At 72.9% G+C, this 112488-nt stretch carries 102 protein-coding genes and 3 pseudogenes (1 of these 105 cut by a window edge); 55 read left to right on the top strand and 50 right to left on the bottom strand.

From position 1 onward, the window contains the following. From DFQ13_RS06230 to DFQ13_RS06215, 4 genes are all read left to right on the top strand, one after another. Positions 1–358: the 3' portion of an RNA polymerase sigma factor gene (locus tag DFQ13_RS06230; protein WP_035277553.1), read on the top strand. It extends 242 nt beyond the left edge of the window; 358 of the gene's 600 nt are visible here — the last part of the coding sequence; its start codon lies off the left edge, out of view; the stop codon is at positions 356–358. A 5-nt stretch (positions 359–363) separates the two neighbouring features. Continuing rightward, a complete protein-coding gene (locus DFQ13_RS06225) occupies positions 364–840 on the top strand; it encodes a carboxypeptidase-like regulatory domain-containing protein (RefSeq protein ID WP_052020287.1) in 477 nt (158 codons plus the stop codon). A 212-nt stretch (positions 841–1052) separates the two neighbouring features. Then, positions 1053–1496 carry a helix-turn-helix domain-containing protein gene (locus tag DFQ13_RS06220; RefSeq protein WP_233438279.1) on the top strand — a complete coding sequence of 148 codons (444 nt, stop codon included), beginning with the start codon at positions 1053–1055 and terminating at the stop codon, positions 1494–1496. A 66-nt stretch (positions 1497–1562) separates the two neighbouring features. Continuing rightward, the gene (locus DFQ13_RS06215; protein ID WP_110079132.1) at positions 1563–2159 is read left to right on the top strand and encodes a PIN domain-containing protein; all 597 of its coding nucleotides are present in this window, start codon (positions 1563–1565) and stop codon (positions 2157–2159) included. A 131-nt stretch (positions 2160–2290) separates the two neighbouring features. On the opposite strand, the gene DFQ13_RS06210 is transcribed toward DFQ13_RS06215, so the two are convergent. Both DFQ13_RS06210 and DFQ13_RS06205 read right to left on the bottom strand, forming a co-directional pair. After that, entirely contained in the window at positions 2291–3607 is a 1317-nt protein-coding gene (locus DFQ13_RS06210; RefSeq protein WP_110079131.1) for a M1 family metallopeptidase, read from the bottom strand. Between the two features lie 12 nt (positions 3608–3619). Further along, positions 3620–7504: a Pls/PosA family non-ribosomal peptide synthetase gene (locus DFQ13_RS06205; RefSeq protein WP_110079130.1), complete on the bottom strand. Its 3885-nt coding sequence runs from the start codon at positions 7502–7504 to the stop codon at positions 3620–3622. Positions 7505–7761: 257 nt separating this feature from the next. Here DFQ13_RS06205 and DFQ13_RS06200 point away from each other — a divergent pair, with 257 nt between their 5' ends. Then, positions 7762–8067: a PadR family transcriptional regulator gene (locus tag DFQ13_RS06200; RefSeq protein ID WP_035277552.1), complete on the top strand. Its 306-nt coding sequence runs from the start codon at positions 7762–7764 to the stop codon at positions 8065–8067. A 43-nt stretch (positions 8068–8110) separates the two neighbouring features. Here the strand turns inward: DFQ13_RS06200 and DFQ13_RS06195 are convergent, their stop codons facing one another. Then, on the bottom strand, positions 8111–8788 hold the full coding sequence (locus DFQ13_RS06195) for a Crp/Fnr family transcriptional regulator (protein ID WP_110079129.1): 678 nt from the start codon (positions 8786–8788) through the stop codon (positions 8111–8113). A 466-nt stretch (positions 8789–9254) separates the two neighbouring features. Between DFQ13_RS06195 and DFQ13_RS06190 the strand changes: the two genes are divergently transcribed. Together DFQ13_RS06190 and DFQ13_RS06185 are read left to right on the top strand one after the other, a co-directional pair. Further along, positions 9255–10361, top strand: coding sequence for an XdhC family protein (locus DFQ13_RS06190; protein WP_035277559.1), 1107 nt, complete (start codon positions 9255–9257; stop codon positions 10359–10361). An 847-nt stretch (positions 10362–11208) separates the two neighbouring features. Beyond that, complete coding sequence (locus DFQ13_RS06185) at positions 11209–12234, top strand: CapA family protein (protein ID WP_110079128.1); 1026 nt, start codon at positions 11209–11211, stop codon at positions 12232–12234. Here the strand turns inward: DFQ13_RS06185 and DFQ13_RS06180 are convergent. Next, positions 12221–13162 carry an o-succinylbenzoate synthase gene (locus DFQ13_RS06180; RefSeq protein WP_267897640.1) on the bottom strand — a complete coding sequence of 314 codons (942 nt, stop codon included), beginning with the start codon at positions 13160–13162 and terminating at the stop codon, positions 12221–12223. The genes DFQ13_RS06185 and DFQ13_RS06180 overlap by 14 nt on opposite strands. Positions 13163–13213: 51 nt before the next feature. On the opposite strand from DFQ13_RS06180, the gene DFQ13_RS06175 reads away from it, so the two are divergent. Both DFQ13_RS06175 and DFQ13_RS06170 read left to right on the top strand, forming a co-directional pair. Then, positions 13214–13645: a PPOX class F420-dependent oxidoreductase gene (locus DFQ13_RS06175; RefSeq protein WP_110079127.1), complete on the top strand. Its 432-nt coding sequence runs from the start codon at positions 13214–13216 to the stop codon at positions 13643–13645. 55 nt (positions 13646–13700) lie between these two features. Then, positions 13701–14501, top strand: coding sequence for a serine hydrolase domain-containing protein (locus DFQ13_RS06170; protein ID WP_110079126.1), 801 nt, complete (start codon positions 13701–13703; stop codon positions 14499–14501). A 23-nt stretch (positions 14502–14524) separates the two neighbouring features. On the opposite strand, the gene DFQ13_RS33610 is transcribed toward DFQ13_RS06170, so the two are convergent. Next, positions 14525–14698: a hypothetical protein gene (locus tag DFQ13_RS33610; RefSeq protein WP_161784537.1), complete on the bottom strand. Its 174-nt coding sequence runs from the start codon at positions 14696–14698 to the stop codon at positions 14525–14527. Between the two features lie 154 nt (positions 14699–14852). Further along, a complete protein-coding gene (locus DFQ13_RS06165; protein ID WP_110079125.1) occupies positions 14853–16514 on the bottom strand; it encodes a DNA repair helicase XPB in 1662 nt (553 codons plus the stop codon). 121 nt (positions 16515–16635) lie between these two features. On the opposite strand from DFQ13_RS06165, the gene DFQ13_RS06160 reads away from it, so the two are divergent. Both DFQ13_RS06160 and DFQ13_RS33605 read left to right on the top strand, forming a co-directional pair. Beyond that, positions 16636–17223 carry an LppU/SCO3897 family protein gene (locus tag DFQ13_RS06160; RefSeq protein ID WP_110079124.1) on the top strand — a complete coding sequence of 196 codons (588 nt, stop codon included), beginning with the start codon at positions 16636–16638 and terminating at the stop codon, positions 17221–17223. 181 nt (positions 17224–17404) lie between these two features. Continuing rightward, positions 17405–18304: an LppU/SCO3897 family protein gene (locus tag DFQ13_RS33605; protein ID WP_181399861.1), complete on the top strand. Its 900-nt coding sequence runs from the start codon at positions 17405–17407 to the stop codon at positions 18302–18304. An 81-nt stretch (positions 18305–18385) separates the two neighbouring features. Here the strand turns inward: DFQ13_RS33605 and DFQ13_RS06150 are convergent, their stop codons facing one another. The 4 genes from DFQ13_RS06150 to DFQ13_RS06135 are packed head-to-tail and all read right to left on the bottom strand — an operon-like array spanning position 18386 to position 21769. After that, the gene (locus tag DFQ13_RS06150; protein WP_084176374.1) at positions 18386–19162 is read right to left on the bottom strand and encodes an ABC transporter ATP-binding protein; all 777 of its coding nucleotides are present in this window, start codon (positions 19160–19162) and stop codon (positions 18386–18388) included. A gap of 14 nt (positions 19163–19176) precedes the next feature. After that, on the bottom strand, positions 19177–19959 hold the full coding sequence (locus DFQ13_RS06145; protein WP_052021953.1) for an ABC transporter permease: 783 nt from the start codon (positions 19957–19959) through the stop codon (positions 19177–19179). Further along, complete coding sequence (locus DFQ13_RS06140) at positions 19956–20738, bottom strand: ABC transporter permease (protein WP_233427889.1); 783 nt, start codon at positions 20736–20738, stop codon at positions 19956–19958. The genes DFQ13_RS06145 and DFQ13_RS06140 overlap by 4 nt, the downstream gene beginning before the upstream one ends. Further along, on the bottom strand, positions 20735–21769 hold the full coding sequence (locus DFQ13_RS06135; RefSeq protein WP_084176370.1) for an ABC transporter substrate-binding protein: 1035 nt from the start codon (positions 21767–21769) through the stop codon (positions 20735–20737). The genes DFQ13_RS06140 and DFQ13_RS06135 overlap by 4 nt, the downstream gene beginning before the upstream one ends. A 581-nt stretch (positions 21770–22350) precedes the next feature. Here DFQ13_RS06135 and DFQ13_RS06130 point away from each other — a divergent pair. From DFQ13_RS06130 to DFQ13_RS06110, 4 genes are read left to right on the top strand one after another with little or no spacing between them, the layout of a single operon-like run. Continuing rightward, positions 22351–25527: a sensor histidine kinase gene (locus DFQ13_RS06130; RefSeq protein WP_110079123.1), complete on the top strand. Its 3177-nt coding sequence runs from the start codon at positions 22351–22353 to the stop codon at positions 25525–25527. Further along, positions 25524–25949, top strand: a complete 426-nt coding sequence (locus tag DFQ13_RS06125) for a roadblock/LC7 domain-containing protein (protein WP_035289023.1) — start codon at positions 25524–25526, stop codon at positions 25947–25949. Before DFQ13_RS06130 ends, DFQ13_RS06125 begins: the two co-directional genes overlap by 4 nt. 59 nt (positions 25950–26008) lie before the next feature. After that, positions 26009–26818, top strand: coding sequence for a DUF742 domain-containing protein (locus tag DFQ13_RS34805; protein ID WP_233438278.1), 810 nt, complete (start codon positions 26009–26011; stop codon positions 26816–26818). Beyond that, positions 26799–27407: a GTP-binding protein gene (locus DFQ13_RS06110; RefSeq protein WP_035289027.1), complete on the top strand. Its 609-nt coding sequence runs from the start codon at positions 26799–26801 to the stop codon at positions 27405–27407. The genes DFQ13_RS34805 and DFQ13_RS06110 overlap by 20 nt, the downstream gene beginning before the upstream one ends. A 407-nt stretch (positions 27408–27814) precedes the next feature. Here the strand turns inward: DFQ13_RS06110 and DFQ13_RS06105 are convergent, their stop codons facing one another. Beyond that, complete coding sequence (locus DFQ13_RS06105; protein ID WP_110079322.1) at positions 27815–30088, bottom strand: helicase-associated domain-containing protein; 2274 nt, start codon at positions 30086–30088, stop codon at positions 27815–27817. A 77-nt stretch (positions 30089–30165) separates the two neighbouring features. On the opposite strand from DFQ13_RS06105, the gene DFQ13_RS06100 reads away from it, so the two are divergent. The 4 genes from DFQ13_RS06100 to DFQ13_RS06085 all read left to right on the top strand — a co-directional run bounded on the left by DFQ13_RS06100 (position 30166) and on the right by DFQ13_RS06085 (position 33488). Continuing rightward, positions 30166–30369, top strand: coding sequence for a hypothetical protein (locus DFQ13_RS06100; protein ID WP_035289029.1), 204 nt, complete (start codon positions 30166–30168; stop codon positions 30367–30369). A gap of 104 nt (positions 30370–30473) precedes the next feature. After that, positions 30474–31880, top strand: coding sequence for an NAD-dependent malic enzyme (locus tag DFQ13_RS06095; protein WP_110079122.1), 1407 nt, complete (start codon positions 30474–30476; stop codon positions 31878–31880). A 28-nt stretch (positions 31881–31908) separates the two neighbouring features. Beyond that, on the top strand, positions 31909–32385 hold the full coding sequence (gene moaC, locus DFQ13_RS06090; RefSeq protein ID WP_110079121.1) for a cyclic pyranopterin monophosphate synthase MoaC: 477 nt from the start codon (positions 31909–31911) through the stop codon (positions 32383–32385). Further along, positions 32382–33488, top strand: a complete 1107-nt coding sequence (locus tag DFQ13_RS06085) for a molybdenum cofactor biosynthesis protein MoaE (protein WP_110079120.1) — start codon at positions 32382–32384, stop codon at positions 33486–33488. Before moaC ends, DFQ13_RS06085 begins: the two co-directional genes overlap by 4 nt. A 141-nt stretch (positions 33489–33629) precedes the next feature. Here the strand turns inward: DFQ13_RS06085 and DFQ13_RS35760 are convergent, their stop codons facing one another. From DFQ13_RS35760 to moaA, 3 genes are all read right to left on the bottom strand, one after another. Then, positions 33630–34310, bottom strand: coding sequence for a LysM peptidoglycan-binding domain-containing protein (locus tag DFQ13_RS35760; RefSeq protein WP_035289040.1), 681 nt, complete (start codon positions 34308–34310; stop codon positions 33630–33632). 454 nt (positions 34311–34764) lie between these two features. After that, positions 34765–35025 (bottom strand): MoaD/ThiS family protein, encoded by a 261-nt coding sequence (locus DFQ13_RS06075; protein ID WP_181399860.1) that lies wholly within the window; start codon positions 35023–35025, stop codon positions 34765–34767. A gap of 3 nt (positions 35026–35028) precedes the next feature. Continuing rightward, positions 35029–36072 carry a GTP 3',8-cyclase MoaA gene (moaA, locus tag DFQ13_RS06070; RefSeq protein ID WP_110079119.1) on the bottom strand — a complete coding sequence of 348 codons (1044 nt, stop codon included), beginning with the start codon at positions 36070–36072 and terminating at the stop codon, positions 35029–35031. A 113-nt stretch (positions 36073–36185) separates the two neighbouring features. On the opposite strand from moaA, the gene DFQ13_RS06065 reads away from it, so the two are divergent. The 6 genes and pseudogenes from DFQ13_RS06065 to DFQ13_RS06040 form a co-directional block, all read left to right on the top strand. After that, positions 36186–36578, top strand: a complete 393-nt coding sequence (locus DFQ13_RS06065; RefSeq protein ID WP_035289045.1) for a TOBE domain-containing protein — start codon at positions 36186–36188, stop codon at positions 36576–36578. Between the two features lie 23 nt (positions 36579–36601). Then, positions 36602–37342 carry a molybdate ABC transporter substrate-binding protein gene (gene modA / locus DFQ13_RS06060; protein ID WP_110079118.1) on the top strand — a complete coding sequence of 247 codons (741 nt, stop codon included), beginning with the start codon at positions 36602–36604 and terminating at the stop codon, positions 37340–37342. A gap of 29 nt (positions 37343–37371) precedes the next feature. Continuing rightward, a complete protein-coding gene (locus DFQ13_RS06055; protein WP_110079320.1) occupies positions 37372–38136 on the top strand; it encodes an ABC transporter permease in 765 nt (254 codons plus the stop codon). Continuing rightward, complete coding sequence (locus tag DFQ13_RS06050) at positions 38133–39230, top strand: sulfate/molybdate ABC transporter ATP-binding protein (RefSeq protein WP_233438277.1); 1098 nt, start codon at positions 38133–38135, stop codon at positions 39228–39230. Before DFQ13_RS06055 ends, DFQ13_RS06050 begins: the two co-directional genes overlap by 4 nt. 10 nt (positions 39231–39240) lie before the next feature. Beyond that, the gene (locus tag DFQ13_RS06045; RefSeq protein WP_052021959.1) at positions 39241–40026 is read left to right on the top strand and encodes an HAD-IIA family hydrolase; all 786 of its coding nucleotides are present in this window, start codon (positions 39241–39243) and stop codon (positions 40024–40026) included. Positions 40027–40092: 66 nt separating this feature from the next. Continuing rightward, a pseudogene (locus tag DFQ13_RS06040) lies at positions 40093–40896 on the top strand (metallophosphoesterase family protein); the annotation flags it as partial. A 332-nt stretch (positions 40897–41228) separates the two neighbouring features. Here DFQ13_RS06040 and DFQ13_RS06035 read toward each other — a convergent pair. Continuing rightward, positions 41229–41633 carry a YccF domain-containing protein gene (locus DFQ13_RS06035; protein WP_110079117.1) on the bottom strand — a complete coding sequence of 135 codons (405 nt, stop codon included), beginning with the start codon at positions 41631–41633 and terminating at the stop codon, positions 41229–41231. A 92-nt stretch (positions 41634–41725) separates the two neighbouring features. On the opposite strand from DFQ13_RS06035, the gene DFQ13_RS06030 reads away from it, so the two are divergent. From DFQ13_RS06030 to DFQ13_RS06020, 3 genes are all read left to right on the top strand, one after another. Then, positions 41726–43366, top strand: a complete 1641-nt coding sequence (locus tag DFQ13_RS06030) for an AMP-binding protein (RefSeq protein ID WP_110079116.1) — start codon at positions 41726–41728, stop codon at positions 43364–43366. A gap of 138 nt (positions 43367–43504) precedes the next feature. Then, positions 43505–44119, top strand: coding sequence for a TetR/AcrR family transcriptional regulator (locus DFQ13_RS06025; protein ID WP_110079115.1), 615 nt, complete (start codon positions 43505–43507; stop codon positions 44117–44119). Beyond that, positions 44116–44772 carry an HAD family hydrolase gene (locus tag DFQ13_RS06020; RefSeq protein ID WP_110079114.1) on the top strand — a complete coding sequence of 219 codons (657 nt, stop codon included), beginning with the start codon at positions 44116–44118 and terminating at the stop codon, positions 44770–44772. The genes DFQ13_RS06025 and DFQ13_RS06020 overlap by 4 nt, the downstream gene beginning before the upstream one ends. On the opposite strand, the gene DFQ13_RS06015 is transcribed toward DFQ13_RS06020, so the two are convergent. Continuing rightward, complete coding sequence (locus DFQ13_RS06015; protein WP_110079113.1) at positions 44716–44925, bottom strand: hypothetical protein; 210 nt, start codon at positions 44923–44925, stop codon at positions 44716–44718. The two genes, DFQ13_RS06020 and DFQ13_RS06015, sit on opposite strands and share 57 nt — an antisense overlap. A 203-nt stretch (positions 44926–45128) precedes the next feature. Here DFQ13_RS06015 and DFQ13_RS06010 point away from each other — a divergent pair, with 203 nt between their 5' ends. After that, positions 45129–45515, top strand: coding sequence for a cold-shock protein (locus DFQ13_RS06010; RefSeq protein WP_035289067.1), 387 nt, complete (start codon positions 45129–45131; stop codon positions 45513–45515). A 3-nt stretch (positions 45516–45518) separates the two neighbouring features. On the opposite strand, the gene DFQ13_RS06005 is transcribed toward DFQ13_RS06010, so the two are convergent. From DFQ13_RS06005 to DFQ13_RS05995, 3 genes are read right to left on the bottom strand one after another with little or no spacing between them, the layout of a single operon-like run. Then, positions 45519–45977, bottom strand: a complete 459-nt coding sequence (locus tag DFQ13_RS06005; protein ID WP_052021963.1) for a DUF2771 family protein — start codon at positions 45975–45977, stop codon at positions 45519–45521. A 10-nt stretch (positions 45978–45987) separates the two neighbouring features. Beyond that, positions 45988–48168 (bottom strand): MFS transporter, encoded by a 2181-nt coding sequence (locus DFQ13_RS06000; protein WP_110079112.1) that lies wholly within the window; start codon positions 48166–48168, stop codon positions 45988–45990. A 50-nt stretch (positions 48169–48218) separates the two neighbouring features. Next, a complete protein-coding gene (locus tag DFQ13_RS05995; protein ID WP_267897639.1) occupies positions 48219–49019 on the bottom strand; it encodes a glutaminyl-peptide cyclotransferase in 801 nt (266 codons plus the stop codon). Between the two features lie 58 nt (positions 49020–49077). Here DFQ13_RS05995 and DFQ13_RS35755 point away from each other — a divergent pair, with 58 nt between their 5' ends. Together DFQ13_RS35755 and DFQ13_RS05985 are read left to right on the top strand one after the other, a co-directional pair. Further along, on the top strand, positions 49078–50619 hold the full coding sequence (locus DFQ13_RS35755; protein ID WP_110079111.1) for a DUF3027 domain-containing protein: 1542 nt from the start codon (positions 49078–49080) through the stop codon (positions 50617–50619). Beyond that, positions 50616–53561 carry a sacsin N-terminal ATP-binding-like domain-containing protein gene (locus DFQ13_RS05985; RefSeq protein ID WP_110079110.1) on the top strand — a complete coding sequence of 982 codons (2946 nt, stop codon included), beginning with the start codon at positions 50616–50618 and terminating at the stop codon, positions 53559–53561. The genes DFQ13_RS35755 and DFQ13_RS05985 overlap by 4 nt, the downstream gene beginning before the upstream one ends. Before the next feature lie 10 nt (positions 53562–53571). Here DFQ13_RS05985 and DFQ13_RS05980 read toward each other — a convergent pair whose 3' ends face one another. Then, positions 53572–53856 (bottom strand): DUF2530 domain-containing protein, encoded by a 285-nt coding sequence (locus tag DFQ13_RS05980; RefSeq protein WP_233438276.1) that lies wholly within the window; start codon positions 53854–53856, stop codon positions 53572–53574. A gap of 17 nt (positions 53857–53873) precedes the next feature. On the opposite strand from DFQ13_RS05980, the gene DFQ13_RS05975 reads away from it, so the two are divergent. The 3 genes from DFQ13_RS05975 (at position 53874) to DFQ13_RS05965 (ending at position 57469) form a co-directional block, all read left to right on the top strand. Then, positions 53874–55487, top strand: a complete 1614-nt coding sequence (locus tag DFQ13_RS05975; protein WP_110079109.1) for an NCS2 family permease — start codon at positions 53874–53876, stop codon at positions 55485–55487. Positions 55488–55594: 107 nt separating this feature from the next. Further along, the gene (locus DFQ13_RS05970) at positions 55595–56029 is read left to right on the top strand and encodes a MarR family winged helix-turn-helix transcriptional regulator (protein ID WP_110079108.1); all 435 of its coding nucleotides are present in this window, start codon (positions 55595–55597) and stop codon (positions 56027–56029) included. A gap of 192 nt (positions 56030–56221) precedes the next feature. Then, complete coding sequence (locus tag DFQ13_RS05965; RefSeq protein WP_110079316.1) at positions 56222–57469, top strand: MFS transporter; 1248 nt, start codon at positions 56222–56224, stop codon at positions 57467–57469. Between the two features lie 236 nt (positions 57470–57705). Here DFQ13_RS05965 and DFQ13_RS05960 read toward each other — a convergent pair whose 3' ends face one another. The 3 genes from DFQ13_RS05960 to DFQ13_RS05950 form a co-directional block, all read right to left on the bottom strand. Beyond that, positions 57706–58341 carry a superoxide dismutase gene (locus tag DFQ13_RS05960; RefSeq protein ID WP_035289075.1) on the bottom strand — a complete coding sequence of 212 codons (636 nt, stop codon included), beginning with the start codon at positions 58339–58341 and terminating at the stop codon, positions 57706–57708. A 485-nt stretch (positions 58342–58826) separates the two neighbouring features. After that, positions 58827–59420, bottom strand: a complete 594-nt coding sequence (locus DFQ13_RS05955) for a DUF2537 domain-containing protein (protein WP_407643130.1) — start codon at positions 59418–59420, stop codon at positions 58827–58829. Continuing rightward, positions 59417–60223: a TrmH family RNA methyltransferase gene (locus tag DFQ13_RS05950; protein ID WP_035289081.1), complete on the bottom strand. Its 807-nt coding sequence runs from the start codon at positions 60221–60223 to the stop codon at positions 59417–59419. Before DFQ13_RS05950 ends, DFQ13_RS05955 begins: the two co-directional genes overlap by 4 nt. Before the next feature lie 154 nt (positions 60224–60377). Here DFQ13_RS05950 and DFQ13_RS05945 point away from each other — a divergent pair, with 154 nt between their 5' ends. After that, positions 60378–61880 (top strand): glutamate--cysteine ligase family protein, encoded by a 1503-nt coding sequence (locus DFQ13_RS05945; RefSeq protein ID WP_110079106.1) that lies wholly within the window; start codon positions 60378–60380, stop codon positions 61878–61880. Positions 61881–62423: 543 nt separating this feature from the next. Here DFQ13_RS05945 and DFQ13_RS05940 read toward each other — a convergent pair. Together DFQ13_RS05940 and DFQ13_RS05935 are read right to left on the bottom strand one after the other, a co-directional pair. After that, positions 62424–64250 (bottom strand): ABC transporter ATP-binding protein, encoded by a 1827-nt coding sequence (locus DFQ13_RS05940; RefSeq protein ID WP_110079105.1) that lies wholly within the window; start codon positions 64248–64250, stop codon positions 62424–62426. Then, the gene (locus DFQ13_RS05935) at positions 64247–66025 is read right to left on the bottom strand and encodes an ABC transporter ATP-binding protein (RefSeq protein WP_110079104.1); all 1779 of its coding nucleotides are present in this window, start codon (positions 66023–66025) and stop codon (positions 64247–64249) included. The genes DFQ13_RS05940 and DFQ13_RS05935 overlap by 4 nt, the downstream gene beginning before the upstream one ends. Positions 66026–66182: 157 nt before the next feature. Here DFQ13_RS05935 and DFQ13_RS05930 point away from each other — a divergent pair, with 157 nt between their 5' ends. After that, complete coding sequence (locus tag DFQ13_RS05930) at positions 66183–66404, top strand: hypothetical protein (RefSeq protein ID WP_035288349.1); 222 nt, start codon at positions 66183–66185, stop codon at positions 66402–66404. Positions 66405–66482: 78 nt separating this feature from the next. Further along, positions 66483–67214, top strand: a complete 732-nt coding sequence (locus DFQ13_RS05925) for a helix-turn-helix domain-containing protein (protein WP_035288351.1) — start codon at positions 66483–66485, stop codon at positions 67212–67214. A gap of 96 nt (positions 67215–67310) precedes the next feature. Here DFQ13_RS05925 and sepH read toward each other — a convergent pair whose 3' ends face one another. From sepH to DFQ13_RS05905, 4 genes are all read right to left on the bottom strand, one after another. Continuing rightward, positions 67311–68348: a septation protein SepH gene (gene sepH, locus DFQ13_RS05920; RefSeq protein ID WP_110079103.1), complete on the bottom strand. Its 1038-nt coding sequence runs from the start codon at positions 68346–68348 to the stop codon at positions 67311–67313. Positions 68349–68615: 267 nt separating this feature from the next. Then, on the bottom strand, positions 68616–69752 hold the full coding sequence (gene serC / locus DFQ13_RS05915) for a phosphoserine transaminase (protein ID WP_110079102.1): 1137 nt from the start codon (positions 69750–69752) through the stop codon (positions 68616–68618). A gap of 642 nt (positions 69753–70394) precedes the next feature. Next, on the bottom strand, positions 70395–71756 hold the full coding sequence (locus DFQ13_RS05910; RefSeq protein WP_035288357.1) for a serine hydrolase domain-containing protein: 1362 nt from the start codon (positions 71754–71756) through the stop codon (positions 70395–70397). Positions 71757–71857: 101 nt separating this feature from the next. Next, positions 71858–73009 carry a citrate synthase 2 gene (locus DFQ13_RS05905; protein WP_035288359.1) on the bottom strand — a complete coding sequence of 384 codons (1152 nt, stop codon included), beginning with the start codon at positions 73007–73009 and terminating at the stop codon, positions 71858–71860. Positions 73010–73355: 346 nt separating this feature from the next. Here DFQ13_RS05905 and pdxH point away from each other — a divergent pair, with 346 nt between their 5' ends. From pdxH to DFQ13_RS05890, 3 genes are all read left to right on the top strand, one after another. Continuing rightward, complete coding sequence (pdxH, locus tag DFQ13_RS05900) at positions 73356–74015, top strand: pyridoxamine 5'-phosphate oxidase (protein WP_110079101.1); 660 nt, start codon at positions 73356–73358, stop codon at positions 74013–74015. Positions 74016–74081: 66 nt separating this feature from the next. Continuing rightward, the gene (locus DFQ13_RS05895) at positions 74082–75371 is read left to right on the top strand and encodes an MFS transporter (protein WP_233438275.1); all 1290 of its coding nucleotides are present in this window, start codon (positions 74082–74084) and stop codon (positions 75369–75371) included. Positions 75372–75408: 37 nt separating this feature from the next. Further along, the gene (locus tag DFQ13_RS05890; protein ID WP_110079100.1) at positions 75409–76794 is read left to right on the top strand and encodes an APC family permease; all 1386 of its coding nucleotides are present in this window, start codon (positions 75409–75411) and stop codon (positions 76792–76794) included. Here DFQ13_RS05890 and DFQ13_RS05885 read toward each other — a convergent pair whose 3' ends face one another. The 3 genes from DFQ13_RS05885 to DFQ13_RS05875 form a co-directional block, all read right to left on the bottom strand. Beyond that, positions 76795–77010, bottom strand: coding sequence for a hypothetical protein (locus tag DFQ13_RS05885; protein WP_052021887.1), 216 nt, complete (start codon positions 77008–77010; stop codon positions 76795–76797). A gap of 74 nt (positions 77011–77084) precedes the next feature. Beyond that, entirely contained in the window at positions 77085–77909 is an 825-nt protein-coding gene (locus tag DFQ13_RS05880; protein WP_110079099.1) for an MBL fold metallo-hydrolase, read from the bottom strand. A gap of 2 nt (positions 77910–77911) precedes the next feature. Further along, a complete protein-coding gene (locus DFQ13_RS05875; RefSeq protein ID WP_110079098.1) occupies positions 77912–78475 on the bottom strand; it encodes a TetR/AcrR family transcriptional regulator in 564 nt (187 codons plus the stop codon). Between the two features lie 57 nt (positions 78476–78532). On the opposite strand from DFQ13_RS05875, the gene DFQ13_RS05870 reads away from it, so the two are divergent. Both DFQ13_RS05870 and DFQ13_RS05865 read left to right on the top strand, forming a co-directional pair. After that, complete coding sequence (locus tag DFQ13_RS05870; RefSeq protein WP_035288367.1) at positions 78533–79429, top strand: aldose 1-epimerase family protein; 897 nt, start codon at positions 78533–78535, stop codon at positions 79427–79429. Beyond that, entirely contained in the window at positions 79426–80631 is a 1206-nt protein-coding gene (locus tag DFQ13_RS05865; RefSeq protein WP_110079097.1) for an amidohydrolase, read from the top strand. The genes DFQ13_RS05870 and DFQ13_RS05865 overlap by 4 nt, the downstream gene beginning before the upstream one ends. Before the next feature lie 45 nt (positions 80632–80676). Here DFQ13_RS05865 and DFQ13_RS05860 read toward each other — a convergent pair whose 3' ends face one another. Both DFQ13_RS05860 and DFQ13_RS05855 read right to left on the bottom strand, forming a co-directional pair. After that, on the bottom strand, positions 80677–81297 hold the full coding sequence (locus DFQ13_RS05860; protein ID WP_110079096.1) for a hypothetical protein: 621 nt from the start codon (positions 81295–81297) through the stop codon (positions 80677–80679). A gap of 47 nt (positions 81298–81344) precedes the next feature. Beyond that, positions 81345–82490 (bottom strand): acyl-CoA dehydrogenase family protein, encoded by a 1146-nt coding sequence (locus tag DFQ13_RS05855; RefSeq protein WP_110079095.1) that lies wholly within the window; start codon positions 82488–82490, stop codon positions 81345–81347. Between the two features lie 94 nt (positions 82491–82584). Here DFQ13_RS05855 and DFQ13_RS05850 point away from each other — a divergent pair, with 94 nt between their 5' ends. Further along, positions 82585–83178 (top strand): TetR/AcrR family transcriptional regulator, encoded by a 594-nt coding sequence (locus tag DFQ13_RS05850; protein ID WP_110079094.1) that lies wholly within the window; start codon positions 82585–82587, stop codon positions 83176–83178. 212 nt (positions 83179–83390) lie between these two features. Continuing rightward, positions 83391–84719 (top strand): citrate synthase, encoded by a 1329-nt coding sequence (locus tag DFQ13_RS05845; protein ID WP_110079093.1) that lies wholly within the window; start codon positions 83391–83393, stop codon positions 84717–84719. Between the two features lie 90 nt (positions 84720–84809). On the opposite strand, the gene DFQ13_RS05840 is transcribed toward DFQ13_RS05845, so the two are convergent. Both DFQ13_RS05840 and DFQ13_RS05835 read right to left on the bottom strand, forming a co-directional pair. Continuing rightward, complete coding sequence (locus DFQ13_RS05840) at positions 84810–86006, bottom strand: ABC transporter permease (protein WP_110079314.1); 1197 nt, start codon at positions 86004–86006, stop codon at positions 84810–84812. Positions 86007–86299: 293 nt separating this feature from the next. Beyond that, positions 86300–87223: pseudogene (locus DFQ13_RS05835) on the bottom strand (ABC transporter ATP-binding protein); the annotation flags it as partial. 181 nt (positions 87224–87404) lie between these two features. Between DFQ13_RS05835 and DFQ13_RS05830 the strand changes: the two are divergent. From DFQ13_RS05830 to DFQ13_RS05820, 3 genes are read left to right on the top strand one after another with little or no spacing between them, the layout of a single operon-like run. Then, the gene (locus DFQ13_RS05830) at positions 87405–87842 is read left to right on the top strand and encodes a YbaB/EbfC family nucleoid-associated protein (RefSeq protein ID WP_110079091.1); all 438 of its coding nucleotides are present in this window, start codon (positions 87405–87407) and stop codon (positions 87840–87842) included. A gap of 16 nt (positions 87843–87858) precedes the next feature. Next, the gene (locus DFQ13_RS05825; protein WP_035288383.1) at positions 87859–88158 is read left to right on the top strand and encodes a type VII secretion target; all 300 of its coding nucleotides are present in this window, start codon (positions 87859–87861) and stop codon (positions 88156–88158) included. 8 nt (positions 88159–88166) lie between these two features. Then, positions 88167–89804 carry an EspA/EspE family type VII secretion system effector gene (locus DFQ13_RS05820; RefSeq protein ID WP_110079090.1) on the top strand — a complete coding sequence of 546 codons (1638 nt, stop codon included), beginning with the start codon at positions 88167–88169 and terminating at the stop codon, positions 89802–89804. Positions 89805–89858: 54 nt separating this feature from the next. Here the strand turns inward: DFQ13_RS05820 and DFQ13_RS05815 are convergent, their stop codons facing one another. Further along, positions 89859–91400, bottom strand: coding sequence for a glycerol-3-phosphate dehydrogenase/oxidase (locus tag DFQ13_RS05815; protein WP_110079089.1), 1542 nt, complete (start codon positions 91398–91400; stop codon positions 89859–89861). Positions 91401–91431: 31 nt separating this feature from the next. Further along, positions 91432–92031, bottom strand: coding sequence for a TetR/AcrR family transcriptional regulator (locus DFQ13_RS05810; RefSeq protein WP_084176328.1), 600 nt, complete (start codon positions 92029–92031; stop codon positions 91432–91434). Between the two features lie 29 nt (positions 92032–92060). Between DFQ13_RS05810 and DFQ13_RS05805 the strand changes: the two genes are divergently transcribed. After that, positions 92061–93707: an FAD-binding oxidoreductase gene (locus DFQ13_RS05805; protein WP_110079088.1), complete on the top strand. Its 1647-nt coding sequence runs from the start codon at positions 92061–92063 to the stop codon at positions 93705–93707. On the opposite strand, the gene DFQ13_RS05800 is transcribed toward DFQ13_RS05805, so the two are convergent. Beyond that, on the bottom strand, positions 93676–94053 hold the full coding sequence (locus DFQ13_RS05800) for a hypothetical protein (protein ID WP_110079087.1): 378 nt from the start codon (positions 94051–94053) through the stop codon (positions 93676–93678). The two genes, DFQ13_RS05805 and DFQ13_RS05800, sit on opposite strands and share 32 nt — an antisense overlap. A gap of 178 nt (positions 94054–94231) precedes the next feature. Here DFQ13_RS05800 and DFQ13_RS05795 point away from each other — a divergent pair, with 178 nt between their 5' ends. Continuing rightward, a complete protein-coding gene (locus DFQ13_RS05795; RefSeq protein WP_035288395.1) occupies positions 94232–94648 on the top strand; it encodes a type II toxin-antitoxin system HicB family antitoxin in 417 nt (138 codons plus the stop codon). A 476-nt stretch (positions 94649–95124) separates the two neighbouring features. Here DFQ13_RS05795 and DFQ13_RS05785 read toward each other — a convergent pair whose 3' ends face one another. Further along, positions 95125–95934 carry an NmrA family NAD(P)-binding protein gene (locus DFQ13_RS05785; RefSeq protein ID WP_110079085.1) on the bottom strand — a complete coding sequence of 270 codons (810 nt, stop codon included), beginning with the start codon at positions 95932–95934 and terminating at the stop codon, positions 95125–95127. 118 nt (positions 95935–96052) lie between these two features. On the opposite strand from DFQ13_RS05785, the gene DFQ13_RS05780 reads away from it, so the two are divergent. The 3 genes from DFQ13_RS05780 to DFQ13_RS05770 are packed head-to-tail and all read left to right on the top strand — an operon-like array spanning position 96053 to position 97926. Further along, positions 96053–96442 carry a winged helix-turn-helix transcriptional regulator gene (locus DFQ13_RS05780; protein WP_110079084.1) on the top strand — a complete coding sequence of 130 codons (390 nt, stop codon included), beginning with the start codon at positions 96053–96055 and terminating at the stop codon, positions 96440–96442. Beyond that, entirely contained in the window at positions 96443–97501 is a 1059-nt protein-coding gene (locus DFQ13_RS05775) for a gamma-glutamylcyclotransferase family protein (protein ID WP_110079083.1), read from the top strand. Positions 97502–97542: 41 nt separating this feature from the next. After that, positions 97543–97926: a PRC-barrel domain-containing protein gene (locus DFQ13_RS05770; protein ID WP_052021889.1), complete on the top strand. Its 384-nt coding sequence runs from the start codon at positions 97543–97545 to the stop codon at positions 97924–97926. On the opposite strand, the gene DFQ13_RS05765 is transcribed toward DFQ13_RS05770, so the two are convergent. From DFQ13_RS05765 to DFQ13_RS05755, 3 genes are all read right to left on the bottom strand, one after another. Beyond that, positions 97916–99166 carry a C39 family peptidase gene (locus DFQ13_RS05765; RefSeq protein ID WP_110079081.1) on the bottom strand — a complete coding sequence of 417 codons (1251 nt, stop codon included), beginning with the start codon at positions 99164–99166 and terminating at the stop codon, positions 97916–97918. The two genes, DFQ13_RS05770 and DFQ13_RS05765, sit on opposite strands and share 11 nt — an antisense overlap. 61 nt (positions 99167–99227) lie before the next feature. Next, a complete protein-coding gene (locus DFQ13_RS05760) occupies positions 99228–99836 on the bottom strand; it encodes a helix-turn-helix transcriptional regulator (protein ID WP_052021890.1) in 609 nt (202 codons plus the stop codon). A 120-nt stretch (positions 99837–99956) separates the two neighbouring features. After that, positions 99957–101594: a long-chain fatty acid--CoA ligase gene (locus DFQ13_RS05755; protein ID WP_110079080.1), complete on the bottom strand. Its 1638-nt coding sequence runs from the start codon at positions 101592–101594 to the stop codon at positions 99957–99959. Positions 101595–101973: 379 nt separating this feature from the next. Here DFQ13_RS05755 and mihF point away from each other — a divergent pair, with 379 nt between their 5' ends. The 3 genes from mihF (at position 101974) to DFQ13_RS05740 (ending at position 104475) form a co-directional block, all read left to right on the top strand. Then, positions 101974–102285 carry an integration host factor, actinobacterial type gene (gene mihF, locus DFQ13_RS05750; RefSeq protein ID WP_181399859.1) on the top strand — a complete coding sequence of 104 codons (312 nt, stop codon included), beginning with the start codon at positions 101974–101976 and terminating at the stop codon, positions 102283–102285. A gap of 123 nt (positions 102286–102408) precedes the next feature. Continuing rightward, positions 102409–103536, top strand: a complete 1128-nt coding sequence (locus DFQ13_RS05745) for an isochorismate synthase (protein ID WP_110079079.1) — start codon at positions 102409–102411, stop codon at positions 103534–103536. Positions 103537–103647: 111 nt separating this feature from the next. After that, on the top strand, positions 103648–104475 hold the full coding sequence (locus tag DFQ13_RS05740; protein ID WP_052021892.1) for a PucR family transcriptional regulator: 828 nt from the start codon (positions 103648–103650) through the stop codon (positions 104473–104475). Between the two features lie 4 nt (positions 104476–104479). Here the strand turns inward: DFQ13_RS05740 and DFQ13_RS05735 are convergent, their stop codons facing one another. The 7 genes and pseudogenes from DFQ13_RS05735 to DFQ13_RS35905 form a co-directional block, all read right to left on the bottom strand. Continuing rightward, positions 104480–105559, bottom strand: coding sequence for a hypothetical protein (locus tag DFQ13_RS05735; protein WP_146241118.1), 1080 nt, complete (start codon positions 105557–105559; stop codon positions 104480–104482). 33 nt (positions 105560–105592) lie between these two features. Beyond that, entirely contained in the window at positions 105593–106732 is a 1140-nt protein-coding gene (locus DFQ13_RS05730) for a hypothetical protein (protein WP_110079077.1), read from the bottom strand. A 253-nt stretch (positions 106733–106985) separates the two neighbouring features. Beyond that, positions 106986–107930 carry a prolyl aminopeptidase gene (gene pip, locus DFQ13_RS05725; protein ID WP_267897638.1) on the bottom strand — a complete coding sequence of 315 codons (945 nt, stop codon included), beginning with the start codon at positions 107928–107930 and terminating at the stop codon, positions 106986–106988. Next, positions 107931–109625, bottom strand: a complete 1695-nt coding sequence (locus DFQ13_RS05720; RefSeq protein ID WP_110079076.1) for a substrate-binding domain-containing protein — start codon at positions 109623–109625, stop codon at positions 107931–107933. It abuts the gene before it with no gap. Positions 109626–109728: 103 nt separating this feature from the next. After that, a complete protein-coding gene (locus DFQ13_RS05715) occupies positions 109729–111528 on the bottom strand; it encodes an AMP-dependent synthetase/ligase (RefSeq protein WP_110079312.1) in 1800 nt (599 codons plus the stop codon). Positions 111529–111766: 238 nt separating this feature from the next. Next, positions 111767–112141, bottom strand: coding sequence for a proprotein convertase P-domain-containing protein (locus DFQ13_RS35910; RefSeq protein WP_407643138.1), 375 nt, complete (start codon positions 112139–112141; stop codon positions 111767–111769). Further along, positions 112139–112488: pseudogene (locus tag DFQ13_RS35905) on the bottom strand (serine protease); the annotation flags it as partial. The gene DFQ13_RS35910 and the pseudogene DFQ13_RS35905, both read right to left, overlap by 3 nt.

Raw genomic sequence — 112488 nt, 5'->3', positions numbered from 1 at the left:
CAAGGCGCTCGTCGGCTGGCTGGTGATCACGACCAAGCGCGAGGCGGTGCGCACCCGCAGGCGCGGCACCGCCCAGGGCGACCTCCCGCAGGAGGCCGCCGAGCACGTGCACAGCACCGAACCGATGCCCGAGGCGGAGGTCCTGCGCGACGAGCGGGACCACCGGCTGTGGAGCGCGTTCCACCGGCTGCCCGCGCGCTGCCAGGAACTGCTGCGGCTGACCGTGCTGCAGGGCCGCGCGAACTACCAGGTCGTCGCCGAGGCGATGGAGATGCCGCGCGGCAGCATCGGCCCGACCCGCGGCCGGTGCCTGCAGAACCTGCGCGACCTGTACGAAGATGGGGAGGGTGGCAGATGAGGACCATGGACGGACACGAGATGGAACCCGCCGAGCACGACTACTGGATGGGCGAGGTCGCCCGGCTCATGGACGAGCTCGACCCGGTGCCCGAGGGCCTGGTCGAGCGCTCACAGTTCGCCCTCGCCATCGAGGACATCGACGCCGAGGTCGAGCTGGAGGCCGCCCGCTGGGCTGACCAGCGCGCCCTCGCGGGCGTCCGCGGCGGCGGCACCGGCACCATGACCTTCTTCGTCGGCGACCTCACGGTCATGGTCAACGTGACCCGCACCGGGGAGCGCCAGCGCATCGACGGCTGGCTCGTCCCGGCGGGCGAGCACGGCGTCGAGGTCCGCGTCGCCGACCACGACACGGCCAAGACCGTCGCGGACGAGGGCGGCCGGTTCGTGCTCACCGAGGTCCCCCGGGGCACCACCCAGATCCGCGTCCGGATGCACGGCGGCAAACCGCGCACCGTGGTCACCCCGACCGTCGACCTCTGACCGCTTCTCCCCCTCGCGGTGAGGCTCGCGGTCTGACGCCAGATCCACCGATCCCCGCAGCATCCACACCGCGCTCAGCCTGCTCGACCCACCGACGGTGTGATGTGCACCTTGAGAGTGAATCCACTCGACCGGTATGACGCCATCGACTAAGGTTGCACATACAGGTGAAAGTTGGTTCAGTTGCAACTGTAAGTGTTGGGGAGGGAGTGGTGACGGTGTCGAGGCTGGTGGCCAGGGCTGATCGTGATGTCCTGTTGGCGGACGAACGCGATCAGCGGCAGGCGCAGGCGTTGATGACCTCACTTCCCGCACACGGCGCCCGGTTCACCGCCGAGGTCGAGGGGGAAGGCTCCGCGGTTCGAGTGCCGGATGAGTTGTCGGCGATGATCGCTCAGGTGGTCCACGCTGTGGCGCGTGGGCATGCGGTCACCATCAGTTCGATGCCCGAAGAACTGACGACCACTGCGGCCGCTCAACTGCTGGGCGTGTCCCGCCCCACGTTGATGCGCAAGGTCAACTCCGGTGAGATCCCCTCGCACAAAGTCGGCTCGCACACCCGCCTGCGCACAGTTGACGTGCTGCGCGAACAACACGACCGCAGGCAACGTCAACTGGCGGCATTCAACGAACTGCGGGCATTGGAAGACGACTGATCTGGCTCATCATGCCCACCGACCGGTCTTGGGCGGCTGTGCCAAGCCGGTGGATACCCTCTCGCGGTGGTCTCAACGAGAGTGTTCACCGACGCGAACGTGTTCTACTCCCGCACCCTGAGGGACTGGCTCGCGTTGTTGCAACTCCAAGGCGGCGCGTACACGGTCTACTGGACTGAGGACGTACTCGCGGAGACGGTATACCGCCTGCGGCGGAAACACCCGGACTGGAACGGCGCGAAGATCACCGCGATAAGGGATCGGATCGCGGAAACCTTTGAAGGGGGTCGAGTCGACGACTTCACCATCGATGGCTCGTTCTCCGGCGGCGACGTCGACGACCAGCACGTGCACGCCGCGGCTCTGGCCTGTCAGGCAGATTTCATCCTGACCTGCGACAACGGCTTTGTTGTCGCTGGTCAGGATGTTGATTCGATGCCTTATGAGGTTTACCGACCCGACGACTTCTTCGTGTTGGTCGATGACAGCACACCCCACGTCGTGCGACAGGTGACTTACGACCAGACCCTTTACTGGGTTGGCCGGACTGGTCGTGCCGACTTGGCGAGCAAGCTGAGCGATGCGGGTTGCCCCGAGTTCGCTGAACGGGTTCGGGACCACCAAGGGCGGTTGTCCTTCCCCGTCAATGCTGATCACTCCTGAGCGAGAGTGCTGTTCATTTCGGCTGGACTCGTCGACTTGCTCGAAGCGCGAGTTCACATGCGCCGCAGTGGTGTGGGCTGTGGGCGGGTTGGCCGGTCAGGCGAGGTGCGGGTTGTAGTCGCTGGCCCCGGTCAGGTGGGCAGGGCGGGGAGGGCCGTGCGGTACAGCCAGCGGGTGAAGAGTGCCGTCAGCGGGCCGGAGGCGTGGGTCTCGGCCAGGGCGATGAAGGCGTCGGTGGTCACCGTGCTGTGGTGATGGGTGGTGGTCCAGGTCTTGAGCAGGGTGAAGAAGGCCGGGTCGCCCAGGGTGGACCTGAGGGCGTGGAGGGTGAGGGCGCCGCGGAGGTAGACGCGGTCGTCGAAGAGGTTTTCGGTGGTGGGGTCGGCGAGGACGAGGTCCTGGGGTTGGGCGGCGAGGGTGCGCCAGGCCCGGCGGGCGTGGGTGTCGACCGGGACGCCGTCGGCGGCGGCCGACCACAGCCACTCGGCGTAGGTGGCGAAGCCCTCGTTGAGCCAGATGTGCTTCCACTCGGCGACGGTGAGGCTGTTGCCGAACCACTGGTGGGCTAGTTCGTGGGCGACCAGGTGCTCCGACCCGCGCCTGCCGTCGACGTGGTTGGTGCCGAAGACCGACAGCGACTGGGCTTCCACCGGGGCGTCCAGTTCCGCGTCGGCGATGACGACCGTGTAGCCGGGGAACGGGTAGGGGCCGAAGAGGCGGGAGAACTCCTCGATCATCCGGCCCTGGCGGCCGAAGTCGTGCCGGGCGGCCGAGGTGATCCGCGTGGGGGCGGCGAAGCGCTGGGGCACCGGGGAATTCACCGCGAACGCGCCGTAGCGTCCGATTTGGACACCAACCAGGTACGTCGGGGTCGGCGCCGCGAGCACGTACTCCCAGGTGCTGGTGCTGGCCGCCGAGCGCAGGGACGCCAGTTGCCCGGTCGCCTCCACCAGGTACGCCGACGCGGTGGTGACCGACAGCCGGTAGGTGGCCTTGTCCGACGGGTGGTCGTTGCACGGGAACCAGGACGGGGCGCCGACGGGTTGGCTGGCGACCACCACGCCGTCGTCGAGGTAGTCCCAGCCGATCTCACCCCACCGGCTGGGCACCGGGGTTGGCGAACCCAGGTAGCGGACCTCCACCACGAACGCCACCCCGGCCTGCACCGGGCGGGCCGGGGTGACGTGCAGCTTCGCCCCGCGCTGGACGTAGCGGGCCGCCCTGCCGTCCACGGTGACCCGGGCGGTGCGCAGGCCGCGGAAGTCGAGGCTCAGCCTGGACAGCGCCTGCGTGGACACCGCCGAGATCCGGGCCCGGCCGGACAGCCTGCCCGGCCCGACCCGGTAGTCCAGTTCCAGGTCGTAGTGGCTGACCCGGTAGCCGCCGTTGCCGTTCTGCGGCAGGTACGCGTCGTGGGAGGTGCTGGCCCCCGGCTCCCCTGCCTTCATGCCCCCATTCAATCAGCGACCGGCGGGCCACGCCGAGATCGGGTTGCCCAACCAGCGCGTCCCGGCGGGCACCGACTCGCCGCGCATCACCAGCGACGCCGGGCCGACCGTGGTGCGGTCGCCGACGGATGCGCCGGGCAGTGCGATGCCGTGCGGGCCGAGGGTGGCGCCCGCGCCCAGGGTCACCGGGGCCATGCTCATGATCCGGTCGTGGAACAGGTGGGTCTGCACGACGCAGCCGCGGTTGACCGTGGCCCCGTCGCCGATGTGGACCAGGTCCGACTCGGGCAGCCAGTACGTCTCCACCCACGCGCCGCGACCGATCCGGGCACCCATCGCCCGCAGCCACACCGACAGCAGCGGGGTGCCCTGGGTGGCCGGGACGGACCACGGCACCGCCAGCACCTCCACGAACGCGTCCGCCAGCTCGGTGCGCCACACGAACGAACTCCACAGTGGACGTTCCACCGCGCGGAACCGGCCGACCAGCAGCCATTTCGCCGCCACCGACACCGCGCACGCGGCCACACCCGCACCGAGCAGCAGCACCCCGCCCAGGGCCAGCCCCAGCCACGGGCCGAGCCAGAGGAACCCGGCCGCGGCGAGCACCGCCAGCGCCGCCGACGCCATCACCGGGACCACCCGGCACAGCTCGACCAGGGCGCGGGCCACCATCAGCCGCTTCGGCGGGTCGAAGGTGGTGCTCTCGTCACCGGTCTCGACCGTGCGGGGCAGCTTCATCGGCGGCATGCCCAGGTAGGACGACCCCGCCTTGGCCTTCTTCGGCGTGGAGGACAGCACCCCGACCAGGCCGCGGTTGGGCACCGAGCGGCCCGGCGCGGTCATCCCCGAGTTGCCCAGGAACGCGCGCTTGCCGACCTTGGCCGGTTCGATCCGCAGCCAGCCGCCGCCCAGCTCGTAGGTGCCGATCATGGTGTCGTCGGCGAGGAACGCGCCGTCGCCCACGGTGGTCATGCTGGGCAGCGCCAGCACCGTCGACGCCTCGACCCGGCGGCCGACCTTCATGCCCAGGGCGCGCAGCCACACCGGCGTCGCCAGGCTCGCGTACAGGGGGAACAGCCCGACCCGGGCCAGCCCCATGATCCGCTCGGTGGCCCACGCCTGCCACGCGACCCGGCTGTGCACCGGGTGCAGCCCCGCCCGCAGCCCGATCGACAGCGCGCGCACCGACACCAGCACCAGCAGCGCGTACGCCACCAGCCAGGTGACCGTGGCCGCGGGCACGCCGAGCAGCGCGGAACCCAGGGCGGCGGGCAGGTCCGCCGACCCGGCGGCGAACGCGCCGAGCACCAGCAGCGCCGGGACGGCCGCGAGCACCGGGAACAGGCTCAGCGCGAACGACGTGGCCGCGTACACCGCGACCCAGCGGCGCCGCCGCGGCGGCCGCACCACCCGGTGCGGTGCCTTGCCGGTGCGGCTGGCGGGCGACCCGCCCCACCGCTCCCCGGCCGGGACCGCGCCCAGCACCCCGGAGCCGGGCGCGACTGCGGCGCGCTTGCCGACCCGGGCGCCGGGGAACAGCGTGCTGCGCGAGCCGACGGTGGCACCGGCGCCGACCTTGATCCGGCCGATGCGCAGGACGTCGCCGTCGAGCCAGTGCCCGGACAGGTCCACCTCGGGCTCCACGGCCGCTCCCCGGCCCAGCTTGAGCAGGCCGGTGACCGGGGGCAGCGAGTGCAGGTCGACGTCGTCGCCGATCTTGGCGCCGAGCGCGCGGGCGTAGTGGGTCATCCAGGGGGCGCCCGCGAGGTTCGTGGCACCGGTCAGGTCGACCACCCGCTCCGCGGCCCACAGCCGCAGGTGGACGCCGCCACCGCGCGGGTAGTCGCCGGGGGTGACCCCGCGCAGCAGGACCCGGGCGGTGCCCGCGGCCAGCGCCATCCGGCCCATCGGGCTCAGGAACAGCAGCCAGCCGACCGCGACCAGCCACCAGGACGTCGTCGGCGCCCAGGTCAGCGCACCGGTCAGCGCCAGGACGTTGCTCAGCGCGGCCACGGTGACGGCCCAGCGCGCGCCGACCAGGGTCAGCATCGGGACGGTCGCCAGGGCCTGCACGACCTGCGCCTTGCGCGGCATCGGGGCGATCACGCGGTCGCTCTGCACGCTCGCGGCGGCGGCGTCGACCAGTTCGGCCAGCTCACCCAGCGTCGGGTTCTGGTACAGGTCGCTGACGGCGATGCTCGGGTACTCCGCGCGGATGCGGGAGACGAGCTGCGCGGCGGTCAAGCTGCCACCGCCGTGCTGGAAGAAGTCGGCGTCCGGGCTGCCGACCGGCACGCCCAGGATGTCGCGCCACAGCCCGGCCAGCCAGGTCTGGGTGCCGGTCAGCGCGGCGGCGTCGACCTCGGTGGTGTCGAGGTCCAGCGGCCACGGCAGGGCGTTGCGGTCGACCTTGCCGGAGGTGCGGGTGGGCAGCGTGTCGACCTCGGCCAGCAGCGGCACCAGGGCGGCGGGCAGCGCGGCGCGCAGTTGCTCCACGGCGGCCCTGGCGTCGAACCCCGGCTTCGGCACCAGGTAGCCGACCAGGAGCTGGTTGCCCGCGGCGGTGGTGCGCACCGCCGCGGCGGCGCCCGCCACGTCCGGCAGGGCCTGCAGGGCGGCGTCGACCTCGCCGAGTTCGATCCGGCGCCCGCCCAGCTTGACCTGCTCGTCGCCGCGGCCGAGGAACAGCAGGCCCTCGGGGTCGGCGGTGACCAGGTCGCCGCTGCGGTAGGCGCGGTCCCAGGACAGCGCGGGCAGCGGGGCGAACTTCTCCGCGTCCTTGGCCGGGTCGAGGTAGCGGGCCAGGCCCGCGCCGCCGATGACGAGCTGGCCGCTGCCCCCCATCGGCACCAGCTCACCCGCCTCGTCGACCACGGCCAGCTCCCAGCCGTCCAGCGGCAGGCCGATGCGCACCGGGCCCGCGCCGGTCAGCCGGGCGGCGGTGGCCACCACGGTCGCCTCGGTGGGGCCGTAGGTGTTCCACAGCTCGCGGCCCGGCACGGCCAGCCGGGCGGCCAGCTCGGGCGGGCAGGCCTCGCCGCCGAAGATCAGCAGCCGCACCTCGGCCAGCGCCTCCGCGGGCCACAGCGCGGCCAGCGTCGGCACGGTCGACACGACGGTGATCTCGCGCTCGACGAGCCACGGGCCCAGGTCGACCCCGGTGCGGACCAGCGCCCGCGGCGCGGCGACCAGGCAGGCGCCGTGGCGCCAGGCCAGCCACATCTCCTCGCAGGAGGCGTCGAAGGCCACCGACAGCCCGGCCAGCACCCGGTCGTCCGGGCCGATCGGCTCGTCGGCGAGGAACAGCTCGGCCTCGGCGTCGACGAACGCGGCGGCGCTGCGGTGGCTGACCGCAACGCCCTTGGGCTTCCCGGTCGACCCGGAGGTGAAGATGATCCACGCGTCGTGGTCCGGCGTCGGCCTGCCGGGGGCGTTGCCGCTGCTCGCGCGGGGGGTGATGGTGCGCCCGGCGCCGAGGACGGCGGTGACGGCGGCCTCGCCGAACACCAGCTCGGCCCGCTCGTCGGGGTCGTCGAAGTCGACCGGCACGTAGGCGGCACCCGCGGCCAGCACGCCCAGGACGCCGACGTAGAGGTCGACGGTGCCCGAGGGCACGCGCACGCCGACCCGGTCGCCGAGGCCGACGCCCGCGGCGTGCAGGTCGGCCTTGACCGAGTCGACCTCGGCCAGCAGCGCCCGGTAGGTCAGGACCGTGGTGCCGTCGTCCACCGCGTCGGCGTCGGGGTGCCGGGCGGCGGTGGCGGCGAGGACGTCGAGGAGGGTGCGCGGGGCGCTCTCCGGGCCTGCCCGGAAGACGGCCAGGCCGCGCGCGGCGGCCTCGGCGAGCGGGTCGGGAGCGTGGAGCAAGGACGGCGGGGAATCCATGACCGTCATCGCTTCGTTCGCATTTCTCACCTTTTCGGACCAGGGCTTGCGGTGCGTTGCCCGATGCACGTTACCCCTGGTCACCGACGTCCGGCCGCTCCGGTGGGGGTCTTCGTGTCATGTTTCACACGTGTGAGTTACGTGTAACGCCCCTTTCGCGCAAGCGATTCCCGGTATCGCCTTCCGATATTGGAAAGAATCATGTTTGCTGGCATGGAAGTCCGCCGGTTTCGCATCCCGATATCGGGAACTGATATCCTCGGCCGATGGATGTGGTCCAAGACTTCCGCAACGGGGCGCTGCGCCTGCGCGTCCTGCACCTGGCGGCCCAGGACGAACTCCACGGCGCCGTCCTCACCACCCACCTGGCCGATGCGGGCCACCGCGTGTCACCGGGGACGCTGTACCCGCTGCTGCACCGCCTGCAGGAGGCCGGGCTGCTCAAGTCGCGCACGGAGGTGCTCGACGGCAGGCGGGTCCGCCGCTACCGGACGACGAAGAAGGGCCGCCGCGCCCTCGCCGACTGCCGGGCCGTGCTGGCGGACCTGGTCGCGGACGTGACCCCCGAGTAGCGGCCACCCCCGGCGCTCGGCGGGTGGGTGGCTCCGTGCGGGGTCACCGGGCGGCGCGGCGGAGGGCTTCCACGTCGTGGATGACCAGGCGCTGCCTGCCGGTGGTGAGGACACCCCGGTCGCGCAGGGGGCGCAGGGCCCTGGTCACCGCCTCGCGGGAGGCGGAGATGAGGCCCGCCAGGTCGCTCTGGGTGACCCGGAGGGTGATGGTGACGCCATCGGGTGCGCGGCGGCCGTAGCGGTCGTGCAGCTCCAGGAGGAGGGCCGCCAGCCTGCGGGCGGTGCCCGCGTCGGCGTGGTCCATGCGGCGCTGGTTGGCGTAGCGGAGCCTGCTGGTGACGATGCGCAGCAGGATCGCCGCGACCGCCGGGTGGTCCACCAGGAGGGCGCTGAAGCGCTCCCCGGGGACGTGCAGGCCCACCACCGGCTCCACCGCGGTCACCGTCGCCGACCGGGGGCTGCCGTCCAGGGCCGCCATCTCCCCGAGGATGTCCCCGGGACCGCGCACGGCCAGCACCGCCGCGTGCCCCGCCGGACCCGCCGCCACGACCTTGACCCGCCCCGAGGCCAATACGAGGACCCAGTCGCCGCGGTCACCCTCCCGGATGAGCACGTCACCGGGCTCGAAGCGCCGGGCGGTGGCGGCGGCGCGCACCCAGCCGCGCTGCTCGGGGTCCAGCAGGGCCCAGAAGGTGCCCTCGTTCGCTTCCCGGATGTCCACGCGGAACCCCCACCTGACCGGCCGTTGCCCCGGGTTGACCGACGCCGGTCCGATGGTAGGCACCCGCCCGCCCCCGCCGACCGGCGCGACGCCGTGCGCACCACCGCGGCCCCGCCGTCACAACACCCGGCGCACGGGCGGGGTCGGTGGGGGAAGTGGTTCCGCGGGTTGTTCCGCGTTGTGAGTCATCGTACGCGGAACTCCTTTCCGGTCCGTGTGAATCTTCCGGCACGGCCACGGAGGTCGGCGCCGGGAAAGGATTCCCCGGCGTTCGGGAAGTACCGGGAGGAGGTTTCGCGATGGAACCGCACTTCATCCTGACCGTGCTCGGTTGGCTCGCCGCCCTCGGCGGCTGACGCGCCCACGGGGACGGGGCGGCCGCGGACCCCTGTCCACGCGGGAGTGCTGTGGGGTGCTGGCGTTCGGTGGTGGGGTGGTGCTTGGCTGGTGGCCGAGGGAGGTGCGCGTGCGGGACGTGCTGGAGGAACTGGTGCGCCACCACGCCGGGGGGCGGGCGGTGGCGCTGGCGACGGTGGTGGCGACCTTCTCGTCGGCGCCCCGGGCGGCCGGGGCGGCGATGCTGGTGGCCGAGGACGGGAGCGTCGCGGGCAGCGTGTCCGGGGGGTGCGTCGAGGGCGCGGTCTACGAGTCGGGGCGGGAGGTGCTGGAGACCGGCAGGCCGGTGCTGCAGCGCTACGGCGTCAGCGACGACGACGCGTTCGCCGTGGGGCTGACCTGCGGGGGGATCATCGACATCTTCGTCGAGCGGGTGGACCCGGTGGGCTACCCGGAGTTGCCCGCGGTGGTGGAGTCGGTGCGGGCGGGGGAGCCGGTGGCGGTGGCCACGGTGGTCGCTCATCCGGCGCTCACCGGACGGCGGATCGTCGTGCGGGCGGGGGACCACGTGGGGGGCACGGGGAACGCCCGCATCGACGCCGCTGTCGTGGACGACGCGCGGGGGCTGCTGGCGTCGGGGCGGAACGCGACGCTGCACTACGGGGTGGACGGGGAGCGGCGGGGGGAGGGGCTGTCGGTCTTCGTCAGTTCGTTCGAGCCGCCGCCCCGGCTCCTGGTGTTCGGGGCGATCGACTTCGCCGCTGCGATGGCGCGGATGGGGGCCTACCTCGGATACCGGGTGACGGTGTGCGATGCGCGGCCGGTTTTCGCGACCGCATCGCGCTTTCCCGGGGCGCACGAAGTCGTGGTGGATTGGCCGCACCGGTACCTCGCCGCGGAATCGGCGGCGGGCCGGGTGGACGGGCGGACGGTCGTCACCGTGCTGACGCACGACCCGAAGTTCGACGTGCCGGTGTTGGAGGTGGCGCTGCGCGGGGGGCTCGGCTACGTGGGGGCCATGGGGTCTCGGCGCACGCACGAGGACCGGATGGCGCGGTTGCGCGCCGCGGGGGTGAGTGAGGTGGAGCTTTCGGCGTTGGCTTCGCCGATCGGGCTGGACCTGGGGGCGCGGACGCCGGAGGAGACCGCGGTGTCGATCGCGGCGGAGATCATCGCGTTGCGGTGGGGGCGGGGTGGGGAACGGCTGACCGAGGGGTCTGGGCGAATCCACGGGTAGGTGGTGCTGGGGATCTGTGGCCGATCTGCTTCGCCGTGTCTGTGGCTTTGGCCCGGTTTGGTGGATGTGCTTCGCCGCGCGCCGTTTTTGGGGCCCGGTCGTTTGTCGTGGGTGCCCGGGTGGGTGGATGTGTTTGGCCGGGGCCCCTATGGCGATCATGTGCTCCAGTGCGTCAGGTGGGGCTGAAAAGATGCCCCACCGCCCAGGCAGGCTGTCACATGATCGCCACCCCCGGCCAAACACATCCACCCACCCGGGCATTCGCTCGCCAGGCCGGCGGTTTCGGGGTGGCTGGCCTGCGTTCAGGACATCCACCCACCCGGGCAGTTCGCTCGCCAGGCCGGCGGTTTCGGGGTGGCTGGCCTGCGTTCAGGACATCCACCCACCCGGGCAGTTCGCTCGCCAGGCCGGCGGTTTCGGGGTGGCTGGCCTGCGTTCAGGACATCCACCCACCCGGGCAGTTCGCTCGCCAGGCCGGCGGTTTCGGGGTGGCTGGCCTGCGTTCAGAACATCCACCCACCCGGGCAGTTCGCTCGCCGGGCCGCCGGTTCTCGGGGTGGTCGGCTGGCCAAGCACCTCCACCCACCCGGGCCGGGGCGTAGCCGGGCCGCCGGTTGCGGGGGTGGCTGGCTGCCGAGCACATCCACCCACCCGGGCAGTTAGCTCGCCGGGCTGGCGGTTTGTTGGGTGGGTGGTTTGGGGGGCGGGTTTTGGGGCGAACGGGTGACACTCGATGGTGGGTTAGGGTCGCTGCGTGTGGAAGCGGGTGGTGGGGGGACTGGCCTGCGGGGTGCTCCTCGCGGGGTGCACGGGCAATCCGACCGTTGGTGAGGTGCCGCCTGATCCGATGGCGGGGGCGGGTGGGCTGCCGGTCACCAGTGGTGCGCCGAAGCCGCCCGGGTTCACCCTGGTTGCGGGGGGTGATGTGCTGATCCACCCGGCTTTGAGCGAGCAGGCACGGGCCGATGGTGGTTTCGCGCCGTTGTTCGGTGGGGTCAAAGCGGTGTTGGACCAGGCGGATGTGGCGGTGTGCCACCTGGAGGTGCCGATCGCGGCGCCTGGGGGTGCTGCCGAGGGGTATCCACGGTTCGTCGCGCCCAACGAACTGGCTTCGGGGTTGGCCGCCAGTGGCTTCGACACCTGTTCCACCGCCTCCAACCACACCCTTGACCAAGGCGCTGGCGGCGTGACCTCCACCCTGGACGCGCTGGACGCCGCTGGGGTCACCCACACGGGGTCGGCGCGGACGGCTGCGGAGGCGGCCAAGCCGTTGGTGCGGGACGTGGCCGGGGTCAAGGTGGGGTTCGTGTCCTTCACCTTCGGGCTCAACACCGGCACCCGCACTCCGCCGGGCAGTCCGTGGATGGTCAACACGCTCGACAGCGCTGACGTGGTGGCTGCCGCGCGGGCGGCCAGGGCGGTGGGGGCCGAGGTGGTCGTGGCGAGCCTGCACTGGGGGACCGAGGGACAGCACGAGGTGACCGCGAGTCAGCGCCGGATCGCGCGGGAGGTGCTCGCCGACCCGGCCGTGGACGTGATCATCGGGCACCACGCGCACGTGGTGCAGCCGTTCGAGCAGGTCAACGGCAAGTGGGTGGCCTACGGCCTGGGCAACCAGGTCGCCAGGCACGAGGAGCCCAAGGGGGTGACCGAGGAGGGGGCGATGGCCCGGTTCCACTTCGCCGAGGGGGCGGGTGGGTGGGTGGTCGACAAGGCCGAGTACATCCCGACCGTGGTGGACCTCGGGCCGCCCATCCGGCTGCGCGACCTGACCGCCGACGCCGCTGCCCCGCGTCGGGCGGAGTCCCTGGCCCGCACCGATGGGGTCGTGCTGAGCCTGGGGGCGGGTCAGGCGGGGCTCACCCGGCCCTGAGCCGTTCCACCCGGGCCAACCGGTCCAGCCAGCGGGCCGTGGTCTCCGCGTCGGCCGCCACGGTGGGGTCCGGGGTGGGCGGGGTGCGTGGGACCGGCAGGTGGCCGTTGACCGGGGTGAACGAGGTCGGCGTGGTGTCCCCCGCCAACAGGGCCATCGTCGCCAGGCCGCAGGCGTGTTCCAGGTTCGGGAGGGCGCCCGCCAGGGCCAGGCCCGCTGCCAAGCCGATGCTGCTCTCCACCGCCGAGGACACCACGCACGGCAGCCCGCACGCCTCCGCCACCGCCAGTGCCCGCCGGACCCCGCCCAGGGGGGCCACCTTCAGCACGGCGATGTCCGCCGCGCCCGCGACCGCCACCCGCAGCGGGTCCTCCGCTCGGCGGATCGACTCGTCCGCCGCGATCGGCACCGCCACCCGCCTGCGCACGGCGGCCAGCTCCTCGACCGTGCGGCACGGCTGTTCCACGTACTCCAGCCCGCCCGCCGCCCTGGCCAGCGCGCCGATCGCGGACACGGCCGTGTCCACGTCCCACGCGCCGTTGGCGTCCACCCGGATGTGCCCGCCGGGGCCCAGTGCCTCGCGGACGGCGGCGACCCGGTCCAGGTCGGCAGACAGCGGGGAACCCGGGTCCGCGACCTTGACCTTCGCCGTGGCGCAGCCCGACGCGGTCACGATCTCCAGGGCGCGGGCGGGGGTGACCACGGGGACCGTGCAGTTGACCGGGACGCGGTCGCGCACCGGCTCCGGCCAGCCCTCGTCGGCGGCCTCGTGGGCGCTGGCCAGCCACGGGACCGACTCGGTGTCGTCGTAGTCGAGGAACGGGCAGAACTCGCCCCAGCCGCGCGCGCCCTCCAGCAGCAGTCCCTCGCGGACGGTGATGCCCCGGAAGCGGGTGCGCATCGGGATCGAGTAGACCAGAGGGGGCACCCGGACATCCTGGCACTGCGCCGCCGCCGGGCCTTTGGGAGGCTGGCGGACATGCACAAGATGGACCGGGCCGAGTGGCTGGAGTTCGTCCACCACGGCACCCGCACCGGCAAGCTCGCCACCGTCCGCGCCGACGGCAGCCCGCACGTCGCCCCGATCTGGTTCGTCGTCGACGAGGACAGCGACCGGCTGGTGTTCATGACCGGCGCCGACACCGTCAAGGGCAGGGCGCTGCGCCGCGAGCCCCGGTTCGCGCTGTGCGTGGACCTGGAGCGGGAGCCGTACGCCTACGTGCAGTTCCAGGCGGTCGCCGAGATCTCCGAGGACCCCGACGACCTGCTGCGCTGGAGCACGGTGATCGCCCGGCGGTACATGGGCGAGGAGCGGGCCGAGGAGTACGGCAGGCGCAACGCCGTGCCGGGCGAGCTGCTGGTCTTCGGACGCATCACCAAGGTCATCGCCCTGGCCGCCATCAGCGACTGACCGCCGCGCCGACCTGGCAGCCGCCGCCGCGCGGGTCGAACGTAGGGTCGGGGCCATGCGCCTGATCGAGGACTGGCCGGTCGACAACGCCTCCGCCGCCGTGGTGGCCGGGGGGCGGGTGCGCGAGCGCCACGGCGACCAGGAGCGGCGGTACCCGCTGGCCTCGGTCACCAAGCTGCTGACCGCCTACGCCGTGCTGGTGGCCGCCGAGGAGGGCGCGGTCGAGTGGGACCAGCCCGCCGGGCCGCCGGGGGCGACCGTGCGGCACCTGGTCGCCCACACCGCCGGGTACGCCTTCGACTCGCGGGATGTGCAGGCCCAGCCCGGGACGCGGCGGATCTACTCCAACGCGGGTTTCGAGGTGCTGGCGGAAGCGGTGGCGGAGTCCTCCGGGATCGCCTTCCCCGACTACCTGGCCGAGGGCGTGCTCAAGCCGCTGGGCATGGGGTCGACCGCGCTGGAGGGGTCCGCCGGGTCGGGGGCGGTGTCGACGTGCGCGGACCTGGCGCTGTTCGCGGCGGAGTTGCAGGCGCCGACGCTGGTCAGCGGTGAGCTGTTCGCCGAGGCGACGACCGTGGTGTTCCCCGGGCTCAACGGCGTGCTGCCGGGGTACGGCAGCCAGCGGCCCAACGACTGGGGGCTGGGGTTCGAGCTGCGGGACAGGAAGAGTCCACATTGGACCGGCGCGGGGAACTCGCCGCGCACCTTCGGCCACTTCGGACAGTCCGGCACGTTCCTGTGGGTCGACCCGGAAGCGGGGCTGGCCTGCGTGGCGCTGGCCGACCGGGCGTTCGGGCCGTGGGCGGTCGAGGCGTGGCCGCCGTTCAGCGACGCCGTGCTCGCCGACCACCGCTGAGCGGCGGTGGTCGGCGGTCGGGATCAGCCGGGCAGGCCCGGGCGCTCGGGGCCGTCGGCGTCGGGAACGGGGTCGGGCTCGGCGTGGTCGCCCAGCGCCTCGTCAGCGGCCTTCTTCGCCTCGTCGAGGGTCTGCCTGCTGTGCTCGGCCAGCCGCCCGGTGGTGTCGTGCTCGCTGAAGTCGACCGGTTCGCTCATACCCCTGGATTAACCCGGCGCGTGCCGGGTGAAACCTCAGCCGACTGTGCTCGTGGGCCAGCAGAACACCGGGATCTCAATCGACTTCGCTGCGCTCAGCCGACTGTGCTCGTGGGCTGACAGGGCACCGGGATCTCAATCGACTTCGCTGCGCTCAGCCGATTTCGGGGATGGGCGGGCCCAGCAGGTCGTCGGCGTCGCAGATGCGGTAGGCGTAGCCCTGTTCGGCGAGGAAGCGCTGGCGGTGCGCGGCGTAGTCGGTGTCCAGGGTGTCGCGGGAGACGACCGAGTAGAAGTGCGCCTGGCGGCCGTCGCCCTTGGGGCGCAGGAGCCTGCCCAGGCGCTGGGCCTCCTCCTGGCGGGAGCCGAAGGTGCCGCTGACCTGCACCGCGACCGAGGCCTCCGGCAGGTCGATGGAGAAGTTCGCCACCTTCGACACCACCAGCGTCCGCAGCTCACCCCTGCGGAACGCGTCGAACAGGACCTCGCGCTCCTTGTTCTTCGTCGAACCCTGTATGACCGGGGCGTCCAGGGCCGCGCCCAGCTCGTCGAGCTGGTCGAGGTAGGCGCCGATGACCAGGGTCGGCTCGTCCGGGTGCCTGGCCAGGATCTGCTTGACGACCGGGATCTTCGTCTGCGCCGTGGAGCACAGCTTGTAGCGCTCCTCCGGCTCGGCCACCGCGTAGGACAGCCGCTCGCTGTCGGTGAGCGTCACCCGGACCTCGGTGCACTCCGCCGGGGCGATCCAGCCCTGCTGCTCGATGTCGCGCCACGGCACGTCGTAGCGCTTCGGGCCGATCAGGGAGAACACGTCGCCCTCGCGGCCGTCCTCGCGGACCAGGGTGGCGGTCAGGCCCAGGCGGCGGCGCGACTGCAGGTCGGCGGTCATGCGGAAGACCGGCGCGGGCAGCAGGTGCACCTCGTCGTAGACCACCAGGCCCCAGTCGCGGGAGTCGAACAGCTCCAAGTGCCGGTACTCGCCCCCGGACTTGCGGGTGATCACCTGGTAGGTGGCGATGGTGACCGGGCGGATCTCCTTGCGCTCGCCGGAGTACTCGCCGATCTCGTCCTCGGTCAGCGACGTGCGCGCCACCAGTTCGCGCTTCCACTGCCTGCCGGAGACGGTGTTGGTGACCAGGATCAGCGTGGTCGCCTCGGCCCTGGCCATCGCCGCCGCGCCGACCAGGGTCTTGCCCGCCCCGCAGGGCAGCACGACCACCCCGGAGCCGCCCGCCCAGAACGAGTCGGCGGCCATCCGCTGGTAGTCGCGCAGTTGCCAGCCGTCCTCGCGCAGGGCGATCGGGTGCGCCTCGCCGTCGACGTACCCGGCGAGGTCCTCGGCGGGCCAGCCGACCTTGAGCAGCATCTGCTTGAGCCGACCGCGCTCGCTGGGGTGCACGACCACGGTGTCGTCGTCGATGCGCTCGCCCAGCATCGGGCCGATCTTCTTGTTGCGCAGCACCTCTTCGAGCACCGCGCGGTCGTTCGAGGCCATGGTCAACCCGTGCACCGGGGAGTTCTGCAGCGTCAGCCGCCCGAACCGGCCCATGGTGTCGACGATGTCGATCAGCAGCGGCTGCGGCACCGGGTAGCGCGAGTACGACGACAGCGCGTCGACCACCTGCTCGGCGTCGTGCCCGGCGGCGCGCGCGTTCCACAGCGCCAGGGGGGTGATCCGGTAGGTGTGCACGTGCTCGGGGGCGCGCTCCAGCTCGGCGAACGGCGCGATGGCGATCCGCGCGTCGTTGGAACTGGCGTGGTCGATCTCGAGCAACAGCGTCTTGTCGGACTGCACGATCAGCGGGCCGTCGGTCACGGTGCGGTCGCTCCCTACGCTCGACTGGGGATTCAGTCTGTCAAACGCCGTCGGGTGCCTGCTTACTCCCACCCTCCCCGGCCCGCTACCGTCGCAGGCCCCGGAGTGCGAGAGGCCACGCATGGACGAGCAGAAGGACCACGACCCCGACGGTGAACCCCACTTCATCCCCGCCATGTCGGCCGAGCCCGACACCGGTTCCGGGGAAGGCGGGGAGGTGGCCCGCACGCCGCGCAAGCGCTTGCCCGCGTGGGCGGTGGCGGCCATCGCGGTGGGCATCTTCGTGGTGGCGTTCCTGTTCCTGCGGTACGTGGCCCCCGGGTCGAGCACCGACGCCGGGAACTGCGCCTCGGTCGCGGGCGACGACGACAGCGCCGCGCTCACCCCGCTGTCCTGCGACGACGACGAGGCCACCTTCCGCGTCGCGTCCACGGGGGACAGCGCGGCGGGCTGCCCGGAGGGCGCCTACCGGGAGCTGCGCGACGGCGGCGCGCTGCGCTGCCTGATGCCCAACTTCCGCGAGGGCGGCTGCTACGAGCCCGACGACGAGAACCGCGCCTTCCGCCTGGCTGACTGCACCGCGGCGGAGGCCATCCGGGTGACCAGGGTCATCGAGGGCTCCTCGGACCCGGCGCCCTGCCCCGGCGGCAACGGCTTGGGCTACCCGGAACCGCCGGTCGTCTACTGCCTGGAAACGCCGGGGACCTGAGCGGGCGCGCACCCTCGCGTTCGGACGCTCACTGTCGGTGACCGGCATCCGGTTTGGTCGGTTCGTGTCATGCCCGCGCGATCCGCACGTTAGATTGCGACGCCCGTGCGGTCCGAGTCTTGGGGGGCAGGTGACCGGGCGGCCCCGCGAACTCCTGTTGACGAAGCGCATGAGGTGCACGATGTCGAACCCGCAGCAGCCGGGTCAGCCCGGTCCCCAGGGCCAGCCGCCGCACGGCCAAGGCCCGGGCACCCCGCCCGGGGGGCAGCCGCAGTACGGCCAGGCCCCCGGCACCCCGCCGGGCGGTCAGCCCCAGTACGGCCCGGGGACCCCGCCCGGTGGGCAGCCCCAGTACGGGCAGGCCCCCGGCACCCCGCCGGGTGGTCAGCCGCAGTACGGCCAAGCCCCGGGCGGTCAGCCCCAATACGGCCAGGCCCCGGGCACGCCGCCGGGTGGGCAGCCGCAGTACGGCACCCCGCCGCAGGGCGTGCCCGGCCAGCAGCCGCCGCCCCCGTTCGGCCAGCAGCCGGTGCAGGCGGGCGCGATGCCGCCCGGCCCGCCGCCCGCCCCGCCCAAGAAGAGCAAGGGCCGCCTGATCGGCCTGGCCATCGTCGCCGTGGTCGTGGTGGTCATCGGCGTCCTCGCCGTCGTCAACCTGACCAAGAGCCCGGCCAGCGCGGACGCCGGGGACTGCATCAAGGTCAACAACGCCAGCACCACCGACGCCGACGTCGAGAAGATCGACTGCGGCAGCAACGAGGCCGTGCTCCAGGTCGCCAAGAAGCTCGACAGCGCCTCCGCCGAGTGCCCCGACGGCGACTACCAGCAGTACACCAGCGAGGGTCGCGGCTCGGACTTCTCGCTGTGCCTGGTGCTCAACGCCAAGAAGGGCGAGTGCTTCAACGACCTGGACTCGGTCGACAAGGCGCGGAAGGCCACCTGCGCGGGTGCCCAGACCGAGGTGCTCGACGTCATCGAGGGCAAGTCCGAGCAGGAAGCCTGCGCGGGCGCCCCGAACACCAACAACGGCCGCATCTACACCGAACCCGCCAGGGTGATCTGCCTGGAGGACAAGCAGTAGCGGCGGCTGTCGACACGTGCTCGGACAACGGGAAGGCCCCGGCGGAACCCCGCCGGGGCCTTCCCGTTGTCCGAGCACGGTCTAGGGGGCCACCGGTTCCGTCTGCGGCACGCCCTGCAGCAGCCCGGCGACCTTCGCGCGCAGTTCCACGAACTCGTCGCTGGCGCGGGTGGTGATCTGGTCGCGGTGCTCGCCGAGGTCCACCGGCAGTTGCGCCACCACCGACGCCGGGGACTTCGACAGCACGAGCACCCGGTCGCCCAGGTACACGCTCTCGTCGATGTCGTGGGTGACCAGCAGGATGGTGGTGTCCTGCTCGCGGCGCACGCGCAGCAGCAGGTCCTCCAGCTCGAAGCGGGTCTGCGCGTCCACCGAGGCGAACGGCTCGTCCATCAGCAGCAGCGCCGGGCGGTAGGCCAGCGCGCGGGCGATCGCCACCCGCTGCTGCATCCCGCCGGAGAGCTGCCACGGGTACTTGCGGCCCGCCCGCTCCAGGCCGACCGCGGCCAGCGCCTCGGCCGCGCGGGCCGCTCGCTCGGCCCTGGGCAGCCCGCGCAGCGGGAACTCCACGTTCCGCTGCACGGTCAGCCACGGGAACAGCGAGCGGCTGTAGTCCTGGAACACCACCGCCAGGTCCTCCGGCACCCCGTCGACCGGGGTGCCGTGCAGGCTGACCGAACCCCGGGAGGGGCGGATCAGACCGGCGACGGTGCGCAGCAGCGTCGACTTGCCGCACCCGGACGGGCCGACGACGCAGACCAGCTCACCCGCGGCCACGGTGAAGCCGAGCGCGTCGATGGCGTCGTACGGGCCGTCCTTGGACTGGTAGGTGTGGCCGAGGTCGGTGACCTGCAGCATCGTCGGGGTCACGGTCATCCTCCGGTCGCGAGGGACTGGGCTTCGGGTGAGTGCCGCGGCTGCCACGCCAGGGCGCGCAGCTCGGCCAGCAGCAGCAGGGTGTTGAACAGGTAGCCGAGCACGCCGAGCAGCACGATCCAGGCCCACATGGTCGGCAGGTCGTAGTCGCGCTGCGCCTGCACGAGCTGGTTGCCGATGCCGTTGATCGAGCCGACCAGCTCGGAGACCACCATCAGGATCAGCGAGATGGACAGGCTCAGCCGCAGGCCCGCGAAGACCTTCGGCAGCGCCGAGGGCAGCACCACGCCCAGCAGCCACTGCGGCCCGCTGAGCCGGAACGCCCTGGCCGTGTCGACCTTGGTGTCGTCGACCGCGCGGGCGCCGTCGACGGTGTTGAGCAGCACCGGCCACACCGCGCCGAAGACGATCGTCGGCAGCTGCATCGAGGTGACCCCGATGGTCGCGGCGAAGAACGGCACCAGCAGCGGCGGCGGGATCGAGCGCATGAAGTTGAACGTCGGGCCGAGGTAGGCCATCGCGGTGCGGGAGCGGCCGAGCAGGATGCCCAGCGCGACCCCGATGACCCCCGACAGCGCCCAGCCCAGCAGCATCCGGCCGACGCCGGGCACCACGTGCTCGCCGAACAGCGGCGAGAACCAGATCTGCCCGGCCGCCTCGGCGATGGTCGTCGGCGGCGGGAAGAACACGTCGTCGGCCGCGCGGGTGACCAGCTCCCACAGCGCGACCGCGACCACGAACACGACCCAGCGCTGGGCGGTCCCCTTGAGCAGGTTCACCGCCCACCCCCGCGCGCGTTCCAGGCGAAGAACCGGTTGTTCAGCCGTTCCAGGCCCGCGTTGGCCCCGTACCCGATCAGCCCGGCCAGCACCGTCGCGGCCAGCACCTCGTCCATCTGCGAGGCCCCCGAGCTGGCCTCCAGGATGAACTGCCCGAGCCCGATGGTGCCGCCGGAGAACAGCTCGACGCTGACCACGACGGCCAGCGAGATGGCGAAGGTGAGCCGGATGCCGGTGAGCACGAACGGCGCCGCGCTGGGCAGCGCCACCCGCCCCAGCACGCCGAGCCTGCCGACGCCGAAGGCGCGGGCGGTCTCCACGTGCAGCGGGTCGAGCTCGTCGAGCGCGTACATGGTGTTGAACAGGATCGGCCACAGCCCGCCGTAGACCGCCAGGGTGATCTTGGTGTCCGGGCCGGTGCCGAAGGTCAGCAGCGCCAGCGGGATCAGCGCCACCGACGGGATCGGCCGCAGGAACTCGACCAGGGTCATCACCGCCCGGCGCACCCAGGTGACGCTGCCCAGCAGCAGCCCGGCGGGCACCGCGACCGCCACGGCGACGGCCACCGCGATCAGCGTGGCGAACACGGTGGCCACCAGCGCCCGCAGGAACCCGGTGTCGCCGAGCAGCCGCACGACCGTGGGCAGCACGACCGACGGGGGTCGCAGGTAGTACGCCGGGACCAGGCCGGTCCGACTGGCCACCTCCCAGACCAGGAAGAAGCCGACCAGACCGACCAGCCCCGCGGCGGCCCGCGAGCCCGTCCGCTGCCCGGTCACTTGCCGGTGGTGCCCGCGTTCGGGATCATCGAGGCCACGTCGAGGTCGCCCTTGATCACCCCGAACTCCTTCATCAGGTTGGCGACCCGTTGGATGCGGTTGGCCTCCAGCGACGTGGAGTAGGTGGAGATGGTGACGAGCTGCGCGGTCTCCTTGTCGACCTTGGCGTACTTGACGAACATCTGCTCCATCTTCGGCCGGTCGGTGGCCTGCGCCTGCGCCTTGCCCAGGGCGCGCTGGAACGCCGCGATGGTGTTGGGGCTGGTGGTGGCGAACTTGCCGTTGCCGCTGACCGCCACGAAGCCCGACATCGGGATCTCGGCGGTGGGGCCGGAGGCGCCGTCGAACACCGGGGTCGCGCCGAGCTGCTTCTCCGCGATGGTCACCCACGGCTCGACGGTGACCGCGCCGTCGACCTCGCCGTTCTGCATGGCGGTGATCATGTTCGGGAAGGGCATCTCGACCCACTGGACCTGGTCGTAGGCGACGCCCTCGGTCTTGAGGACCGACATCGGGGCCAGGTCGGTCATGCTGTTGCGCGCGGTGATGGCGATCCGCTTGCCCGGCGCGTCGGTGGGCTTCTTCAGCGAGGAGTTCGGCGGGGCGACGACCACGAGGTGGCCGGGCTTGGCCGCGAGCGCGTCGGCGACGATCTTGAAGTCGGCGACCTTGGTGCTCTGCGCGAGCAGCGGCGCCGGGTACGAGGCGAAGGCGATGTCGAGGTCGCCGTTGAGGATGCCGCTGATGGCCGCGGGCCCGGAGCCCATCACCACGGGCTCGACCTCGAGGCCCTCCTCCTTGAAGTAGCCCTGCTCGACGGCCAGGTAGAACGGCGCGACGTCGACGACGGGCAGCACCCCGACCTTGATCTTGGTCTTCTCGATCGACCCGCCACCGGACTGGGCGGCGGAGTCCCCGGAGTCGTCGCCGCCGAGCAGGCCGCAGCCGCTGACGGTGGCGGCCAGGGTCATCGCCATGGCGGCGACGGACAGGCGGGTGCGGACCCGTCCGCTGGTAAAGCGTCGAAGCATTGGAGCCTCTCCTCGTAGGAGCACGTGGTTTGCCGAGGTGCGGTTCCCCCTGGACCGAGACGCACTGTAGAGACTTGCTCTGCGGGTCACAATGAGTGCGCACCAGGTATCTGCTGGTGAACTCTCTCACTGAATCGGGCGGTTCTGTTGGCCCGTCTGGGCGAACTCGATAGGGCATCTGACCTGGGGTTTACCGTAAGTAACTTTTTTCCAAGGTCACCCACCGTTTTAGCGCCAAACGGGTGAAAGAGCCCCTAGCGTAAACAGCGTTTACCTAACGCGTCCGAGTGATCGACTGGGCTAACGGTTGGCCACTCCCTGTGATGATGCCCTGGAAGGGTTACATCGGAACGTGGACTTCGCTACCTTCTGTGTCCACAGTCAGGGGTACGCTCTGCCGAGCAGCACGGAGGCGCTGGCGCGGTACCGGTCGGTAACCCGGATTCGGTCGAATCCGGCCAACCCGGCGGGCTCGCGTCAGGAGTCGGTGACGCGACCGTCCCCCTGCTGCGAAGTTGTCCGTGCGAAGCCGGCCACCGACTCGACGGGCTACTGGCTCAGATGCAGGGAGAGTGCTGGCAGTGCCCGACCACACCGGTGGGCCCACCACGTCCGAGGCAGAAGCGGGCGCGGCGGCCAAGGCGAGGAGCTCCGGTCGCAAGATCGTCGAGGGCGGCTCGCGCTGGCGGCTGCGCAACTGGCGGCTGCGCACCAAGCTGATCGCCGTCCTGCTGGTCCCCATCATCACCGCCATCGCCCTCGGCGTGCTGCGCGCGGCCGGTGAGCTCGACCGCGCGTCCACCTTCGACGACGCCTCCACCAGCATCACCGCCACCCTCGACGTCGTCGCCCTGGTGCACGACCTGCAGGGCGAGCGGAACATGGTGGTCGCGTTCGTGGCGGGCAACCGCACCGGCGACACCGCCCCCATGCAGGGCCAGATCCAGCGCACCAACGCCAGCCTGAACAAGCTGACCCAGGCCGCCGCCGCCAGCTCCACCGCCAACGGCGAGCTGCTCGCCGACCTCGCGGGCCGCCTCGGCGCCGTCGGCGCGGTGCGCAACGCGGCGCTGTCGACCGCGAGCTCCTACCCCGACGTGGCCGTCTACCGGGCCTACAGCGCGCTGCTGGAGAACGTGCTGGCCGCGGGCGCGGAGTTCACCTCCACGCTGGCCCAGTCGGAGATCTCCCGGCTCGGCGCGACCTCGCTGGCGATCGTGCAGGCCAAGGAGTTCCTCAGCAGGCAGAACTCCATCCTGATGATCGCCGCGGCGCGCGGCGCCTTCCCGGCCGGGATGCAGGAGCAGGCCAGGGCCGCCGAGGCCGGCTACAACGCCGCCATCGGCAACTTCCGCGCCAACGCCGACCCGGTCGAGGCCCAGTTCTTCGCCGACACCTTCTCCGGCTTCGAGGTCGACGACCGCGCGCGGGTCGTGCAGACCGCGCTGAACAACGCCGACCAGGGCAGGCCGCTCAACATCGACGGCGCCCGGCTGATCAACGACGCCAAGGTCACCGCCGACTCGATGCGCCGGGTCGAGATCTCGCTGCTCGAGAAGCTGCGCGGCCGGGCCCAGCAGTCCGCCGACGACGCCGCCTTCACCGCCTGGCGCGACGCGGCCATCGTGCTGCTGGCCATCCTGCTCGCCCTCGGCGTCACCGTCCTGGTCGCCCGCTCGCTGCTGGTCCCGCTGCGCGTGCTGCGCCGCGACGCCCTGGACGTGGCGAACCGGCGGCTGCCGGAGACGGTGCAGCGCATCCTCGCCGACCCCGACCCGGTGGAGGCGTCGAAGAACGCCGTCGACCCGGTCCCGGTGTTCACCCGCGAGGAGACCGGCCAGCTCGCCCGCTCCTTCGACGCGGTGCACGACCAGGCGGTCCGGATGGCGACCGAGCAGGCGCTGCTGCGCGACAACATCAACTCGATCTTCGTCAACCTGTCCCGCCGGTCGCAGACCCTGGTCGAGCGCCAGCTCTCGCTGATCGACCGGCTGGAGCAGGACGAGCAGGACCCCGACCAGCTCGCCAGCCTGTTCGAGCTGGACCACCTGGCGACCCGGATGCGGCGCAACTCCGAGTCGCTGCTGGTGCTCTCCGGCTCCGGGCTCAGCCGCCAGCTCTCCCGGCCGGTCCCCGCCGCCGAGGTCGTCGGCGCGGCGGTCTCGGAGGTCGAGCAGTACGCCAGGATCGAGGTGCTCTCGGCCCCGGAGATCTCCGTGCAGGGCCGCGCGGTGTCCGACCTGGTCCACCTGATCGCGGAGCTGCTGGACAACGCGACCTCGTTCTCCGAGCCGGAGAAGAAGGTCTACGTGCGGATGGCCATGACCCGCAAGAAGGAACTGGCCATCCAGATCACCGACTCCGGCGTCGGCATGACCGCCGACGAGATCGAGGCGACCAACGCCCGGCTCGCCGACCCGCCGGACCTCGACGTCGCGGTGACCCGCCGGATGGGCCTGTACGTGGTCGCCCGGCTGGCCAAGCGGCACGAGATCAAGGTGCGGCTGCGCGACAACGAGGACATCGAGGGCGGGCTGATCTCGCGGATCACCGTCCCGGCCGCGCTGGTCTCCACCGGCGCGGGCGCGGGCGGCAGCGCCATCCAGCAGACCGCCGGGTTCGGCGACACCGCGGTCAAGGCCAGCGGCATCGCCGGTGCCTTCGGCGGGGCCAACCGCGACCGCACCCCCAAGGCCGAGGGCGGCATCCTGGCCGAGTCCCCGGTGGAGCGCTCCGCCGACGACCTCGCGGGCTTCCCGGCCTTCGAGCCGCAGTTCGGCCTGCGCGACAGCATCGAGGACACCGGCGGTTGGGGTCCCCCGGCCGACCCGGAGGAGGTCAGCGCCCGGCTCAACGGCCACGGCTTCGACTTCTCCGGCACCGACATCTCCACCTTCGGCCGCTCAAGCGCCCAGGACCCCGAGCCGGACAACGGCCCGGGCGTCGAGGACAGCGGCTACGACCTGTTCGGCCCGCTCCCGGTCGAGGAGCCCGAGCCGCAGGAGCGGACCGAGACCGACCTCAACGGGCACAGCACCGGCTTCGGCCGCGACGGCGGCTTCGACGCCTACGCGCCGTTCACCCGCCGCGAGGACAGCCCGGCCCCGCAGCCGGTGGACCGCGGCGACCTCGACGCCCCGACCGAGCGGCTGCCGATCTACGAGGCCGTGCTCTCCCAGTGGTTCGAGGCCACCGACTCCGGCTCCACCCCGCACCCGCTGGCCGGGCTCGACGCCCCGGGCGGCGGTTCGGCGAACGGCTCGACCAACGGCTCGACCAACGGTGCCCACGACCCCGCCGCGGACGGCGACGAAGGGCACCGGGACCCCCAGGACGCCCCCGGCCATTACGCCGAGGACGAACACCGCGACACCACCGACGCTCCCGAGGTCCCCGAGGACGCCGAGGCCGAGCGGATCTCCTCGGCCAGGGCCGCCGCCTGGCAGTCGCCCGGCGACGACGGGTGGCAGCGGGCCAGGGCCCTGCTGGACACCACCTCGGACACCATGACCACGGCGGGCCTGCCGAAACGCGTTCCCAAGGCACACCTCGTGCCCGGGTCGGCGGCCCCCAGGGAGGAGACCGCGGAGCAGTCCGCCGCGGCGCCTCCGCTCCCGCCCCGCACCGCGGACGCCGTCCGCGGTCGCATGTCCAGCTTCCAGCAAGGTGTGAGGCGGGGGCGGCACGCCCTCGTCGACGCCTACCCTGGAGACCAGACCGGTTCTGACGAGAGCCGCCAAGACGAGGAGCAGGAGTGACGACCGCGTCAGTACACCAGCCCGGTAGCTTCGGGTGGCTCATCACCGATTTCGTCCGTCAGGTCCCCGGCGCGGCGCACGCCGTGGTGGTGTCCGCCGACGGGCTGCTGCTGGCGGGCTCGCAGGGCCTGCCCCGCGACCGCGCTGAACAGCTCTCCGCCGTCGCCTCCGGCCTGGTGAGCCTCACCGCGGGCGCGGCGCGCTGCTTCGAGGCGGGCGGGGTGAACCAGACCGTGGTCGAGATGGACCGCGGCTACCTGTTCCTCATGTCGATCTCGGACGGGTCCTGCCTGGCCGTCCTGGCCGCGCCGAACTGCGACATCGGCCTGGTCGCGTACGAGATGACCCTGCTCGTGGAGCGGGTCGGCCAGCAGATGACCCCCGAGCTGCGCGCGCAGTTGCAGGGCACGCAGCGCCGGTGACAGTGCCGATGACGGAGTACTGAGCGGGTGGAGACGGTGGCGAGACGGGTGGGCGAGCGATGAGCACGGGTCGGCGCGCGGCCGGGCGGCGGGAGCTGTTCGAGCCGGACCGGGACATCGACGATCCCCGGGACAAGCTGATGGGTGAGCCTGAGCGGAGGCAGACGACCATGTCCGAGCGCGGGTGGGAGGACCTCTCCGACACCGAATTCGGTGAACCGCCGAACCGGTTCGACATCGACGGCTTCCGGGCCAGGCTGTTCGGCGGCCCGAGCGCCACCCTCTACGGCGACTCCGGCGTCGACGCGGGCATCCCGTCCCAGTCAGACTGGGACAGCAAGGAGATCCCCGCGGTGGCCGACCTGGACCCGGAGCCCGAACAGCCCGACTTCGCCGCACCGGCGGCCTTCACCGACTTCGGAGACCCCGGGAACTTCGGAGACCGTGGGAACTTCGGTGACTCCGGGAACTTCGGTGACTCTGGGAACTTCGGTGGACACGGCGACTTCTACGACTCCGCACCGCACGAAACCGGGTCGCTGGTCCGCCCGTACACCAAGACGGGCGGGCGCACCCGCTCCGACTACGATCTGGCGATCGAGGCGCTGGTCTCCACCAGCGACCGGGGCCGGGTACCCGACGCCGCCGTCCGTCCCGAGCACAGGTCCATCTGCGGCCTGTGCCTGGACACCCGCTCCGTCGCCGAGGTCGCCGCGCACCTGCGGCTGCCCCTGGGCGTCGCGCGGGTGCTCATCGGCGACATGGCGGGCATGGGCCTCGTCTCGATCCACCAGAGCGGCATGGTCGTGGGCGACCGGCCGTCGATCGAATTCATGGAAAGGGTGCTCAGTGGGCTCCGCAGGCTCTAGTCCCCTCAGCGCGCGCGGCGGCGCATCCCCGCAGCCGACGACCTCGGCGAAGATCGTCGTGGCCGGTGGGTTCGGCGTGGGCAAGACGACCCTGGTCGGCTCGGTGTCGGAGATCGTCCCGCTGACCACCGAGGCCGTCATGACCGAGGCCAGCGTGGACGTCGACGACCTGTCGTCGACCCCGAACAAGGTCACCACGACCGTCGCCATGGACTTCGGGCGCGTGTCGCTGGACTCCGACCTCATCCTGTACCTGTTCGGCACCCCCGGGCAGCACCGGTTCTGGTTCATGTGGGACGACCTGGTGCGCGGCGCCATCGGCGCGATCGTGCTGGTCGACACGCGGCGGCTGGCCGACGCGTTCGCTTCGATCGACTTCTTCGAGGACCGCGGGCTGCCTTACGTGATCGCGTTGAACTGCTTCGACCGGGTGTTGCACCATCGGATCGACGATGTGCGGGACGCGTTGACGGTTGAGCCTTCGGTGCCGATCGTGACGACTGACGCTCGGGATCGGGATTCGACGAAGGAAACGCTGATCACGTTGGTGGAGCACGCCATGCAGCAGCGGATGTCGCGCGCGGGCTGATCTGCTGCTTGCTGCGCTTCTGGGGGGTTGTGGCTGGGCTGCGCCATTCAGCGGCCTGTGGCTGGGCGGCTGCGCCTTTGGGGTGCTTGTGGCGGGGTTGGGGACCTGACCCTGGGAAGCCGCGATTGTTCAACTCCGCGAACTCGGCGTCAAGGGCGCCTTCGGCGTCGGCTTCGCCGATGGCCTACGGCCACCCTTGACACCGAGTTCGCGGAGCTGAGGGCGGCCGGGAGTGGGTCAGGTCTCCTCCTGGTCAGGTTGGGTGGGTGGGGGCGTTGGGTGGCAGGGTGGCGGTTTCGTTGCAGACCGACGAGTTGAGGGAGTGAAGCCCGGGCGAGGGGCTCGTCCGGGCTTTTGTGTGCCTGTGGCCTGTGGCCTGTGGCCTGTGGCTGTGGCTGTGGTGGGGGCTAGTTGTCTGATTCGACCAGGGCCGCGCTGGTGATGCGGTGGAGGGGGAGGCGGCGGATTTCCTCGCTGGTGGGGTCCTTGCCCTCCAGGATGCCGCCGCCGATGCGGAGGGGTTCGATCACCCGTTGGCTGGCCACGCCGTGGGCGTCGACCAGGCCGATCCAGACCGCCTGGTGGGCTCGGGTGGCCTCTTGGAGGAGGGCGAGGGTTTCGGCTGTGTTGGCGCCGGAGCCGGAGCCGGAGCCGGACTTCGCCGAGACGGTGCGGCCGCGCCTGCTGTCGGCTGCTCGGTCGCCCGCTCGCATGGCGGCGACCATGTCGGTGAGTTGGTCGGGGCCGGGGGTGCGGGGGACCGCGCGGCGCAGGGCCTTGGCGGGGGTTTGGATTCGGCGGCCGGTGGGGCGGAGGTCGACGACCTGGCCGTCGGCGCCCTCGGCGGCGGGGGCGAAGCCCGCGGCTCGGAGGTCGTCGAGGATTTCCAGGAGGGGGAGGGGGCTGACCAGGACCGTGGGGGCGATCTTGCGCAGTTGCAGGGTGGTGGCGGTGGGGCTGGCGGCGACCTCGGCGATCAGGGCGGGGTCGTCGCAGCGCAGGAAGGAGGTGGCTGCCCCTCCCCTGAGGCGGCCGTGGCGGCGGGCCACGTCGTCGATGAGGTATTCGAGGGATTGGGGGATGGGGGTCTTGGACTTCGTGGTGAAGAGTTCGTGCAGGTCGGCCGCGGAGCGGCCCGCGTCGAGGGCTCGGCGGATGGAGGACTCGCTGACCCGGTAGACCGTGGCGCTGCCCGCCGACTCGACGTCGGCGGTTTCGGTGATGCGGGCGGCCAGGTGGGGTTCCAGGGGGCCGGGGGCGACCACCGTCAGGTCGGCCTGGACCAGGACGTGGTCGATGGGGTCGGGCAGGGCCTCGGCCATGCGCTTGGCCGCGGGGGCCGCGCCCTCCGCGACCAGGGTGCGGCCGGGGCCGCTGAGGGCACCCAGGGCGACCAGGCCCAGGGTGGTGGCCTCGGCGAGGGTCCAGCGGACCATCTCGTCGCGCAGCCTGCCGCCGCGGCGGGGGGCGCGCCAGGCCAGGACCGCAGCCAGGTCGTCCGGGTCGGTGACGCCGGTGCCCGCGCGCAGGTCCGCCAGCACGTCCAGCACCCGCAGGCGCTCCACCGGGGCCGCGGGCCTGCGCAGCTCGTCCGACAGCGGGGCCAGGATGCGGTCCTTGGCGTCGCGCAGACCGCCCAGGCCGGGGAGGCGGGGGAGGTCCAGCCAGGCCGTGGCCAGGGTGGCCCAGCGGTTCGCCGGGGTGGCGGCCATCCACAGGTCGGCGTGGTTGGTCGGGACCCACTCCGGGGTGGCCGCCTCGTTGTCGGCCACCAGGGCCGCGGCGGCGGCCACCTCGACCAGCAGGGTGGCGTCCCGCTCGGACAGCTCGGTGACGCGGGCGACCTTCTTCAGGTCGCGCACCCCCAGGCCGCCGGACTTGAGGACCGGCGGCGGCTCGGTGGACCACAGGCGGACCAGGGTCTCGACGTGGCGCACCAGCTCCAGGGCGGCGCCCGCCGCGGTCGAGTCGACCAGCGCGGCCTTGCGGGTGGTGGTGCGCAGTTCGGGTTCGGTGACCTCGACCGACGCCGGGGTGCCGCGCAGGACGGCGCCGACCTGGCCGGGCAGCTCCACCGTCTCCGCGTCCAACCTGGTCAGCAGGCCCCTGGACAGCAGGCGCTGGATCGGGGTCTTGGCCTGCGCCAGCGGCAGCACGATCGCCGCGTCCCGGGTGCGGCCCACCGGGCGCCCGCCCGCCAGGGTGGCGAGCACCTTGCGCTCGTCCTCGGGCAGGGCCTCGACCAGCGCCGGGACGTCCGCGTGCTCCAGGGTGGGCGAGGGCCTGCCCAAGGACGCGGTGGGGCCACCCGCCTCCCGGGCGGCCGGGGGCAGCGCGAGCGCGTCGTCCTCGCCCCAGGCCAGGGCCAGGGCGCGCATCCGGTCGACGGCGGCGCGGGCGGACTCCTCCGGGGTGCCCGGGGGGAGGTGCTCGACCACCCGCCGCAGCGGGACCGGGGCGCGGTCGGCGTCGGCGGCGAGCAGGGCGTCGAGGACGGCCAGGGTGAACGTGTCCAGGCCCTCCGCGGCTCTGGCCACCGACGCGCGGGAGCCCGCGCGGGTGGCCAGCACGGCGGTGTCCGCCGGTCGGGGGGTCGCCAGGTCGGGGCGGGCGCGCAGCACGGCGGCCAGCGTCTCGTCGTCCCTGGCGCGGAGCCAGTCGGTGAGCGTGGGGCCGGACACCCTGACCACGGTATACGCACGGTGGTTCCGGTAACCTCGGTACTCGCCGGAACCGCAGTGCCAACCGAGGAGGAGCCGTGGCGAAGGTCGCCAAGAAGGACCGCGTCAAGCACCGCATCGACCCCGAGTGGCGCGGTGACGACAACGGGTCGCACCCGGTCAGCGAGCTGCACTCGGACCGGCAGGGCGCGCTCTCGCCGTTCGGCGACACCACGTTCCCGCTCGACTCGGTGCCCTACGTGCACCCGGTCACGGAGATCAACCGCCAGGACGCGCCGTAGGTCGTCCCGCTCACCGCCGGACAGTTCGCCCGGTGGGATTTGTGAGCACCCGACAGGGCTAAGCTGCGCTCGTTCCTCGATCGCCGAAGTTGGAGCGCAGCGACATGCCCGTCCCCGGTCCCGGTTACTCCATCACCGTCCGGGTCGAGGCGCCCCCGTCCGCCGGGGCCGCTGGTGACCTCACCAGCGCGGTCGGCCGGGTCGGCGGTGTCATCACCGCGTTCGACGTGGTCGAGTCGCACACCGACCGGGTCGTGGTCGACATCACCTGCAACGCGATGTCGGCCAACCACGCCCGCGACATCTCCGACACCCTCGGCGCGCTGCCCGGGGTCGAGGTGCGCAAGGTGTCCGACCGCACCTTCCTGATGCACCTCGGCGGCAAGATCGAGGTCACCGCCAAGGTCGCCCTGCGCAACCGCGACGACCTCTCCCGCGCCTACACCCCCGGGGTGGCCAGGGTCTGCACCGCGATCGCGGAGAACCCGGACGACGCGCGGCGGCTGACCATCAAGCGCAACACCGTCGCCGTGGTCACCGACGGGTCGGCGGTGCTCGGGCTGGGCAACATCGGCCCCGCCGCCGCGCTGCCGGTGATGGAGGGCAAGGCGGCGCTGTTCAAGAAGTTCGGCTCGGTCGACGCCTGGCCGGTGTGCCTGGACACCCAGGACACCGAGGAGATCATCCGCACGGTGGAGCTGATCGCCCCGGTCTACGGCGGCATCAACCTGGAGGACATCGCCGCGCCGCGCTGCTTCGAGATCGAGGCCAGGCTGCGGGAGAAGCTCGACATCCCGGTGTTCCACGACGACCAGCACGGCACCGCCATCTGCGTGGTCGCCGCCCTGCGCAACGCCCTGCGGGTCGTCGGAAAGGACCTGTCCGACTGCAAGGTCGTGGTCTGCGGCGTCGGCGCGGCGGGCTCGGCGATCATCCGCCTGCTGCTGCAACGCCACACCGGCGACAAGCTCGGCCCGGTCGACATCCTGGCCGTCGACGTCGACGGCATCGTGCACGGCGCCCGCGGCGACACCGACGCGAACCTGCGCTGGGTCGCCACCAACACCAACCGCGACGGGGTGTCCGGTCGGCTGCACGACGCGCTGGTCGGGGCGGACGTGTTCATCGGCGTGTCCGCGCCCAACCTGTTCGGCGCCGAGCAGGTCGCCACCATGGCCCCCGACCCGGTGGTGTTCGCCCTGGCCAACCCGGACCCGGAGATCGACCCGCTGGAGGCCCAGCGGCACGCCGCGGTCGTCGCCACCGGCCGCTCGGACTACCCGAACCAGATCAACAACGTGCTGGCCTTCCCCGGCGTCTTCCGCGGCCTCCTCGACGCCCAGGCCCACACCATCACCGACGAGATGCTGCTGGCCGCCGCCGACGCCATCGCCGACGTGGTCGACGGTGAGCGGCTCAACGCCTCGTTCATCGTGCCCAGCGTCTTCGACGCCGCGGTCGCCCCGGCCGTCGCCGACGCCGTCCGCAAGGCGGCCACCGCCACCGCGTAGCCCGGGGGCCGGGCCGTAGCATCGGCACGTGGGTGAACTGAGCCATGTGGACGCCTCCGGCGCCGCCCGGATGGTCGACGTGTCGGAGAAGGCGGTGACCGCGCGGGTGGCGGTCGCGTCCGGGGTGGTGCGCACCACCGAGGAGGTGGTGGGGCTGCTGCTGCGCGACGGGCTGCCCAAGGGGGACGCGCTGGCCACCGCCCGGATCGCCGGGATCATGGGCGCCAAGCGGACCCCGGACCTCGTCCCGCTGTGCCACCCGATCGCGCTGACCGGGGTGGAGGTGGAGCTGGTCGCGTCCGGGTCGGAGGTGCGCATCACCGCCACCGCCCGCACCGCCGACCGCACCGGGGTGGAGATGGAAGCGCTGACCGCCGTCGCGGTCTGCGGGCTCACCCTGCACGACATGATCAAGGCCGTGGACCCCGCCGCCGTGCTGGACCAGGTCCGCGTCGACCGCAAGGACGGCGGCAAGACCGGCACCTGGAGCAGGGGAGAGGCATGAGCGAGCGCACCGGCCGGGTGATCACCGCCTCCAACCGGGCGGCGGGCGGGGTCTACCCGGACCGGACCGGGCCGCTGATCGCCGCCTGGCTCCGCGACCGCGGCTTCGCCACGCCCGACCCGGCCGTGGTCCCCGACGGCGCCCCGGTCGAGGCGGCGCTGCGCGCGGCCGTGGCCGACTCGGTCGACGTCGTCCTCACCACCGGCGGCACCGGCATCAACCCCACCGACCGCACCCCCGAGGCGACCCGGGCCGTGCTGGACCACGAGGTCCCCGGCCTGGCCGACGCCATCCGCGCCGCGGGCCTGCCGGGGGTGCCCACGGCGGTGCTGTCGCGCGGCCTGGCCGGGGTCGCCGGTCGCACCCTGGTGGTCAACCTGCCCGGCTCCACCGGCGGCGTCCGCGACGGCCTCGCCGTCCTCGACGGCGTCCTGACCCACGCCGTCGACCAACTCCACGGCGGCGACCACCCGGCCCCCGCCGCACAACCCCAAGCCGATCCCGCCGCGCAGCAGCAGGCCGATCCCACTGCGCCGCATCAGGCAGGCTCCGCCGCGCAGCACCGGGCCGACCTCGCCGGGCAGCACCAAGCCGATCCCGTTGCGCAGCGGTCCGGCCACCGGGGCGGGGCGTCGGACGCCGGGCAGTCGCCCGGCGAGCACCCGGCCCCCGGGGCGCCCGCCGCGGTGCTGCGCGCCGAGGTGTCCGGGGACGACCTGTCGGTCGACGAGCACGCCGCCCTGGTCGACCACCGCGCCGCGGGCGCCGTGGTGACCTTCGCGGGGGTCGTGCGCGACCACGACGGCGGGCGCGGTGTCACGTCCCTGACCTACGAGGGCCACCCCAGCGCCGGGGACGTCCTCGCCGAGGTCGCCGCGGACGTCGCCGCGACCTCCCCGGGGGTGCGCGCGCTGGCGGTCTCGCACCGGGTCGGCGACCTGGCGATCGGGGACACCGCCCTGGCCGTCGCCGTCGCCGCCGACCACCGGGGCGCCGCGTTCGCCACCTGCGCGCGGCTGGTGGACGAGGTGAAGGCCCGGCTGCCGATCTGGAAGCACCAGCGGTTCACCGACGGCACCGACGAGTGGGTCAACTGCCCCTGATCACCGGCTCAGCGCCGCCGACCTGACCTCCGCCGACCTGACCTCCGGCGACCTGATCGCGGGTGAGCACCCCGAGCATGACCGAGCCCCCGCCGCCCGAGATGGACGGCGGGGGCTCGGGAGCGCTCGAGCGTGCGAAACCTACTTCGTGGCGATCTTCTGACCCACGAGGATCAGGTTCGGGTCGCTGATGAAGTTCTTGTTCTTCTCGGCCAGCGACTGCCACCCACCGGCGACGTTGAGCTGGTTGGCGATCTTCGACAGCGTGTCGCCCGCGAGCACGGTGTAGTCACCGGCCGGGTTCGACGTGCTCACCGCGGCGACCGGGGCGGCGGGGGCCGCCTTCTTCGTGGTCGCCTTCGGGGCGGCGGCCTTCGTGGTGGCCTTGGGGGTGGCCTTCTTCTGCGCGGGGGTCGCCTTCTTCGACGTCACCGGCTTCTTCGCGGCGGCGGTGGCGGGCTTGGCGGAGCTGCCCGACTTCTTGCCGCACACCGGCCAGGCGCCGATGCCCTGGGTCTTGAGCACGTTCTCCGCGACGCGGATCTGCTCCTCGCGGCTCGCGTTGTGCGCGGAGCCGCTGCCGCCGTTGGCGCGCCAGGTGCTCGGACTGAACTGGAGGCCGCCGTAATAGCCGTTGCCGGTGCTGGTGCTCCAGTTGCCGCCGCTCTCGCACTGCGCGATCGCGTCCCAGTTCACGGTGTCGGCCGAGGCCGGGGTCGCGGCGACCGCCATCGGGGCGCCGACCGCGACGCCTGCGACGACGACTCGGGCGATGGCGCGCTTGGTGGTGGACGGCTTGCGGTGCTTGCCTCGGTAGGACATTCGGGGATCTCTGGCTCCCGTGCCTGCGTGATCAACGCTGCGGGTCGGGCCCAGTCGTGCGGCCCGGCCGGTGGTGTTCACCCGGCTCCACTGCGATCACGGTTGCCCGTGACCGTCCGTGGTCCCTCGCCCCTGTCCGGAAGTCGCTTTCGCTCGGGGTTGGTTCCCGGGAGGCCGCCGGACAGGGTTCGGCACTACGGACTCCCGGGTACTGCGTGGTCGGTTTCGGGTCCGACCGAAAGCGACGGTACGTAACCGCGTGGGCTTACGGAAATCGGAAGGGGGGTGACCGTCGTCACAGTAACGCCGCGCAACCTCAAACGATCCCCCAGGTTTTCGCTGTTTAGGGGGGTGAGCCGGGCTGTTATTTCGCCGTGTCCTACCCGAGATAATTCACCGAGGGTGAGACCTGCCTTACGCCGATCCCACGTCGTTGGGCCGTTCGGGAAGCCCATCAGCCCCCCGCGAAAGGGGGCAGAACGTCCAAACCGGTTACATCGGGCAGCCGGATGTCGCGGTCACGGACAGCGACACCGTCCAGCAGGAAGCTCGCCGCGGGCAGCACCCGCGCCAGCGCCGCGCCGTGCCGGGCTCCCAGGGCGGCCACCGCGTCGGCCACGGTGGCGCCCGCGGGCAGGCGCACCGTCTCCTCCCGCACGCCCGCGGCCGCGCGCGCGCCCGCGAAATACCGCACCCGCACCTCGGTCTCGATCACCGGTCAGCCCCCGATCGCGCTCATCGGCCGGTCGGGCTGGGCGAAGCCCGTGTTGTTGATGCCGTGCCCGGCGAGCTTGCCCCACATCGCCGCCCGCCACCGGTCGGCGATCTCCGCGTCCGGCGCGCCCGCGCGCAGCGGGCCGCGCAGGTCGGTCTCGGTCGTGCTGAACAGGCACGACCGCAGCGCCCCGTCCGCGGTGAGCCGGGTGCGGTCGCAGTCGCCGCAGAACGGCCGGGTCACCGAGGCGATCACGCCGACGTCGGCGGGTCCGCCGTCGACCAGCCAGCGCTCGGCCGGGGCGGCCCCGCGCGCGCTCGGCGACGGGGTCAGCGCGAACTCCGCGCCCAGCAGCTCCAGGATCTCCGCCGCGGTCACCATCTCCGAGCGGTCCCAGCCGTGCTGCGGGTCCAGCGGCATCTGCTCGATGAACCGCAGCGCGTACCCGTGCTCGACGCAGAACCGCAGCAGGTCGGCCGCCTCGTCGTCGTTGACCCCGCGCAGCAGCACCGCGTTGACCTTCACCGGGGTCAGCCCGGCGGCGCGGGCGGCGGCGAGGCCGTCGAGGACGTCGGGGAGCCGGTCGCGGCGGGTCAGCTCGGCGTAGCGCTCCCGCCGCACGGTGTCCAGCGAGACGTTCACCCGGTCGAGCCCGGCGGCGCGCAGCGCGTCGGCCCGCCGGGCCAGGCCGACGGCGTTGGTGGTCATCGAGATGCGCGGTCGCGGGCTCAGGGCCGCCACCGAGGCGATCAGCTCCTCCAGGCCCTTGCGCAGGGTCGGCTCGCCGCCGGTGAACCGGACGTCGGTGACGCCCAGGTCCTCGACCGCGATCCTGATCAGCCTGCCCAGCTCCGCGTCCGACAGCATCTGCGAGCCGGGCATCCAGTCCAGGCCCGCGGCGGGCATGCAGTAGGTGCAGCGCAGGTTGCACCGGTCGGTCAGCGACACGCGCAGGTCGGTGGCGATCCGGCCGAAGCCGTCCACCAGCCGGGGGTTGTCGGGGCGTCCGGCGACGCTCGGCACTACGGGCAATCCGAGATCGACCATGCTCACCGGTTCGAGGGTAGTCGCCGGGCGGATGGGGTCGCCGGACCGGGAAATGCCAGTGATCCGGGGCTTCTCGACCGCAAGACCGCAGATGCGGAAGTATGGTCTGTTCCATGCCGCACTATCGGTTTTCTGACGTCGCGCGCCTGCTGGGGGTCAGCGATGACACCGTTCGCCGGTGGGTCGACGCGGGCCACCTCGCTGCGGGGCTGGACGCCTCCGGCCGCAAGGTGGTCGACGGCGCGGTGCTGGCCGAGTTCGCCCGGTCGCAGGCCGAGGCGGCGCCGGACCCCACCGGGGTCGGGCGCTCCGCGCGCAACCGGTTCGTCGGCCTGGTCACCTCGGTCGTGCAGGACGCGGTCATGGCCCAGGTCGAGATCCAGTGCGGCCCGCACCGGGTGGTGTCGCTGATGAGCAGCGAGGCCGTCCGCGAGCTGGGCCTGGCGCCCGGCTCGCTGGCGGTCGCGGTCGTCAAGGCGACCCAGGTCATCGTCGAAACGCCCTGACCCCTCCCGAGGAGATGCCCCGCATGCGCAAGTTCGTCGTCGTGGCCGCCACGGCCCTCGTCCTCGCGGGCTGCGGCACCGGCTCGGACCAGGGGGGCAGGGCGCTGACCGTCTTCGCCGCCGCCTCGCTCACCGAGTCGTTCACCGCGCTGGAGAAGGAGTTCGAGGCAGGCCACCCCGGCGTCGACGTCCGGCTCAACTTCGCCGGGTCGTCCGCCCTGGCCCAGCAGCTCGCCAACGACGCCGCCGCCGACGTGTTCGCCTCCGCCGACATCGCCAACATGGAGAAGGTGGAGGCCCTGCTCGCCGCCCCCGCCGTGGTGTTCGCGACCAACAAGCTCACCATCGTCACCCCGCCCGGGAACCCGGCGAAGATCACCGGCCTGGCCGACCTGGGCAAAGAAGGCGTGACGACGGTCGTGTGCGCGCCGCAGGTGCCGTGCGGGGCGGCGTCGAAGAAGGCCGCCGACGCCGCCGGGGTCACCCTGCGGCCCGCCAGCGAGGAGCAGGACGTCAAGGCGGTGCTGACCAAGGTGCGCGCCGGGGAGGCCGACGCGGGCCTGGTCTACGTCTCCGACGCCAAGGCCGCGGGCGACGGGGTCACCGCGGTCGGGTTCCCCGAGGCGGACAAGGCCGTCAACGACTACCCGATCGCTGTGCTCAAGTCCGCCCCGCAGGCCGATCTCGCCAGGGAGTTCGTGGCCCTGGTGCGCGGCGCCGACGGGCAGGCGGAACTGGCCAGGGCCGGGTTCAGCGCGCCGTGAGCACCCGGGACCGGCGGGTCCGCACCGGCCTGCCGGTCCTGCTGTGGGTGCCCGCCGCGGTCGCGCTGGCCCTGGTGGTGCTCCCGGTGGTCGGGCTCGTCGCGCGCTCGGACCTGTCGTCGCTGCCCGCCAGGATCACCAGCCCCGGCGCGGTGGCGGCGCTCGGCCTGTCGCTGCGCACCGCCGCACTGTCCACAGTGCTCTGCCTGCTGCTGGGCGGCCCGCTCGCCGTCGTGCTCGCGCGGTCGCGGGTGCCGGGGGTGCGGGTGCTGCGGGCGGTGGTGCTGCTGCCGCTCGTGCTGCCGCCGGTCGTGGGCGGGCTCGCGCTGCTGTACCTGCTGGGGCGCGGCGGCCTGCTCGGCTCGCACCTGCCGGGCGTGCGCATCCCGTACACGACCGCCGCGGTGGTCATCGCCCAGGTGTTCGTGGCGATGCCGTTCCTCGTCGTCGGCCTGGAGGGGGCGCTGCGCACCGCGGGGGAGCGGTACGAGGCGGTCGCGGCGACGCTCGGGGCGCGGCCGTGGACGGTGTTCCGGCGGGTGACCGTGCCGCTGGTGCTGCCCGCCCTGGGCTCCGGACTGGTGCTCTCGTTCGCCCGCGCGCTGGGGGAGTTCGGCGCGACGATCACCTTCGCGGGCTCCCTGGAGGGGGTCACCCGGACCCTGCCGCTCCAGGTGTACCTGCTCGCCGAGACCGATGTGGACGGTGCGGTGGCGCTGTCGCTGCTGCTGGTGGTCGTGGCCGTCGCGGTGATCGCCGTGGCCCGGCCGCGCGCGCTGCGGGGGCAGCGGTGAACGGGCTGTCCGCCCGGGTGCGGGTGGCGCGGGACCGGTTCACCCTGGACGTCGCGGTCGAGGTGGCGGCCGGGGAGGTCGTCGCCGTCCTCGGCCCCAACGGTTCCGGCAAGTCCACGCTGCTCGACGTCCTCGCCGGGCTGCTGCTGCCCGACCACGGCCGCGTCACCGTCGACGACCGGGTGCTGACCGACACCGCCGCAGGCGTCCGGCTGCCCCCGGCCCGGCGCGGCGTCGGGCTGCTGGCGCAGGACGCGCTGCTGTTCCCGCACCTGACCGCCCTGGCGAACGTCGCCTTCGGCCCCCGCGCCACCGGGGCGCGGCGCGGGCCGGCGGACGAGGTGGCCAGGCGGTGGCTGGCCGAGGTGGGCGCGGCGGAGTTCGCCGCCCGCAAACCCGCCGCGCTCTCCGGCGGCCAAGCCCAGCGGGTGGCCCTGGCCAGGGCGCTGGCGGCCGAACCGGGGCTGCTGCTGCTCGACGAACCCTTCGCCGCCCTCGACGTCGACGCCACCCCGGTCCTGCGCGGGGTCGTCCGCCGCGTGCTGGCCGCGACCGGGCGCACGGCGCTGCTGGTCACCCACGACCCGCTCGACGCCCTGGCCCTCGCCGACCGCGTCCTGGTCCTCACCGATGGTCGGGTCGTCGAGGACGGCCCGACCCGCGCGGTGCTGTCCCGCCCGCGCACGGCGTTCACCGCCCGCGTCGCGGGCCTCAACCTCGTCTCCGGCACCGGCGACCCGGCGGGCCTGCGCACCCCCGACGGCACCCTGGTCGCCGCCGCGGCGGGGCCGGCAGGCGAACCGGCCGTCGCCGTCTTCCGCCCCGCCGACGTCGCCGTCTACACCAGCCCGACCCAGGGCAGCCCCCGCAACGTCTTCGCCGCCGTCGTCGCCGCCCTCGAACCGCACGGCGACACCGTCCGGGTCCGCGTCGCCGCCACCCCCGGCGGCCCGGCCTGGGTCACCGGCCTCGCCGCCGACCTGACCCCCGCCGCCGTCGCCGACCTGGCCCTGGAACCCGGCACCCCCGTCCACCTCAGCGTCAAGGCCGCCGCCGTCGCCGTCCACCCGGCCGGGACCGCCGCGGCTGGGTAGCGTCTGCGCCATGGTCTGGACGTACCTGATGGACATGGACGGCGTGCTGGTGCACGAGGAGCACCCCATCCCCGGCGCGGCCGAGTTGATCGCCGAGCTGACCGCCCAGGGCAACCCGTTCCTGGTGCTGACCAACAACTCCATCTACACCCCGCGCGACCTGCGCGCCCGCCTGCTGCGCACCGGCCTCGACGTGCCCGAGCGGTCCATCTGGACCTCCGCGCTGGCCACCGCCCGCTTCCTCGACAGCCAGCGCCCGCACGGCTCGGCGTACGTCATCGGCGAGGCGGGCCTGACCACCGCCCTGCACGAGATCGGCTACACCCTCACCGACCGCGACCCGGACTACGTCGTGCTCGGCGAGACCCGCACCTACAGCTTCACCGCGATCACCCGCGCCATCCGCCTGGTCGAGGAGGGGGCCAGGTTCATCGCCACCAACCCCGACGCCACCGGCCCCAGCCGCGAGGGGTCGCTGCCCGCCACCGGCGCGGTCGCCGCCCTGATCGAGCGGGCCACCGGCCGCGCCCCCTACTACGTCGGCAAGCCCAACCCGCTGATGATGCGCTCGGGCCTGCGCGCGCTCGGCGCCCACTCCGAGAACACCCTGATGATCGGCGACCGGATGGACACCGACGTCCGCAGCGGCCTGGAGGCGGGCCTGCGGACCATCCTGGTGCTCACCGGCATCTCCGGCCTGGACACCGCCGACCGCTTCCCCTACCGGCCCACCCGGGTGATCGAATCGGTGGCCGATCTCGTGGGCCGAACGGCCGAACCCTTTCCCACCGGGTGAACACCCCAGGTCACCACGGGGACCATCGCTGCGCACGCGTTTCACCCCTCGCCTATCGTCAGTGGTGTGGAGCACGACCCTGTTGAGCCCGTCGAGACCTACGTGGTCGGCGACGTGCACGGCCACCGCGACGAACTGGTGGCCGCACTGCACGAGGTAGGCCTGGTCGACCCCGGCGGGACCTGGACCGGCGGCACCGCCCACCTGTGGTTCCTCGGCGACTTCGTCGACCGCGGCCCGGACGGCATCGGCGTGATCGAACTCGTCATGCGCCTCTCGGCCGAAGCGGCGGCGGCGGGCGGGCAGGTGCAGACCCTCCTCGGCAACCACGAGATCCTGCTGCTGGGGATGCACCGGTTCGGCGACACCGACGTCCCGTCCGACTTCGGCCCGCGCAGCTTCGCCAGGAGCTGGGAGATGAACGGCGGCCTGCTGTCGGACCAGGAGGCCCTGACCCCCGCGCACGTCGACTGGCTCACCGACCGCCCGGTGGTGGCCCTGGTCGGCGACGACCTGCTGATGCACTCCGACACCCTGGAGTACCTGGGCTGGGGCGAGGACCTGGAGACGGTGAACGCCTCGGTCCGCGAGATCCTGCACTCCGACGACCTGTTCCAGTGGTGGGAGCTGTGGCGCCGGATGACGACCAGGTACGCCTTCCGCGGCCCGCACGGGGAAGAGGCGGTCGACCGGCTGCTCGCCGCCTACGGCGGGCGGATGGTCATCCACGGCCACAGCGTCATCGCCGACCAGCTCGGCCTGCCCCCGGCCCTGATCGAGGGCCCGTACGAGTACGCGGGCGGCAAGGCCCTGGGCGTGGACGCGGGCCTGTTCGTCGGCGGCCCGTGCCTGGTGGTCAGGCTGCCGTGGTCGTCGGCGGCCTCCGACGAGGCCGACTTCGACGCCGCGATCGCCGAGGCCGAACGCGCCCGGGAAGCCGCCATGGCCACCCCGCCGGAACCCGAGCCCACCGAGCTTGAACCCGCCGAGCCCGAGGCCACCGAGGCTGAGCCTGCTGAGGCGGAGCCTGATTCCGCCCAGTCGGGGGAGTCTGCTCAGGCCGCCGACTCGCCGCAGAACGCCGGAGCGGACGCGGTCGAGCCCGTCGAGTCGGCCGAGCCGATCGAGCCCACCGACGGCGAGTCCGCTGTGGACACCGGCGGGGCCGGGGCCACCGACCCCGCCAAGGGGTAGCGGCGGGGTCAGCGGGCGTACGTGGCCGGGTAGTAGCGGTCCGGGGTCGGGACGATGCGGGTGCCGAGCGGGATCAGGCTGACCGGGATGAGCTTGAAGTTCGCGATCCCCAGCGGGATGCCGATGATCGTCACGCACAGCGCGACCCCGGTCACCAGGTGGCCGATGGCCAGCCACCAGCCCGCGACGATGATCCAAATGATGTTCCCCAGCAGCGAGGCCGCCCCCGCGTCCCGGCGCGATTCGACCGTGCGCCCGAAGGGCCACAGCGCGTAGTTGGCGATGCGGAACGAGGCCAACCCGAACGGGATCGTGATGATCAGGATGCAGCAGAGGATGCCCGCGATGAGGTAGCCGAGGGCCATCCAGAAGCCGCACAGCACGAACCAGATGACGTTCAGGATCAGTCGCACACCACCCAGTGTCCAGGAAAACTCGAAGTCACGTCGGGCCCGGGCGGGGAACTAGGGTGACAGGGAGCACACCGACGGCGGAGGAGACCTCGATGACGCCCGTACTGCCCAGCTACGCCTCCGGCACCTCCGACGTCCCGCTGCTCGGCGACACCATCGGCGCCGACCTCGACCGCACGGTCGCCGCCCACGGCGGCCGGGAGGCGCTGGTCGACCGGGGCACGGGCAGGCGCTGGACCTACGCCGAGTTCGCCAGGGACGTCAACGCCGTGGCGCACGGCCTGCTCGGCCTCGGGGTGGGCAAGGGCGACCGGGTGGGCATCTGGGCGCCGAACTGCGCGGAGTGGGTGCTCACCCAGTACGCCACCGCCAAGGTCGGCGCGATCCTGGTCAACATCAACCCGGCGTACCGGGTCCACGAACTCCAGTACGTCCTCAACCAGGCGGGCATCCGCACCCTGGTCGCCGCCGAGAGCTTCAAGACCTCCGACTACGCCGCGATGATCGAGGAGGTCCGCCCGAACTGCGCCGCGCTCGAAGACATCGTCCTCATCGGACAGGAGACGTGGAACGCCCTGCTGGCCACCGAAGGCGATCCCGCCACCCTGGCCGGGATCGGCGCCACCCTCTCCGCCGACGACCCGATCAACATCCAGTACACCTCGGGCACCACCGGTTTCCCCAAGGGCGCCACCCTCAGCCACCACAACATCCTCAACAACGGCTTCTTCGTCGGCGAACTCTGCTCCTACACCGAGCAGGACCGCATCTGCATCCCGGTGCCGTTCTACCACTGCTTCGGCATGGTCATGGGGAACCTGGCGGCCACCAGCCACGGGGCGTGCGTGGTCATCCCCGCCCCCGGCTTCGACCCGGCGGCCACCCTCGCCGCCACCGCCGAGGAGAAGTGCACCTCCCTCTACGGGGTGCCGACCATGTTCATCGCCGTCCTCGCCGAACCGGGGCTCGACGGGCTGGACCTGAGCGCGCTGCGCACCGGGATCATGGCCGGGTCGCCGTGCCCGGTGGAGGTGATGAAGCAGGTGATCGACCGGTTGGGCATGACCGAGGTGACCATCTGCTACGGCATGACCGAGACCTCCCCGGTGTCCACCCAGACCCGCGCCGACGACAGCGTCGAGCGCCGGGTGTCGACGGTGGGCCGGGTGCACCCGCACCTGGAGGTCAAGGTCGTCGACCCGGACAGCGGGCGGACGCTGCCGCGCGGCGAGCCGGGGGAGCTGTGCACCCGCGGGTACTCGGTGATGCTCGGCTACTGGGAGCAGCCGGACAAGACCGCCGAGGCCGTGGATGCCGCCCGCTGGATGCACACCGGCGACCTCGCGGTGATGGACGCCGAGGGCTACCTCAACATCACCGGCCGCATCAAGGACATGGTGATCCGCGGCGGCGAGAACGTGTACCCGCGCGAGGTCGAGGAGTTCCTCTACACCCACCCCGCCGTCCTCGACGCCCAGGTCATCGGCGTCCCCGACCCCCGCTACGGCGAGGAGTTGATGGCCTGGGTCCGCCTGCGCGACGGCGCCGGGCCGCTCACCGCCGAGGCGGTGCGCGAGTTCTGCACCGGCAAGCTGGCCCACTACAAGATCCCCCGCTACGTGCACGTGGTCGACGAGTTTCCGATGACGGTGACGGGCAAGGTCCGCAAGGTGGAGATGCGCGCCGCCGCCGTGCAGATCCTCGGCCTCGACGCCCCCGCCGAGACCGCTTGACCGCCGTGATCCACACCCGCTCGCCGGGATGCAGGGTCTGACGTGGGCATTGGCATCGCGTGACAAAAAATGAATGGGAATCGGGTTTGTGGTGTCGGCCTCTTTGACACCGTGGATGCCCGGTGACAACGTGGCCCCATGACCACCTTCCGAGCGCGGGTTCCGTACGCCGAGGCCGCCAAGGCCCTGCTGCGCGACACCCTGTTCGACGCGGCGGGTGAGCTGCTGCGCCACCGGGGCTGGTCGGACCTGACCATGGCCGACGTGGCGACCGCCGCCGGGGTCAGCAGGCAGACGCTCTACAAGGAGTTCGGCTCCCGCCCGGCGTTCGCCCAGGCCTACATCCTGCGCGAGGCCGACCGGTTCCTCGGTGCGGTGGAGGAGGCGGTGCGGGTCAACTCCGACGACCCCAAGGCCGCGGTGACGGCCGCGTTCGAGGTGTTCCTGGCCGCCGCCGCCGAGCAGCCGCTGGTGAAGGCCATCGTGGCCGGGAACGGCGGTGACGGGCTGCTCAACCTGGTCACCAACCAGGCCGGGCCGGTGCTGTCGCAGGCGACCGCGCGGCTGACCGCGTGCCTGAAGACCACCTGGCCCGACATCCCCGAGGCCGACCTGCGGTTCGTCGCGGAGAACCTGGTGCGCCTCGCGGTGAGCCACGCCGCCTCGCCCTCGGCGCAGCCGCAGGGCACGGCGCGGTCGGTGGCGGCGGTGTTCGGGCCCTATCTGGACTCCCTGGTCGACGCCGCCCGATGAGCCTGGTCGTCGGGTTCGACCTGGACATGACGCTGATCGACGCCCGGCCCGGGATGGCCGCGGCGATGGACGCGCTGGCCGGGGAGAGCGGGCTGCCGCTCGACGGCGCGCACTTCGCGGCGAACCTGGGCCCGCCGCTGGACATGGTCCTGCGCGGGTTCGAGGCGCCGGAGGAGCGCATCCCCGGGCTGATCGACCGCTTCCGCGCGCTCTACCCCACCGTTGTCATCCCCTCGACGCTGGCGCTGCCCGGGGCCGCCGAGGCGCTGGACGCGGTGAAGGCCCGCGGCGGCCGGACCCTGGTCGTCACCGGCAAGTACGGCCCCAACGCCGCCCGGCACCTGCGGCAGTTCGGCTGGGAGGTCGACGCGCTCGTGGGCGAGGCGTGGGCCGAGGCCAAGGGGGTCGCCCTGCGCGAGCACGGGGCCGGGATCTACGTCGGCGACCACGGCGGCGACGTCCTCGGGGCCAAGGCCGCCGGTGCGGTCGCGGTCGGCGTGGCCACCGGCCCGTACACCGCCGAGCGGCTGCTCGCCGAGGGCGCCGACGTGGTGCTCGACAGCCTGACCGGGTTTCCCGCCTGGCTGGACGGGTACCTAGCGGCGACCGGCGCGGACGGTGCTCACCACGGCGAGCACCAAGCCCAGCGGTAGCGCCATCGACACGCCCCACAGCCACGGGGCCTGCCGGTCGACCGCGGCCAGCACGAAGATGGCGACCACGGCGAGCAGGCCGACGGCGAACAGCACGAGCGCGGCGGTGAACACCCGGCTGGGCCGGGCAGCGCGGCGGGCGGGAACGGTCATGGGCCCAGGATAGTTCTTCCTGGTGGACCGGCGTCCGGTAACGCCGGGGTGGTGTGGAGGCGAACAACACCTCGCACCCCCGTGTGGCCTACGCTTGGGGCGACGCGTCCAGGGGCACGCCCCCGGGCGCGTCGTCTTGTGCGGGCGCCGGGTGCGCCCCCGCGAGGCGGGGGACTCCAGACGACGAGGGAACGGTGAGATCAGTGCCGACCGGCAAGGTCAAATGGTACGACTCGGAGAAGGGCTTCGGGTTCGTCACGCAGGACGAGGGCGAGGACGTGTACGTCCGCTCCTCCGCCCTGCCCGCCGGCGTGCCCGGGCTCAAGGCCGGGCAGCGCATCGAGTTCGGCGTCGCCGACGGCCGCCGCGGCCCGCAGGCGCTGTCGGTGCGGCTCATCGACGCCCCGCCGTCGGTGGTGGAGGCCAGGCGCAGGCCCGCCGAGGAGCTGCACGGCCTGGTCGAGGACATGATCAAGCTGCTGGAGTCGGCGGTGCAACCGGACCTGCAGCGCAACCGCTACCCCGACCGCAAGGTCACCAAGCGGGTTGCCGAGGTCATGCGCGCGGTGTCCCGGGAACTCGACCCGTAACCGCTAGCGCTCCACGGTTTCCATGTCCCAGTACGCGGAGACCACCGGTTCGATGCCGTTGAGGAACACGATCTGCTGGACCGACACCAGCAGCAGCCGCCGGGAACCGGGTGGCAGGGTCAGCGTGAAGGCGTGCTGCTCGTCCTTCGGGAAGAACGCCTTGCTGCCCCCGTCGACCCGGTTGCCCGTGGCGTCGAGGTAGGAGAACGAGACCGTCCAGGCGCCATCGCTCAGCTCGGCGGGCACCGAGATCTGGACCGGGGCGCCCTGGCGGGTCTTGAGCTGCACCAGCGCGCCCTCGTCGCGGATCGCGCGGCCCTCGGCCAGGTCGAAGCGGACCCGGGGGGTGGTCGCGGCGGACTGGCCGTCGGTGTAGAAGGTGACCTCGGGCTGCTGCGGGGCGGCGCACCCGGCCAGCACGGCAACGGCGCTGGCCACGGTGGCGATCAGGACTCGACGCACGGCGCTGACCCTACGGGGCGCGGTGCGGCTCCTGCGGCGGGGGCACGGCCTCGTCGCGGCGGGCGAACCGGCCGCCGTCGAGGGCCCCGGACCGGCTCGGCCGCGCCGGGCGCTCCCCGCCGAGGCCGGGGATCAGCGAGCCGCCGCGCCGGGTCAGCACCGTCTGCGCCAGGCCCAGCGCCAACATCGCCGAGACCACCAGGAACCCCACCCACCAGATCGGCGGCAGCAGCACGCCGGTCGCGCCGCCGAGCACCCAGCCCAGTTGCAGCACGGTCTCCGAGCGGCCGAACGCCGAGGCCCGCGACTCCTCCGGCAGGTCGTCCTGGATCACCGCGTCCAGGCTGTTCTTGGCCAGCGCGCTGGCCACCGCCCCGATCAGCCCCACCAGCGCGGCGGTGGCGATCCCGGCGACCACGGTGGCGACCAGCGTCGACACCAGCGACCCGATCACGCAGCCCAGCACCACCTGCTCCGGGTTGCCCACGTGGACGCGGGCGCCGATGGCGTTGCCGAGGAAGCTGCCCGCGCCCGCCGCGCCCGCGATCAACCCGAGCAGCAGCAACTGCTGGAACGGCTCGGCCTCGTTCTGCGCCCGGGTGGCGAACGCGGCGAACATCATCAGGAACCCGGTCAGCACCCGCACGGTGCCGTTGCCCCACAGCGACACCACCACGTGCCTGCCCATGGGTTGGCGCTTGGGCTTGTCCGGGCGCGCGCTGATCGACGCGGGCACCTCGCCCTCGGTGACCTCCACCCACGCCGGGATGCGCAGCGCCTGCACCCCGCCCACCACGCAGACGACCACGGTGAACCACAGCGCGCCGGGGGAGTCGAACAGGTTCGCCAGGCCCGCCGCGACCGCGCCGAACACCCCGCCCGCGGCCAGGCCGAACACGGTCAGCCTGGCGTTGGTCTTGGCCAGGGTGATCTCCGGTGGCAGCACCCTGGGGGTGATCGCCGCCTTGAGCACGGTGAACGACTTGGACAGCACCATCTTGCCCAGTGCCGCCGGGTAGAGCAGCCAGTCGTTGAAGTGCAGCGCCATGACCACGCACATCAGCGCCTGCCCGAGCGACACCGCGCACATCGCCAGCCGCCGCCCGCGCTGCAACCGGTCGAGCAGCGGGCCGATCACCGGCGCCACCAGCGCGAACGGGGCCACGGTGATCAGCAGGTAGAGCGCGACCTTGCCCTTGCTCTCCCCGCTGGCGGCGGAGAAGAACAGGGTGTTCGCCAGGGCCACCGCCATCGCCGCGTCGCTGGCGTAGTTGAGCATGGTGGCGTAGGTGAGGGCGGTCAGGCCGGACTTGTCCGCGCCGTCGGCGTTGGCGGCCTTGCGGAACGCGGCCACGGCCCGGGTGGTGAGCTGCCTGCCGCGCAGCGCCGCGACCCGGGTGACGGTCAGCTTCTTCGGGTACTGGGGGGCGCCGGGTCGGTCGCCGGGAGCGCCCGCGACCGGGTCGGTCGGGCGGCGGTCGCCGGGGCGGTCGTCTCGGCGGTGGTCGTCGCGGTGGGGGTGGTCGCGGTGGGGGTGGTCGCGGTCGTGCCGGTCGTCGGGGTACCGGTCGTGCCTGCCGCGATCGTCCGGCCTGCGGTCCCGGTACTGGTCGCCCCGGTGGCGGTCTTCGCGGTGGGGCTCGTCGTGGCGGCTGTCGTACCGGCTTCCGCTGCGGTCGCCGTGGCCACCGCCGTCGTAGCCGTGGCCGCCGTGGCCGTGCCGGTCGTCGTGCCGGTCGCGGCGGTCGGCGAAGCGGTCGGTGCGGCGGTCGTCCGGGTGGCGGTCGTCGCGGTGGAGGTCGCGGTCGTCGGGGCGGCGGTAGCGGTCGGAGAACCGCTCGCCGCGGTCGTCGCGCGGCGGCGGGGTGCCGTGCGGGTGGCCGTAGGAGTCGGTGCGGCGGGTGTCGCCGTGGTGGCGGTCGTCCAGTGGCGGCAGGTTCCCCCGGCCGCGGCGCTGGAGGTCGCCGTAGGTCTCGAACTGCGGTTCGCCGGGGTCTTCCAGCGGTCGGGTGGCCCGGCGGGGGCGCTCGGCCCAGCCGACGGGTCCCCGGCGCGGCGGTTCCGGCGCCTGCTCGCGCTCCGCGGACCCCTGGCCCTCGGGCTGCGCGGCGAAGCCCCACCCCCGGCGCCCCTTGCGGGACCGGCGGTCGGCGGGGTTGTCATCGGAGCCCGAGCGGAACACAGCACCCATCCTGCCGTACCGGACCCCTGCTCAGCAGGAGGACGGGCAGGTCGGGGACCTCACCCGGCGGGGGCGAACCGGATTCGGAACATGGCGGGCCACAGCTTCCCGGTGACCAGGAACTCGTCGGTGCCGGGGATCGCGGCGATCCCGTTCAGCACGTCGGTGCCCCGGCGCTCGGTCTCGGTCAGCAACCCGGTGAGTTCGGCCACCCCGGTCACCCGCCCGGTCACCGGGTCGACCCGCACGACCCGGTCGGTCTGCCACACGTTGGCCCAGACCTGCCCGCCGACGCACTCCAGCTCGTTGAGCTGCCGCACCGGGGCGCCGTCGGCGTCGCGGACGGCGACCCGGCCGGTCTCGGCGAAGGTCAGCGGGTCGCGGAAGGTCAGCGCGTCGGACCCGTCGCTCATGACCAGCCTGCCGCCGTCGTGGCACAGGCCCCAGCCCTCCCCGGTGTAGGCCACCCGGCGGCGCTCGGCCAGCGTGGCCCGGTCGCGCTCGATGGCCACGCCGTCGGTCCAGGTGAGCTGCCAGATGCGGTCGTCGACCACGGTGATGCCCTCGCCGAACAGGTCCCCGGGCAGCGGCGCCCGGCTCGCCACGACCCCGGTCTGCGGGTCGGTCGCCCGGATCTCCGACTTCCCGGCCAGCCCGGTGCCCTCGTAGAGGGTGCCGTCGGCGATCTCCAGGCCCTGGGTGAACGCCGACGGGTCGTGCGGCAGCCGCTGCACCACCTGCGCCGACAGCCGCGCCGAGCCGGTCGCGGCGGGGGCCGGGGGCGGGGTCGGGGCGGGGGTGGAGCAGGCGGTCACCGCGGTCAGCAGCAGCGCGGCGAGGGCGGTCTGGCGGGGGGACACCCGCCCAGCCTGGCACGGCTGTCCGCGGCGTTCGGGGCGTGGGGCACAATCACCCGTGATGACCTCGACGCGAGCACCAGAAGCCGACACCGACCCCGCGCTGATCGCCGCGGTCGGGATCGCGCGCGCCGCCGCCAGGGAACAGGCCGGGGCTGACGTGGGCGAGCACGTCGCCGTGGCGCCCGAGGACGCCGCGGCCGCCACCCACCTGTTCGAGGCGGAGCTGCCCGGTTACCTGGGCTGGCGCTGGGCGGTCACGGTCGCCAACGGCGGGCCCGGCACCGAGGTCACCGTCAGCGAGGTCGTGCTGCTGCCCGGCCCGGACGCCATGGTCGCCCCGCAGTGGGTGCCCTGGCACGAGCGGGTCCGCCCCGGCGACATGGGCGTCGGCGACCTGCTGCCCACCGCCCCGGACGACGACCGCCTGGTCCCCGGCCACGCCGCGTCCGACGACCCGGCGATCGAGGCCCTGGCCGTCGAGGTCGGCCTCGGCCGCCCCCGCGTCCTGTCCCGCGAGGGCAGGCTCGACGCCGCCGACCGCTGGAAGACCGGCGACTTCGGCCCCGGCGCCGACATGGCCCGCGGCGCCCCCGCGCACTGCGGCACCTGCGGCTTCTACGCCCCGGTCGCGGGCTCCCTCGGTGCCGCCTTCGGCGTCTGCGCCAACGAGATCGCCCCCGCCGACGGCCGGGTGGTGCACGCCGAGTACGGCTGCGGCGCCCACTCCGAGGCCGAGGTCGAGCAGGTCTCCCCGGTCCTCGTCGCCGAACTCATGTACGACGACTCCACCCTCGACGTGGAGATCACCCCGCGCACCGGGGCTTCCGACAGCGCGGCTTCCGACAGCGAGGTCCCGGACGGCGAGCAGCTCGCCGAGGTCGCCGAGGTCCCCGCCGTCGACGAGGCGGCCCCCGCCGAGGCCACCGACGGCCCCGCCGAGCTGTCCCCCGAGGCCGAAGCCGTCCTCGACGCCGCCGACACCACCCCCACGGCCACCGTCCAGCCGCCCGGCACCACCGCCGAGCAGGCTCCCGCCACCGCGGCCGACCCGGCTGTGGCCGAGCAGGCCCCCGCCGTCGGTTCGACCGAGGCCCCCGTCTCCGCCGGGGACCCGGTCGTCGCCGCCGCTTCCGCGCCCGAGTCCTCCGGGACCGGTACGACCACCGCCGAGCAGGCTCCCGCGCCCACCGGCGTGGTCGCCGATCCGGCGGGCGTTCTCGCGACCGCAGCCGATCCCGCCATCGCCGAGCAGTCCGGCGAGCAGGCCGGGCCCACCGACGTGGCCGCGGCCGAGCTGGCCACCCCCGACTACGCCATCGCGGTCGACGCCCTGGACCCCACCCCGGCCGAACCGGTCGTCGACCCGGCTTCCGCCGTCGACGACCGCGCGGCGGGGGCGCCCACCGGTTCCACCGAGCCCGCCCCCGGGGACGGGCCGGTCGACCCGGCCGCCGCCGTGGCCCCGGAAGCAGCCTCCGAAACAGCACCGGGAACAGCACCGGCCCCCGACTCCTCCATCGATCAGGCCGTGGCCGCGGTGGCGCAGGGTGAGGTGTCCGCGGACGGGTCCGGTCAGCCCGAGCCCGACGACCGCGGGTGAGCGCCACCCCCGACCCGTTCGGCACCGAGGCCCTGCGCACGTCCGTGCTGACGGCGTGGTCCTCGTCGCCGACCCGCTTCCGCGAGGACGCCAACGCCGAGGAGGACCTGTACCTCGGCGGGTACCGCGACCGCCTGCTCGTCGAGCTGGCCCAGAACGCCGCCGACGCCGCGAACGGCGGCGGCACGCTGCGGTTGGCGCTCGTCGACGGTGAGCTGCGCGCCGCCAACACCGGTCGCCCCCTCGACGCCGACGGCGTCACCGCGCTGGCGTCGTTGCGCGCCTCGGCCAAGCGGCCGTCGCAGGGGGTCGGTCAGTTCGGGGTCGGGTTCGCCGCGGTGCTCGCGGTCACCGACGCGCCGAGGGTGGTCACCGCGGGCGGCGGGGTCGCCTTCTCCGCCGAGCGCACCCGCGCCCAGCTCGCCGACCACCCGGACCTGGCGTCCCGCGCCGACGGGCGCGGTGGCCGGGTCCCGGTGCTGCGCCTGGTGTGGCCGACCGACGGCGAGGTGCCGCCGGAGGGGTTCGCCACCGAGGTGCGCCTGCCCCTGCGCTCCGGTGTGGACGGTTCGGCGCTACTGGCCGGGTTCGCCGCCCAGGCCGCCGACCTGCTGCTCGCCCTCCCCGGGCTGACCCGGATCGAGATCGGTGCCGACACCTGGTCGCGGGTCGACGCGGGGGAGTCGCGGCTGGAGGTGCACGGCCCGGGCGGTGTCGCCGGGTGGCTGGTGCACCGGGTGTCCGGTGTGCTGCCGGACGAGGTCGTGGCCGTGCTCGGGGTCGAGGCCCGGGAGCGTCCGCAGTGGTCGGTCGGCTGGGCGGTCCGCGTTGACGCGCAAGGGGTTCCGCTGCCCCTCGGTGACGACGTGCTGCACGCCCCCACCCCCACCGACGAACGCCTGTCGCTACCCGCGCGCCTGATCGCCACGCTGCCGATCGAGCCGTCGCGGCGGCGCCTGCGCCCCGGTCCGGCGGCGGACGCCGTGCTCGCCGAGGCCGCTCGCGCCTACCCGGACCTGGTGGCGATGACCCCGCCGGAGCACCGCACCGCCCTGGTCCCCGCGGTCGGGTTCCCGCTGTCCGAAGTGGACGAACGGCTGCGCGGGCTGCTGCTCTCCCGCCTGCGCCAGGCGGCCTGGCTCCCGGCCGCCGGTGACCAGGAGCCCCGCTGGCTGCCGCCCGCCCGCGCCAACGTCCTCGACGCCGACGGCGCGGGGCTGGCCGACCTGGTCTCCGCGGTGCTGCCCGACGTCGCCGCCGGGTTCCTCTCCGCGCAGCCGCACGCCGCCGCCCTGGCCGCCCTCGACGTCACCCGCCGCGGCCTCGGCGAGGTCGTGGAGTCGATCACCGGCACCACCCGCCCGCCGCGGTGGTGGCACGACCTCTACACCGCGCTCGCCCCCGCCGTGGAGACCGACGCCACCGTCCGCACCGAGCTGGGCGCCCTGCCGGTCCCGCTGGCCGACGGCCGCACCCTGCCCGGCCCGGCGGGCGCGATCATGGTCGACGACCCCGAGCTGCTGGAACTGCTCACTACCGCCGAGGTCGGCGCCCTGCGCGTCGTGCACGCCCAGGCCGCCCACCCGGTCCTCGAACGCCTCGGCGCCCGCGTCGGCGGCCCCGCCGACCTGCTCGACGCGGGCGGCCTGCAGGACGCGGTCGAGCGCAGCCTCGACGACGTGGAATCCGGGGTGGACACCCGGGGTCTGGTCTCGGTGGTCCTGCGCCTCACCCGGGACGCGGGAGTCCGCACCGGTGAGCGCCCCTGGCTGGGCGCCCTGGCCCTGCCCGACTCGGTGGGCGACTGGCGCCGGGCCGACGAACTCGCCCTCCCCGGCTCCCCCCTGCTCGACGTCCTGGACGACGACGCCCCGGTGGGCGTGCTCGCCGAGGGGGTCGCCGCCGAGTGGCCCGCCCACGTCCTCACCGCCCTGGGTGTCCTCGACGCGTTCGCCCTGGTGGTCGACGAGGCCCCCACGGGCCCCGACCACGGCCTGGCCGACGAGGCGCAGTGGTGGGACGCCCGGCCGGAGCCCCCGGCCCGCGTCCTCGCCGTCCGCGACCTCGACCTGGTGACCGACGAGGCGTGGCCCCGGGCGCTGGGCCTCCTCGCCGCCGAACCCGACACCTGGCGGGCCCTGCACGAGCCCGGTGGCTACACGGGCTGGTGGATCGCCCGCAACGCCGTCCTCGCCGGACACCCCCCGACCGACTGGCGCCTGCCGGGCGCCGAGGACCTGGCGGGCCTCTACGACGTCGTCCCCGACACCGGCACCGACCCCCGGGTGCTCGCCGCCATCGGCGTCCGCACCGCGCTGGCGGTCGACGACGCCGACGACGCCGAGGACCTGCTGATCCGCCTGGGCGACCCCGACCGGGGCGTGCACCCCGGGGCCGTCCTGCGCACCCACGCCGCCCTCGCCGAGGCGGTGGCCGAGGACCTGTTCGACCCCGCCGACGTCCGCCTGCCGGAGAACACCCGCACCCTGGCGGGCACGGTCGCGGCGGACTGCGTGGTCCTGGACGCCCCGTGGCTGCTGGCGGTGCTGGACGAGGACCAGGTCGTCTCGGCGGGCCCCGACTTCGCCCTCGCGGAGCCGCTGGCCGAACTGCTGGACCTGGAACTGGCCACCGACGTGGTCGGCGCGGACGTCGTCTCCGCCGGGGAACCCGTGCCGTGGTCGGAACTCGGCGCGGTCGCCGCCGCCTGCGAACTCCTCGGGGTCGAACCGCCCGAGGGCAACGCGGTGGTCCACGACAAGCTGGTGGTCCGGACCTCCGGTGGCGACCACGTGGTGTCGTGGTGGGTGGCCGACGGGGTGCCGCACTGCGCGGACACGCCGGAGGCGCTGGCCAGGGCTCTGGCGTGGACGACCGACCGGTGGTCGGAGCGGCACCTGCTGACGGCCCTCATCGAGGAGCCCGCGCACTACCTGACCTGAGCCGGGGGCCTCAGTCGACCTTCTGGGCAGTTCGGGAGCCCCGCTTGGCCGCGCGCTGCTGCCACAGCATGATGCCTGCCCCTACTATCCCCAGTGCCACACCGGACAGTGCGGTCCACAGCCAGATCGGCGGGGTCCGGTCGAACGCGTACCGCGCGACGGCCAGGGCCACCGCCACCACAATCCACCCGCCGGTGCCGACGTAGACGACGGGGGCCAGTGCCAGCAACCGCCGCGGCAGCGGGGGTGGGGGGCGCAGGGGCTCCCCGTTCTGGTTCTCCGCCGTTCCGGCCACACCCGGGAGGCTACGCCATGGCCACCGACCCGAAGTCCGAGGCGACCGACGGGCCCGGTCCCGATCCCGCCCGCGAGACCGCACCGCCCACCCCGGGCGCTGCGGACCCCGCCCGCCCGGCCGCGGCACCCGACCGCTCGGAGACGAGCGGCCACCAGAGCGCGCCGGAGCGCGGGCGCGGCGGGCAGCGGTCCGCGGTCGACCGGTTCTTCAAGATCAGCGACCGGAACTCGACCATCGGCCGGGAGGTCCGCGGCGGGGTCGTCACGTTCGTGACCATGGCCTACATCGTGGTGCTGAACCCGCTGATCCTGGGCAGCTTCTCCGCCGACGACCCGGGGGCACACAGGGACCTGTTCGGCGACGTCCTGCCGGTCGGGCAGGTCGCGGCGGTCACCGCGCTGGTCGCGGGGGTGATGACGATCCTGTTCGGGATGGTGGCGAACGCGCCGTTCGCGCTGGCGGCCGGGCTGGGGATCAACACGCTCGTCGCCGTGACCATCGCGCCGCAGATGTCGTGGGCCGAGGCCATGGGGCTGGTGGTGGTCAACGGGCTCGTGGTGCTGCTCCTGGTGCTCACCGGGGTGCGCAAGGCGGTCTTCGACGCCGTCCCCGGCCCGCTCAAGAGCGCGATCGCGGTGGGGATCGGCTTGTTCATCACGATCATCGGGCTGGTCGACGCCGGGTTCGTGCGGCGGCTGCCGGACGCGGCGGGCACGACCGTCCCGGTGGGACTGGGCATCAACGGGTCCATCGCGTCCTGGCCGACGCTGGTGTTCGTGGTCGGCCTGGTGCTGATGGGCGTCCTGGTGGCCAAGAGGGTGCGCGGCGCGATCCTGATCGGGGTGCTCGCGACGACGGTGTTCGCCATCGTGCTGGAGGCGGTCGTGCACGCGGGGCCGTCGGCGGGGGTCAACCCGAAGGGCTGGAACCTGGGCTACCCGGGGCTGCCGGAGGACATCCTCTCGCTGCCGGACCTGTCCCTGCTCGGTGAGGTGTCGTTCGGGGCGTGGGGGCGGATTCCGGCGCTGACCGCGGCCCTGCTCGTGTTCACCCTGGTGCTGACCGACTTCTTCGACACCATCGGCACCATGACCGGGCTGGGCAAGGAGGCGGGCCTGGTCGACGCGGACGGCCAGTTGCCGAACACGAACCGGGCGCTGTTCGTCGACGGCGTCGGCGCGGTCGCGGGCGGGGTGGCGTCGTCGAGTTCGAACACCGTCTACATCGAGTCGGCGGCCGGGATCGCCGAGGGCGCGCGGACCGGGTTGGCCAACGTGGTGACCGGGCTGCTGTTCCTCGCCGCGATGTTCCTGACCTCGCTCTACCAGGTGGTGCCGATCGAGGCTGCGGCCCCGGCGCTGGTGGTGGTCGGGGCGATGATGATGGCGCAGGTCGCCGAGATCGACTTCAGCGACTTCACCATCGCGCTGCCCGCGTTCCTGACCATCGTCGTCATGCCGTTCACCTACTCGATCGCCAACGGCATCGGCGCCGGGTTCATCACCTTCGTGCTGTTGCGGGTCGTCACCGGCAAGTCCCGCCGGGTGCACCCGCTGATGTGGTTCGTGGCGGTGGCCTTCGTCGTCTACTTCGCCATCGGGCCGATCGAGGCCGCCCTCAACGCCTGACACCCCGCGCACGCCGCACCGGCCCCCGGACTGCCTGGTCCGGGGGCCGGTGTGACGTGTGCGTGAATGGCTGGAGGCGATTTAATTGCTGAGGTAAGCTAACGATCGTGTCGGAGACCGCGGACGAGGGCCTCATCAGCCGGTTGCGGCTGGCGGTGGTGCGGCTCAACCGCAGGCTCCGGGCGCAGCGGGCGAACGAGGACCTGACGCTGACGCAGTTGTCGGCGCTGTCGTGCCTCTACAAGTGCGGGCCGATGTCCCCGGGGGAACTGGCCGCGAACGAGGGCGTGCGACCGCCCTCGATGACCAGGGTGATCGCCGCCCTGGAGGAGCTCGGCCACCTGAGCAGGCGGCCGAACCCGAACGACGGGCGCCAGGCGATCGTGGCGCTCACCGACAGTGGACTGGACCACGTCCGCACCGACATCTCGGCGCGCGAGGCGTGGCTGGACCGGAGGTTGGCCGAACTCGACCCGGGTGAGCGGGAGATCCTCCACCGGGCCGCCGAGATCATCGACAGGATGGCGGGGAACAAGAACTAGATGCGGGCCTACGCGGGTGACACCCGAGAGCAGCGACCGACCAACGACATCGTCCAGGACCTCGCGCAGCCCTCGGCAGCGTCCCCGCCCGCAAACCCCCCACCCGAGAACGACCGGACCGCCGAGGTGGTCGCGGACAGCGCCGACACCACAGCCGCCCCGACCGCCGGGGAGGCGGACGGCAGGGTCGGCATGTTCTCCTCGCTGCGGGTGCGCAACTACCGGCTGTTCGCCTCCGGGCAGGTCGTGTCCAACGTGGGCACCTGGATGCAGCGGATCGCGCAGGACTGGCTGGTCCTGGTGCTCACCGACAACAACCCGGTGGCCCTGGGCATCGCCGCGGCGCTGCAGTTCCTGCCGACGCTGATGTTCTCGCTGTGGGCGGGTGTGCTCGCCGACCGGCTCGACAAGCGCAAGCTGCTCATCGGGTTGCAGGCGGGCATCGCCACCAGCGCGCTGGTGCTGGGCCTGCTCGACGTCACCGGCGTGGTGCAGGTGTGGCACGTCTACGTGCTGTGCTTCGTGCTCGGCGCGTTCTCCGCGGTGGAGGTGCCCACCCGGCAGTCGTTCGTGGTGGAGATCGTCGGCCGCGACCAGGTGACCAACGCGGTCGCGCTGAACTCCACCAGCTTCAACCTGGCCCGGATCGTCGGCCCGGCCATCGCGGGCGTGATGATCACCCTGATCGGCACCGGCTGGCTGTTCCTGGGCAACGCGGTCTTCACCGTCGCCGTCATCGTCGGGCTGGTCATGATGGACCCGGCGAAGCTGATCCGCGGCCCTCGGCTCGATCGGGCCAAGGGGCAGCTTCGCGCGGGCCTGCGGTACGTGTGGGGCAGGCCGGACCTGATGACGGTGATGGTGCTGGTGTTCTTCGTCAGCACCTTCGGCATGACCTTCTTCGTCAGCCTGGCGGTGGTCGCGGCGAACGTGTTCCAGCGCGACGCCGCGGGCTACGGCCTGCTGTCGACGACCCTGGCCGTGGGCACGCTGGCGGGCGCGCTGGTGGCGGCCCGCCGCTCCGGCCGGGGCAGGCCCCGGACCCGGTTGCTGCTGGTGGCCGCGTTCGGGTTCGGGGTGCTGGAGGTGGTGGCCGGGCTGATGCCCAGCTACCTGACCTTCGCCCTGGCCCTGGTGCCGGTCGGCTTCGCGGTGATGACCTTCATGACCACGGCGAACGCCACCGTGCAGCTCGCGGTCTCCCCGGAGATGCGCGGCCGGGTCATGGGCCTCTACATGCTGGTCTTCGTCGGCGGCAACCCCATCGGCGCCCCGATGACCGGCTGGCTGGCCGACACCTGGGGCGGCCGCTCGCCGTTCTTCGTCGGCGGCGCCGTCGCGGCGGGCGCGGCCCTGGTCTGCGGCCTGGTGCTGCTGCGCCGGGGCGGGGTCAAGCTGCCCGCCCGGGTGCGCGGCCTGCGCATCCTGCGCCGCGGCTGAACCCCCGTCCGACCTGCGGGCCGTCACCTGATCGGGTGGCGGCCCGCAGTTTTTCGGAACCGGGTCTTGCGCTCGTAGTGAAGTAAGGCTAACCTAAGTCTTGTCCGCTTCGTGGTGGGAGCGCGGCAGTCAGTTCGGGAACAGCGAGGCCCCACTCCCAAGCGTCCGGGAGTGGGGCCTCGTTCCTATCCACGGCAGGGGGCTTGTCGGAGCATCCCCGCCGGGCCTGGTGGCCGCTACTGCCCGGGCGTGGGGGCCTGGAGCCCGTTCGCGCCCGCCCTGGCCTGCTCGAACCGCGCGGAGACGTCCGTCCAGTCGACGATGTTCCACAGCTTCTCGATGTAGTCGGTCTTCGCGTTCTTGTACTGCAGGTAGTACGCGTGCTCCCAGATGTCGAACGCCAGCAGCGGGGTGGTGACGATCGACAGGTTCGAGTGGTGGTCCCTGAGCTGCTGGGTGATCAGCCGCTCGCCGACCGGGTCCCAGGCGAGCACGCCCCAGCCGGAGCCCTGGATGGTCCCCGCCACCGCGTTGAGCTGCTTGCGCAGCCCGTCGAACGACCCGAAGTGCTCGTCGACGGCCGCCGCCAGCTCGCCGACCGGCTTGTCGCCGCCGTCCGGGCTCAGGTTCTTCCACCACTGGATGTGCAGCGAGTGCCCGGCGAGGTTGAACGCCAGGGTCGTCTCCAGCCCCACGATCGAGCCGAAGTCCCCCTTCTCCCGGGCCTCGGCGATCTTGTCCAGGGTGTCGTTCGCACCCTTGACGTAGGCGGCGTGGTGCTTGCTGTGGTGCAGCTCGTTGATCTCCCCGATGATCACCGGCTCGAGCTGCCCGTAGTCGTAGTCCAGGTCCGGCAGGGCGTAGGGGGCCACGCGCGTTCCTCACTTCTTATCGCCAGTAAGTTCCAACTGCAAGATACTGGCAACAACATCGCCGTGCCCACCAGCCCACCGTGTGGACGACCCCTGGTGACCCATCCCACCCACCGCGCGGATGGACCCGGGGCACCTCATGCCCCTGTGGACAACCCCGACGAGACCTGTGTACAACCCCCGCGAACATCCCAGAACCGTCAGCCCCCACCGGTAGCGTGGAAACCGGGGGCCGGCGGCCAGGCCACGACTCGGGCGACCGGCCAGGGCGCACGGGAGATCGGGCGCTCGACCAGGCAAGCGCTTGCCCAGCCAGGTCGATGATCGACGAGGCAGGTGGGCGGCCGAGCGGATGCCCGGCAGGCAGATCGATGGCCGAGCGGGTCAACGGTCAGGCGGGCACCCGGCCGGGGAGGTGGGCGGCCGAGCGGATGCCCGACCGAGCGGGTGGACGGTCGGATGGAAGACGGTCGGGTGACCGGGGGTCAGCCGAAGAGGATGAACGGCAGCGCCAGCCAGCTCAGCACGATGCCGCCCGCCACCCCGGCGGCCACCCAGCGCCAGACCGCGACCCGGCGGGCCAGCCAGATCGAGGGCAGCAGCCCCGCGCTGATCACCACGTTGGACACCAGGGCCAGCAGCGGGTTCGTCTCGTGCAGGGTGCTCGCCAGCGACACCACCGCGATGACCGTCACCACCAGCACGAACCCGGCCACGGTCAGGCCGGTGGACCACGGCGTGGGTTCGGCCGGGCGCTCGGCGGCGGTCGGCGGCGGGCTGGGCTCGACCACGACGACCTCGCCGGTGACCGGGTCCGCGTACTCGACCGGCCGACCCAGCGCGTCCGCGACCCGGGCCGCGAGCTGCGCCCCGCGCCGGGAGACCAGGTCGGCGGCGGCGTCCGCGTCACCCCGGTCGACGGCGGCGGCGACCTTGGCCCACTCGCGCAGGGCGCCCGCCAGCTCGCCGCCGAGCGGCAGCGTGTCCGGGTCGACCTCCCGGTTGCCCGTGCCGTCGGTGCCGACCAGCACCGGGCGCTCGTTCCTGACCCGCAGCTCCACCGGTCTCCCTTCGGTCACGTCCACTCCCGGCCGAGCGCGTGGAAGGCGACCGCCCCGGCCGTGGCCACGTTGAGCGAGTCGACGCCGCGCGCCATCGGAATCCGCACCGCCGCGTCGGCCGCCGCGATCGCCTCGTCGGTCAGCCCGGGGCCCTCCGAGCCGAGCAGCAGCGCCACCCTCTGCCCCGGCTCGACCGCCGACAGCGGTTCCGAGTCGGCGCGCGGGGTGAGGGCCAGCACCCGGAAACCCCTGTCCCGCAACCACTGCAACCCGTCCGGCCACGGCTCCAGCGGCGCGAACGGCACCGCGAGCACGTGCCCCATCGACACCCGGACGCTGCGCCGGTACAGCGGGTCGCTGCACCCCGGACCCAGCAGCACGCCGTCGACGCCGAGGGCGGCGGCGTTGCGGAACAGCGCGCCCAGGTTCTCGTGGTCGCCCACACCCTCCAGCACGGCCAGGGTGCGCGCGGTGGCGGTCAGCCCGGCCAGGTCGGGCGGGGCGGCGCGGTCGGCGGCGGCCAGCACACCGCGGTTGAGGTGGAAGCCGACCACCTCGGCCATGACCTCCGCGGTGGCCACGTAGGCGGGCGCGTCCAGGTCGGCGAGTTCACCGGCCAGCGCCTCGACCCGGCGGCGCACGCCGAGCAGGGCGCGCACCGGGTAGCGGGAGGCCAGCAGCCGCTGCACGACCACGACCCCCTCCGCGAGCACCAGCCCGCGCCCACCCGGCCGGTCCGGTCGGCGGTCGGCGGTCGACAGGTCCCGGAAGTCGTCGAGCCGCGCATCCGCCGGGTCGTCCACCTCGATCACCTGCGCCACCCGGGCAGTCTCCCATGCCGCGGCGCCGGCTCCGGGGGGTGACAGGACAATTGCCGAGTGTGATTAATTGATGACCCAGTGCACTGATTTGGCCGCTGACAGGTCCCGGCCGCACATGCGAACGTTGGTCTCCCGGCGGGACGGGGAGGGCAATATGGGCCAGGACGTCAGGACCGATGGCGCTACCCGGGAGGACCACGAGCGCTACCGCCGCAAAGTCCGACTGGGCCTCGACGCCCTGCGCCGGATGCTCACCGACGACGCGTTCGCCGTCGCACCGCCCACCATGGGCCTGGAGATCGAGTTCAGCCTGGTCGACCGCGACCGGCAGCCCGCGATGCTCAACCGCGTGGTGCTGGAGAAGATCGACGACCCGGTGTTCACCCCGGAACTGGGCCAGCACAACCTGGAGTTGAACGTCGACCCGCGCCCCCTGGCGGGCGACGAGCTGCGCGGCCTGGAGGACGACCTGGTTGCGAAGCTGGACCTGGCCGAGCGCAAGGCCGCCGACACCGGCGCCTCGCTGGTGATGATCGGCAGCCTGCCGACGCTGCGCGCCGAGCACTTCGACCCCAGGTGGCTGTCGTCGAACGTGCGCTACCGCCGCCTCAACGACCGCATCGTCGCTGCCCGAGGCGAGAACGTGCGCCTGTCGATGGACGGCAGCCCGATGCCCGGCCAGGGCTCCTCCGAACGCCTGCGCAGCCTGCACGACTCGATCCTCGTCGAGTCGGCCTGCACCTCCACCCAACTGCACCTGCAGGTCGCCCCCGACGACTTCGCCGCGAACTGGAACGCGGCGCAGTGCCTGGCCGGGGTGCAGGTGGCGATCGGCGCGAACTCACCGTTCCTGCTGCGCAAGGCGCTGTGGCACGAAACGCGCATCCCGCTGTTCCTCCAGTCCACCGACACCCGCCCAGACGAGCTGAAGAACCAGGGCGTCCGCCCCCGGGTGTGGTTCGGCGAGCGGTGGATCACCTCGATCTTCGACCTGTTCGAGGAGAACGCCCGCTACTTCCCCGGCCTCCTGCCCGAGGTCGACGACGAGGACCCGATCGAAGCGCTGGAGGCCGGGCGAGCGCCCAGGCTCGCCGAGATGCGGCTGCACAACGGCACCATCTGGCGCTGGAACCGCCCGGTGTACGACGTGGGCCCCACCGGCCCGCACCTGCGGGTGGAGAACCGGGTGCTGCCGTCGGGCCCGACCGTGGTGGACCTGCTGGCCAACGCCGCGTTCTTCTACGGCGCACAGCGGGCGCTCACCTCCCCGGACCGTCCCGTGTGGACCCAGATGTCGTTCCAGGCCGCCGAGGAGAACCTCTCGGCCGGGGCGCGGCACGGGTTCGACGCCCGGCTGTACTGGCCGGGCATCGGCTGGGTGCCACCGGAGGAACTGGTGCTGCGCAGGCTGCTGCCCATGGCCCACGCTGGCCTGGCCGAGCTGGGGGTCTCCGCCCGCGTCGCCGACCGGTACCTGGGCGTGATCGAGCAGCGGTGCCTCACCCGGCGCACCGGCTCCTCCTGGCAGCGCGCCGCGGTGGCCGCGCTGGAGGGCCGGGGCCTGGACCGGGACAAGGCGCTGACCGGGATGCTGGGCCGGTACATGGAACTGAGCGCCACCGGCATGCCCGTGCACACCTGGGCGGTGGACCTGTAGGCCGTGCTTCGGCTCAAGCGCCGGTCGTTTGGTGGGTGCCCGGGTGGGTGGATGTGCTCGGCTCGGCCGTCTCCTGCAAAGCCCGGTCTTTGTGTGGGTGTGCCCGGCTGGGTGGATGTGTTTGGCCGGGGCCCCTATGGCGATCATGTGCTCCAGTGCGTCAGGTGGGGCTGAAAAGATGCCCCACCGCCCAGGCAGGCTGTCACATGATCGCCACCCCCGGCCAAACACATCCACCCACCCGGGCAGTTCGCTCGCCGGGCCGGCGGTTGCGGGGGTGGTCGGTTGGGCAAGCACCTCCACCCACCCGGGCAGTTGCTTGGTCGGGCCGCCGGTTCTCGGGGTGGCCGGTTGACCAAGCACCTTCACCCACCCGGGCAGTTGCTTGGTCGGGCCGCCGGTTGCGGGGGTGGTCGGTTGGCCAAGCACCTCCACCCACCCGGGCAGTCGCTCGCCGGGCCGCCGGTTGTCGGGGTCGTCGGCCGGCAAGCGCACCCACCCACCCGGGCACCACCGCACAAGCCCGGGTTGCACGGGCCCGGGTCAGACCAGGGAGTCGCGCCAGGTGGCGTGCAGGGTGGCGAAGTGGCCGCCCCCGGCGATGAGGTCGGCGGGTGGGCCGTCCTCGGCCACCCGGCCGTCGGCGATGACCAGTGCCCGGTCGGCGATCAGGACGGTGGAGAACCGGTGGGCGATGATCAGGGCTGTGCGGTCGGCGAGGACCGACTCCAACGCCCGCTGCACGACCTGCTCGGTTGGCACGTCGAGGCTGGAGGTGGCCTCGTCCAGCACCAGCACCGCCGGGTCGGCCAGGTAGGCGCGGGCGAAGGCGATGATCTGGCGCTGGCCCGCGGACAGCCTGCCGCCGCGCTTGCGGACGTCGGTGTCGTAGCCCTCGGGCAGGGCGGTGATGAACTCGTGCCCGCCCACCGCGCGGGCCGCCGCCTCGATCCGCGGCCGGGTGGCGGTGGGGTCGCCCAGGGCGATGTTGTCGGCCACCGAACCGCTGAACAGGAAGTTCTCCTGGGTCACCATGACCACCGACCGGCGCAGCTCCGCGTCGCCGAGGGAGCGCAGGTCCACCCCGTCGAGGCGGACGGTTCCGGCGGTCGGGTCGTAGAAGCGGGCCACCAGCTTCGCCACGGTCGACTTGCCCGCGCCGGTGGGGCCGACCAGGGCGACGGTCTGGCCCGCGGCGATGTCGAGGTCCAGCGGGTGCAGCACCACCGGGGTGTCGGGGCGGTAGCGGAACTCCACGCCGTCGAAGGTGATGCGCCGACCGCCCGCGTGCCGGGGCAGTTCCACCGGGTGGTCCGGTTCGGCGACGTCGGGGCGCTCCTGGAGCAGGCCGGAGATCTTCTCCAGGGCCGCGGTGGCCGAGGAGTAGGAGTTGGCGAACATGGCGATGTCGTCGAGCGGGTCGTAGAAGCGGCGCAGGTACAGGGTGAACGCGGTCAGCACCCCCAGTTCCAGTCCGCCGCCGATCACCCGCCAGGCGCCGATCGCCAGGACCAAGGCCAGCGACAGGTTGCCGATCAGCCGCACGGCCAGGGTGAAGTGCGCCATGAGGTCGAACGCGCGCCGGTTGGCGCCGCGGAACTCGTCGTTCAGGCTGCCCAGGATCGCCTCGTTGCGCGGCTCGCGGCGGAACGCCTGCACCGCGCGGATGCCGTTCATGGTCTCCACGAACTGCACGATCACCTTGGCGATCGCGCCCCGGGTGCCGCGGTAGGCGCGGTCGGAGTGGCGCTGGAACCACCGGGTGATGAACCAGATCGGGATGAACCCGGCCAGCACCAGGACCGCCAGCGGCGGGTCGAGCACGACCAGCAGACCGGCGATGCCGACCATCGACAGGACCGCGGTGAGGGTGTTCTCCACACCGGTGTCGAGCAGGTCCTCCAGCGCGTCGACGTCGCTGGTCATCCGGGAGACGACCTTGCCGGAGGTGTAGGACTCGTGGAACGACACCGACAACCTGCCGGAGTGCTCGAACACCCGCTGCCGCAGGTCGGTCAGCACGTCGCGGCCGATCCGCCCGGACAGGCGCATGAACGCGTAGTACAGCAGCGAGGACGCCACGGCCAGCGCCAGGTACCCGCCGACGCACCAGGCGAGCGTGGTGCCGTCGCCGTCGAGGGCGCGCGGCACACCCGCGTCCAGGGCGACCGCGATCAGCAGCGGACCGGACAGCGCCGCCGCGTTGTGCAGCACCACCAGTGAGAACGCCAGCAGCACCCACCACCGGCGCGGTCGCAGCAGCGAGCCCAGCAGCACCCGCGACCGCCTGCGCAGCTTCACCCCGACCGCGGCGGTCAGCTCGTCGGTGTCCTCCGCGGCCACCCCGCGCCAGGCCTGCTCGTCGGTCACGCCGACCCCACCCTCTCCCGCTCGTCGTCCAGTGTGGACAGCAGGGCGCGGTAGTCCGCGTTGCCCGCCAACAGGTCGCTGTGCGTGCCGACGGCGGTGATCCGCCCGCCGTCGAGCAGCGCCACCCGGTCGGCCAGCCGCACGGTGCTCGACCGGTGCGCCACCACCAGGGCGGTGACCCCGCGCAGCACCTCCCGCAGCGCGCGTTCCACCTCCGCCTCGGTGTGCACGTCGAGCGCGGACAGCGGGTCGTCGAGCACCAGCACCCTCGGTCTGCCGACCACGGCCCTGGCCAGCGCCAGCCGCTGCCGCTGGCCACCGGAGAGCGATAGCCCCTCCTCGCCGATCCGGGTGTCGAGCCCCCACGGCAGCCGGTCGACGAACTCCTCGGCCTGCGCGATCCGCAGCGCCACCCGCACGTCGGCGTCGGTGACGCCGGGGGAGCCGAGCGCCACGTTCTCCCGCACGCTCGCCGAGAACAGCACCGGCTCCTCGAACGCGGTGGCCACGGCCGTGCGCAGGTCGCCCAGCCGCAGGTCGCGCACGTCCACCCCGTCGACGAGTACCCGCCCACCGGTCACGTCGGCCAGGCGCGGCACCAGCGCGGTGAGCGTGGTCTTGCCGGACCCGGTCGGCCCCACGAGCGCCACGGTCTCGCCGGGGCGCACCACCAGGTCGACCCCGGACAGCACCTCGCCCGCCGCGCCCGGGTAGGCGAAGCGGACGCCGTCGAGCCGCAGCTCGCCGTCCCCGTCGGCGGGCAGCGGCACCGGGTCGGCCGGGTCGGTGACGGTGATCGGCGAGTCGCGCACCTCCCAGTACCGCTCGCACGCCGTCGCCGCCTGGTTGGTCTCGGCCAGCAGCCAGCCGATGGAGTCGGTCGGCCAGCGCAGGTAGGTGGCCACGGTGATGCCCGCGACCAGGGTGCCGATCGACATCGTCCCCTGTGCGATCCCCTGCGTCCCCACCAGCAGTTGCAGGCCGATGCCCAGCTCCGGCAGGAAGATGATCACGCCGATCAGCCCGGCGATGACCTTGTACTTGGCCAGTTCCGTCGTCCGCAGCTCCCGCGCCTGCTGCCCGAACCGGCGGGCGATGTCGGGCCCGCGACCGAACGCCTTGAGCACCCGGATGCCCAGCACCGACTCCTCGACCGTGGTCGCCAGGTCGCCCGCCTGGTCCTGGGACCGGCGGGAGAGCACGGAGAAGCGCAGCTCGTAGCGGGTGGAGATGACGATCAGCGGCGCCGCGCACAGCAGGGTGATCAACCCCAGCCACGGGTCCAGCACGAAAAGCACCCCGATGCCCATCACGATCGTCAGCGCGTTGACCACCATGAAGATCGCCGCGAACCCGATGAACCGCCGCAGCGTCGACAGGTCCGACACGGCGCGGGAGAGCAACTGCCCGGACTGCCACTGGTCGTGGAAGGCGACCGGGAGGCTCTGCAGGTGGTGGTAGAGGTCGGCGCGGAGGTTCGCCTCGATCCGGGTGGACGGTTCGGAGACCAGCCTGCGGCGCAACCAGATCAGGCCCGCCTCGGCGATCCCCAGGACCACGATGAACCCGATCATCCACCCGAGCCCGCCGGTGTCGCGGTGCGCCACCGGGCCGTCCAGGATGGCCTTGACGACCAGGGGCATGGTCAGGCCGCAGGCCATCGAGCCCAGCACCGCCAGCCCGGAGCCGATGAGGTACCAGCGCAGCGGGCGGACGTACGGGCCGAGCCTGCGCAGCGCGGCCAGCCTGGAACCCGGACGCGGGTCCTCGCTCATGGTGCCCCCTTCGTCGCCTCGTCCGACGTTAGCGAGGAGGGACGACAATCGGCATCCGGTTTTCCACAGGTCCGGGTTTCGCTTGCGGCGCAAGGGAAGTGATCACAACGGCGGGGGTTGGCTCGCGCGCTGCGGCCGGGGCGGGCATCATGTGGCCATGACGGTGCGCTTCCTCCGCACGGCGCCGAGCATGGCCTTCCCGGACGGGAGGCTGCTCGCGGTCCGCGACACGCAGGTGTACCTGCTGGCCCCGGACGGGTGGACCCGGTTGGGGGCGCCGCGCACCCGGTCGGCGGAGCCGCTGGACCGGGAGGCCGCGGAGGACTGGTGCGAGCGGGAGGGCTGGGACCTGCACCTGCTGGACGCCGTCCCCGGGTGAGACCGCCCTGGTCGCCGCGACGGCGGCTGAGCACGCCGTGACAGCACGGTCCGCACCCGCTTCCCGAGGGGGGACGGCTTGGCCTGGAGCACCCGGCAGATCGCCGAACTCGCGGGCACCAGCGTGCGCGCGGTGCGGCACTACCACGAGGTGGGCCTGCTCGCCGAGCCCGAGCGCCGGGCCAACGGCTACAAGCGCTACGGCGTCGCGCACCTGGTGCGCCTGCTGCGGATCAAGCGCCTGACCGACCTCGGGTTCTCCCTGCCGCAGATCGCCGGGATGGGCAACGCCGACGAGCACCCCGAGGAGGCGCTGCGGGCGCTGGACGCCGAGGTCGCCGGGACCATCGAGCGGTTGCAGCGGGTGCGCGCCGAACTCGCCCTGATCCTGGACAAGGCCGCCCCCACCGACCTGCCCGCCGAGTTGGCCCAGGCCGCCGCCGACGCGAAGCTGACCGCCGCCGACCGCTCGTTCGTCGTGGTGATGAGCCGGTTGCTCAGCCCCTCGGCCATCACCGCCTACCGGGGGATGCTGGAGGCCTACAGCGCCGATCCCAGCACGGACGAGTTCGACCACCTGCCCCCCGACGCCGACGAGCAGACCCGCGAGGACCTGGCCCGGCGCATGGTCGGGTACATCCGCGAACTCCAGGCCGACCACCCGGGGATGCGGGAGCTGAAGGCGGACACACCGGCCGCCGCGCGCCTGGCCGCGCAGACGATGGCGACGGCCCTGCACGACCTCTACAGCCCGGCCCAGGTCGACGTCATCCGCCGCGTGGGGAGGCTGCTCGCGCTCGACCCCGGCTGACCGGTGCCCCGACTGCCCTCAGTGGACGCTGGTGGGAACGCGGAAGCCCCGGCTCTGGTGTGAGCCGGGGCTTCCGCGTTGCGTTCCGGTGCCGTGCTACCCGCGGTTGGAGCGGGTGCCCAGGAGGACGTCCTCCCACGAGGGGACGATCGGGCGGGCCTTCTTCCCCTTGGCGGGGCGGCGGGCCGCGGCGGGGTCCTGCTTGCGGGGCGCGTCCTCGGCGGGGGCGTCCGGCTGCTCGGGCTCCGGGGCCTGCGCCTCCTCGGGGAACTCGACCACGGCGGCGGGCTGGGGGGCGGGGACCGGCTCCGGGACGGCCAGTTCCTCCTCCAGGTCCAGCGCCACCGGTGCCGGGGTCGGCTCGGGCTCGGGCGTCAGCTCGAAGTCCTCGACGAAGTCCTGCTCCGGGTCGCGGCGGTCGGGCTCGGCGGCGGGCACCACCGGTGCTGAGGGGGCCGCGGGCGGCTGCTCGGGCCCCGGGTCCGCGGTCTCCAGGCTCATGGCCGCCTGGGCCAGCTCGGTGACCGGGCGGACCGTGCGCAGGGTGCGGGTCGGCTGCGGGTCCAGCAGGTCGTGGGCGTGCTCGTCGAGCGGGGTGACCGTGCCGCCCTGGGCGCCCGGGCTGAACGACCAGTGGGCGCGGTTGTGCGACCGGCCCGCCGTCCAGCTCAGGCGAACGATCCACTTGCCTTCCTCGTTGCGCCACGAGTCCCACAGCGCGACCTCGGCGTAGTCCTGCCCGCGCAGGGTGAAGGCGTGCTGGACCACCTCGTCGAGGGTCCGCACGTCCGGGCCCTCCTCGCGGACCGGGTGCGCCCGCTGGGCCATCTCGGCGTAGCGGGAGCGCTCCTGCAGGACGGGGTAGGCGAAGCGGTCGATCTTGTGCGTCGGGAGGCCCGAGGCCTCCGCGACCTGCTCGACGGACTCACCCGCACGGATGCGGGCCTGGATCTCACGAGGACGCATCTGGCTCTCCAGCTCGATCTCGATCTGGCCGAGTCGGGTGACGTCTCCTCGGGCGGCCGCGCGCAGCCGCTCGTCCGCCGGGAGGGTGAAGCGCTCGCCTCGCGCCGAGTCCTCGCAGACGATGGTCTTGCCATCGTCCGCCAGCCCGACGACCCGCAGCGCGCGCATCGAGCACCTCCCGTACGACATGAGCAGAAATCACTCGTCTGCGTCCCACGGTAGATCGGCGGTACGGCCTGACGCGCCAGGCGCGCCGCGATCCCCGTGACATCCACTCGTGATCTTGCCGTATCCACCGGGGCCGCCGCATCCCGATTGGGGCGCGGTTCACCCATTCGCGAGCGTGTCAGCGTGGACACGCCGGAGGGCCACCGCCGATAGTGATCGGTTGGTGGCCCTCCGGGGTGATCACCCGGGCAGTTTAGCCCGAACGGCTCAGCCGAGGCGCTCGACGACCCAGTCGATGGCGTTGGTGAGGGTGGTCACATCGGTCGGCTCGATGGCCGGGAACATGGCCACCCGCAACTGGTTGCGGCCCAGCTTGCGGTACGGCTCCACGTCCACGATCCCGTTCGCCCGCAGCGCCTTGGCCACGGCCGCCGCGTCGACCCCGTCGGCGAAGTCGATCGTGCCCACGACCTGGGAGCGGTGCGCCGGGTCGGCCACGTACGGGCTGGTGTACGAGGTCTTCTCGGCCCAGCCGTACAGGCGGTCCGAGGAGTCCTTCGTGCGCGCGGTGGTCCAGTCGAGACCACCGTTGCCGTTCATCCAGTCCAACTGCTCGGCCAGCAGGAACAGCGTCGCCACGGCCGGGGTGTTGTAGGTCTGGTCCTTGACCGAGTTGTCGACCGCCGTGGTCAGCGACAGGAACTCCGGGATGAACCGGTCGGTCGCGCCGATCTCGGCCACCCGCTCCAGCGCCGCCGGGCTCATCAGCGCCAGCCACAGGCCACCGTCGGAGGCGAAGGACTTCTGCGGGGCGAAGTAGTAGCAGTCGAAGTCCTCGGCCTTGACCGGCAGACCCCCCGCGCCGGAGGTGGCGTCGATGGCCACCAGCGCGCCGTCGGACCCGGCGGGCCTGCTGACCGGCACGGCCACACCCGTCGAGGTCTCGTTGTGCGCCCACCCCACCAGGTCGGCACCCTCGGCGTAGGCGATCTCGGGGGCGCTGCCCGGCTCGGCGCTGACCACGATCGGGTCGGCCAGGAACGGGGCCTTCTTGTTCACGGTGGCGAACTTCGAGGAGAACTCACCGTAGGTGAACAACTGCGCGCGCTCCCGCACCAGCCCGAACGCGGCGGCATCCCAGAACGCGGTGGTGCCACCGTTGCCCAGGACCACCTCGTACCCCTCGGGCAGGGAGAACAGGTCCCGCAGGCCCGCGCGCACCCGGCCGACCAGGGACTTCACCGGCTTCTGGCGGTGCGAGGTGCCCATCAGCTTCGCGCCCTCGGCGGCCAGCGCCGCCAACTGCTCCGGGCGCACCTTGGACGGCCCGCAGCCGAAACGGCCGTCGGACGGCTTGAGCTCCGCGGGGAGCTCCAGCGTGCTCGGATCGGCGGTCTGCGTCATCTCTGCGCCTTTCAACGTGCCGGTTGGGCTTCGGCACCCAGCCTAGGCCCGTCCACCATGTGGTCCCACTCGGCTGGGGTGGCCTCGGGGTCGCCCGATCCGGTCGATCGCGGGCTGCGGGGGTGGGCAGGACTTCTTGTTCAGTCGTGGCTGTGGTTCAAGGGCCCGGTCGTTTTGGGGGCGTGCACGGGTGGATCTGCTCAGCCGTGCCGTGGTTTCAAAGTCCGGTCGTTTGTTGGGCGTGCCCGGGTGGGTGGATCTGCTTGGGCGGGGCCCCTACAGCGATCATGCGCCCGGTGTGACCGAGTGGGGCGAAAAGAGTGCCCCACTGCCCAGGCAGGCTCGCACATGATCGCTTCCCCCACCCAAGCACATCCACCCACCCGGGCATTCTGGCGCCGGGCCGGCGGTTTGTTGGGTGGTCGGTTTCGCTGCGCCCGGTGGGGTTCGCGGTGGCGGGCTGGCGGGTGGCTGGTGGCTGGCCCGCCCGGCCGCCGGTTTGTCGGGTGGTCGGTAGCCGGGCCGACGGTTTGTCGGGTGGTCGGCGGCTGTGCGGTGTGGGCCCCGGGTGGCCGGCCGCCCGGCCGTTGGTTTGGCGGGTGGCCGGGCCGCCGGGTTCGGGGGTGGTGGATCGGTGTCGGGTCAGGGGTGGCGGGGGCGCCAGCCGTGCTTGTCGACGCCGCCGGGGATGGCTTCGGGGGTGCCGTAGGGCTCGCGGGTGAAGATGAAGGTAGCGAGGTCGAGGTGGCTGGGGGTGCCGTCCGGGGTTCGGTGCAGGGTGAGGGTTTCGCCCGCGTAGTAGCCGTCGAGGCCCTGCCAGGTGTCTTCGGCTGTGGGGCGGAAGCGGGAGGCCCGACCTCGGCCCGAGGTGGGGACGAGGTTGAGCAGGCGGTCGGGCAGCAGCTTGAGGGTGTACGGGGTGGGGCCCCAGTGCCACTGGCCGGTCAGGGCGAGCAGGGCCGGGTCGACCTCGGGCATCGGTTCCCACTCGGCGGGCAGGGCGGGTTCGTGCTGCTCGACGAGGTCGATCAGGTCGGCGGCGAGGGTGCCGACGCCGACGCCGGAGGTGCTGTTGGCCAGGCAGAGGGCGCCGGTGCCGGTGGCGGGGTCGGTGAGGACCATGGCGAGGAAGCCGGGCATGGAGCCGCCGTGGCCCGCCAGGCGCCTGCCCTTGACCCGCATGGTCTGCAGGCCCAGGCCGTAGCCGGAGGTCCAGGTGTCGTCGTCCTCGACGTGGGCGGGTTCGCGCATCTCGGCGACCGTGTCCGGGTGCAGGACGTCGCCGGTGTCGCCCGCGAGGAAGCGGGTCCAGCGGGCCAGGTCGTCCACTGTGGACCAGAGTTGGCCCGCGGGGGCCATCGCGCCCGCGTCGGGGGTGGGCTCGTGCAGCAGGACGTCGGCGTAGGGGTGCACCGCCCAGCCGGTGGCCGCGTCGGCCTGCGGGTGCGGGGTGGTGCGGGCCATGCCGAGGGGTTCGAGGACCTCCCTGGTCAGGGCCTCGTACCAGCCGGTGCCGCGGTGGCGGGCGACGAGTTCGCCGAGGACGCCGAAGCCGACGTTGGTGTAGTGGAAGCGGGCGCCGGGGCGGTGCCTGGTGGCCTCCGGGCCGAGGCTGGCGTTGAGCGCGGCCCAGTCGCCGCCCGCGGCGCGCTCCCACCAGGTGCCGGGGGACTCGGAGGTGAGGCCCGCGGTGTGCGCGAGCAACTGCGCCACCGTGGCCCCGCCGAAGGTCGTGCCCGGCACGTGCCGCTCCAGCGGGTCGTTCAGGTCGAGCCTGCCCTCGTCGCGCAGGCGCATGACCAGGGCGCCGATGAAGGTCTTGGTGATCGACCCGATGCGGTACTGGGTGTCGGCCGTCGGCGGCCTGCCCTCCACCTTGCCGCGGCCGCCGCTCCAGACGAGCCGGTCGCCCCGGACGACCCCCGCCACCAGGGAGGGGGCCCGGCTCGCCGCCTGCTCGGTGGCGAGCCTGCGCAGCAACGCGAACTCAGTGGTCTGCAACATGGGGAGATTGTCGGGCATAAGGTGATCCGATAATTCCCCGGGCACGGCGAAGGCCGCCTCCCCGGGTGGGGAGACGGCCTTCGCGCTGCGCTGCGGGGGGACTAGTGGTTGATGGTGTCCCAGCCCTCGACGTCCTCGGGCTTGCGCGGGCTCGGGCCGATGTACTTGGCGGCCGGGCGCACCAGCTTGCCGGTGCGCTTCTGCTCCATGATGTGCGCGCACCACCCGGCGGTGCGGGCGCAGGTGAACATCGCGGGCATCATGTGCGTCGGGACCTCGGCGAAGTCCAGGATGACCGCGGCCCAGAACTCCACGTTCGTCTCGATGGCGCGGTCCGGGCGGCGCTCGCGCAGCTCCGCCAGCGCGGCCTGCTCCAGCGCGGCGGCGGCCTCGTAGCGGGCCGCGCCCAGTTCCTGGGCGGTGCGGCGCAGCACGCGGGCGCGCGGGTCCTCGGCCCGGTAGACCCGGTGGCCGAAGCCCATCATCCGCTCCTTGCGGTCGAGCAGGCCCTTGACGAAGCCGCGGGCGTCGCCGCTGCGCTCGACCTCCTCGATCATCGGCAGCACCCGGGCCGGGGCGCCGCCGTGCAGCGGGCCGGACATGGCGCCGATGGCCCCGGACATGGCCGCGGCCACGTCGGCGCCGGTGGAGGCGATCACCCTGGCGGTGAAGGTGGAGGCGTTGAGGCCGTGCTCGGCGGCGGAGACCCAGTAGGCGTCGATGGCGGCGACGTGCCGGGGGTCGGGCTCGCCGCGCCAGCGGGTCATGAACCGCTCGGTGATGGTGCCCGCCTCGTCGATGCGCCGCTGCGGGACCGCGGGCTGGTGGATGCCGCGGGCGGACTGGGCCACATAGGACAGTGCCATGACCGAGGCGCGGGCGAGCTGCTCGCGGGCCTCGTCGTCGGTGATGTCGAGCAGCGGCCGGTAGCCCCAGATGGGGGCCAGCATGGCCAGCCCGGCCTGCACGTCGACCCGGACGTCGCCGGAGTGCACCGGCAGCGGGAACGGCTCGGCCGGGGGCAGGCCGGGGCCGAAGCGGCCGTCGACCAGCAGCGCCCACACGTTGCCGAAGGTCACCTTGCCCGCGAGGTCCTCGATGTCGACGCCCCGGTAGCGCAGCGAACCGCCGTCGCGGTCAGGCTCGGCGATCTCGGTGTGGAACGCGACCACACCCTCCAGCCCGGGGCGGAAGCCGTCGTCTGGTTCGGCCGCCGGGTTGTGCGCCGATTTGTCCTGCACCGCGTGTGTCATCTCTGCTCAGCCCTTCCAGCGCCATGTGCGTGACGGTTCGCCCGCAGCGGTCGCGACAGCACCAGGGGCAGCTTCGTGGCAGGTCACCGGCGCCGGGCACCACTGCACGGCTGGAAAAAACTTTCCTCTCTACTCCGCTCGTTAGCAATCGTTCACTCTGGTGGGATGTGTCACGATCCAGTGAACCGATCCAGACGACCCGACGCCCACGGTGGGTGACGAACCCGGTTCGGGGGCAAGGATTCGGTGGTCGTGGTCACCTTTCGAGCGGTTTCCGTTCACCGGGAATCCCCGTACCTTTCAGGTTGCGAGGTGATCCCGGCGCGCCACTTGCGAGGAGAACACGATGCCTGACGGTGACATCGCCCTGAAGCTCCCGACCATGCGGGTCGCCTACGAGGGCGGCACGCTGGGCGAGTCCGAACTGCTGCCGACCTGGCACGAGCAGTTGCAGCGGTGGCTCGACGAGGCCGCCTCCCAGGGCCTGCCGGACGCGAACGCCATGGTGCTGGCCACCGCGGGCAGTGACGGGATGCCGTCCTCGCGCACCGTCCTGGCCAAGGGCCTCGACGAGCGCGGTGTGGTCTTCTTCACCAACTACACCTCGGCCAAGAGCCACGACCTGCTCGCCACCCGCTACGCCTCGGCCACCTTCCCCTGGTACGGCCTGCAGCGGCAGGTGACGGTACGCGGGACCGTGGAGAAGGTACGCAGTGCCGAGACCGCCGCCTACTGGGCGCAGCGGCCGCGCGGCTCGCAGCTCGGCGCCTGGGCCTCGCCGCAGTCCATCGTGGTCAGCGGTCGCGGCACCCTGGAGTCGGCGCTGGCCAATGTGGAGCGCCAGTTCGCCGACGCCGAGACCATCCCCGTCCCGCCGCACTGGGGCGGCTGGCGCATCCAGCCCGAGACGGTCGAGTTCTGGCAGGGCCGCGCCGACCGGATGCACGACCGGCTGCGCTTCAAGAACACCCGCGGCGGCTGGAAGGTCGAGCGCCTCGGCCCCTGACGGTCCCCTCCCCGGCGCCGCGGACGTCACAGCGGGCAGATCCTTAGCTGGCCTAAGCTCTCTGTCGTGAGCAACGGAGTCCCACCGCGCGGTCGCCTGCGGACCACCCTCGGCAAGATCGTCATCGACACCCGGCCGCTGCGCGTGCGCGACTACCGGATGCTGTGGTTCTCCACGGTCGTCACCGCCGTCGGCAGCCAGCTCACCGCGGTGGCCGTGCCCAAGCAGGTGTTCGACCTGACCGGCTCGTCGGCCTACGTGGGCCTCGCGGGCGCGGTCGGGCTGGTGCCGCTGCTGGTGTTCGGGCTGTGGGGCGGGGCGATCGCCGACGCCCTGGACCGGCGCAAGGTCATCGCGGTGAGCAACCTGGGCGTCGCGGTCACCTCCGCGCTGTTCTGGATGCAGGCGTTCCTCGGCTTCGACTCGGTGACCTTCGTGCTGGTGCTGCTCGGCGTGCAGCAGGCGTTCGTGGCGGTCAACGCGCCCGCGCGCAGCGCCGCCGTGGCCCGGCTGGTGCCCAGGGAACTCATCCCGCCCGCCAACGCGCTGAGCTTCACCACGTTCACCTTCGGCACCGTGTTCGGGCCGCTGCTCGCCGGGGCGCTGATCCCCGTCCTCGGCCTGTCCACCCTCTACCTGATCGACACGGTCGCCCTGGTGATCGCGCTGGCGTGGGTGCTGCGGCTGCCCCCGATCCCGCCCGGCGAGGGCTCCACCCGTACCGCGGGCGTCGCCGACGTCGTCGCCGGGTTCCGCTACCTGGTCGGGCGCAGGCTGCTGCTGGTGTCGTTCCTGGTCGACATCATCGCCATGGTCGCCGGGATGCCCAGGGCGCTGTTCCCGGAGATGGCCGAGCGCACCTTCGGCGACCCGCCCGGCGGGGGTGTGGCGCTGGGCCTGCTCTACGCGGCCATCCCGATCGGGTCGGTGGTGTTCGGCCTGTTCTCCGGCTCCTTCGCCCGCCTGCCCCGGCAGGGCGTGGTGATCACCCTGGCGGTGTGCGGCTGGGGCCTGGCGGTCGCCGCGGCCGGGCTGACCTCGTCGCTGTGGCTGGCGGTGCTGTTCCTGGCCATCGCGGGCGGGTCCGACCTGGTCAGCGCCGTGCACCGCAGCTCGATCCTGCAAACGGAGGCGACCGACGAGATGCGCGGACGGATGCAGGGCGTGTTCACCGTCGTGGTGGCGGGCGGGCCGCGGATCGCCGACGTCCTGCACGGCTGGGGCGGCGCCGTGTTCGGCACCGCCGCGACGGTCACCATCGGCGGGCTGCTGGTGGTCGTGCTGACCGTGGTCGCCGTGGCCGCGCTCCCCGCCTTCTGGCGCTACCGGTTCACGGCGGACGTTTCCCGAACGTGACCGCCGCCCCCGCTGCGACCTGGGAGACTTTCCGCCCATGACGGACAAGTCGGGGGTCGCGCGGGAGGTCGGGGCGGACGGGCAGCCGGAGCTGAAGCGGGTGATCGGCCCCGGGCTGCTGCTGCTGTTCGTGGTCGGCGACATCATCGGAACCGGGGTCTACGCGCTCACCGGGACGGTGGCGGGCAAGGTCGGCGGAGCGCTGTGGCTGCCGTTCCTGCTCGCGTTCGCGGTGGCGTTCCTGACCGCGTTCAGCTACCTGGAGCTGGTCGGCAAGTACCCGCGCGCGGCCGGGGCGGCGCTGTACGCCAACCGGGCGTTCAAGGTCCAGTTCCTGACGTTCATGGTCGCCTTCGCGGTCATGTCCTCCGGGATCACCTCCGCGGCCTCGGCGGCGCAGGCGTTCGGCAACACCTACCTGCGCAAGCTGATGGGCGACTCGCTGACGATCCCCACGGTGTGGATCGCGGTCGGCTTCGTGCTCCTGCTCGCCGCGGTCAACTTCCGCGGCGTCGCCGAGTCGCTGTGGGCCAACGTGGTGCTGACGTTCATCGAGCTGTCCGGCCTGCTGATCATCATCGTGGTCGGCGTGTACGCGGTCAGCGGCGGCCAGGGCGACCCGGCCCGGCTGACCCAGATCGACACCGCGGGCCAGTCCCCGCTCATCGCCGTCACCTCCGCGACCGCGCTGGCGTTCTTCGCCATGGTCGGCTTCGAGGACTCGGTCAACATGGCCGAGGAGTGCCGCGAACCGGTGCGCATCTTCCCCCGCGCCATGCTGCTCGGCATGGGCATCGCCGCGGCCGTCTACGTGCTGGTCGCCCTGACGTCCTCGCTGCTGCTCCCGGCCGACGAACTGTCCTCGGCGGGCAGCGACGCGCTGCTGCGGGTGCTGTCGGTGGGCGCCCCGGGCTTCCCCCTGTGGGTGTTCGCGCTGATCGGCCTGCTGGCGGTCGTCAACTCCGCCCTGATCAACATGCTGATGGCCAGCCGCCTCGTCTACGGCATGGCCCGCGAGCGGATCATCCCCCCGTTCTTCGGCACCGTGCACCCCGGCCGCCGCACCCCGTGGGTAGCCATCGCCTTCACCACCGCCATCGCCGCCGTGCTGGTCGCCACGGTGAACATCAACGACCTGGGCGGCACCACCTCGCTGCTGCTGCTCGTCGTCTTCACCCTGGTCAACGTCGCCGTCCTGGTCCTGCGCCGCGACCCGGTGGAGCACCAGCACTTCCGCGCGCCGACGGCGCTGCCGGTCATCGGCGCCGTCACGTGCGCGTACCTGGCCAGCCCGCTGTCGGGGCGGCCGGGGCGCGAGTACGCGATCGCGGCGGTCCTGCTGGCGGTCGGGGTGGTGCTCTACCTGCTCAACCGGTTGGTGCTGGGGCGGGTGCGGTCGGGCGCGGCGCAGTCGTCCGGGTGATCACCGCTCAGCCGCCGGGTTGTCCCCGGGGGCTGAGCGCTCAGCCGCCTCGGCCTGCGAGAGCCCGGCTTCCCCGCGCAGCCGGGACAACTCGAAACCGACCACGTACGCCTGTGTCCGCGCGTGGGCCACCGCCCGCGCCCGGTCCACATCCCGCCCGCTCGCCGCATCGATGCGCGCCTTGTCGGCTCGCGTCTCCTGCCATGACCGCGCCATTGCCCAAGCCCTCCCCGCGTGGTTCCCGCCCATGGTCGGGTATTCAGTGTTCCCCCGCTTGACCGGGGTTTGTTTCAAGATGTGAAGCGGGTCAGTTCGGTGTTGTCGTGGGCGGAGAAGACGGTGATGTTGTCGTTGTCGCGGTGTAGTTCGCGGAGGCGTTGCTGGTTGGCCAGGCGGGTTTCGGCGATCGTCTGGGCTTGGGCCTCGAACGCCTTGAGCAGCGGGGGGATCGACGGGGTGGGGTTGAGCTGGTCGCGGTGGAAGTAGGCGTCGCCCGCGTGCAGGAGCCAGCCTGAATCGGTGCGGACGGCGACGCCCGCGTGGCCGCGGGTGTGGCCGGGGAGGGGGATGAGCAGGAAGTCGTCCTCGGGGAGGTCGGGGAGGGGGCGGACCGACTCCAGGCCGAACCAGCGGTCGCCGCCGGTGGGTTCGTGGACCTGCCACTTCGGGCCGTGGGCCCACTGGGCCTTGCGGTAGCGGGTCTTCTCCGCGGCGGTGCGGGGGTCCATCGCGGCGCGGAACTCGGGGCCGTGGACGTGGACCGCCGCCTCGGGGAAGTCGGAGATGCCGCCGACGTGGTCGAGGTCGAGGTGGGTCAGGATGATGTGGCGGACGTCGGCCGGGTCGTGGCCGAGGGCCTTGAGCTGTTCGAACGCCGTCACCGCCGGGTCCAGCCTGGGGCGGGCCACCAGCAGGAACGGCGGGGGCAGGGTGGCGCGCGGGTTGGTCAGGTCGGCGCGGGAGAAGCCGGAGTCGACCAGGACCAGGCCGTCGGCGGACTCCACCAGCAGGACGTGGCAGCACAGCTCGGCCGGGCGGAGCAGGCCGGGGCGGCCGTCGACCAGGCTGCCGCCGAGGGGGCGCATCGGACCGCAGTCCAGGTGGTGCACGCGCATGTTCAGTGCCTTTCCAGCAGGTGCCGCGCGGTCGCGGCGACCGCGCGCAGGGGGGCGGTGTCGCGGCAGGTGCGGGCGAGCAACTGCGCGCCCTCGACCAGTGCGAGCAGGGTGGTGGCGAGGTCGACGGAGCGGTCGCCGAAACCGTGGTGGCGCAGGTGTTCGGCGAGCAGGTCGTGCCACCCCGCGAAGGCTCGCGCGCACGCCTCGCGCACCCGGTCGGCGTCGGCGTCCTGGGCGATTGTCCCAACGGGACAGCCGAGGGTGAAGTCGGACGCCGTCATTCGCTCGATCAGGTGATCGATGATCGCGGAGAGCCCGGCTGCCGGGTCTTCGGCCGTCGCCAGCGCCTCCGCCATCTCGGCGCGGAACTGCTCGCCCGCGAGGGCCGCCGCCTCGGCGGCGAGTTGCTCCTTGCCGCCGGGGAAGTGGAAGTAGAGCGAGCCCTTGGGCAGGCCGCCCTCGCTGAGCACCTGGTTGAGGCCGGTGCCGTGGTAGCCGCGGGCGCGGAACAGCTCGACCGCGGTGCGCAGCGTCCGGTCGCGGGTGTCGGATCGTGGGGCCACGAGCCGTACTATACAGACCGGTCTAGTGAGTAGCGGGAGGCCGTTAGGCTCTGGACCATGAACGCTGAGCAGTGGGAGATCCGTTCGGGCCGGGCCCGCGCCGTCATCTCGGAAGTGGGCGCCACGCTGCGCGTGCTGGAGCTGGGCGGGGTCGCGTACGCCGAGACCTTCGACGCGGGTGAGCCCGCGCCGATGGGCGCGGGCGCGGTGCTGGTGCCCTGGCCCAACCGGGTGGCGGGGGCGACCTGGCCGCTGGAGGGGGTGGTGCAGCACCTCAACGTCACCGAACCCGAGCGCGGCAACGCCAGTCACGGCCTGGTGCGCAAGGAGCTGTGGACCGCGGGCGAGCGCACCGAGGACTCGGTGACCCTCTCGGTCGTGGTGGACCGCCGCCCGGGGTGGCCGTTCACCTTCGAGGCGACGATGACCTACCTGGTGGACGACAACGGCCTGACCGTCACCCACGGGGTGCGCAACCTGTGCGCCGACCCCATGCCCTTCGGCGTCGGCGCCCACCCCTACCCGCGCCCCGGCGCCCTCGACGTGGACGACTGCGTGCTGCGCCTCGCCGCGACCACCCACCTGCCGCTGGACCCGGAGAAGATGGTCCCCTCCGGCCCCGCCACCCCGATCACCGAGCACGACTTCGCCGCGGGCGTCCCGCTGCGCTCGCTCACCCTCGACGACGCGTTCGGCGGCTGCGAACCCGGCCCCGACGGCCTGGTCCACCACTCCCTGACCGGACCCGGCGGCGGCGTGGAGGTGTGGGCCGACCCGGTGTTCGGCTGGGTGCAGGTCTACACGCCGGACTCCTTCCCCGGCCGCCCCGGCCGGGCCGTGGCGATCGAGCCGATGACCTGCCCGCCGGACGCGCTGAACTCCGGCACCGACCTGCTGACCGTCGCGCCGGGGGACGGCTGGACCGGTTCGTGGGGGATGAGGTCGGTCTCGTGACTATCGCGGTGACAGGCGGTTATGTGGTTCCGGTGGAGGGTACTCCCATCCACGGCGGCACGGTCCTGATCGACGGCGGCAAGATCGTCGCGGTCGGCCCGGCGGCGGAGGTGGACGTCCCCGACGACGCCGAGGTCGTCGACGCGTCCGGGTCCTGGGTGCTGCCCGGCTTCGTCGAGGCGCACGGCCACCTCGGCGTGCACGAGGAGGCCGAGGGCTGGGCGGGCCAGGACACCAACGAGATGACGGACCCGGTGACCGCCAGGGTCAAGGCCCTCGACGGCATCAACCCCGACGACGAGGGCTTCCGCGACGCGCTCGCGGGCGGTGTCACCACGATCGTGGTGAAACCGGGGTCGGGCAACGTGATCGGCGGCCAGACCGTCGCGGTGAAGCCGTGGGGCCGCACCGCCGACGAGATGGTCCTGCGCGACCCGGTGAGCATGAAGAGCGCGCTCGGCGAGAACCCCAAGCGCGTCTACGGCGAGAAGAAGACCATGCCGTCGACCCGCTTGGGCGTCGCCGCCGTCATCCGCGACGCGCTGACCAAGGCGCAGGACTACAAGGCGCGCCGCGACGCCGCGGAGGGCCCGTTCGACCGGGACCTGACGTGCGAGGCGCTGGTGCGGGTGCTCGACGGCGAACTGCCGTGGTGCCAGCACGCGCACCGCGCCGACGACATCGCCACGGCCCTGCGGCTGGCCGAGGAGTTCGGCTACCGGCTGGTGCTCAACCACGGCACCGAGGCGCACCTGCTGGCGGACCTCATCGCCGAGCGCGACATCCCGGTGGTGATCGGCCCGCTGTTCACCTCGCGGTCCAAAGTGGAGCTTCGGCGGCGGACCCTGCGCAACCCGGGCGTCCTGGCGCGGGCCGGGGTGCGCATCGCCATCACGACCGACCACCCGGTGGTGCCGATCAACTTCCTGGTGCACCAGGTGACGCTGGCGGTGAAGGAGGGGCTGGACGAGGAGACCGGGCTGCGGTCGATCACGGTCAACCCCGCCGAGATGCTGGGGCTCGACGACCGGGTCGGGGCGTTGAAGCCCGGGCTCGACGCCGACGTGGTGATCTGGTCCGGGGACCCGCTGGACGTGATGAGCCGCGCGCTGCGGGTGTTCGTCAACGGGCGGCAGGTCTACCGGTTCGACGAGGGCAGCGGGGTGGGCGTGACCGAGAACCCCTACTACAGCGAGGGCTGACGGCCCGTTCGCGGGGTGCCCGTCGTCCGGGCGCCCCGCGAGCGGTCAGTGGGCCAGGTCGACTATCTCGCCCACGGTGCTGTCGGGGCGCCTGCCGCAGTTGTAGAGGACGCTGGCGACCGCGTACATCCCCTGGGCCTCCTCCGGGTGGCCGTGGGCGCGGTGGGCCTCGACCAGCAGTGCCCGCTGCTCCGGTTCCGTGAGGACGAAGAAGGTCCGGCAGGGGGTCGTCCCGTCGCGGGGGTCCTCGGAGAGCACGGTGGTGGCCAGGGTCGCGCCCCCGATCCCCAGCACGACCGCCGCGACGGTCCCGGCGACCAGGATGCGCAGGGTCGGGCGCCGGGGGGTTTCCGGTTCCTCGGGTTCGGCCGCGGGGACCAGGGCGGCGACCGACGCCCGGAAGGCGGGGTCGGTGCTGAACTGCCGGTCGAGGACCTCCGCCAGGGCCGCCCGGCGGCGGGGGGACTGGGGATCGGCTTCGAACACGTCGTAGGTGCCGGTCGCGCGGGCGTGCCGCAGGCGGCCGATGACCAGGTCGAACAGGGTGTCGGCGGCCCGGCGGTCGGGGCCCTCGATCGTCGGGAGGCGGGCCAGGACGTCCACCACGCTCTCGGTCAGGCGCACGGCGTTCACCCCCGGGTCGGGGGGCAGGACGGAATTCCGCATGGCGTTGTGTCGTCCTGTTCCTCGGGCGCGTTAGGGGGCCGGCCAGTTTACGACCGCTTGAGCTGCCGGGCGATCACCACCCGCTGGATCTGGTTGGTGCCCTCGAAGATCTGGGTCACCTTGGCCTCCCGCATGAAGCGCTCCACCGGGAAGTCCCTGGTGTACCCGGCGCCGCCGAGGACCTGCACCGCGTCGGTGGTGACCTTCATGGCCGCGTCGGTGGCGACCAGCTTGGCGATCGAGGCCTGGCGGACGAACGGCAGGCCTCGGTCGCGCCTGCGGGCCGCCTCCAGGTAGGTGGCGCGGGCCGACTCCACGGCCGCGGCCATGTCGGCCAGCAGGAACTCCACGCCCTGGAAGTCGACGATGGCGCGGTCGAACTGGCTGCGCTGCTTGGCGTAGGCCACCGCCTCGTCCAGTGCGGCCTGGGCCAGGCCGACCGCGCAGGCGGCGATGCCGAGCCGCCCCGAGTTGAGGGCGTCCAGGGCGAAGCGCAGGCCGTCGCCCTCGGCCCCGATCAGGCGGTCGGCGGGGACGCGGGCGCCGTCGAACACCACCTGCGCGGTGGTCGAGCCGGTCAGGCCCATCTTGCGCTCGGGCGGGGCGGCGGTCAGGCCGGGGGTGGCGGCGTCGACGAGCAGGCAGCTGATGCCCCTGGGTCCGTCGTCGGAGGTGCGGACCATGGTGGTGTAGAAGTCGGCCTCGCCGCCGTGGGTGATCCAGGCCTTGGTGCCGGACACGGTGTACTCGGCGCCGTCGCGGCGGGCGCGGGTGCTCAGCGCCGCCGCGTCCGACCCGGCGTGGGTCTCCGACAGGGCGTACGCGCCGAGCAGGTCGCCGCCGAGCATGTCCGGCAGGAACCGGTCGCGCTGCTCGTCGGTGCCGTGCTGCGCCAGGGCCCAGCAGGACATGGTGTGCACCGACAGGCCGACGCCGACCGACATCCACGCGGCCGCGATCTCCTCCACGACCTGGAGGTACACCTCGTAGGACAGGTCCGCCCCGCCCCACCGCTCGGCGTACGGCAGGCCCAGCAGGCCGCTGCGGCCCAAGAGGCGGAACTGCTCGCGCGGGAACTGCCCCGCCTCCTCGTGCTTCGCCGCGTCGGGCGCCAGCTCCTCGCGGGCGATCTCGCGGACGAGCTTGAGCAGGTCCTCGGCGTCGGAGTCGGGCAGGAGGCGGTCGGCGGGCATCGGGTCCTCCAGGTCGGAACTGGGTACTGAAAACAGTACTGGCGTGCCATCCAGAGTACTGCTCCGGTTCGGCGCCTGTCGATAACCTGGGGAGATGACCCGTACCACCCGGCGCGCGCCCACCGCCCGGCAGGCGGCGCTGCTGGACGAACTGCTGGCGCTGTTCCTCGCCGAGGGCTTCGCCGAGGCCACCCTCGACGACTTCGCCGCCCGGCTGCACTGCTCGAAGTCGACCCTCTACGCCCTGGCCCCCAGCAAGGAGCAACTGGCGCTGCGGGTGGTCGGCCAGTTCTTCCGGGTGGCCACCGAGCGCATCGAGAAGCGGGTCTCGGCGGCGGCGGACGCCCGCGAGCGGATCTCGGTCTACCTCTCCGGCGCCGCCGAGGAACTGGGGGTCGCCTCGGTCGCGTTCGTCACCGACGTGTCCGACTTCGCCCCCACCCGCGAGGTCTACCGGCGCAACGCCCAGGCCGCCGCCGCGCGCATCCGGGCGTTCATCACCGAGGGCGTCACCGAGGGGCTGTTCCGCGACGTGCACGCCCCGCTCGTCGGGGAGATGGCGGGCTGGTTGATCGAGGGCATCCAGGCCGGGGTGGTCGGTGAGCGGGCGGGGGTGTCCGACTCCGACGCCTTCGCGGGCCTGGCGGACCTGCTGCTCGGGGGCCTCGCCAGCCCGGCGGACCGCTGATCGGGTGACCGCTTGTGATACGTGTCCCAAGACCGCCCGCGAGCACGGCGTACGGGTGTCCGTAATGCGGCCCGAGCACTAGCGTAGGAAGCTCAGGACCCCAACGGGGCGGTGCTGCGCTGCGGCGACATCGAGCCGCGTTCGCACCCGACCAGGGCCGCACCGGTTCGGCCGTCATCACCGCCCTGTCCGAGTGTGAGAGGTACTTGCACATGCCAGACGGGACCGCTGTGCCCACCGGCACCGATCAGTCCGCGCGATCCGCAGCCCTCCGCTACCCCGGTGGCGAGCACGAGATGGCGATCGTCACCGCCACGGAAGGCACATCAGGCGTCGACCTGGGGAAGCTGCTGGCCAAGACCGGTCTGGTGACCCTCGACAGCGGGTTCGTCAACACCGCGTCGTGCTCCTCGGCGATCACCTACATCGACGGGGACGCGGGCATCCTGCGCTACCGCGGCTACCCGATCGAACAGCTCGCGGAGAAGTCGAGCTTCCTGGAGGTCAGCTACCTGCTGATCTACGGCGAGCTGCCGGGCAAGACCGAGCTGGAGGACTTCACCCACAAGATCAGCAGGCACACCCTGCTGCACGAGGACCTCAAGCGGTTCTTCGACGGCTTCCCGCGCGACGCGCACCCGATGCCGGTCTTGTCATCCGCCGTTTCCGCGCTGTCCACTTTCTACCAGGACAGCCTCAAGCCGTTCGACTCCGAGCAGGTGGAGATCTCCACCATCCGGCTGCTGGCCAAGCTGCCGACGATCGCCGCGTACGCCTACAAGAAGTCCGTGGGCCAGCCGTTCCTCTACCCCGACAACTCCCTCGGGCTGGTGGAGAACTTCCTGCGGATGACCTTCGGGTTCCCGGCCGAGACCTACGACCTCGACCCCACCCTGGTACGCGCGCTGGACCAGTTGTTCATCCTGCACGCCGACCACGAGCAGAACTGTTCCACCTCGACGGTCCGGCTGGTCGGCTCGTCCGAGGCGAACCTGTTCGCCAGCATCTCCGCGGGCATCAACGCCCTGTTCGGCCCGCTGCACGGCGGCGCCAACAGCGCGGTCCTGGACATGCTGGTCGGCATCCGCGACCAGGGCGGTGGCGACGTCGACGCCTTCGTGAAGAAGGTGAAGAACAAGGAGGACGGCGTCAAGCTGATGGGCTTCGGCCACCGGGTCTACAAGAACTACGACCCGCGCGCCGCCATCGTCAAGAAGACCGCCGACGACATCCTCGCCAAGCTCGGCGTGGACGACTCCCTCCTCGACATCGCCAAGCAGCTCGAGGAGCACGCCCTCGCCGACGACTACTTCGTCGAGCGCAAGCTCTACCCGAACGTCGACTTCTACACCGGCCTGATCTACCGGGCCATGGGCTTCCCGACGAAGTTCTTCACCGTGCTGTTCGCCCTGGGCCGCCTCCCCGGCTGGATCGCCCACTGGCGCGAGATGATCAACGACCCGGCCACGAAGATCGGCCGCCCCCGGCAGGTCTACACCGGGCACACCGAGCGCGAGTACAAGGCGCTCGCCGAGCGCTGAACCGCAGCTCACTGAGAGGGCCGTCCCCAGATCCGGGGCGGCCCTCTTGTCGTTCGCCCCCGGCGTCCCTGTCCCTCTACTGTGGACTGATCAGGAGGGTCGGGAACCGGCGCGCAGGGCGTCGCGGACCCTGACGCGGCCGTCGGTGCGGAGGATGGCGCCGGTGTAGACGCGGCCGCCGAGCCAGGCGAGGGCGGCGACGGCGGCGAGCAGGAGGGCGGCGGCCAGGAGGACCTGCCAGGCGGGGGCGGTGCCGAGGGCCAGGCGGGCGGGCATGAGGATCGGCGCGAACGGCGGCAGCAGCGACAGCACCGCGGTCCCCGTGCCGGTGGGGGAGCGGGTGAGCAGGCCGAAGGCGAGGACGAAGGTCAGCACCAGCACCGAGGTGACCGGCAGCAGGACCGCCTGCGTCTCCTCCTGCCGCGACACCAGCGAGCCCGCCGCCGCGAAGACCGCCGCGTAGAACAGGTAGCCCAGGACGTACCAGAACAGGCCCCACAGGAGCGTGCCCGCAGCGGCGGCGGGGATGGTCAGGGCGCCCGCGGTGGCGGCCAGGACCAGCCCGGCCGCGCCGATCACCGCCAACTGGGCCAACCCGACCAACCCCAGCCCGACGACCTTGCCCAGCAGCAACTGCCACGGGCGCACCGCCGCCAGCAGGATCTCCACGACCCGGCTCGACTTCTCCTCCACCACCCCCTGCGCCACCATCGTCCCGTGCAGCAGCAGGGACATGTACAGCAGCACGACCAGCACCAGCGCCACCGCCAGCCGCTGGTCCCCGGTGGGGTCCGGGGCGGCCAGGGCGTGCACGTCCACCGTGGCGTCGGACATGGTGGCCAGCAGGTCGTCCGGGCTCGCCCCGTCGTCGAGGGTGGCCAGGAGGCCGCGCAGGACCTCCTTCTGGACCAGGGTGTTCAGGGCGCCGCGCAGGTTCTCGTCGACCGAGTCGCGGACCAGCACGCGCAGGGTGCCCGGGGCACCGGTCACCAGGGCGTCCAGGTCGCCATCGGCCACCTGGGCCGCGCCCTCGGCCGGGTCGCGGACGGTGCTGGTGCTGACCGCCAGACCACGGGACCGGGCCTCGTCCCGCAACGGTTCCGCCACCGCGGTCGCCTGCCCGGACAACCCGACCCTGGTGTCGGTGTGCCGCGCGAACAGCGACGTCTGCACCAGCACGAACGCGACCAGCACCACCACCGACACGGCCGTGCCCACCAGGAACGAACGCGCCCGCAGCCGGGTCCGCACCTCCCGCCGCGCGATCACCCACACCGCCCTGGCCATCACCCGGACCGCCCCACCCCGTCGTCGAACCCGCCGCGCTCGCCCGGACCGCCGGCGCCCTGCCCGGGCACGCCGGGCGGGCCGTCCCGGTACCCGGCGTCGATGGGCTCGGACGAACCGTTCGCGGGCCACCCGATGTCCTGATCGGCCCCGGGCCACCGCGTTCCCCCACCCGGGCTCGCCGCGCCACCCGCGCTTGTCGCGCCGCTGGCGCCTGCCGCGCTCGCCACGCGGCCCGCGCCCGTGCCGTCACCCGTGCCCGCCCCGCTGGCCGCGCCCACTCCGCCACCCGGGGCCGCCGGGTCGGTTCGCCCCAGCACGTCCCGGTACAGCTCCGCCAGGCCCGGCCGGTCGCGGCGGAACTCCCGGACCGGTCCGGTGGCCAGTGCCGCGGCCAGGACCGGCTGGTCGTCCGCCCCCTCGGCCAGCCGCAGCGTCGTCCGGCTCCCGGCCACCGCCAGCACCCGCACCCCCGGCAGCCGGTCGGCCCAGCCCGCCGCCGCGCCGGGCGCGTCCACGACCAGGGTGGTGCCGCTGCCCGCGCGCAGTTCCCCGACCGTCCCCGTGGCCACCACCCGGCCCGCGCGGATGATGCCCACCCGGTCGCACAGCCGTTCCACCAGGTCGAGCTGGTGGCTGGAGAACAGCACCGGCACCCCGCGCGCCGCCTGGTCGCGCAGCACCCCCGCCAGGACGTCCACCGCGGTCGGGTCCAGCCCGGAGAACGGTTCGTCGAGGACCAGCAGCTCCGGGCCGTGCACCAGTGCGGCGGCAAGCTGCACGCGCTGCTGGTTGCCCAGGCTCAGCCGCTGGACCTCCTGCTCGCGGTGCGGGCGCAGGCCGAGGCGGGCGATCCAGTACTCGGCGGCGCGGTGGGCGTCGTCGACCGGCAGGCCGTGCAGTTCGGCCAGGTAGACCAGGTGGTCGAGGACGCGCATCCGCGGGTAGAGGCCGCGTTCCTCCGGGAGGTAGCCGAAGCGGGCGCGGCGGGCCGGGGTGATCGGTTCGCCCGCCCAGGTGACCCGGCCGGAGTCGGCGGGCAGCACGCCCAGCACGATCCGCATGGCTGTGGTCTTGCCCGCGCCGTTGCCGCCGACGAAGCCGAACACCTCGCCGCGGTCGACCCGCAGGGTGAGGTCGTCGCAGGCGGTGCGGGTGCCGAAGCGCTTGCACACGCGGTCGACCACGAGGCCGGTGGCGCCGTCGGCTGCGAGCACTGGCGACCCCCTCCCACCCGGTCCCGTCCTGCCCCAGTATCCCCGTCGGGGGCGGGTGGGCACCGGCCGGCCGGTGCGACCGCAAACGAGTTGGGCGTTTCCCTCCCGGCCGGGAACCGATCAGAGGATGCTCCGTCAAAGATGGGCGGATGATCCGGGTAGGACCATTGGAGAGATCAGGATGAATCCTGAACAGTGGCTCGCGCAGTACAACGACGAGCTGCAGGCGGTGGCGGCGCGGGCGGCCAAGACCGAGAAGGCGCTGCGCGAGGTGGGCGGTGCGGCCACCTCCTCCGACGGGGAGATCTCCGTGCGGGTCAGCGCCAACGGGGTCACCACCGGCCTCGTCCTGCGCCAGGGGGTCCGCGAGCTGGAGCCCGAGCACCTGGCCCGGCAGATCCTGGAGGTCACCCGGCAGGCGCAGCGCGACGCGAGCGCGCAGGTGCTGGCGGCCATGGAGGGCCTGGTGGGCGACAGCCCGGCGCTCGACGTCGTGAAGGCGAGCATGCCCGAGGGCTACGCCGGGGACGCCGAGGACACCGGTCGACCGGTCCGCCGCGGGCGCGACGACCGGTCCGACGACGAATACTTCGACAACCCACCCGAAGTCGTCAACTAGAACAGGGCGGAATCCGATGGGCACAGGTTTCAACGTCAACGTGCAGGAGCTGGTGAAGCACGCCGCGACCGTGGCGACCATCTCCTCCCAGGTGAACGCCGCCACCGGGTCGGCGCAGGCCGTCTCCGGGGACGCCTTCGGGATGATCGGGCAGTTCTTCGCCCAGGCCATCCTCGGTGCCTGCGGTGACGTGGTGCAGGGCATCACCAAGGTCGCCACCGCGGTCGACGACGTCCGCAAGGGCATCGAGGCCGTCGCCAAGGAGTACCAGGACATCGACTCGGCGAACGCGAACACGTTCGCCGGAAGGCTGTGAGGCGCCGGATGACCAGCACCACCCAGACCACCCCGACCGCCTCCGGCCCGCGCACCGCCGAGCAGGGCGCGCAGAACATCACCAACGACATCACCAGCGTGAAGTCGGCCATCGAGCGCGGGGACTGGCTCGAGGCGGGCATGTCCATCACCAACGTGGCGATGGACGTCATCGGCATCGCGGGCGACCCGCTCTCGGCCGCGGGCAGCGCCGGGTTCGGCTGGATCATCCAGCACATCTCGTTCCTGCGGAAGCCGTTCGAGGCGTTGTTCGGCAGCGCCGAGTCGATCCTGGGCAGCTCGTCGGGTTGGGGCAAGACCGGCTCGCAGCTCACCCAGACCGCCGAGCAGTTGCGGCAGGCGTCGGTGAAGGAGACCGGCAACTGGACCGGCGTCGCCGCCGACGGCTACCGCAAGGCCGCCGCCACCCAGGCGCAGGGGCTCGACGCGCTCGCCGAGGTCAGCAAGGCCATCGGCGAGACCATCAAGGGCGCGGGCCAACTGCTCGCCGAGGTCCGCAAGACGGTGCTGGACTTCATCAACAAGTGCGTCATGAAGGTCATCCAGATCATCATCGAGGCGCTGGCCAAGGCGTGGCTGAGCTTCGGCGCCAGCATCGCCGAGGGCATCGCCCGCTCGATCGCCGAGGCCGTGCAGACCGCGCAGAAGATCGCCTCGAAGATCCAGAAGTTCGTCTCCTCGCTGCAGAAGATCATGCAGGCCGTGCAGAAGATCGTGCAGCTCGCCAAGGCGGTCAAGCAGCTCCTGGCGACCATCGGCGGCAAGGCCGCGGGCACCGCCCCGGCCGCCACCACGCAGGCGCCGCAGGTCAACCCCGGTCAGCTCGACACCGCGGCGAACACCCAGTACAGCAACAACGGGCAGACCAACCAGGCCAACTACAACCAGGGCCAGGTGCCCGGCTACGGCGGCTACCAGCCGCTGCCGGGCGGTCAGCAGAACACCGCGAACTACGGCCAGCGCCCCGCCCCGGGCTACGGCGGGTACCAGCAGCCGGGCGGCGGGCAGACCAACCCCGCCAACTACGGCCAGACCCCCGCACCCTCGTACGGCGGCTACCAGCAGCCCACCGGCGGCGGCTCCCACCAGCAGCCGAGCTACGGGCAGCAGCCGAGCATCCCGTCCTACGGCGGTTACCAGCAGCCGACCGGCGGTTCCCCGTACACCAACCCCGGCGTGCCGACCACCGGCGTCCCGGGGCAGGTGACCCCGCCCGGCGGCTGGGGCCCCTCCGGCCCGCCGCCCACCCCCGGCGCCCCGGCGTCCATGGTGGACCGGGCCCGCTGGATCGGCTCCGCGGTGGAGATCCTGATCAACCACGGCGTCGACCCGGCGAAGATCGACGCGGGCCAGATCGCGCAGATCGTCGACCGCGCCTCCGGCGGCAACCCGCACGCGGTCGACCTGTCCGGCCCCGGCGCCACCGACGGCAACCCGCCCAAGGGGATGCTCCAGGTGACCGACTCGCAGTTCCAGCAGCACCAGGTCCCCGGTCACGGCAACATCTGGGAGCCGATCGACAACATGCTGGCGGGTGTGCGGCACATCCTCCAGGAGTGGGGTTCGATCATGGTCCTGCTGGAGGCGCTGAATTCCGGCGACGACAAGATGACCATCCAGGCCTGAGGCCGCAGCACGCCGGAGAGGCCGCTTCCCGTTGGGAGGCGGCCTCTTCCGCGTCTAGACCGCGCTGGTGAGGCCCGCCAGGGCGCGGTCGACGAGCGAGGTGACCGCGGGGGCGGCGGCCTCGGCGTCGGCCGGGACGAGGGCGAGGCGGGTGCGGCGCTCCAGGACGTCGGCCGCGGTGAGGGCGCCCTCGTTGCGGACGGCCCAGACGACCTCGGCGGCGGTGGTGCGGTGCGCGATCGGCGCGGCCAGGTCGGGGTCCAGCTCACCCAGGGCGTGCACGACCGGGGCCTCGGTGCCGTACCGCTCCACCAGGTGCCCCGGTGCGTCCAGTGTGGACAGAACGGTGCGCGGGGCGGCGCCGACCAGCGGGAGGGTCGCGGTGGTGCTGGGACCGGCGTTGAGGCCCGCGTGCGCGATCGCGCGGTCGACCGCGTCGGCGGCCATCCTGCGGTAGGTGGTCAGCTTGCCGCCCACCACCGTGATCACCCCGCCGCGGGAGGTCAGCACGGCGTGGTGGCGCGACAGGTCGGCGCTGCGGCCGGTGGCGGGCAGCAGCGGGCGCAGCCCGGCGAACGACCCGAGCACGTCGGCCCGGCGCAGCGGGGTGGCCAGGGCGGAACCCGCGACGTCGAGCAGGAGGTCCACATCGGACTGCGGGACCGTCGGCACGTCCGGGATCGGGCCGTCCACCGGCTCGTCGGTCAGCCCCAGGTAGGCGCGGCCGTCGGGCTGGGGCAGCAGCAGCGCGTACCGGCCCAGGGAGATCGGCACCATCAGCGCCGACCCGGTCAGCCCCGCCGCCCGCGCGTCGAGCACCAGGTGGGTGCCGCGCGAGGGGCGCAGGGTGACCTCGTCGACGAGCGTGCCCGCCCAGACGCCCGTCGCGTTGACCACCGCGCGGGCCCGCACCTCGAACGGCGAGTCGGTGAGGGCGTCGGTCACCGCGGCGCCGGTGCCGGTCAGCGCGGTCACGCGCGCCCGCGTGAGCACCCGCGCACCCAGGCCCGCCGCGGTCCTGGCCAGCGCCACCACCAGCCGGGCGTCGTCGACGAGCTGCCCGTCGAACGACAGCAGCCCGCCGCGCAGGCCGTCGCGGCGCAGGCCCGGCACCAGGGCCAGCGCCTCCGGTGCCGACACCCGGCGCGGGCGGGGCAGCAGCGCCGACGGGGTGCCCGCCGAGCGGCGCAGGGCGTCGCCCGCCAGCAGGCCGGACAGGGTCAGCGCCGCGTCCCGGCCGGTGGTCGGGCGGTGCAGCGGGATGAGCTGCGGCAGCGCCCGGGTCAGGTGCGGGGCGGTGGTGGTCATCAGCACCCCGCGCTCGACCGCGCTCTCCCTGACCAGCCCGACGTCGCCCTTCGCCAGGTAGCGCAGGCCGCCGTGGACGAGCTTGCTCGACCAGCGGGAGGTCCCGTGCGCGAGGTCCTGGGCCTCCAGCAGGGCCACGCTCAGCCCGCGCGCCGCCGCGTCCAGCGCCACCCCGGCGCCGGTGACCCCGCCGCCGACCACCAGCAGGTCGACCACCTCACCCCCGGCGAGCGCGGCCAGGTCGGCGGCGCGGCGGGCGGCGTTGAGGGCGGTGCGGGGCTCGGGCACGGGAACTCCCTGGTCGGGGTCGGTGGGCTGGTCAGGGGCGGAGGGTGGTCTCCAGCAGGTGGGCCAGTTCGGCGAGCAGGTCCTCGGGGTCGAGGTCGGCGGTGGCCGGGACGTGCGAGAGCACGAACGACTGCACCACCAGCAGCAGCGCCCTGGCCTGCACCAGCGGGTCGGCCCGGCGCACGGTGCCGTCGGCGTGGCCCGCCTCGAGCTGCGCGCGCAGGAACCGCTCGGCGATCTGCTGCGTGCTGCCCAGCCGGGACACCACGTAGGGCAGCACCAGTTCGCCGTCGCGGTCGAGCACGGTTCGCATCAGCGGGTCGTTGGCGATCGCCCGGACCCCCGCGACCGCGCCGCTCACCAGCCGGTCCCTGGCCGAGGGCCGGTCGGCGACCGAGTCCTGGGTGCGGGCGAGCGCCTGGCCGAACTCCCTGGTCATCAGGGCCGCCAGCAGGCTGCGCACGTCCGGGAACCGCCGGTACAGCGTCATCCGGCTGACCTCGGCCCGGCGGGCGACGTCGGTCAGCGTCGTGCGCCGCACCCCGGTGGCCAGCACGCAGTCGCGGGCGGCGTCGAGCAGGACGTCGTCGGCCACCCGCGTGGGCGCACTGCTGTGACGTTTGGACGTCATATGTCACACTCTATCCCGTGAGCGCTGAGATGGACCACCTCGACCACCTGGTGCGAAGCGGTTGGACGCGGGCCGGAGCGGCGGACGCGGACCTGCCCGCCCACGCGAGCAGGTGGCTGGCCGCCCGCACCGGCCTGCGCCCGGCGAGCACGCCGGTCGCCCCGGGCTCGGTGGCCCCGGTGCCCGACTCCGCCCTGCCCGCCGCGGTGCGGGCCGTCCTGGGGTCCATTGTCGGGGCCGAGCACGTCCTGGTCGAGTCGCCCGACCGGCTCGCCCGCGCGGGCGGACTGTCCTACTTGGACCTGCTGCGCCGCCGGGGCGCCGGGGACCTCGCCGTCCCGGACGCCGTGGTCGTCCCCGCCGACCCCGCCGAGGTGGTCCGGGTGCTCGCCGCCTGCGCCGAGCACGGGGTCGCGGTGGTCCCCTTCGGCGGCGGCACGTCCGTGGTCGGCGGGGTGTCGGCGCTGCGCGGCGGCTTCGACTCGGTCATCGCCCTCGACCTCGTCCGCCTCGACCGGCTGGTCAGCGTCGACCCGGTGTCGCGGCTCGCGGTCTTCCAGGCGGGCGTCCCCGCCCCGGTCGCGGAGCGGCTGCTGGCCCGGCACGGGTTCACCCTCGGGCACTTCCCGCAGTCCTACGAGCGCGCCACCATCGGCGGCTTCGCCGCCACCCGCTCCTCCGGCCAGGCCTCCGCGGGCTACGGCCGCTTCGAGGACATGGTGGCGGGCGTGCGCGTCGCCACCCCGCGCGGCGACTGGCGGCTGGGCACCGCCCCCGCCAGCGCCGCGGGCCCGGACCTGCGCCAGCTCGTGGTCGGCAGCGAGGGCGCGTTCGGCGTGATCACCGAGGTCACCCTGCGGGTGCGGCCCAAGCCGGTGCTCTCCCGCCACGAGGGCTTCGTCCTCGACGGCTGGGAGGCGGGCGCCGAGGCGGTGCGCGCGCTCACCCAGGAGGACGTGCGCGGCGCGGTCACCCGCCTGTCGGACCCCGAGGAGACCGAGGTCGGCTTCACCATGAACGGCGGCTGGAAGACCCGGGCCGTCCGCGCGTACCTGCGGGCGCGCGGCGTGCGCGAACCGTGCCTGCTGGTCATCGGCTGGGAGGCGTCGTCTGCGGCGGCACTGCGGGCCAAGCGGGCGGCCACGCTGCGGGTGCTGCGCGGCGCGGTCCCCCTCGGCCGCCCGGTCGGCGAGGCCTGGCGCCGCGGCCGCTTCTCCGGCCCCCGCCAGCGCGACGCCCTGATGGACGCGGGCGTGTGCGTCGAGACCCTGGAAACCGCCGCCCACTGGTCCGGGCTGTCCGCCCTGCGCACGGCGGTCACGGCGGCGCTGACCGGCTCGCTGACCCGCGACGGCCGCCGCCCCGTCGTCGCCTGCCACATCTCCCACACCTACGAGACGGGCGCGTCGCTCTACTTCACCGTCCTGGTCCCCCGCGACCCCGCCGACCCGGTCGGGCAGTGGCAGCGCGCCAAGCACGCCGCCAGCACCGCCATCACCACCCTCGGCACCATCACCCACCACCACGCCGTGGGCGTCGACCACGCCCCCTACCTGAGCGCCGAGATCGGCGACCTCGGCGTGGACGTGCTGCGCGCGGTGAAGGCGGAACTGGACCCGGCGGGCGTGCTGAACCCCGGCAAGCTCATCCCCGGACCCGCCACCGGACAACGGTGAGCGCCAACCCGCCGACCACCCCGGCGGCGAGCAGCGGGAACCCGGTCGCCGCCCGGTCGCTGATCGCCTCCTCGCAGATCCCGACGTAGGCGACCACGGTCGACCGGTCGGTGGACCGCAGGTCGTCGGTCACCCACCGCGTCTCCACCCCGCCGACGACGTTCCCGCAGTTCACCGACCCGGCACCGGGGTCGGGGTTGGCGACGTGCACGGGGACCAGGAGGAGGGTCAGGCCGAGCAGCAGCGCGGCCACCGCCAGCACGGCCGCGAAGCGGCGCGGGGTCAGCGTGATCTGCGCGAGCGGGTCCGCCGCCGGACGGGGTTCGCGGGGGTCCTCAGCGGTCATGCCCCGAGCGTGGCCCATCGGCGGCGGAAAAGCCCAGGGTTTCGCGGAGAAGAGAGCACTCGGAGAGTGTCCACTTGAGATGAGCGCTCCAGTCACCGCACGTACGTTGCGTACGTGGTGTACTTGACGTACGCGCCAGCTCAGGGCACCATCGATGATGTGGTGAAGGGGGTTGGGCATGTCCGCTGTTCACGCAGATGGCTTCAATGACGCGCGCACGCACCTGAAGGAATTGTTCAACGCTGCACTTCGCGGACACGTCGCGACGGTACGGCGAGACAATTCGCAGGTTGTTTTGGTCGACGGCGATCGCATGCGCCATTTCCTGGCGTCCATAATTTCATCCAAGGCCGAAGTGGTCAATGAGGGCGGTGGCTGGTCGGTCTTCATCCCCGGACTGCCCGTGGCCGCGGACGGGGCCACTTTCAACGATGCGATCGACGAGATGGTCGATGCTCTGCGAGAGTATGCCGACGATTGGCAGGAGCGACTTTCGGTTGCGCCCAACCATCAGGAAAATTGGGCACTCGTGCAGTTGATCAGCCTCAGTGGCGATCTCGAGCTTCGAGACTGGTTGGTGGGATCTCCTCGGTGAGTTGGCCTCGGGCAACCCGGCAAGATCATGAAAGTTTCTGTCGTGTCGAGGGGTGGCAACGCGTCCGGGATGCGGTTGGCAGGAAAGGGACCCATCATGTGACTTACGAGTTCGCTGTGCATGATGGCCGGATTCTCCGAACTCGAATCTCGCATCCGGTCGACCGGTCGGACTATGGTCCAAGTATGTGGTCTCATATTCTTCGAGATCAGCTCGACGTTGTTGAAGCGGTGTTCTGGGATTGTGTGCGCCACAAGGTGAAGCCGAATCGTGGCGCTCCGGAGCCTCCGACCGAAGCGCTCCCGGTCGACCTCGTGCACCTGTTGATCAATAGGGTTGGTCTCGGTGAGGACGAGGTTGCGGCGATGAGCAGGGAAGAGGCGATAGCTCGGGTGAACCGCCACTGGGCAGAGGGTGGATGACCGCGCCTGTCGGTGCCTGGTGATGGGTTGATCCAGAGTCGCGGTGAAAAGGAGTCAGGCCAGGGTGGTCTTGACCGCGTCCTCGATGGGGGTCGGGGTGTGGCCGAGGAGGGTGGCGAGGTCGGGGCGGACCTCGGCGAAGACGCCGGTGGCGATGTTGGCCTCGATGTCGGTCAGCAGGTCCGCCACCGGCTCGGGCAGGCCGAAGCCGACCAGGGCCGCCCGGCGCTGCGCGGGGGTCACCGCCGTGTGCGTGGTGCCCGCGAGGGCGGCCAGTTCGTCGAAGGTCCAGGCGGTGGGGCCGGTCAGCTCGTAGGTCTTGCCGTGGTGGCCGGGTTCGGTGAGGGCGATCGCGGCGGCCTTGGCGAGGTCGTCGCGGGCGGCGGTGGCGATCCGGCCGGTGCCCGCCGCGGTGGTGAGGGGGCCTTGGAGCAGGGCCGGGACGTAGTTCTCGTGGTACATGCCGTTGCGCAGGAAGGTGTGGGCGACGCCCGTGGCGCGGATGGCTTCCTCGGTGGCCTTGTGGTCGGCGGCGAGGGCGACCGGGGAGGTGTCGGCGTCGGTGACGCTGGTGTAGGCGATGTGGCGGACGCCCGCGGCGACCGCCGCTCGCACGGTGGCCCGCTGCGTCGTCGCGCGGTCGGGGCCGTCGGCGGAGATCAGCAGGAGGGAGTCGATGCCGGTGGGGTCGATGCCCGTGGCGAAGTCGCCCCGGCGGACCTCGATGCCCTGGGTGGCGAGGGGTTCGGCCTTGCGCGGGTCGCGGACGGACACGGCGATGTCCGCGGCGGGGACGCGGGCGAGGAGGTGGTGGACGACGCGGGCGCCGAGGTGGCCGGTGGCGCCGGTGACCAGGTACTTCACGGTGGACTCCTTCGGAAGCGGGGTGTTGGGGCCACCGTAGGAGTGTTACTTTCTCTTCGTAAGTACCTACCTTCGAGTGCTGTACTTACCTTGAGGGAAGAAATGAGGTCAGCGCGGTATGGGCGTGACTGAGGCCACACCTTTCCGGGCGAACGTGTTCGACCCGAACTGCCCCGGGCGGGGCGTGATGGAGCACGTCGCCAGCCGGTGGGGGGTGCTCGTGCTCGGGGTGCTGCTCGACGGGACCCTGCGCTTCGGCGAGGTCCGGCAGGCCGTCGGCGGGGTCAGCGAGAAGATGCTGGCGCAGACCCTGCAGGCGCTGGAGCGCGACGGGCTCGTGCACCGGGAGGTGCGGCCGGTGATCCCGCCGCACGTGGACTACTCCCTGACCGACCTCGGGCGGCCGATCGCGGAGGGCGTGCGCGGGCTCTACCGGCTCATCGAGGAGTCGACGCCGTCCGTGCTGGCGGCGCAGGCCGCCTTCGACGAGCGCAGGGCCGCCCGCTAGGTGTTCGTCGACGCCGAGTTCCCCGCCGTCCCCTACCCGGGCGCCCGGCCGCCGTACTCCTACGCGCACGACGGCGGGCGCGGTGTCCGGCTCACCGCCGACCCCGCCGCGCTGTCCGGGTGGCGGGCGGGTGGCGTCGACCTCGACGAGTGGCTGGACACGCGCGGGGGTGCGCCGATGGCCGGGCGGGTTCCCGTGCTGTCCTACGGGTCGAACCCGTGCCCGTCGAAGCTGACGTGGTTGCGGGACGCGCTCGGGTTGGTGGGGCCGGTGGTGGTGCTGCGGGCCCGGTGCACCGGGCTGGCCGCGGTGTGGGCGGCCGGGTTGCGCGTGGTCGACGACCAGCGGCCGGTGGTGCTCGCCGCGCTGGACGGGGTGGAGGACCACGCGGTGCTGATGCTGGCACCGGAGCAGGTGGCGGTGCTCGACGTGTGCGAGGGGCGCGGCCACCGGTACGCCCTGGCCCGGGTGCGCACCGGCACGGTGGAACTCCTGGATGTCACAGCCGACGGCCCCTTCATCCATGGCGTGCTCGCCTACGTCGGTGCGGCGGTGATCCGCAGGCCGCTGCTGGTGTCCGGTGCCCCGGTGCGCTGCGCGGACGTCCCGCAGGCCGAGGCCGTCGGGTTGATCGGCGAGCCCGCGGCGGATGACGGGCTCGACGTCGAGGTCGTCAGCGGCCCGCCCGCCCCGGAGGCGTTCCCCGACAGGCTCTTCGTCTACGGCACGCTGCAACCCGGTGCGCCGATGTGGCCCCTGCTGGCCGGGGTGGCCCGCGGTGAGCCCCGGCCCGGCCGGTTGGCGGGATCGTTGTACGACACCGGTTTGGGCTACCCGGCGCTGCGCCTCGGCGACGGGCCCGGGGTGTCGGGCTGGACGGTGCCGCTGCGCGTGGGGGTGTCGCTGGCGGCGCTCGACGAGTACGAGGGGCCGGAGTACGCGCGGGTCCGGGTGGTCGTCGACGGGGTCTGGGCGTGGACCTACGTGTGGTTGGAACCGGTCGAGGGGATGTCCGTGCTGTCCGCGCCCTGGCCCGTCCACGGCAACACGGACGGGTGAACTCCGGGTTGGGGCGGGCGGGCGGCGGGAATGGTTGGGGTGTGGAACTGTCCGGACTCGACGCCTACGACCCCGCGGGCAACAGGATCGGCCGCATCGGCGGCGTCTACCTCAACCGGGGCACCGGGGAGCCGGAGTGGGCCGTCGTCCACACCGGACTGCTCGGCCTTCGGGAGAACTACCTGCCGCTGGCGGGCGTCCGCCCCGTCGGGGACGGTGTGCAGGTGGGCGTGGGCAAGGGCGTCGTCCGGGGCGCCCCGCGCGCCGACGGTCCGCTGACCGACACCGCGCCGCTGTGCGCCCACTACGGCCTCCCGCCGGGTGCCGTCCCGGTCCCGGCACCGCGCACGCCCTCGGACGTGCCGCGGCGCCGGTACGTCGTGGCACCGGACCTCACCGTGACCGCGGAGTGCTCTACCGCGTGATGATGTAGGCGATCCCGCCCGAACCGCCCGCGACCGCACCGGACGCGGTGTACCGCTTGGTGCGCAACCAGATGTTCTCGAACTGCGCCCGCTTGTACACGTGCCGCACCGCCGCGTTGTCCGGCGACGCCGGGTCGTTGGCGATCACGTCGCCCTCGGCGGTGAAGCCGACGACGACCATCAGGTGCCCCGCGGTGCCGTAGCCCGCGCCGTCGAGTTCGTCCGCCCGGAAGGACTGCGAGGTGACCACCGGGATGCCGCGGGCGATGTGGGCCTCCAGCTCGGTCAGCGACCGCAGCCGGGTCACGTGCGCCGACAGGCCGTAGGACGCGGCATAGGCGGTGTTGAACGGCCAGTTGCCGGTGCCGTCGTAGTCGTGGTCGTAGGTGGCGCGGGCCGCGTGGTCGACCGAGCGGTCGGCGTAGGTCGGGTCCACCCAGGCCAGGTCGTCGGCCGACGGCCGCTTGCCCCAGTACTCGACCACCATCTGCGTCGAGGTGGGGCTGCACCACGCCTCACCGCCGCCGCCGTACTGCGGGTACTGCCCGATGTGGACGTTCTGCGAGTACGCGGGCACCGCCAGCTCCACCGCCCGCCCGAGCGACGGCGTGCTGGCCGCGACGGTGAACCGGTCCGGGATGGCCGAGGTCATCGCCCCGGCGGTGCGCAGCGTCGGCGTGGCCTGGGTGCCGGTGGCCCGGAACAGGGTGACCCGGAGCTGGTAGGCGCGCAGCGGCCTGCCCGGGGCGGCGACGAAGGTGTCCACGTCGACGTACCCGGTGTCGTCGGACTGGTCGGGCACGCTGCTGCGGATGATGTCCTGGTCGCCCAGCGCCCAGCGGCCCAGGGTGAACCAGGTCGGGCCGTCGCCGCGCAGCTCCACCCGCAGCCAGGTGCCCGCGGGGGTGGTGGCGTTCCAGGAGGCGACGAGCTGGGTGGCGTCGAAGCCCGGCCGGTGGACCGGGGAGGTCCAGGTGCTGTAGTCGTAGCGGCGGGTGGTGCCCAGTTCGGGTTCGGTGTGCTCGACGCTGCCCGCGGGCCTGCCGATGCGCAGCCCGCCCGGGCCGGGGAGCAGGCCGTCGGAGCGGCCTCCCGCGAAGTCGCGCGGGAAGGTCCACCGGTGGTGGTCGACCGGCGCGCCGTCGGGGCGGTGCGTGGTGGTCGCGGACGCGGGTGGGGTGGCGACCGCGGCGGCGGCCAGTACGGCGACCCCGGCGGTGAGCAGGCGCAACGGTCTCATGTCGAGAATTTTCGCGCCACCCGGTCAGTATGTAAACAGCCGTCACCGGCTTGCCGCGCGGTCAGCCCGCGGGTGGCGCCTGTTCGGACGGACCGGCGTCGAGTTCGGCGAGGAAGTCCGCCCAGAACTCCTCCACGCAGCGCTCGAACCGGATGCCCAGTTCCAGGGACTTGAGCTGCCACGGGTCCGCCACCCCGGCGACCTGCCCGTACTGCACGACGTAGTTGTCCCCGCGCGCCTTGTGCGACTCGTAGCGGTCCCTGGCCAGGCCGCGCAGGGTCCGCGGGTTGCCGTGCGCGGCGAAGAACAGCTTCAGCAGGCCGAGGTCGCGGACCTCGGTCTCCTCCGGCGTGGGGGCGACCAGCCACTCGCGCAGTGCCTCCCGGCCCGCCTCGGTGATCGAGTAGGTGCGCCTGCGCCTGCCGCCGTCCTCGACCGCGGAGACCACCAGGCCGTCCTCGGCCAGTCTGCTCGGCTCGTCGTAGAGCTGGGAGTGGGCGAACGCCCAGAAGTGGCCGATGGTGTAGCCGACCCGCTGCTTGAGGTCGTAGCTGGTCGCCGGACCCGCGGAGAGCATTCCCAGGACGACGTAGGACGTCGCGTTGAGCTTGCGACCACGTGCGCTGGACTCGCCTGACAGGCCGGTCACCTCCCCGTTCGCGCCGCCCACAGTGCGAACCATACCCATCCCGGGAGCGGCGGGGGCGGGCGGACGCGCCTCGCCCCGGCCGGGCCGGGCGGGTTCGCGCGGGGCCGGGTGGGCCGGTCGCGCGAACCCGCTCGGCGGCGCTCAGCCCAGGTGCTTGACGTCGAGCCTGCCCTCGGCGTGCGCGGCCCGCAGCACCTTCTTGTCGAACTTGCCGACGCTGGTCTTCGGGACCTCCTCGACGAAGGTCCAGTTCTCCGGGAGCTGCCACTTGGCGACCTTGTCGCCGAGGAAGTCGCGCAGCTCCTCGGGGGCGGCCTCGGCGCCGGGGCGCAGCACGACCGCGACCAGCGGGCGCTCGTCCCACTTCTGGTCCGGGATGCCGATGACCGCGGCCTCGGCCACCGCCGGGTGGCCCATGACGGCGTTCTCCAGGTCGACCGAGGAGATCCACTCCCCACCGGACTTGATGATGTCCTTGGAGCGGTCGGTCAGGGTGAGGAAGCCGTCCGGGGTGAGCGTGCCGACGTCCCCGGTGCGCAGCCAGCCGTCGCGGAACTTCTCCGCGCCCTCACCGTCCTCTTCGAGCCGGTAGTAGGAAGCGGCGATCCAGGGGCCGCGCACCTCCAGCTCGCCGACGCTCTCGCCGTCCCACGGCATCTCGTTGCCGTCGTCGTCGATGAGCCTGGCCTGCACGCTCGCCGGGAGGCGGCCCTGCGTGTAGCGGTACTTCCACGCCTCCTCCTCGGTGAGGCCCGCGGGCGGGCGGCACACGGTGCCCAGCGGCGAGGTCTCGGTCATGCCCCAGGCGTGCACGATGTGCACGCCGTACTTCTCGGCGAAGGCGTGCATCAGCGCGGGCGGGCAGGACGAGCCGCCGACGACGACCTCGCGCAGCGAGCTGAGGTCGGCCGGGTTCTGGTCCAGGTGGGCCAGCACCGCCTGCCAGATGGTCGGCACCGCCGCGGAGTGCGTCGCCCCCAGCTCGGTGATCATCCGGACCAGCGGCTCCGGCTGCAGGAAGCGGTCCGGCATGATCAGCGACGCGCCGGACATGAACGCCGCGTAGGGCATGCCCCAGGACATGGCGTGGAACTGCGGCACGATCACCAGCGAGCGGTCGGTGGAGGCCAGGCCGATGCCGTCGGCCATGCAGACCTGCATCGAGTGCAGCCAGATCGAGCGGTGGGAGTAGACGACGCCCTTGGGGTTGCCGGTGGTGCCGGAGGTGTAGCACATGGCGGCGGCGGTGCGCTCGTCCACGTCCGGCCAGTCGAACTCGTCGGACTGCTCGGCCAGCAGCGCGTCCCAGGAGTGCACCTGGACGCCCTCGGGGGCGGTCAGCGCCTCAGCCGGGCCGTTGGCCACGATCACGTGCTTGACGGTGGTGAAGGTGGGGAGCTGCCGGGCCAGCAGCGGGGCCACGGTCGCGTCCACGATGACCACGTGGTCCTCGGCGTGGTTGGCGATGTAGGTGAGCTGCTCGGGGAACAGCCGCAGGTTGAGCGTGTGCAGCACGGCGCCCATCGCCGGGACGGCGAGGTAGGCGACCTGGTGCTCGGCGTTGTTCCACATGAACGTGGCGACCCGCTCGTCGCTGGTGACGCCCAGGCCGCGCAGCGCGTTGGCCAGGCGGGCGGCCTGCCTGCCGACCTCGGCGAAGGTGCTGCTGCGGCTGCCCTCACCGGTCCAGGTGATCACTTCGGCGGTCCCGTGCACCTTCGTGCCGTGCCGCAGCAGTGTGCCGATGGACAGGTTGCCGTCCTGCATGGTGCTCAACATGGTCGATCAAGCTCCCTGGGGTTGACGGCCTCGGCCGTCGGTGGACATCGGCCCCGACTAACTTACTGGCGGTAGGAAAGCCTAGTGCGCAAACGCTGTCGGCAACACTCCCGAAATGCCCGGTTCCGCCAACTTGATCATGCTGTCACGCTGCGTGCCGCCCCCGGACGTGATGGGCTCCGCAGGAGGTTTGCGCGTGTCGGGGGTATGTTGCCCCCCGAGGTGTCGTTTACTGGTGAAAGGCGTCGGGCGGCCGGGTCGCGCGGTGCGTCCGGGGTGGGTAGGTTCTTCCGCTCCGGTGACTGTCGGTAGTCACGATGCCCCGATGAGGCTGGGCCCGTCGCCACCGCGGCGGGTGATGAAGGAAAGGACAACCACGTTGGCTCTGCCCACGTTGACTCCCGAGCAGCGCGCGGATGCGCTCGCCAAGGCAGCCGAGGCGCGCAAGGCGCGCTCGGAGCTGCTGGCGTCGATCAAGTCCGGTGAGCGGACCATCGCGTCGGTGCTCGGCAAGGCCAAGGACGACAAGACGATCGGCAAGACCAAGGTCGCCGCCCTGCTCAAGGCCGTTCCCGGCCTCGGTGCGGTGAAGGTCGCCGCCCTGCTCGAGCAGGCCGGGATTGACCCCGACCGCCGCGCGGCGGGCCTCGGCGACCGGCAGCGCTCCGCGCTGATCGACGCGCTCGGCTGATCAGGACCACGACAGCGGGCGGGTGGCCGGACGGCCGCCCGCCCGCTGTCGCGCGTGGGGCAGCCCACGAACTTCGCCGTGCTCGGCGGCCCCCGATCGGGTGGCCGTGGGCAGAATGGAAGGGTGGCTGAACACGTGGTGCGGGACTACCGCCCGGGGGCGTTCCTGCTCGCCGGACCGACATCGGCGCTGCTCGCGGAGGGTGAGCGAGCGGTCGTCACCGAGTCCGAGCCGGAGGAGCTGTCCGCCAGGGTGGAGAAGGCCCTCGCCGACAGCGGCGCCCAGGTCGCGGTCGGCGCGCTGCCGTTCGCCCCGGGGGCACCCGCGCACGTGGTCGTGCCCGCCGCGGTCCGCCGCGCCGGGTCGGCGCACCCCTCCTCCGCCGCGCCCGCCGCCGGGGCCGCGCCCGTGTCGGTGACGCCGGTGCCGTCCGGGGCGGAGTACGAGGCCGCGGTCGCCGCGGCGGTCGCGCTCCTGCGCGGTCCCGGCGAGCTGCGCAAGGTCGTCCTCGCCCGCACCCTGCGGCTCGGGTTCGCCGCCCCCGTCGACCTCGCCGCCCTGCTGCCCGGCCTGGTCGCGGCCAACCCGCACGGCCACACCTTCGCCGCGCCGCTGCCCGGGGGGCGCACCCTGCTGGGGGCCACCCCCGAGCTGCTGGTCTCGCGCACCGGCACCCGCGTGGTGTCGAACCCGCTGGCCGGGTCGCTGCCGCGCGGGGTGACCCCGGAGCAGGACCGGGCCCTGGCCGACGAGCTGCTGGCCTCGGGCAAGGACCAGGCCGAGCACCGGGTGGTGGTGGAGGCGGTCGAGGAGGTGCTGCGCCCGTTCTGCCGCAGCCTGCACGTGCCCGCAGGCCCGTCGCTGGTGGCCACGCCCACCGTGTGGCACCTGTCCACCCGCATCACCGGCGAACTGGCCGACCCGGGGGTGTCCGCGCTGCGCCTGGCCGCCGCGCTGCACCCGACCCCGGCCGTCTGCGGCGCCCCCGCCGCCGCGGCGGCGGCGGCGATCGCCGACCTGGAGCCGTTCGAGCGCGGCTTCTACAGCGGGGCCGTCGGCTGGACCGGCGCCGACGGTGACGGTGAGTGGGTGGTGTCGCTGCGCTGCGCGGAGGTCTTCGACCGGGAGATGCTGCTCTACGCGGGCGCGGGCATCATGCCTGCCTCGGTCCCGGCCGCCGAGTTGGCGGAGACCTCGGCGAAGTTCGCCACCCTGCTGCGCGGCCTGGGCATCGATCTGCCGGGCGCGTGACAACCCCGCCCGGTCCGGTGCGCACGCGCGCACAACGGCGCTGAAAAGGTGCTGAAAATTCTTCACGGATAGGGGAGTGCTCCGAATCCCCTGCTCGGATACCCTCCACCGGTGGTCGATCTCGTATCGGAACCGGGGGTCGCGGACGTGTCGGTGTACCGCGACACCGGGGGCACCGGGGTGCCCCCGGACGAGAAGGTGCGCCGCGAGCTGATCGACCGGCTCCTGGAGGGCCGGTTCACCCGCCGCTCCGAGCTGTCCGACGCCGCCCGCGTGCTGGAGCTGCCCGAGGACGGCCTGTTCGTCGTCCTCTACGGCGACGGCAGCACCGACGAGGCCCGGCCGGAGGTCAGCGCCACCGCCGTCGACCCCAGCCGCAGGCGGGTCATCGTCTGGCGCAGCCTGCCGGACGCGGAGATCGGCATCGTGTCGGTGGAGCGGGTCGAGGACTTCGACGGCCTGCGCGCCGCCCTGGCGGCCAGCGGCCAGGTCATCGGCGTCAGCCGCCCGGTGTCCGGCCTGGCCAGGGTCCCCGCCGCGCTGCGCCGCGCCCGCATCGCCCGCCGCTGCCTGCCGCCGGGGGAGACCGGGGTCGCCGTGTTCGGCGAGCGCCCGGTCACCACGCTGGTCGCGGGCGCGCCGAACCTGGCCCGCGAACTCGCCATCGAGGTGCTCGCCGGTCTGGACGCGCTCGGCGCCGAGGAGCGGGCCGAACTGCTCACCACCCTGCGCCTGTGGTTCGCCCACGGCGGCGCGGTGAAGGTGGTCGCGGAGCTGATGTCGACGCACCCCAACACCGTCCGCTACCGCCTCCGCCGCGCCGCCGAGGTCACCGGCCGGGACATGGAGGACCCGCGCGACGTGGGCGAGCTGTACCTCGCCGTCGAGGCCACCCGCCTCACCCCCGCCGAGCCGCCCGCGGGAGACCCGGCGGGGTGAGCGTTCAGCGCCACTCGTAGGCGGCCGACTCCGGCGCGGTGGTGCTCACGATCGTGCCGCCGGTCCACGGCAGGAACGGGTGCAGCGCCGAGCCGAACGGGTTCCCGCCCGTGGGCAGCGGCAGCACCTCGGCCGTCCCCCGCCGCCAGAGCGACAGCTTCGGCACCGGGGCGAACTCGGTGACGGTGACCGTGCCGGTGCGGTTCACCGCGAACGCCGCGCCGCTGTCCGCGCCCGGGGTCAGGTCGGTCATCACCCCGCGCTGCCAGGAGAAGGCGTGGCTGCGGCCGTCCGCCGTGCTCGACTGGCCGACCACCTGACCGGAGTCGCTGAGCCACGGCCCCGACCCCTCCTGGCTGATGGGGACGTAGGTCTGGCCGCCGCCGAGGGAACCGATGTCGGTGGTGCGACCCGCGCTCCACAGCAGCAGCCTGCCCCCAGCGGCGATGAGGACCTGACCGGAGGCGTTGACGTCCACCGGGGTGCCCGCGCCGATGGCCACCGGCGCCCGGCCGGGGCGGGCCAGGTACGCGGTGCCGTCGGCGGTGTAGGTGACGTCGCCGCCCGCGCCGAGGCCGCCGGAGTACGCCGACGGGCTCTCCACGACCGTGCGCCACGTGCCCGCCCGCCACAGCGACAGCCGCCGGTTGTCGTCGGCGTCCACGCTGCTCACCAGGACCTCGCCGCGGTTGTTGACGTCGACCGCCGCGCTGTCGACCGCTCCGGCCGGGGTGAGGTCGACGCGGCGCCCGGCCGACCACAGCACGGCGTGCCGCACCCCGTCGACCTCGCGGTACCCGACGACCTGGTCGAGGTCGTTGCCCTCGTGCACCAGGCTGTTCACCCCCTCGGGTTCGAGGTCGACGCGCTCGCCGCCGCGCCAGGTGACGGCCCGCGAGCCCGCGTCGGTGAGCACCACGCCGTGGATCAGCCCGGTGGCGCTCATGCCGATCCCGGCCGCCTGGAGCGCACCGGCCGGGGCGGGCAGCGGGCGCACCCCGGCGTCCGCGTCCGCCTCCGCGGTGGCGCCGACCAGGATGAGCAAAGCGGCCGTGGTGGCCGAAACGGTTGTCCTGACACGCATCGGTGTGTGTCCTTCCTTCGGGGTCAGACCGTCCTACTGGGACGTGAAGAGCGAGGTGGCGGAACTTCCCGGGGCCGCGTCCGTGCCCGCGACCTGCGGCAGGCGGGGGTGCAGGGCGGTCGGCATGGTCAGGTTGCCCGGGGTCGCGGCGCCCAGGTCCGTTGTGCTGCGGCGCTTCCAGAGCAGCGCGTGCGTGCCCGCCGCCCCGGGCACGGGTACCTCGCCCGCGATGTCGCCGCGCTCGTTGATGGCGTAGCTGGTGCTGTACGGGGCGTGCGGGGTCAGGTCGGTCATCACCCCGCGCCGCCAGCGGAAGGCGTGGTAGCGGCCGTCGCAGGTCTCCGACAGGCCGGTGACCTCGCCGGCGGCGTTGAGCCACGGGCCGTGGCGCGGGCCGGTGCCGACGAAGCGGGTGTCGCCGCCGCCCAGCGAACCGAGGTCGGTCAGGCCCCCGTCGCGCCACAGCGCCGCCCGGCCGCGGCCGTCGTCCTCGCAGGCCAGCAGGACGGCGCCACCGGCGTTGATGCCCATCGGCACCGGCGCGCCGCCGCCGAGGCCCACCAGCCGGATGCCCGGGCCCCGGCCGCGCGGGAACAGCAGCGCCCGGTCGTCGACCAGGACCGCGACGTCACCGGCCGCGCCCAGCACCGGGTCGTGGAACCGGCCGTCCTCCACCAGGGTGCGCCACCCGCCCGGCCGCCACAGCGACAGCCGCCGCGCGGTGCCGAGGGTGTCCGAGCTGACGTGGTGGCTCACCACCAGCACCTCGGCGCGGTCGGTGATCCCCACCGCGGCGCTGCGGAAGGCCCCGCGCGGGTGCAGGTCGACCCGGCGCCCCCCGGTCCAGAGCACCGCCCGCTCCTCCTCGCCGGGGCGGCGGGTGTAGGAGCCGACGACCTGGTCGTGGTCGTTCGCCGCGGTCGGGGTGCTCGGCCCGGTCCGCTCCAGCAGCGTCAGCCGCCCGTCGCGCCACACCGCCGCCCGTGCGGGGGCGCCGCGCCCGCGCACGAACCCGTGCACCATGCCGGTCGCGGTCATCCCGGTCAGCCCGGCCTCGGTGTCGGGGCCGGGCAGCGGCAGCGGGCGCAGCCGGGGGGACCCGGAGCCGGTCTCGGTGGCCGCGGCGACGGTCACGGTCGCCAGGAGGGCGGCGGTCAGCACCAGGGCGCGCATGACGCACCTTCCGGTCGGGAGCGGTGAGCGGTACGCCGAGACTCTAGCGATAACGCCACTATTCAAACAATGGCGTTATATGGGCTAATCTTGGCGTAGCCACGACCATTCAGACCAGTCGATGCGGCCCAATGGGGCAATTTTTGAACAGGGCCTCCTCATGGCGGACCTTCGGGCACGAAAAAGAGCGCGCAAACCACCGCGACTTTAACCGGATGTGACAAACGCCGGCCGGATGAGGTTCCCGCCGCGATCAGGCGAAGCGGCGCAGTGCCCGGCTCAGGGCCGCGTCGGACGCCGCCGTGGACTGGTGGCCGGAATCCTCCAGCACCACCAGTTCGGCGTCCGGCCAGTTCTTGACGAGTTCCCACGCCGTCTCCAGCGGCCCCGCCAGGTCCACCCGCCCGTGGATGAGCACGGCCGGGATGCCCGCGAGCTTCCCCGCCTCCCGGATGAGCACGCCCTCGTCGAGCCAGGCGCCGTGGGAGAAGTAGTGCGCGCAGATCCGCACCAGCGCCAACTGCTCGGCGGAAGTGCTGCCGCTGAACGGTTCCGCGGGTCCGTCCTCGTGCGACAGGACCGCGTCCTCCCAGGCGCACCAGTCGTGCGCGGCGCGGGCGCGGACCGCTGGGTCCGGGTCGTCCATCAGCCGCGAGTACGCGGTCAGCACGTCCTCCCGGCGGGTTCCGGCGGGAACGCCCGCGCGGAAGCGCTCCGCCGCCTCGGGGAAGATCCGGCCCAGTCCGGAGTAGAGCCAGTCGATCTCGCGGCGGCGGGTGGTGGTGACCGCGAGCAGCACGATCGCGCTGACCCGCTCCGGGTGCGCCTGCGCGTACGCCAGCCCCAGCGTCGACCCCCAGGAGCCGCCGGTCACCACCCAGCGCTCGATGCCCAGGTGCGCGCGCAACCGCTCCATGTCGGCGACCAGGTGCGCGGTGGTGTTGACCGACAGGTCGGTGGCCGGGTCCGCCGCGTTCGGCGTGCTGCGACCGCAGCCGCGCTGGTGGAAGAAGACCGCCCGGTGCCCGTGCGCGGTCAGCCTGTCCCGCCAGCGCTCGGTCGTCGCCATCCCCGGCCCGCCGTGCACCCACACCAGCGGCGTGCCCGCCGGGTCGCCGCAGGTCTCCCAGTGCACCCGGTTGCCGTCGCCGACGTCGAGCATCCCGCTCGCGTCCGGCCCCACTGCGGTCGTGCCCACTCAGTTCTCCGGTGCCTTGCAGTTCGGTGGTTGGCAGAGGAACTTACCGAGGGCGGCGTAGAAGATGTCGGATATTTTCGTCGGGTCCGCGGTGGCGAACGCCTTGCCGCCGGTGGCCGCCGACAGCGCGTCCAACTCGGCCTTGTCCACGTCCGGCCCGATGCCGACGCCGACGATGGGCAGCGGCCTGCGCGGGTCCTGGAGCTTGTCCAGTTCCGCCAGCAGGTCGTCGCGGTTGATGCCGTTGCCGTCCTCGTTGCGGCCGTCGGTCATGATGATCACCAGGTTGAGCCTGCCCGGCTCCCAGTCCGCCCGCCCGGACCGGTAGGCGGCGAGCACGGTGTCGTAGAGCCCGGTGGCGCCGCCCGGCACCGCCTTGATCGCCGCCACCTGCTCCCGCGCGCCCGCGGCGAGGTGGTCGCGGACCGGCTTCATGGGCAGCAGTTCCTTGTAGTCCCTGTCCCCGTCGAGGTTGGTGGAGAACAGGGTGTAGCTCAGCTTGGTGTCCGGTTTGAACAGGCCCAGGCCGAGCACGGCGGCCCTGGTGGTGACCGTCATCCGGTCCAGGTCCGTGCCGGGCACCTCCTGCGCCATGGAACCGGACACGTCCATCAGCACCTGCACCCGCGCGGCCAGGTTCGCCCCCGCCCACTGGTTGAGCAGCGCGTCGACCGCGTCGTTGTCCGGCACCTCGGTGCGGTCGACCTGCTCGGCCCCGGTGCGCCGGTCCTGCGACCGGTCGCGCAGCACCCGGCCGTCGGCGGCCCGGTACCCGGCGTCGGCCAGCGCCCGCACCGACGTCTCGTCGAGCAGCCTGCCGAGGAACTTCAACGCGGCGTCCCGCTCGGCCGGGGCGGTCTGGGGCAGCACCGTGTACGGGTAGTCCATCGACGGCACGGCCGGTTCGCTGTAGGTGGCGACGAGCTCGTAGCCGGACTCGGCCGCGTTGTGCTTGAGCAGGTCGTGCTCGGTGGTGGCGATGACGTCGATCGGCTCGTCCTGGCTGCCCGCGCCGGGCAGTCGGGCGTAGAGGTCCGCGGCCAGCGGCCGGGTATTGGCCGAGATCCGGCGCAGCGTGCTGGTCAGCGCCGCGTCCGGGTCGGGGGTGGTCTGGGTGGTGGTGCGGACGCCGAACATGGCCGAGGTGCCGACCGGGTCGCGGGCCGGGTCCGGGATGCCGATGGCGGTCTCGGCCGGGGTGGCGAGGACGTCGGCCCAGGTGGGGATCTTGTCCGGCCAGCCGAGCGCGCCCGCGGTGTCGTCGGTCAGCGCCAGCACCACCGGCGACGAGGCGATCGAGGTGCCGCTGACCTGCCCGTCGAACGCCCCCTTGGCCTGGGCCCGGCGCAGCACCATCGTGCTCTCCGGAATCCACACGTCCGGCAGGGCGCCGCTGTCGGACACGGCCAGCGCCTCGGCCACCGACGTCGAGTCCTCGGCGGCGACGGCGACCCGGTAGCAGGCGTTCTCGTCCCCGGCGGCCTGGTCGTCGGCGACCCGCTTGCCGAACTGCTCCACCAGCGGCGCGATCTCCGGCGCGGCGGCCACGTCCAGGGTCACCGGGTTCTCGCAGGACGGGCCGACCCAGCCCCGGACCAGGGTGACGCCGAGCCAGCCCACCAGGGCGACCACCACCAGGAGGCCGACCAGCACCACGGGCCGGGGCCGCCCCCTGCCCGACGAGTGTCGCCCCATGGCCGCGGCCCTCCCCGGAGATGAGTTTCGGTCAGGTTAAGCGAAACCCCGCGCCCGGGGGAGGGCCGCCGAGATGTGAATCACTGTTGTGAATCAGCCTCGCCTACGAGTAGAGCGCGTCCACCTCGGCCCCGAAGTCCTTCATGATCACCCGGCGCTTGAGCTTCAACGACGGCGTGAGGTGCCCGGTCTCCGGGGTGAACTCGGTGGCCAGCACCCGGAACTTGCGCACCGACTCGGCCTTCGACACCGCCGCGTTGCCCTCGTCGACGGCCTTCTGCACCTCGGCGAGCAACTGCGGGTCGTCCACCAGGTCGGCCACGGTCGCCGACGCGGGCTTGCCGACGGTGGTCTTCCAGTAGGTGAAGTAGTCCGGGTCGATGGTCACCAGCGCGGCGATGTACTTCTTGCCGTCGCCGACCACCATGGCCTGCCCGACCAGCGGGTGCGAGGCGATCCGGTCCTCGATGACCGCCGGGGCGACGTTCTTGCCGCCGCTGGTCACCAGGATCTCCTTCTTCCGGCCGGTGATCGACAGGAAGCCGTCCGCGTCGAGCTGCCCCAGGTCGCCGGTGGCGAACCAGCCGTCGGCGTCGAGGACCTCGGCGGTGGCGGCGTCGTTCTTCCAGTAGCCGCCGAACACCTGCCCGCCCTTGAGCAGGATCTCGCCGTCCTCGGAGATCTTCACCGAGGTGCCCGGCAGCGGCTGCCCGACGGTGCCCGCCTTGAAGTTGTCCGGGGCGTTGGTCGTGGCCGCGGCGGTGGTCTCGGTCAGGCCGTAACCCTCCAGCACCACCAGGCCGATGCCGCGGAAGAAGTGCGTCAGCCGCAGGCCCAGCGCGGCGCCGCCGGAGATCGCGTACCCGGTCTTGCCGCCCATGGCCGCGCGCAGCTTCGAGTAGACCAGCCTGTCGAACACCGCGTGCCGGATCTTCAGGCCCAGCCCGGCCTTGCCCTCGGCCTCGCTGTAGGCGATCGCGGTGGCCGCGGCGGCGTCGAAGATCTTGCCCTTGCCGTCGGCGTGCGCCTTCTGCCGGGCACCGTTGTAGACCTTCTCCAGCACGTAGGGCACCGACAGGATGAACGTCGGCCGGAAGGTCGCCAGGTCGGGAAGCAGGTTCTTGGCGTCCGGGCCGTGGCCCATGGTGGTCTGCGAGTACACGCAGCCCACCTGCACCATCCGGCCGAAGACGTGCGCGATCGGCAGGAACAGCAGGGTGGAGGCGTCGCCGGGCACCCCGGTGCCCTTGAACAGCCTGGTCAGCACCTCGCCGCCGTAGCCGACCTCGGCGAAGAAGTTGTCGTGGGTCAGCGCCACGCCCTTGGGGTTGCCGGTGGTGCCGGAGGTGTAGATGATCGTGGCCAGGTCCGACGAGGACACCGCGGCCCGGCGGGCGTGCACCTCGGCCTCGTCGACGCCCCCGCCCGCCTCGATGATCTGCTCGACGGCGCCGGTCTCGATCCGCCACACGTGCTGGAGGGTGGGCACGTTGTCGCGCACGTCGGCCACGCGCTTCTCGTGCTCCTCGGTCTCCACGACCACCGCGACGCACCCGGAGTCGGACAGAATCCACTGGATCTGCTCGGCGGAGGAGGTCACGTAGATCGGCACCGGCACCGCGCCCGCGGCCCAGATGGCGAAGTCCAGCAGCGTCCACTCGTAGCGGGTGGCGGCGAGGATGGCGACCCGCTCGCCCGGGGCGACGCCCGAGCTGATCAGGCCCCTGGCCACCGAGGTCACCTCGTCGGCGAACGCCCGCGCGGTCACGTCCGCCCAACCGCCGCCGGACTTGCGCTTGAACTGCACGTGCTCCGGGGTCTTGGCGGCATTGCTGTACACCAGGTCGGCGAGTCCGCCCGCCTCTTCACGCTTGGCGACGGGCGGCACGGCGAACTCGCGCATGGTCTTCTCCTCCGGACGGCGCACGGCGGTCGTCACCTGGTCACCACGGGTGTGCACCAGGCGGCTACCTGACAGTAACTTTGTCCGTATCTTGCCCGGAACTACTCCGAACGGCCAGACTTCGAACCCAACTGATACCGACCGGTGTGACAAAACCGCCACCGACCACCCGGTGCGCGACGGCCGGGGCCCCGGTCGAGACCTGCGCGGTCTCGGCCGGGGCCCCGGGGTGGTCGACCTAGAAGGCCAACTTGAAGCTGTCGATGTAACCGGTGTCGGCGCTGTAGACGTCCTGCACCTTGAGCTTCCAGGTGCCGTTCGCGGGGACGGCCGAGGCGTTCACCGTGTAGGTGGTGATCACGTTGTCGGCCGAGTCGGACGAGTTGGCGTTCTTCAGCCGGAACGCGGTGCCGTTCGGCGCGACCAGGTCGATCACCAGGTCACCGCGGTAGGTGTGCTTGATGTCCACCCCGACCGACAGCGCGGCGGGGGCGTTGCCGGTGATCCCGCTGACGGTGACCTCGCTGGTCACAGCCGCACCCGCGTCGGTGATGGTCACGTTGGTGGCGTTCTCGAACACCTGGTTCCCGGGCGGGGTGTTCGGGTCGCCCATGGCCGCGGCCTGCTGGGCGATCGCCGCGGACAGGGCGCTGACCTGGGCGTACACGCCCGGGTAGTTCGGTCGGGCGCAGCCCTGGCCGTAGGAGACGATCCCGACCTGGACCCAGTTGTTGTTGGCGTCGCGGCGGACCATCGGCCCACCGGAGTCACCCTGGCAGGTGTCGGTGCCGCCCTGCGGGTAGCCCGCGCAGATCTCCACCGCGGTCTTCATGCTCGGGTACGCCGACTTGCAGGTCGCGTCGTCGACGAACGGCACGTTCGCCTTGAGCAGGTAGCGCTGCTGGGCGCCGCCCTCGGTCGCCGAGCCCCAGCCCATGACGGTGAAGGTGCCGGAGTCGT

Origin of the sequence: Actinokineospora spheciospongiae, assembly GCF_003182415.1 — a bacterium.
GTDB classification, from domain to species: Bacteria; Actinomycetota; Actinomycetes; order Mycobacteriales; family Pseudonocardiaceae; genus Actinokineospora; species Actinokineospora spheciospongiae.
Note: the sequence above shows the minus strand (reverse complement) of the source record. Positions and strands in the feature narration are given on the sequence as shown.

What these genes read in the sequence shown, in the direction of transcription:
- DFQ13_RS06225 (WP_052020287.1), top strand. Translation starts at nt 364, where the DNA reads ATGGACGGACACGAGATGGAACCCGCCGAGCACGACTACTGGATGGGC.
- DFQ13_RS06210 (WP_110079131.1), bottom strand. Translation starts at nt 3,607, where the DNA reads ATGAAGGCAGGGGAGCCGGGGGCCAGCACCTCCCACGACGCGTACCTG.
- DFQ13_RS06205 (WP_110079130.1), bottom strand. Translation starts at nt 7,504, where the DNA reads ATGACGGTCATGGATTCCCCGCCGTCCTTGCTCCACGCTCCCGACCCG.
- DFQ13_RS06200 (WP_035277552.1), top strand. Translation starts at nt 7,762, where the DNA reads ATGGATGTGGTCCAAGACTTCCGCAACGGGGCGCTGCGCCTGCGCGTC.
- DFQ13_RS06185 (WP_110079128.1), top strand. Translation starts at nt 11,209, where the DNA reads ATGGCGGGGGCGGGTGGGCTGCCGGTCACCAGTGGTGCGCCGAAGCCG.
- DFQ13_RS06175 (WP_110079127.1), top strand. Translation starts at nt 13,214, where the DNA reads ATGCACAAGATGGACCGGGCCGAGTGGCTGGAGTTCGTCCACCACGGC.
- DFQ13_RS06170 (WP_110079126.1), top strand. Translation starts at nt 13,701, where the DNA reads ATGCGCCTGATCGAGGACTGGCCGGTCGACAACGCCTCCGCCGCCGTG.
- DFQ13_RS33610 (WP_161784537.1), bottom strand. Translation starts at nt 14,698, where the DNA reads ATGAGCGAACCGGTCGACTTCAGCGAGCACGACACCACCGGGCGGCTG.
- DFQ13_RS06160 (WP_110079124.1), top strand. Translation starts at nt 16,636, where the DNA reads ATGGACGAGCAGAAGGACCACGACCCCGACGGTGAACCCCACTTCATC.
- DFQ13_RS33605 (WP_181399861.1), top strand. Translation starts at nt 17,405, where the DNA reads ATGTCGAACCCGCAGCAGCCGGGTCAGCCCGGTCCCCAGGGCCAGCCG.
- DFQ13_RS06150 (WP_084176374.1), bottom strand. Translation starts at nt 19,162, where the DNA reads ATGCTGCAGGTCACCGACCTCGGCCACACCTACCAGTCCAAGGACGGC.
- DFQ13_RS06135 (WP_084176370.1), bottom strand. Translation starts at nt 21,769, where the DNA reads ATGCTTCGACGCTTTACCAGCGGACGGGTCCGCACCCGCCTGTCCGTC.
- DFQ13_RS34805 (WP_233438278.1), top strand. Translation starts at nt 26,009, where the DNA reads ATGAGCACGGGTCGGCGCGCGGCCGGGCGGCGGGAGCTGTTCGAGCCG.
- DFQ13_RS06095 (WP_110079122.1), top strand. Translation starts at nt 30,474, where the DNA reads ATGCCCGTCCCCGGTCCCGGTTACTCCATCACCGTCCGGGTCGAGGCG.
- DFQ13_RS06085 (WP_110079120.1), top strand. Translation starts at nt 32,382, where the DNA reads ATGAGCGAGCGCACCGGCCGGGTGATCACCGCCTCCAACCGGGCGGCG.
- DFQ13_RS35760 (WP_035289040.1), bottom strand. Translation starts at nt 34,310, where the DNA reads ATGTCCTACCGAGGCAAGCACCGCAAGCCGTCCACCACCAAGCGCGCC.
- moaA (WP_110079119.1), bottom strand. Translation starts at nt 36,072, where the DNA reads ATGGTCGATCTCGGATTGCCCGTAGTGCCGAGCGTCGCCGGACGCCCC.
- DFQ13_RS06065 (WP_035289045.1), top strand. Translation starts at nt 36,186, where the DNA reads ATGCCGCACTATCGGTTTTCTGACGTCGCGCGCCTGCTGGGGGTCAGC.
- modA (WP_110079118.1), top strand. Translation starts at nt 36,602, where the DNA reads ATGCGCAAGTTCGTCGTCGTGGCCGCCACGGCCCTCGTCCTCGCGGGC.
- DFQ13_RS06045 (WP_052021959.1), top strand. Translation starts at nt 39,241, where the DNA reads ATGGTCTGGACGTACCTGATGGACATGGACGGCGTGCTGGTGCACGAG.
- DFQ13_RS06030 (WP_110079116.1), top strand. Translation starts at nt 41,726, where the DNA reads ATGACGCCCGTACTGCCCAGCTACGCCTCCGGCACCTCCGACGTCCCG.
- DFQ13_RS06025 (WP_110079115.1), top strand. Translation starts at nt 43,505, where the DNA reads ATGACCACCTTCCGAGCGCGGGTTCCGTACGCCGAGGCCGCCAAGGCC.
- DFQ13_RS06020 (WP_110079114.1), top strand. Translation starts at nt 44,116, where the DNA reads ATGAGCCTGGTCGTCGGGTTCGACCTGGACATGACGCTGATCGACGCC.
- DFQ13_RS06015 (WP_110079113.1), bottom strand. Translation starts at nt 44,925, where the DNA reads ATGACCGTTCCCGCCCGCCGCGCTGCCCGGCCCAGCCGGGTGTTCACC.
- DFQ13_RS06000 (WP_110079112.1), bottom strand. Translation starts at nt 48,168, where the DNA reads ATGGGTGCTGTGTTCCGCTCGGGCTCCGATGACAACCCCGCCGACCGC.
- DFQ13_RS35755 (WP_110079111.1), top strand. Translation starts at nt 49,078, where the DNA reads ATGACCTCGACGCGAGCACCAGAAGCCGACACCGACCCCGCGCTGATC.
- DFQ13_RS05975 (WP_110079109.1), top strand. Translation starts at nt 53,874, where the DNA reads ATGGCCACCGACCCGAAGTCCGAGGCGACCGACGGGCCCGGTCCCGAT.
- DFQ13_RS05965 (WP_110079316.1), top strand. Translation starts at nt 56,222, where the DNA reads ATGTTCTCCTCGCTGCGGGTGCGCAACTACCGGCTGTTCGCCTCCGGG.
- DFQ13_RS05945 (WP_110079106.1), top strand. Translation starts at nt 60,378, where the DNA reads ATGGGCCAGGACGTCAGGACCGATGGCGCTACCCGGGAGGACCACGAG.
- DFQ13_RS05935 (WP_110079104.1), bottom strand. Translation starts at nt 66,025, where the DNA reads ATGAGCGAGGACCCGCGTCCGGGTTCCAGGCTGGCCGCGCTGCGCAGG.
- DFQ13_RS05930 (WP_035288349.1), top strand. Translation starts at nt 66,183, where the DNA reads ATGACGGTGCGCTTCCTCCGCACGGCGCCGAGCATGGCCTTCCCGGAC.
- sepH (WP_110079103.1), bottom strand. Translation starts at nt 68,348, where the DNA reads ATGCGCGCGCTGCGGGTCGTCGGGCTGGCGGACGATGGCAAGACCATC.
- serC (WP_110079102.1), bottom strand. Translation starts at nt 69,752, where the DNA reads ATGACGCAGACCGCCGATCCGAGCACGCTGGAGCTCCCCGCGGAGCTC.
- DFQ13_RS05910 (WP_035288357.1), bottom strand. Translation starts at nt 71,756, where the DNA reads ATGTTGCAGACCACTGAGTTCGCGTTGCTGCGCAGGCTCGCCACCGAG.
- DFQ13_RS05905 (WP_035288359.1), bottom strand. Translation starts at nt 73,009, where the DNA reads ATGACACACGCGGTGCAGGACAAATCGGCGCACAACCCGGCGGCCGAA.
- pdxH (WP_110079101.1), top strand. Translation starts at nt 73,356, where the DNA reads ATGCCTGACGGTGACATCGCCCTGAAGCTCCCGACCATGCGGGTCGCC.
- DFQ13_RS05890 (WP_110079100.1), top strand. Translation starts at nt 75,409, where the DNA reads ATGACGGACAAGTCGGGGGTCGCGCGGGAGGTCGGGGCGGACGGGCAG.
- DFQ13_RS05885 (WP_052021887.1), bottom strand. Translation starts at nt 77,010, where the DNA reads ATGGCGCGGTCATGGCAGGAGACGCGAGCCGACAAGGCGCGCATCGAT.
- DFQ13_RS05880 (WP_110079099.1), bottom strand. Translation starts at nt 77,909, where the DNA reads ATGCGCGTGCACCACCTGGACTGCGGTCCGATGCGCCCCCTCGGCGGC.
- DFQ13_RS05870 (WP_035288367.1), top strand. Translation starts at nt 78,533, where the DNA reads ATGAACGCTGAGCAGTGGGAGATCCGTTCGGGCCGGGCCCGCGCCGTC.
- DFQ13_RS05860 (WP_110079096.1), bottom strand. Translation starts at nt 81,297, where the DNA reads ATGCGGAATTCCGTCCTGCCCCCCGACCCGGGGGTGAACGCCGTGCGC.
- DFQ13_RS05855 (WP_110079095.1), bottom strand. Translation starts at nt 82,490, where the DNA reads ATGCCCGCCGACCGCCTCCTGCCCGACTCCGACGCCGAGGACCTGCTC.
- DFQ13_RS05850 (WP_110079094.1), top strand. Translation starts at nt 82,585, where the DNA reads ATGACCCGTACCACCCGGCGCGCGCCCACCGCCCGGCAGGCGGCGCTG.
- DFQ13_RS05845 (WP_110079093.1), top strand. Translation starts at nt 83,391, where the DNA reads ATGCCAGACGGGACCGCTGTGCCCACCGGCACCGATCAGTCCGCGCGA.
- DFQ13_RS05840 (WP_110079314.1), bottom strand. Translation starts at nt 86,006, where the DNA reads ATGGCCAGGGCGGTGTGGGTGATCGCGCGGCGGGAGGTGCGGACCCGG.
- DFQ13_RS05830 (WP_110079091.1), top strand. Translation starts at nt 87,405, where the DNA reads ATGAATCCTGAACAGTGGCTCGCGCAGTACAACGACGAGCTGCAGGCG.
- DFQ13_RS05825 (WP_035288383.1), top strand. Translation starts at nt 87,859, where the DNA reads ATGGGCACAGGTTTCAACGTCAACGTGCAGGAGCTGGTGAAGCACGCC.
- DFQ13_RS05820 (WP_110079090.1), top strand. Translation starts at nt 88,167, where the DNA reads ATGACCAGCACCACCCAGACCACCCCGACCGCCTCCGGCCCGCGCACC.
- DFQ13_RS05810 (WP_084176328.1), bottom strand. Translation starts at nt 92,031, where the DNA reads ATGACGTCCAAACGTCACAGCAGTGCGCCCACGCGGGTGGCCGACGAC.
- DFQ13_RS05805 (WP_110079088.1), top strand. Translation starts at nt 92,061, where the DNA reads ATGGACCACCTCGACCACCTGGTGCGAAGCGGTTGGACGCGGGCCGGA.
- DFQ13_RS05800 (WP_110079087.1), bottom strand. Translation starts at nt 94,053, where the DNA reads ATGACCGCTGAGGACCCCCGCGAACCCCGTCCGGCGGCGGACCCGCTC.
- DFQ13_RS05795 (WP_035288395.1), top strand. Translation starts at nt 94,232, where the DNA reads ATGTCCGCTGTTCACGCAGATGGCTTCAATGACGCGCGCACGCACCTG.
- DFQ13_RS05780 (WP_110079084.1), top strand. Translation starts at nt 96,053, where the DNA reads ATGGGCGTGACTGAGGCCACACCTTTCCGGGCGAACGTGTTCGACCCG.
- DFQ13_RS05765 (WP_110079081.1), bottom strand. Translation starts at nt 99,166, where the DNA reads ATGAGACCGTTGCGCCTGCTCACCGCCGGGGTCGCCGTACTGGCCGCC.
- DFQ13_RS05755 (WP_110079080.1), bottom strand. Translation starts at nt 101,594, where the DNA reads ATGTTGAGCACCATGCAGGACGGCAACCTGTCCATCGGCACACTGCTG.
- DFQ13_RS05735 (WP_146241118.1), bottom strand. Translation starts at nt 105,559, where the DNA reads ATGCGTGTCAGGACAACCGTTTCGGCCACCACGGCCGCTTTGCTCATC.
- DFQ13_RS05730 (WP_110079077.1), bottom strand. Translation starts at nt 106,732, where the DNA reads ATGCGCGCCCTGGTGCTGACCGCCGCCCTCCTGGCGACCGTGACCGTC.
- DFQ13_RS05720 (WP_110079076.1), bottom strand. Translation starts at nt 109,625, where the DNA reads ATGGGGCGACACTCGTCGGGCAGGGGGCGGCCCCGGCCCGTGGTGCTG.
- DFQ13_RS05715 (WP_110079312.1), bottom strand. Translation starts at nt 111,528, where the DNA reads ATGCGCGAGTTCGCCGTGCCGCCCGTCGCCAAGCGTGAAGAGGCGGGC.
- DFQ13_RS35910 (WP_407643138.1), bottom strand. Translation starts at nt 112,141, where the DNA reads ATGGGCGACCCGAACACCCCGCCCGGGAACCAGGTGTTCGAGAACGCC.